This window comes from Puia sp. P3 (assembly GCF_050632245.1).
Lineage (GTDB): Bacteria > Bacteroidota > Bacteroidia > Chitinophagales > Chitinophagaceae > Puia.
In genome coordinates, this window is sequence record NZ_CP192583.1 from 7,448,023 (window position 1) to 7,559,445 (window position 111,423).

Consider the following 111,423-nt stretch of genomic DNA (forward strand, 5'->3'; position numbering starts at 1 on the left):
GAGGACCGGCTGGCCGACAGCGAGGACAACGTCATCAGCTTTGCCCTTACCGATGGATCACTGACGATCAACGGACAAACCCAGCCCCAAAACATACACGAAAAATATAAAAAGAATTACCTCGAGACCCCCGGCGTCGGCTTCTACTTCGGCCCCGTAAACATGACCGGCACCGGAATTTTTATGGACCGCGACGACCTTCGAGCGAATTAAACGGGAATTAAGTTTCTCAACTTTCGCCGGCATTATAGGAAAAATGGATATTTTGCGGCCCGTTCGACAGGGCCAATTGATTCCGCTTTAACTGGTTATCATAATGTTAAAGCCCCAGCGCTTTGCAGCAATTAGTCTGACATACCGGTCCTTTGTTGGGCAACTAAAACTCGTGAACGTATGAAAAAATTGTTGATCTGTATTTTATGTTTTGCGGTAACACAGGGCTATGCGCAGGTGCGCGTCGGGGTCGAAGGTTCTTTTACTTCTTTTAATTTCTGGCAAAGTCAGGGATATTCAGGCTTGCCCTCCGGAGTCAATACCTGGGCTATGAACGGCTTTCAGGGCGGGGTGGTAGTGGAATATGACCTGGGGCATACCGGCCTGATCCTGCAGCCTGCTGTATTGTATGCGGAGAACGGCGCTCACCTCGGCAATCGCCAGGGTTTTCCTTCCCTGCCGGGCGGCGCGACGATCGGCTTTTCCAATACGGAGATCCGTCTCTATTCCTTACGGGTCCCCGTCAACCTGCTCTACAAATGGGATTTCAATAAGGTGAGGATCCTCGCCGGACTCGGACCCTATATCGCCAAAAACCTGTCTGGTACGGAAAAAGGATACTATGAGGCTTACTATCTCGATGGCAGCGGCGACTACATAACGGTCAAGCCGAAGATCGACAACAAGGTCGATTTCAGCAGCGGCCAGTCCAATTCAACTCAGGGCGTCACGAAGATCGCGCCCTACGATATCGGCATGGATGCCCAGGTAGGCGCCCAGTATAAGAAATTCCAGTTCTGGCTCAACTACAGCCGCGGCTTTACCCGGCTCTATCACACCAACTATGTCAACGCCGGCAATTCCTTCTGGAATTTCACGCTCGCCTATATGATCTTCGGACACGATATAAAACCAAAATTATAACCACTGCGAGCACCGGCAATACGTAAGCAACCACAAGACCAGATCTGCCTACCGTAAAAACGTCCTCCTTCAACGGTTGCGGATCGCCCTGGTAGTTCAGTACCGCCCAATACCAGGGGAGTTTGTGCAGATAGTTGACGGCCGGGTCTTTCAGCCAATTCAGTTTTGCCGCCCGCAGCGCCCGGGCGGCATTTTCTTTTCCACTCTGCCGATCCATTTCTGAATAAAAGCCCTGCACCAGCCGGCCCGCCGTCTCGTCATTGACATCCCACCAGCCTGCGACCACAGCGCCCGTCCCCCCGCCGATAAAGGCGCGGGCGAGACTCTGCACGCCTTCTCCGCTGACCATCCTGCCGTCACCCGTCCGGCAGGCGCTGAGTACCACGAGTCCGGGCTGATGCTCCATCGTCTTCAGCTCGAAGAGATAAAAGGATGAATCATATAGTTCGATACGGGGAACGAACAGACTGTCGTTCTTTGCAAAGGCGTGCGAGCTGATATGTACCACGGCCGAGGTCGCAAGGGCCTTCCGGAATGCCGCCACAGTTGCCTGCTCCCCGGAGTACCAGCCGCCGTCGGGGATCAGCCGCTGGAGCCCCTCCCGTTCCGCAGTTATTGCATTCAATACGGGCATGCTCCGGTGGGTATCCGAAAGGAACAGCCCCGAGAAACCTTTTCCCCCCGCGGAATGCCTCCGGAGGGTTCGCAGCGACCAGGCATAGGAGACCTGCGCCTGCCGGATCACATACGGCCAGTCCGCTGGAGAGGGAAGCGCCTCGGGAGACGTGACCAGCGCGTCTACCGGCAACAGGCTCAGCGCCCCGTCCGTAAGCAAAATATAGTCGGTGCCCGATTGCAATGGATGGCTTCCGAACAACTGCCGGTAAAGTGCATACGCCTGGCGATACCAGACAAGGGGATGGTCGATCATCGCTCCCTCTCCCCGTCCGAACCACGCGCCCACCCAGGTCCGCAGGCTATCCTGCCAGCCACTGCCGAGGGATAGCTTTTCTGCGAAACTGATACCGGCAGGACTGCATTCCAGCGCGTAGATCGCGGCCGACCCGCAAAAGAAAGACCGGGCGGCCTGTCCTTTTGCAGAACACTATAGGGTTCGGGGTCGTATAACGTTTGCCCCGGCAGCGTATCCGCCACCGGCGCTTTTTTATACAGCTGGGCGATCTCCCAGCGCAGCTGTTTCTCCTGCCCCGCGATGGCACTGTCGTCCCTGCCGATCGCCTCTTTCTGATAATACGACAGGGCTTTTTGCAGCAGCCTTATCCGAATGGCAACGCTGTCGCCCGCGACCTGCGCCCGGTACAGCTGCTGGCGCTGCAGCTCTTCCAGCAACAGCTGCGCACGGCTGCTCTCCATCAGTTGCAGCAGGGCGGCCTGGTATTTTTGTTCATGGCTGCTGTTCCAGGCGTCCCACGCAAAACCGATCGCTTCCTCATATCGGCCCCGGGTGTCCGAAATAGCCTCCTCGCCCGACGAACTGCTGACCAGCTCGTGCCGCAATTTTGCCCCCGCCGCAAAGCTCAGCGCATACAGCCGCAACGCCTCGCCTGCATCCTTCTGTCGCCTTGCGAGCCCGGCCCTGACGAATAGCAGGTCTGCCAGCGTATTCTCCGCATAAAGGTCCCGCTCGCTCAGAGAACCCCAGCTTTTTCCTGGAAGAAGCACGGTAAGACATTTGTCCAGCCATGCTGCCGCCTCGCCGGGCTGCCCCGTGCGCAGATAAAAGCTGCCCAGGCGCAACAGCAGCTTAGCTCTTTCGCGGAAGCCGCTGCTGAAGCCGGACCCCAGGGCGAAAGCCTTTTTGTATAACGCCAGCGCCCTGCCCGGCTCGCTCAAATAGATATCGCCGCCCTGCTGATAGGCCATGAGCAGCCAGAAGGACGACGACCGATCTTTCCGCGCCCCTTCGAGGACCGCGATGCTTTTGGTAATGCTTTCCCGGGCAAGCAACGTGTCGCCCAGCTGCATCGCCGCGTCCGCGCGTTCGGACAACAGCAGACCCGCCTGCGCAGACCGGCCGTCGACCACTTCGAGACCCTGTCTGCAGTAGTCCAGCGATTGCTGTGGCCTTCCCATATTGCTGGACACATTGGCGAGATTGCCGTATACACCCGCCAGCTGCTGCTTGTCCGTTCCCGCCACGGCGATAGCAAGCGCCTTCCGATGGATGAACAGCGCCTGCTCGTAGTCCCCCAGACGGGTATAGTTGTTGCCCAGCGGCTTTAGTATGGTCTCGAGGACTTGTTGTTCATCAGCGATCTCGCGATGCTGGCGGGCCCAGTTGTAGGCCGCCGTATAGGCGTCCGTGCTGGCGACGATGGCGCCCTTCAGCAGGAACGCATAACCCTCGTTGGTCAGCAGGTCCAGCCAGGCCTGATCCTCGGCGTCGGTTCGGGGACGGCGCCAGGCGTTCGCGACGGCTTCCGTCAGCAGCGCACTCCGGCCCGCGGGATCCTGCGCTACCCACTGTAGCTGCGCATAGATCCAGCCGGAAAGGTCATCCGTGCTTTTGTATTTGTCAGGGGATGGCTGCTGTGCCGGACAAAGCCGGCCGACCAGTAATAGTAGCGCTGTAAATAATTTTACCTTCATTTTCACCCCGGGGGCACCTGAAGATAGCTATAATTTGAATCCCGCGTAGAGGAAGAATCTGTCGGTGATATCCCCCTTTAGCAACCTTATATACCGAATCCCAAGCACCGGGCCCGTCCTTACCTTCCCTATCTGCAGGTCGGCAAAAGGCGCGGCATTCCAGTTGCCCAGCCAGGTGACGGAGGACTTTTGCGAACTGCCGGATACCATAGTAGTCAGCGTCTGCGGCAGCGGCTGACTGACGAAATACACCTTGTTCTCCACCGTGGTCTGTTCCGAGATATTTACCTGGGCCATGGCGCCCAGCCCCACGCCGATCCAGTTGCTGATATTATAGCGGTAGTGCAGCGGCGTGATCTCGAAACTGTTCCGGCGGGTAGTGGTTACCGTTTGCCTCCCGGTTATCAGAACGGGCAGCCCGCCGATCAGCGTATCCCGCTGGTCCTTCACCACGGTGCCCGTAAAATCGTCCTGCTGCAGCAGCCCCACAAAGACCTCCGCCTGGAAATAGGGCCGGTACGGCTTGTAGGGCGCCAGCACGTACCCGAACTGTAGCGGACCCCTCGCGGAATAGCCCCCGTTCGATGGCAGAGCGCTGTAACCAACCATGATCCCCGGCGAGATCCCCTTGATGAACCGTGCCATCGCCCTATTGGTCGTCACCGGCGGATTGCGGTCAAAAACGATATTTGCCTGGCTGGCAAACGGTATCTTCTTCGGCTTCTTTTTAAAGCGGACCGTATACTCTATAAATCCCGTCGTGGAATCCCGATCCTTCACCCCTCCTGTTCAAGCCCGGGGAGATAAATATTGTTGAACACAAAATACATGCTGTCGCCCAGTCTGACCGTGTCGAAACAGCTCTGCCTGTTGTAGGCCGAGTCGCACCATACACAGGCCGGGCTGATGGCGTTGACCTTTACACTTCCGGGATCCAGTTGTTTTGGAATGGCTACCCCGACGGAGACCTTTCTCGTGGGACCCTTGCCGGTATTTTGCCACTCCACCCGGTAGGTAAGCTCCTTGTCCTTGCGCATGAACCTGTAGTTGATCCTCCTGCCCACGAGCCGCATGCGGTTCGGGTCATGAGAGGCCACTATCTGCATGTCCATCTGAAACTGCTCCGGCGCGACCGTCCTGTCGTCCGGCACCAGCATCGCCGTAAAATCTACCGTCGCATTCGTGTCCTGCAGCATTCCCGGCAGGGTATTCATATCGAGGAACACGAACCGCTCTTCGCCGGGATTCATCGCCGAAAAATGGAGGACGGTATGTTTGGTATATTCTTCTTCCAACTGGTGCAGCATCGAGCTGGCTGCTTCGGCGACTTCGGGTTCTTCGGGATTTTCGTTTTCTCTTTCGGCGCCGGCTTCGCCCCACAACGAGGGTTTGCTTTTTATTACGGGGGTCTCCAGGCGGGCCATCAGCTCGTCCAGCGAACCGTTGCTCTCATTATTATAACATCGCTGCTCCGCCAGCGCAAATCCATCCTGGCCGATCTGCCTTTCGTTATAGAACAGGACGACCGAGCCGGTGAAGGGGGTGTTGTTCCGGTTGCGGTAGCCGACGATGGTCACGAAATCCTCTCCCGGTCTCGGATACCGGTTGATCTTCATTTCGATCCCGCCCCTTCCGCGGAAAAAATGCGAGGCCCAGCCGTCTGCACCGGCCAGTTTCTTTTTGACCTTTACCGGCCTGGGTCTGGTAGGCGGCGCCTTGCCGTCGTCGTAGTTGTTGGTGGCATACAATCTCACCTGATATTCGCCCGTATCGCGATAGGCATATGAGGGATCCTTGTCGAAGCTAAATCGGCCGTCGCCCATCTCCCAGAAATAGGTGTAGAAGGCGGCAGGCGCGCCGGCGATCTGCCTCAGGGGCCGCAACCGGGCGGAGAAATGCAGGCTGTCGCCCCGGTCGTCAATCCGGATCTCAGGGGGAATCGAGTCCTGTGCAACACAGGAGGTCCCTATAATAAGCAGCATGACCAAACTCAGAGCCTTTGTTCTCATATTGGAGGTAAGATTGATAAAGATAAGTAACCCGACCCATTTTGTATATCAACCACATGCCGGAATTGTTACCTTCGCCGTAAATCTATAGTACCAGGATGTTAGTCCACGCCGACCAGCGATATATAACCGCTCTACTGGAAAACGACCAACAGCTGATAGGGGACATCTACCGGCGATTCGCTCCGACCATCCGGTCTCATATCCTCAGTCACCGCGGGACGGCCGACGACGCTGCCGACATCTTCCAGGAGTCCCTGATCGATATCTACAACCAGGCGAAACACAACGGCTTGCAGCTATCCTGTCCCTTCGAACCTTTTTTATTGCTGGTGTGCAAAAGAAAATGGCTCAACGAGCTGAAGAAAAGAGGACGCAGCCCGGTAACAAAACTGTCGGACGATTTATCTGAATATGGAGAAGACATTTTTGCCGCGACCGAAAGCGTTGCCCGCGAAGAGGATAAGGCCCGCATTTTCATGGAACAGTTCCAGCGGCTCGGCGAAAAATGCAGGGAGATCCTGCGCCTGGTCCTCGGCGGCGACCCGCAGGAAAAGATCGCCGCTCAGCTGGGCGTGACCTATGGCTATTTGCGGAAGAAGAAGTCGGAATGTATGGCAACCCTTTTATCCTATATACAAGCACAGAAAATCTAGCGTATGGCAGCTTATGACAAAGAGGTGATCATCCGGTATGCGGACAACGAACTCTCCGAAGAAGAAAGGAGACAGTTCGAGGCCGACCTGTCTGCTGACCCCGCCCTCGGCCGCCGATCTGGCGCTCTACCTCGAGCTCAGGCAAACACTGCAGCAGCGCCTGCCGAAGGACGCCGGGAGCGAAGCACTGCGCTCGACGACGTCGGAATTCAACAAACAGTATTTTACAGTTGCGGACCGGCGCCCCGCCCTTGTCCGCCGGATCGCATTTTCTGCGGCGGCCGCGGCCTGCGTCATCGTGGTCATCGGTCTCTTTCTTTTGCCCGGCAAAGATCGCGGGCTCGACCAGCTGGGACGAACAGAGATGGTGAATATAACTTCAAGAGGGGGAATACCGATACCTTGCTCCAGCAGGCCGCCCTCTTCTTCAACAACAAGCAATTCGACAAGGCCCTTCCCCTGCTCGACAAGGCCGTCGCCGCCGACACCGGCAGCCAGCTCGGCCCTCTTTTACAGAGGAGTAACGGAATGGCATATGGGCGCTGCCGATCAGGCTCGGAAAGACTTAATCAAGGTATATAATGGGGAGTCCCTGCTCCGGTACGAAGCCGCATTTTATATGGCCCTGTCCTTCGCCGGCGAAAAAAGGATGCCCCCGCAAAGGAATGGCTGGACAGGATTCCCGAAGGCACCCCCGTCTCATCCCGTGCTAACCAGCTGAGAGACAAGCTGAAATAAAAAGTTCAAAAAAGAGGGTAACAATTCCTGAGGTTGTTTGATCTGTAGGTGAAAGGGGCACACAACCCCGATTGTCTAACAACTAAAATCAGGAATTATGAAACGCTTATTTGTTTTTGCAGCCATCGTCATCGCCTCGCTTACTATCTCCAACAACGCTTCTGCTCAGGTGAGGCTTGGCCTTTCCAATTCAACCCGCCTCAGCTCTGCGGCGTCTGTCAGTACTCCTTCCGTGAATAATGCCCTGCGGGCTTCCGCCGCCACGACGCACGCCGCCGAGGTAAAGACAACGCATGCTGCGGCCACGACCACGCATGCGGCCGCCACGACCACGCATGCGGCCGCGTCAACAGCAAAATCTACCACGGCGACAGCCGAAGCAACAAAAGTCGACGCAAATGCCTCCGCCAGCGCAAATGCTTCTACTTCAGTTGCCGCAGGCAAACAATAACATCCCTATGTCAACGCGGCCGCCGCAAGGCGGTCGCTTTCTTCCCAAAACCACCACACCATGAAAAAGATCCTCACCATCCTGGCCGTTCTCTATTCTACCACCACCTTCGCACAGACCGACTCATCCACTCATTTCATCGTAGCGGCGACCTACAACTCCGGGATGAACTACTACGGCCGCGTCGACAGCCTTCACAGCAAAGGATTCTATCCCAGCGTCGGCCTGTCCCTTAAGAACGGGCTCTACGCAACCTCGACATTTGTATTTATTCAGAACAAGATGTCCAACGAGTATGCCGCAACACTGATAGAAGGAGGATATAATTTCAGCAACAAAAAGAATACCTGGGCCGGCAGTCTTTCCGCGGCGAAGTATTTTTATAAGGCAGACGTATCACTGGTACAGTCCGCGGTGAAGGAACTGGTTTCGGGAAGTCTGACCCAGCTGAACAAGGTCATGAATATCACCATCGGTGCCAACGTCAAATTCAGCGGATATACGGATATCGGCGTCCAGGCGGGCCTGGATCATATCATCCGGTTCGGGAATGTGCTGGGCGGCGTCATCGTCCTCGACCCGGGCTTCAACGCCTTCGGAGGGACACAGAATTTTACAAAGACGGCCTACCAGCAAAAGAATTTTCTTCTCTTCCCGGTTGCCGGGGAGCAGGTGACTACAAGCACCCGAAAGTTCAACATCCTGTCTTACGAGCTGAACATGCCCGTCGTGTATGCTTACAAAAAATTGAATCTGATCCTTACTCCGGCCTATGTGCTTCCGCAAAATCTGATCACGGTGCCAGGTCAGCCCTCTCTTTCCGAAAGAGGAGCCAACCTGTTCTATATCACGGCTACCGTGAAACTTACGCTGTAGACTAGTCTTCCCGGCTTCGGGTCCTGGCCCCGCGTCAGCTGGTATCGGGGATCAGGAAGAGACTGCAGCGATCAGCCGGACAGTATGATGATCCGCCTCATCCAGCTGCCTCCGGTACTCTTTAGGGCTGACACCGGCATAGACCTTGAACCATTTGGTGAAATTGGAGGGGTCATAGGTAAGCCGCCTCGCCACCTCCGCGATGGAATTGCGGGGGTCCTTCAGTAGGGTCTTGGCGACGATGAGCAGCTTCTCTTCATAAAAATAGCAGGGATGGTGACCCGTATATTCCTTGATGGTATTGCTGAGATGGGTGGGGTGGATAAACAGCTTTGCTGCGATCTCCTTTAGTTCGAGCATCTCGTCTTCCCGGCCCTCGACCACGTCCTTCAGGTGCTGGTCAAGTATAGCCAGGTAGTCTTTTAATATTTCTGCACCGCGGTTGAATGCCATTTTGTTTGTTTTTAGTTCACCAGCGAGGGCGCCTTTCCGAATTCCTTTTTGAAGGCAAACGAAAAATGGGAGAGGTCCTCAAATCCTACTTCAAGGTAGACGTCCGAAGGTCTGCGTCCTTTTTCTTTTATCAGGTAATACGCCTGTTCCAGTCGCCGTTGCTGCAGCCATCGCCCCGGAGAGGCGTGAAAGATCTTTTCGAAATCCCTTTTAAAAGTCGCCAGGCTTCTTCCGGTGAGATAGGCAAACTGTTTCATTTCCACGTTGAAGGCGAAATTCCTGCTCATGAACTCGGCCAGGTCGATCTTTCCCGGTTCTCCAAAATCAAACAACAAGTTTTTCAGCTCTTTGTTCAGGCGCGTCAGAAGGATTATCGCTTCTTTTACCTTCAGCTCCCGCAGCGACCTGTCGATATCCTGGCGGGGACTATCGGTATAGGGCGCCAGCGACTGGAAGAAACTATTGCAGAAGGCGTCCTGCTGCAGCAGCACGATGCTTTCCCCGCGCCAGGGGCCTTCTGCCGATATGCCGTTCTCGACGCTATAGTTCCTCAGCAGGTCCTGGTGAAGGCGGATGCTGACGGACTTATAAACGCCGCCGCCGGGTGGTGGAATTTTGGTGGCCTTGGCCAGCTGGTGTCTCTTCACCAGGAGGGTGTCGCCCGCGTGGAATTCCCGCATCGTATTCCCCACGTAGAAGGACATACTGCCTTCGAGAATATGGGTGAAGGAATGTTCGTACACAAAGCTCTCGCTCATCCGGCTCTTCTCCGTGAAGCAGGAATAAAACAGCCAATTGGCGGCGACATCCTGGATTTCTTCTTTCATGTCTGTAAATTAGTCGATTATTCTTTAAATTACTTTGTTGTAAAGCTCAATTTTCTTTGTTCAGGGGCTCAGCGGCTGCCCGCGGCCGACCTCAACTCCCATGTCCCTCGAGGCTTTGAATGACAGGAACTTCCGAAGACACCTTCGGAAACGCTACCGGTGCAAAAACTCCCGGCGCGAATCCGCACCCCGAGCCCGGATCGCTCATCACCTGCATCAGCTTGACGCGCAGCGGCTCGAAATAGAATAAGATCTCGCACGAGCTGTCCTTGCTGGGATGATATTCCGCCCTGCCGTCGTCATAGACCAGCGTATCCAGAAGTCCCCCCGACCGGTAGCCGGGATAGCCGGCGTTGATATAGAAACACATGGCGACGGTATGCTCGTCGAGCAGCCGGACCCTCAGCTCACCGGAGTGACCGACGGTCCTGTTATTCTTTACGACGCCTTTTTAGTCTATACGTACCCGTTGGATCGAAGATGGAAGATAGTTTGCCTGGAACAAATCCGCTCAGCGGCAGCAGGCACAAAAAGAGGAGACTTCTCATACAAACATGATTTAGCGGTTAATAATCAGCTTTCTCATGTTTGTAAAACCGGACGGAGTCCGACGCAAATTCATTACCAAATTACTAAATAAAAAAATAGTTTCTCAAAAAGTTGGCTCAATCAAAAAAATAATCACACCTTTGCACTGTTAAAAAAAATACAAAATGCGCCTCCATCTATCACATATGACAAATGAGAACGGATTCAGCCGGATAGGCTGGAATTCCGCTCGCGGGGCGTGTTTTACTATTCAATAGATTGATGAACACATTGATAGAACACAGACCCCGCAAGCGATTGCGGGGTTTTTTGTTTGCCGCCGCCAGCCCGTCCCGCCTGGCACACCGGCACGCAACCGGAAATTTCGGGTTCAGTCAAAAACCTGGATTTTCCGGAATGGAAGAGATATGTCCATACCCCAAAGAGCCGTGGAATACATGAACGCGCTGCGCTGCAGCCCGCAATATGTTGAGCCCGGTTCGAAAGACCGGGCTTTTTAATTTTTATAACGACTAATAACATGAACAATTTATACGACCAGACGACTTTCGACACAAACAGCCTCTTCGACGGGCACTATCTGGACGCGAAAGCGCTATACATGCAGGCCTTTGGTGTCATTCCAAATATCATCTGTGTCACAAATATCGACGGGGAAAAGGTCTTCCGCGCCGTCAGAGAAAATTTCCCGGAGGCGATCACCCGCGTGTTTCAGTATCGCTACTATAACCGCCAGAAAAAGGAATACACATTCGACTCGACGCTGATCTTATTTAATAATGGCTGTTTGGTTGAACTGGACAATTCCTGGTGTGATATCTATCACGACGGATGTCAGCAGGGTTTTATAGATGTGCTGACCGGTCTGATTACGCCATTCAAAGAGCGGCAGAGAAGGAAGCCCCTGGAAATAAACCTGGTCATCAGTCAAAAAGGCGGCCTGCAGCTGAAGAGCATGGAGATCCGACGGACCAGGCTCGACCTTGACCTCTTCTACAACGAGGATTTTAAGGAGACCCATGAGGTGATCCAGCACAGGCTCAGCAAGGAAAAGGACAAGGGCATCGTGCTGTTGCACGGACTTCCGGGGACGGGAAAGACGACCTATCTCCGCTATCTGATAGGGAAGATCAAAAAAAGGATAATGTTCCTTTCGCCCTCAGCAGCGGGTGACCTGCTCGACCCATCCTTCATAGAAGTGTTGGTGAAAAACAGGAACACGTTACTGGTTATCGAAGATGCGGAAAACATTATAATGGACAGAAGGCATAGTTCGGGCTCCTCCGTAAGTAACCTCCTGAACATTTCCGATGGCCTTTTGGCGGACTGCCTAAATGTTCAGCTGGTCTGTACATTCAACAGCCCGCTGACAATGGTAGACACAGCGTTGCTGCGAAAGGGAAGGCTGATCGCCCGGTACGATTTCGGCAAACTCAGCGTTGCCCGGGCGCAGCGCCTCAGCGACCACCTCGGGTTTGTTACGAAGATCGTCCGGCCTATGACCGTTGCCGAGGTGGCCAACCAGAACGAAAAGGAATTCGAGATCCCCGAAGCCCGGACCATCGGCTTCAGGAATTAAAAAATGAATCAACATGAAACAGCTGCGCAACTGGAGGCGGCTCGACGGATCCCCGGTCCGGCAGGATATCCGGGATGAGATCCGCTCCGTCCTCGTAAAGGAAAAAGCAAACGGACACGAACTGAAGGTCTGCATCGGCACCGATAGCCGGGTAAAAGCCGGCGTCACCGATTTTGCCACGGTCGTCGTGTTCATCCGGAAAGGAAAGGGGGCTTTATGTATATCCTGCCCGAAAGGACCACGCGGAAGATGAGCATAAAGGAAAGGATGCTCTTGGAAGTCGCGAAAAGCGTCGAATTATCCTATGACTTGTGCCGCCTGTTCACGCTCTATGGTGTCGATATGGAAGTCCACGCCGACATCAACACGAACCCCGGCTTTAAGAGCAATGACGCGCTCCGCGAAGCCATGGGCTATATCATGGGCATGGGCTTCGTTTTCAGGGCCAAACCCCACGCCTTCGCCAGCTCGAGCTGCGCGAATAAGGTGGTTCAGTAATAGAGATCATCTAAACCTAGGAAGGGTGGGGAAACCCATCCTTCCTTAACCAACAAACAATGGCAAAGCTAAAATTAAGAAGTAAAGATCTTCGGGCTGTTGGCTATCCGGAAGGTCCGGTGATCAGCATAGCCATGAACATCATGGAAAAAAACTACAAATTTGAAAAGGAGGATAGTGTTATGAACCTGTTGCGAAAAATATTGGAATCCCCCGTGGAATACAAAAACGACGCGGTACTGGGCCTCATCGCCCAGCAGGCTGGTGCCAAAGCCCGATCGCGAAAACCCAACCCCGGACAACCCCGGCACGGATGAGGCGAAGGCTTCGCTCAACAACACCGGCGTACGGTTTAATGTATTTGGCGGCGAAAACGTCGGCCCCGAGGCCATTAACCAGATGTACCATGCGGCCAGGCTGCCCGTCGCGGTCGCCGCGGCGCTGATGCCCGACGCACACGCCGGCTACGGTCTGCCCATCGGCGGTGTGCTCGCCACCGACAACGCGGTGATCCCTTATGGGGTCGGCGTGGACATCGGCTGTCGCATGTGCCTCTCTGTTTTTGATATCCGGCCGTCCGAGCTGCTTCAGAAGGAGAACTATTTTAGCCGCGAGCTGAAACAGGCGACCCTCTTCGGCGGAGGAAGACAGTTCGATACCGTCGCGTCACACGAAGTGCTTGAACGTCCGGAGTTTGACGAGATACCGATGCTCCGCCGGCACCGGTACCGCGCGGCGCGTCAACTGGGCTCCAGCGGATCGGGGAATCATTTTGTCGAATTCGGCGAGGTGGACATCATGGAAAAAGACCCGGTGCTGGGTCTGCAGCCCGGTAAATATCTGGGACTGCTCTCCCATTCGGGTTCGCGTTCTCTCGGCGCATCGATCGCCGATTATTATACGCGTATCGCCCGGCAGATGAGGCGGCTGCCCGGGCAGGCAAACAACCTTGCCTGGCTCAGCCTCGACGAACAGGAAGGCATGGAATACTGGCTGGCCATGAACCTGGCCGGCGACTATGCCGCCGCCTGCCACGAAATGATCCACGACAAGATCGCAAAGGCCCTGGGCCGCCGTCCGGTAAGGACCGTCGCCAACCACCACAATTTCGCGTGGAAGGAGATCCACGACGGCCGCGAACTCATCGTCCACCGCAAGGGGGCAACGCCCGCAGCAGAGGACGAGCTCGGCATCATCCCCTGGGTCGATGACGTCGAAAGGCTATATCGTAAAGGGAAAGGCGCGGCGGCATCGTTGTCATCCGCGGCGCACGGCGCTGGAAGAAAAATGAGCCGCGCGCAGGCGATGGGGTCGATCACGCACGAGCTGCTGAATGAGACGCTGAGAAAACACGGAGTACACCTGTTGGGCGGAGGCCTCGACGAGGCGCCGCAGGCCTATAAGAATATCGACGAGGTTATGAGCTCCCAGGAGACTCTGGTGGACACCGTCGGAACATTCACGCCAAAGATCGTGAGAATGGACGGCTAGAACGCGGTCGTGTGAACCGCTACCACAGGGATCAGCGTGAACCGTCGCTACAGGGATCAGCGTGAACCGCCGGCTGCACCCGCGTGAACCGCCGAATCCCGGTGAACCGCCGAATCCGCGTGAGCCGCCATATCCCCGTGAACCGCCGAATCTGCGTGAACCGGTGGACCCGCGGTCTTATCCAACATTTCCAATATCGCTTTCTCGATGCGATCCTTCTCCGCAAAAGCAATCAAATGTCCCCTTCCCGGTATCATCTGTATCTCGAGGGAGGGGACATTCGTTAAATGCTCCTTCGCAAACGAGGCATTGGACGTGTCGACCAGCTCATCCTGCTCGCCCTGCAGATAGATCACCGGAACATGGATATTTCCCCACAACGGCAGCATCTTCTCCAGCTCGTCCTTATGATGGATCTTCTCCGCATTGGCGGTCTGCAGCATACGTGGAACGACCCAGTGGATCAGGGGATTCTCGATCGGATAAGTAAACCAGAATATTTTTCCCTCCCCGGACCCAGCGGAGGCGCCATCAGAACGAGGCCGTCGATCTTGTCAGGATAATCCATGGCCAGGCGGCATGCGATGGGGCCGCCATAAGAAACTCCCACGAGTATTATTGGCCGGTGCGCTTTGTGGAGACTGTCGATGATCAGCTCGAGAACATGCGCCTGCGCCGCGATATCCGGCAACGGATCGGCCAAACCCGAATAGCCATAACCCGGCCGGTCCGCCGCAAACAACGTGGCCCTCGACCGGAGCAGGCTGTCCGCAAGATAACTTTTCCAGTAGCTTAGCGAGCTGGGTGCGCCATGTATAAATAAAATGGTCGCGTCGGACCGGTCGCCTACCTGGATATAACGGACCTTGCGACCCTTTTCGGTAAAATAGCTGATCTGCGGCTTGATCTTTTGTGCATGAAACCAGTCCACCAACTCTTTGTCGTCCATCCTGAACTGGACCATCTGATCAAAAATGAGAAGAAAGGCGACAAGGGCGATAAATATGCCTAGAAATACACGGAGAACGATCCTGCCGATTCTTGCCATCATACGATAAATATAACGGTTAAAGCCAATCCACTTTAAAATTAAATAATTCGCAACTTATATTTAGCTTTCGTAATCAAAAATTAACTATCCCCATGATCCTGACGCTCCTGCTGCACCAATGGAAGGCCTTTTGGCGAAGCCGCGGGGCGGGTAAAACCCTTATCTTCCGGTTGTTGATGGGACTTATGCTCCTGTATTTTTGGCCGCCGGCCTTGCGGTTGGCTTGTATACCCCGGTGATCCTGTCTCATTTTTTTCCCCTTCAGAACGCGGTCGCTGTATTCTGTAGTCTTCTGCTGTATTATTTTTCGATCGACCTCGTCCTCCGCTTCCTCTTCCAGGACCTCCCCGTACTCGCAACCCGCCCCTATCTCCTCCTGAATATACGCCGCCGCCAGCTGGTGAGCTTTCTGGATATCCGCTCCCTATTTCACTATCTGAACCTCCTGCCCATATGTATCTTCTTTCCGTTCATTTTCACAGATATCAGAAATGGATCCGGCAATATCCCGGCCCTGGCTCTCGCAGGCACCGTGGGTCTCTTGATCCTGTTAAATCACTTCCTTGTGCTGTATGTCAAGCGTAAATCGGTGTTCAATGGCTGGTGGCTCGCGGTCTTTGTCGGGATAAATATTCTCTTTTTCGTCCTTCCGCTGCGTATGGTCTCATCCAGTCTCTTCTTCGGCATACTCCATACCCCTGGCACGCGCTGATATTTGTATTACCGCCCGTCTTCGTCTATGGTTTAAACCGCCGTTTCCTCTATAACAACCTGTATTTTGAAGATCTTTCGGGGGACGATAGCTATAGGCAAAGTGCAGAATACGGCTGGCTGCGGCGATGGGGAGTCACCGGCGAATTGCTTGGGCTTGAGTACCGGCTGCTCGTCCGCAACAGGAAACCGCGGATATACCTGCTGTTGAGCCTGGCGTCTCTTGCCTATTGCGCGGTGCTGACCCGGCCGCATGACGGGCACCCGGTTAGCCAGGGGATGCTGTTCTTCTTCTGCGTCGCTGCCAACTACGGTTTTCTGATGAAATACGGCGCAGATGCCTTCGCCTGGCAAAGCAGCCATTTCGACGGATTGCTGTCATCGAATGTCCGGTCCCGTGACTATGTCCGGAGTAAATTCTATGTGTCTACTGTGATCGCTACGTGTTCATTTATCGTCAGTCTGTCGTTCGGGCTGCTCGATCAGCGGGTGCTGCCCATGCTCGCTGCGGCCTGGCTCTACAACCTGGGTTGCAATGTACCCGTTGTTGCCTGGTGTGCCACGTTTGGCTATAAGCCCATCGACCTGGGCAAAGGGGTGGGGTTCAACTACGAGGGGATGACAACTGCACACACCTGGCTGCTGGTGCTGGTAATGGGGCCGCCGTACTTCATCTATCTCGCCTTTTCCTGGCTGTTCGGGTTTTGGACAGGCGTAGCCGCTATCGGTGCAGCGGGTCTACTTGGTCTTCTGTTCAGGTACTGGTTCATCAAGCTGGTCACCAAAGAATTCATTCAACGAAAATATCTGATCCTGCAAGGGTTCAGGGAAAAATAGATACAATGATCGAAGTCAATAGCCTCGTCAAAGCATATAACAACCGGCCGGTCGTCGACATCCCTCACCTCGGGATCGCATCGGGGGGATCACGGGTCTGGTGGGCAATAACGGCGCCGGAAAAACGACCCTGTTCAGGCTGCTCCTCGATCTCGTCCGGGCTAATTCGGGAGAAACTCTTTTGAAGGGGAAGAACGTTGCGCGGGCGGAATCCTGGAAGAGCTTCACTGCCGCATACCTGGACGATAGTTTTCTGCCGGGTTATCTGACGCCGGAAGAGTATTTTTATTTTACGGGCGGGCTGCATCGCATGGCGAAAGCTGAAGTGGACGAGGGGTTGCGGAATTTGACGGCCTTTCTCAGCGATGGAGTGCTGAACAGCGGCAAATACATCCGGGACCTTTCAAAAGGCAATCAGGCCAAGGTCGGGATCGCCGCCTGTCTGCTGCAAAAGCCGGAGATCCTCATCCTTGACGAGCCATTCGCCAACCTGGACCCAACTTCGCAGCTGACGCTTGTCGACATGCTCGCGACGGCTGTCCGCGGAACAGAGAAATACTATCCTGGTGAGCAGCCATGATCTCAACCATATCACCGACCTCTGTCACCGGATACTTCTTATGGAAAGGGGCTCTATAATAAAGGACATCGATACGACGACCGAAACCCTGCGGGAGCTGGAGAATTATTTTCATCCCGGACGCCGGTGAATTTCTTCGTAATCGTTCCGGCCGACCGTTAATGCCTCCAGTTTATCCTGGAGCAGCTTCTTCTCCGCCAGCGATGATGTGAGATGGTATGCCATTTGCAACAATCTCCGGCCCTCGTTGCAGTTGCCCGCGCGGCCGTACAGGTCCCCAAGAACCGCCGGATAGATATAGTGTTGTTCCAGCAACGTCCTGATACCCGGAATATCGAGGATGAGGTCGATGGCTGCATGGACGCCCTCCAGCTGGGCGACGACAATGGATCGGTTCAGCCGGACCACCGGGCTCGGTTTCCGCTGAAGCAGGTAGTCATAGAGCTGGAGCAGGGCGCTCCAGTTGGTGGAATCGTAACTGGGTGCGAGACAGTGTTCGGCCGCAATGGCCGACTCGATATGATAGACAGACAGCTGATCGCCCCTCGGACGAAAGGTTCAGATAATAGTATCCCATCCGAATCAGCTCGTGATCCCATTTGTTACGGTCCTGCTTCTGCAACAGGATAATGGTATTGTCCTCGCCGATCCGGCTTTCAAAACGGGAGGCCTGAAAACACATCAGCGAAAGCAGCGCAAAAGCGGGAGGATCTGCCACCACACGGTGCTCGGTCAACAGCTTGCAGAGGCGCATTGCCTCGGCGCAGAGGTCATGACGGATCAGCTCGTCGGCCTTCAGCGAATTATAACCTTCATTGAACAACAGATACAGTACCGTATATACGACGTCGAGCCTCCCGCTCGGCTTCGTGCCCGACCGGGATCTCGAAACGGATGGTCTCGGACTTGATGAACTCCCTGGCGCGGTACAGCCGTTTCTGGATCGCCGTTTCCGTAGACAGCAGCGCCCGCGCGATCTCCTGTACGCCAAATCCGCTGACCGTCTTCAGCGTCAGCGCCACCTGGTCTTCCGGATTCAGCGCCGGATGACAGCAGGTAAAGATCATACGTAGCTGGCTATCCGCAATTTCCGTATCCAGGAAGAATTGGTCTACGGCATTCTCCGTGCTTGACTGCAGCCGGTGCGCCAGTTCCTCGGAGAGATTGGCCAGCTTCTGCTGCCGCCGGATCAGGTCGATGGTCCGGTTGCGGGCTACCCTCATCAGCCAGGCCGAAGGATTATCCGGCATCTGCCCGTACCTCCACACCTGGAGCGCCTTCAGAAAGGTTTCCTGTACCGTATCCTCCACGAGCTCGAGATTACCGATGCCGAATACGCGCGTCAAAACAGCGATCATCTTCCCCGCCTCATGACGGAAAAGATGATCGACCAGCTGCTGCGGCTGTTCGGCGCCTGTACTCATGACGGCATCGGTATTTTCATGATCTCGCGGACCTCGACGGAACCGTTGATCCTGAAGTCAGGGTAGCCCATCGCCAATTGAGCGGCCTCTTCGAGAGATTCTGCCTTAACGATAAAATATCCTCCCAGCAGTTCTTTCCCCTCTGCGAAAGGGCCATCGGTAACGACGGGCTTGCTGCCCTGTACCGTCTTCCCCTCTTTGTGCAGGGGTTCACCGCCCACATACCGGTCCTTTGCACTGAGCTCGCCGATCCAGTCATACCACCTCTGCATGGAGGCCCGGGATTCTTCCGGTGTCAGATTGAGGTCCTCGTAGGCGGGACCACGGAAAATGAACAAGAAATCTTTCATGTCGTTGTTTTTAAAGATGAATGGGACCCTACCGGGGCCCAAAAAGATATTTTTCCCGGGTATGACGAACGGGCCAGGACAATCCGGACAAAAAAGGAGAATTTTTTTATTTCCTGACGATGGTATTTATATGGACCGACGGAGTGAACGATTGATTGTTCTCCGGTCGCGCATAGATGGTCCTGACCACGTCCATTCCTTTTACCACCCTGCCAAAAGCGGCATAACCCTGTCCGTCGGGGTTATTTTCACCGCCAAAATCGAACCCTGGCTGGTCACCCACGCAGATAAAGAACTCGGTTGTCCCGCTGCCCGGCTCGCTCCGCGCCAGTGAAACGGTCCCGTCGGTGTGCAGAATATGCGTCATACTGGTCGGCTCGTGCGGAACGCCGGGCACGCCGACGGCCTTCGCGTGGTTCGTCTTCCAGATGCCGCCCTGTATCAGCCTCGAGGCGCCGGCACCCGTGACCTGGTTGTCGTCGTTCAGGACGCGGTAGAAAGATCCGTTCTTATAAAATCCCGAGTCGATATAGGATAGAAAAGCTCCTGCGGTCTTTGGCGCCTGCTTCGGATAGACCTCGATCTCGATGTCGCCGGCCTCAGTCCGGATGATGACATGCGGCGCCCCGCTGTTGCCGGCCGAATGACAGCCCGCAATAATTCCGGCCAAACCCAGCACTAAAACCATCAAACATACCCTGAAACGGACTACCATATCATCCAGTTAAGAACCGTAAATTAATGTAATATTGTTTATGCATTTCGACTTACCCTTCCTGCACCTTATTTTTATTGGATTCCTTTCTCTTTTTCCGGCCGTCAACCCCGTCGGTTCGGCATTCATTATCGATCCCCTGCTCGGCGGCCTCGGCTTTCCCGAGAGAAAAAGGGCCGCAAAAAAGATTGCTTTCTATTGTTTTACCATCTGCGCGGTTTCGGCGCTCATCGGCAGCTGGATCCTGAAGCTGTTCGGCATCTCTATCCCCATCGTACAGCTGGCCGGGGGCATCATGATCTGCCGGATGGGCTGGCAGCTGCTGACCACCGACGACGACGTCAAGGGTAAGAAGGAGACCGCACAGCCCGCCAGCAGGGACAATATTTTGTTTTACCCGGTCGCTTTTCCGATGACAACGGGTGCGGGAACGATATCCGTTATCCTGACGCTGAGCGCCCATGAAGACGAAAACGACCTCCTTGCGCATGTTATGAACCTCGGCGCGCTGTTCCTCGCCATCCTGCTGATCTGTCTCGTCATCTATATCTGCTATGCCAATACCCTCGCCTTATCCAGCGCCTCTGGCCCGCGCGGCGAGCAGATCGTCAACAGGATAAGTGCATTTCTCGTGTTTTGTATCGGGATGCAGATCGCCTGGTCGGGAATAAAGACCTTGCTAAAGGCCTGACCTAAGTGAACCACCCGGTTCACGTCACTGTCGCCGTTGTCGTCACTGCCGCGGTTCACTCCTCTGCGTCCGGCTCACGCTGGCCCCGGTCCCGTGGTTCACGCCCCCCCCCGCGGCTCACGCTGACCCCGGTCCCGTGGTTCACGCCACTACTGCGGTTCACGTCCCCTCCCCGCAGTTCACGCCCGCGGCCTACAAACACCCCTTTATCTCTTCCAGCGTCTCGACGAACCCCTTTTCCTGCCGGATATCCTTCTGCCAGGGCCAGCCCCCGCTCAATCAGGTCGATCTCCCGCACCAGCGTCGAACCCTCTTTACCCGCCTGACGCCCCAGTACATAGACGGTATCCGACATGGATACTGCCGTCGCTATATCATGCGACACGATCACCAGCGTCTTCAGCTCGTCGGATAAGGATACCTGTACCAGCAGCTCCACCACCTTGTCCAGCACACAGACGTCCAGTCCGGAGAAGGGCTCGTCGAGCAGAAGATAGTCGGCCCCCTTCAGCAACTGCTGGATAATACTCACCCGCTGCTGCTGACCACCCGACAGCTGACCGGGCCAACGGTGCAGAACATCCGCAATATCGAACTGTCCGGCATACTGGTGAATGGCATCCTCTTCCCTGCCCTCCAGCGATTTATTCCGGCGGGCAGCCAGCATCAGCGACTGCTTGACCGTCCTCCAGCCGAACTGGTAGTAGTTCTGGAAAATGACGCCCATATCGCCCGGCCTCACTTCCCGCTCCTGATACACTTCGATGGATCCCGCACCCGTCTCGGCGGGCTTGCGCTGACGGATGGTGATACTGCCGGAACTCGGCTTCTGCAGACCGGACAGCAGCCTGAACAGCTGGGTCTTGCCCATACCGCTGCGGCCGACCAGCGAAACCACCTGTCCCTGCTGCAACCCCGGCCGGACAATATCCCGGATGCTGAAGTTTACGTCGTGCAGGATACACTTGTTACCATAGACGAGCGACAGGTCTCTGGCCTGCAACAGGGTCTCTTTTTTTGTATAAGGTGTCATTTGGTTTAGTTTTTATGGATTTGTGTATAGGGGAAGAGCCATCCGCGCAACAACCCCAGCAAATAGTCGAAACAAAGACCGATCCCGAAGATCAGCGCCTGGAGAGCCAGTACGTGCGTCAGATCATTGTATTTATTGTACTTGATCAGCAGTGCACCGATGCCCCCCTCGCTCATACTCAACCCCTCGACCATCGTGATCATCATCCAGGCGATGGCGAAGTTCTGCCGCACCATCTCGAAGACCTGATCGGCCTTGCCGACGATGATGACCTCGTAGAGGCTTTCCCACCGGCTATACCCCAGCGTCTGACACAGCTCGAACTCCTGCGCGGGAATACGGAGTATCACGGCAAGAAAGGAGGTGGTGAAGAAGGGTACGATGCCAAAGACCAGCAACGAAAGTTTCAGCTGGCTCCCGTCCTTTGTCAGCAGCGTGAAGATGAAAATCAGACCCGTCAGGGTCAGATAGCGGCATTTCACGATAAATCCAGCGATCGAATGAAAGAAGGGGATGACGGACAGATACGAGAACAACAAAGTGATCAGTATCGAGTACACCATGGCCTGCAGCGTAAGCAGCAGGCTCACCAGCAGGTTGTCGATCAGCAGACGCGTCGAGAGCAGCTGGCCCAGCGCCGAGAGCACGTGCAGCGGCTGAGGGATCAGTCCTCCGGGACTCAGCTGCCAGGCGATCAGCGTCAGCAGCACCTGCGAGACCACCATGATGAGAAAGGTCTGGCGGCTTATTTTTTCAAATGGTTTGAACATAGACTTTTTTGAAAGGAAGGGAGCTGCCGCCCCCTTCCTATTTATCTAATTATTGAGAGCTTCGGCGGAACTGCTTCGCCACGTTCCTCCTCGCTCGTAACCTTCGCGGAGCTCGGTTACAGGCAATCGGCCTCCGGCCTCTCCTAGTTACCCAGTACAATTTCCACCCTGCGGTTACGGCTTCTGCCCGCGTCTGTGCCATTGTCGGCTACAGGCCTTGAAGAACCATAACCTTTGGTCTCGATACGGTCGTCCTTCAACCCCTTGCCTTCGAGGTATGCCTTTACAGCGGCAGCCCTTTTCTCCGACAGGGGTATGTTGACGGCGTCGGAACCATTGTTGTCGGTGTGCCCGTACACACCCAGTTTGAGGCCTTCCGCTACGACGGCGGACTCGAAGATCTCGTCCAGCATCTTATAGGACGAAGGACGGATATTGGCGGAGCCCGTTTCGAACTCGATATGATAGGACTTACTGCTGACAGCCTCCGTTATCTTATCGGCGTATTTGGTCTCGATGGCCTTTCCCTCCAACAGCTCGGGGTGATTGGAGATCACGCTCAGCAGGAAGGATTTGTCCACGGCCTTTTCATAGGGCATAAAGCTGGGCATTATCGAAGGATACATTTTCACCATCAGATTGCCGAACGTATTATAGACGGCTTTGTAGCGGTCCACCTTGTCGCTGCCCAGGCCATAGGTATTGGCCATATCCGCCAGGTTGAAGACCGTCGAACCACCGAGGTTGACTTTCTGTCCCTGGATATCCTTTTCTTCGACGCCGTTATAATACTTCAGCCAGTAGTCTGCATTCTGCTCCTGGTAAACGCTGGCGCTCACCTGAGCGGCAAACTTCCGCGCCTCCGTGAACGAGCGCACCTGGTCGCCGGCTTCCGCAAGGGCGATGATCATGTTCTCGATATCGGTACGGTGATCATAGGCCCATTTCTTAATGGCGATCGTCTGGTTCGGCATCTGGGACGCATACTGGCGGGTATTCGCGATGGTTACCAGACCACCTTTCTTCGTCGCGACGTTCACGTCACCGGGGGTCCAGGTGGCCACGCCGTCTACGCCTACCGTAGTATCCCGGCCCGTAGTCCTGCCATTTTCGATGATCTTCCTCTTCTCGGAGTAGCCCGTAATATATTTGTTAGGCGCGTCGAGGAAGTCATTGGCCGCGATCAGATTGATAGCGTCCCTGTCATAGGTGGTTTCGTCGGGGTTTACCTTCAGCCCGTTGTCACCGGCCCATTTCAGCAGGATGTTGACGTCGCCGTCGCGCAGCACGCCAGCCACGCATTTACCGATAGCATTGTGCGGGTCCTGTTTCCAGGAGGCGGGGGCCATGATCTGGTCCTCGCCATACGACTTACCGTGGGCTATCGGCAGGATGATGGGCTGGTATTCGGGGCCGAGCGCTTCGAGCTCCTTCGAAAGGGAGGTCATAAAGGCCGGCATACCGTCACCCATAAAGGTGATCAGCACACCCTGCGTATTCGGATTGGTCTTGTATTCGCCGGCGAACTTTACGAGGTCGGCCATCTGCTTGTTACAGTCGTCCTGACGAATGTACATGACGTCCAGATGAGCCTTGTCGAATAACGACCCCTTTGTCGTACGTACGCCGCCGTTGGCATACATACCCGAGAACTGGCTGTTCCACGCCATGCGTTCCCAGCTGACCCGGGTACCGCCGTTGACTGCCGCGTCCGTCACGGAGGAAGGCAGCGACAACAGCGTTGCGTTGCTGTTGAGCGAAGCCTCTGGAGCATCCGGCAACACGACCTTGCCGACCTCGACTGCCTTACCCGTTGCTCTCGGGCGAGCCTGATACCATCTGACACCGAGTATACCGGCCGATACTACGACGGCGATCACTAATAATTTTCCTGTGGGTTTTAATTTGACTGACATATAAAACGTTTTTAACTTTTAATAAATTTTATTTTTGTGTGTACCACGCGGTTCACGCTCCGGCCGGGCTGGTTTGGTCACGCGGTTCACGCGCATCTGCCGGCCAGGCCTCCATTCCTCAGGTCATCCCTTGGGGCCGCGGTTCACGCTCCGGCCGAGTTGGGTCCCGCGGTTCATGGGGTTCACGGGGTTCCCGCGGTTCCCGGGGTTCACGTTGTTCCCGGGGTTCACGCGGTTTCCGCGGTTCATACGGTTTCCGCGGTTCACGCGGTTCACGCGGCGCGGCAGACCGGGTCTCCCGCCTTACGGCAACAACCCCTTATACCTGTCCGTTATCTTTACGTCCCCAAGCCTTCCCTTGTCACTGTTCCCCTTCAGAGCGGCACCGGTATAGTGGAAGTCCTTTCCAAGGTCGAACTGATTGATCAGCTCGAGTGCCTGGGCCGACTTGGCCTTGTCTTCCAGCACGTGGTCGTCCATAAATCTGGACGTGACGTTGATGGCCGACTTGATATGCCCGATCTTTTCGCCGATCTGCGCTTTCAGCAAAGCCAACGCTTTCTCGGCGTCCTGGTTGAGCTCGTCATCGCCCTTAAAAGCTTTCATCGCACTCGTTACCGCCGACAATCCGGTAGTGACAGAGTAGTAGAGGTCCTTTTTCGCCTCCAGATCGAGTTTGGCGTCCTCCAGCATGATCCCGCTCTCCTCATAGGCAGCGTCCGCAAACTGCGTCAGCTTGTTCAGGTCGCCCACGATCGGCGTCACGTTGTCGATATACTCACGGCAACGCATGACGCTGTTGGTATACAGGTTCACCTGGCGGTCACTCCCTCCCCGGGACTGCAGGATCTTCACCTTCTGGATGTTCAGCTGCAGCTCTTTCTCCTTTTCACCGAGCTTGTCCATCAGCTCGCTCTGCTTGCCTTTCAGACGGGCCCCCTGCTTATACAGGGTCTCCCTGTCCTTATAGCCCTGGTCGATCTTGGCCTGAAGGATGGCAAACGGGTTCAGCTCGATGGCCAGACCGACGGTATAGTTGGCGATGAATTCTGAAAAATATTTCAGCGCGCGCCAGAACTTCCGGTTCGATACGGTCAGCAGCAGAAATCCACATACGACACCCCCGATGACCAGGTTGACGAGGTTCCAGGTCAGCTTTACCAGCCAGGGCAGTACATAGGTCAGGAACCCGTAGGCCAAACCCGCGGCCAGCGCGAGACCGACGATGGCGGTGGCGAGGTTCTTCGGCTCGCTCCACCAGCCGGGAGTTTTTCCTTCTCCCCTCAGATGTGTTTTTTCAATAAGACGATTCATGGTCGTTGAGTTTTGAGTGTTATTGTATATATGTGTTGATCTTCTGGATATCGGATTCTATTTGTTGTTTACGGCGGCCACATTCAGTGGCATAGGCGCTGCTGCTGGCCGTTAGTTTGTCCCTGTTCTCCCCGATCTCCCGCTGCATCGCGGCGATCTCTTCCTGGAGCTTCTGGATCTCCTGTGACAGCGCCTGTATACGGCGGCTTTTTCGTCGGCCTCTGTGGTCCGGCTATGCACCTTCTCCTGCAGGGCGGCCTGCACCGTCGTTTCGAACTGACTGGCGTCGGCCGTCAACACCCGCAGGTACTCTGCGGCGGTAGACATCAGCTTCTGCTTGTCCAGCCCCTGCACCTGCAGTCCCGCAAAGGCAGCATAGTACCTCGACCTCTCGTCGGGGATCACCTGCATCGCGGCGACCATCTTCGAGAACTCGTAATAGTCCGGTCCGGGAATATTCGCGTCGCTGAACAGCTTATCGAAATAGTCCGCGAACCGCTGGTCCGAAACCGGAGATGAAGCCGGCGCCGAAGCCGGGGCCTCCACAACCTCAATTTTGGGCGTTACCGCCGCTGCCGGTGACGCCGGTGCCTGCTCTGTCGTCTCGATAAAGGCCGACAGGATTTTCTTACCAATACTTACCATGGTTATTGATTTTAGTGGTTAAAAAGCATAGCATTGCCCTTCCGGCGTAAGCGCCGGTTTCGGAGGAGATCCCTACCCCCGACCAGTGGTTATTGTATCAGCAACTGGAAAAGCGGAAGCTCTTCCCTCAGCCGGAGAAGCTTGCAGGTATGCCCTGACTTATCTCTAAGCCGGCTCCCCGACAGCTGTCGGTAAATGACAGTTAATAAAAGAGTGAGCAGGATAACGATCACCCCAATAAGCTTTTTCATGTTGTTACAGTTAGGAAGATACAAAGTCTACAACGGTGATCCATATACGCAATAATGCGCGGACCCCGCCTGGTTAAATCTTGTTGGTTACTTGAGCTCTTTAGGAATGGGAGAATTCCGGAAGTCTTGCCCTATTGTAGTAGTAGGTAGTGGCAGACAAAAGCTCTATAGATAGTTTCATTTTACAATGGAGACTGGCTCCCGTTTGTTTGATGAAGTAAAGATACTAGCATTTTGCCTCTGCCCGGTAGTGCATCCGGGAGCAGCGGCTCTTTTTGTTTAATGGCGGTCCTCCTCCTGTGATGAGCGGCAAAATAGGTGGTTGAATGCGAAATATCTGGTATGGCCGGTGGTTCGCCCTGGATGAATGGTCTTTGGACAGTAGGAATGGTCAAATTCTGGCCCGGATGGTTTTATACTTGTTACGCCGTTGCAAATCGTCATTCGGTTCCAGGACTCCCGACCGGATCGGCCAAGTGGCGCCCGCAAAGCCCTATAGCCTACCGTTACCCACGCGAGGTAGCAATGAAATAGTGTGGCGCATTGAATATCCGCGGCAAAATAAAATATCCGCTTTTGAAACGCTCGCCGTCCGGTGGCGTCTTTACCGTATCTTCAGAATCCAAAAATAGCTTCCTATGTATCGAATGTTATTTCTTTTTCTGTTTGCTTTTACCGCCGCGGCCAGTGCCCAGGACACCGCGCGCCAGATTCCCCTGTGGCCCAACGGCGCGCCGGGCTTCGAGAACAAACGCAACGAACCCGAACAGGCCAAAGACTATTGGGTAAAGAATATACACAACCCGTCCCTCACCATTTACCTGCCGCCAAAAGAGAAGGCGACAGGAGCCGCCGTAGTCATCTTTCCCGGCGGAGGCCACCGCCTCCTGGTCTTCAATGCGGAGGGGCGTGACCCGGCGCGATTCCTCAACCGCATCGGAGTGGCGGCATTTATATTAAAGTACAGACTTTTCAGGGAGGATTCGAATCTGTACAGCCTTGAAAAAGAGGTCAGACAGGACGCCCTGCGGGCGGTGCGGCTGGTCCGCAGTCATGCGGCGGAGTGGAATATCGATACAGGAAGGGTAGGGATGATGGGCTTTTCCGCTGGCGGCGAGGTCGCGGCGCTGCTGGCCTATGCACCCGGGAACGGTAATCCCCGGGCGCCGGACCCGATCGACCGGCTCAACGGCCGCCCCAATTTCCAGCTGCTGGTCTATCCCGGCCCCCTCGGCGTCCCCGCCGAAGTTCCAAAGGATACTCCACCCACCTTTCTCATCGCGGCCAATGACGACCAGTGCTGCTCTGCCCCTGTCGTCAGCCTGCTGGAAAGATTCAGGGCTGCCAAAGTTCCCGTCGAGGCCCATATTCTCTCGGCCGGCGGTCATGGCTTCAATATGGGTTACCGCAGCAACCTGCAGGCAGTTCGCGCCTGGCCCCAGCTGATGGCCAACTGGCTCACGGATATGCACCTGCTCAGCTCCTGGCGGAACCACGCGATGGGCGTGGGCAAAAAAATCCCCGGTAAGACTACCGGGGATGTACTAATCAAAGTGTTTTAACCATTAAACCTTATCCTATGAAAAGACAAAGTTACGACGGCAATCCCGGAACCAACCAGTTCGCCGCTATGGTTATTAATACTTTAGTGACTAACTTTAAAAGAACGATTGGGAAAACCACTTAAAAATTAAGTAGACCGGCCTTTCTGCCGGCCTCCGACGGCGACCGGACCCACAGGCGTCTGCCGGCCCCTATTTCTTCTTCGCAACCTTTTTCTTCGCAGCCGCTGCGGCATCTGCCTCGGCCTTCTTCTGCGCCGCAATCTCCTGCTCCTCGCTCACGATCGTCGCGTCCTCGATCGGCATGTCCCCATTCACCTCGGGGAACATATATATGATATTCGCCACCTTATTATAACAAACGTCAAAAAACCTCCAGGTTTCCCCCTCATCCTTTGACTGACCGATCAAATAGGTCACTAGATGATATTTTATTCCTTCTTTATGGAACCAGCGGGACATCCGGATATTGCACTGCCACTGCTCGTCCCTGACCATCAGGTTGAGCATCTTCAGCTGCGGGTCGTCCTCCTGCTGTTCGCTTCTGGTGCGGCCCCGGAGTTTTTTGATATGCTCGATATAGCCGTCCTTCCCGCCATAGAATTTGATGATGCTGGCTGGCGCGAGATTGGCATAGCCATTCCGAGGTCTCATACGAGTCTGTTTTTAGCAGACTATCCGCAAATGAAAGCGCTTTTTGGGTGAGTTTGGCCGAATCCGGCTGTGCATTGCCGGCGGTTGCAGACAGGAAAAGGCCTCCTGCCAGAAGAACATGTAGGATTTTCATGGGTATTGATTTGCCCCCCAAAATACTACAAATATTTGCGGTTTGCAAGACCCCCGCCGTAAACGTCCAGACCCTGCGGCACCCCGGCCGCTAACCCGGAAATAAGGCTTTTTCACTCCCAATAGCCCCTGGCCGGCCATTCCTATACCCCTTAATTGGTGTTTGTTTTCAAATTCATAAAATTCTGACTTTAAAACAACAGGAAGGGGTGGTACGTCGTTTTTTTAGTATCTTGATCGCCTCTTAACCAATTCACATCCATGTCACAGAGAACAGACTTTGTTCACTCAACCAAGCCGGAACCACACAGGCTTCGTACCAAGCAGATCCTGCAGCAGCACCCGGAGGTAAGAAAACTTATCGGTAAGAATAAATATACCTTCTTTGCTATATTAGGCATCGTGCTCGCTCAGTGCACGCTGGCATGGGCAGTGAAAGACCAGTCCTGGTGGATCGTCGTAGGCGCCGCCTATCTGCTCGGTGCATTCGCGGACCACGCACTCTTCGTCATGATCCATGAATGCGCGCACCACCTGCTGTTCAAGAACCGCGCCGCCAACCGGCTCTCGGGCATTCTCGCCAATCTCCCACAACTGTTCCCCAGCTCGATCTCCTTCGAGCGCTATCATATAAAACACCACTCCTTCCGGGGAGTACACGAGCTCGACGCCGACCTGCCCAACCGCTGGGAAGCAAAGCTCATCAACAACTTTTTCGTCGGCAAGATCATCTGGCTGCTGTTCTATCCGATGTGGCAGGTCTTCCGCATCTCCCGTCTCAAGGAAATAAAACCCTTCGATAAATGGGTGGCTCTCAATTGGATAGCTGAGGTGGTCTTCGTCGCCGGCATGTGGTATTTCTTCGGGCCTAAAGCCATCGTATACCTGCTCCTCAGCTTCTTCTTCTCCGTCGGACTGCACCCCCTGGGCGCCCGCTGGATCCGGGAACACTACCTGACCCACGACGAGATCGAGGAGACGTTCAGCTACTACGGCGTCCTCAACTCAGTAGCCTTCAACGTGGGCTATCACAACGAACATCACGACTTCCCGTCCATTCCCTGGAATAAGCTCCCCCAAATAAAAAAGACGGCCCCCGGCTATTACGACAGCCTGGTCAGCCATAAATCCTGGACAAAACTCTTCTTCCGGTTCCTCTTCGACAAGGAGATCTCCCTGTATTCCCGGATCGTCCGGAAAGACAGAGGCAAGGTCGCCCTTACCGATCAGTCAACACCCGATCTTGAAATGGTCAACAACAACGGCCACGCTCAACCGCGGGTCGGCGTGCCGGTGTAAAGCGACCCGGATAGTCTGCTGCACGGGTCCCGGGCGTTACGGAGTCTCAACACCCCGGTTCACGGACGTATTTCCTGAGCGTGAACCAGTACTCGATGTAAGCCGAATCGGTTCCGTTGAAGGCAGTCGGCTTTTTTCGCCCAACTGCTGTCGGCATTGAACTGAAAATAATAATAAGGCTGACCGGGATAGATATTCCCACCGCGGTAACCCGTCGAATCATAAAACCTGGTGGCGGCGGTGTCGATGGTCCACCTTCCCAAAATGGTGGCGTGCCCGGACGGCGTCTGCGTCGACAGAGGGTTAATAGCAATAAACTGAACGGGAAAACGGCACCGAAGGATGCGCGGAGAGACCAAAAGCCGCGTGAACCGCCACCCCCGGGTCAACCCACCATGGAACCTAAATAAATACCCGCGTCCCCGAATTATAATTCTCCCTGAACTCCTTCGGGGTACAAGTCTTCTTCTTCTTAAAGATCCGGTTGAAATTCGAAATATTATTGAACCCGCAGTGGTAGGAAATCTCCGAGATAGAATGCGTCGTATCGATCAGCATCCTCGACGCATGCCCCAGCCTTATCTCGTTGAGACTGTCTATAAACGTATTCCCCGTCCTCTTCTTCACAAACCGGCTGAACGAAACCTCCGTCATGTTCACCATCTTCGCCACCTCGCCCAGCGAGATCTGCTTGTCATAATTGCTGTTCATATACTCGAACGCCACCTCGATACGACGGCTGTTATACGTGAAATGCTGATTGGTAAAAGACGCGTCCGACAAAGTGCGCATATTCCGCGACGTGGACAGATCGTGCAGTATCGACAATAACTCCAGCACCGAATCGAACCCCTGCTTCTGATTCAGCGACAATATACGCGGCGCCAGAGCTTCCGTCGTCTCCCGGGAGAACAAAATGCCCTTCTTCGACCGCTCCATCATGCTGCGGATAAAGCTCAACTGGTTGCGACGAAGCAGCTTGTCCTCAAAAAGGTCCTTATGCCACTGGATCGTCACCTCCCGGATCTCCTCACTCTTGCACTGATGGGTGAACCAGGCATGGTACAGATTGGGACCCACCAGTACTAACTCCATATCGTCGATGGTGTCGATATGGTCGCCGACGATCCTCCGGGCCCCCTTCGCATTAATGATCAGATTCAACTCCAGCTCTTCGTGATAGTGTAACGGGAAAGAGAACTCTTTCTTCAGACGGGAAAAGATGGTAAAGCAGTCGTTCTGGGTCAGTGGGGTGATCTCACGGATGATATTAGTACTCATATGGCTAGCTATGCTTTTAAGGTTTAATAAATATAGGTGCTCTTCAGATCCCATCCTGTTTCGACTAGAACGGGATAAAATAGTATCATCAGAAAGTCCTGTCCGTGCTGCTCATTATATCCTTATTTATCAACAATTTACACTTTTTGTTCCATATTTGGAGTCGATTTGCGCTAAAACAGGGATAAAAAAGTAGTAGTTTTTTAGCCCGATTGCAAATTACCTTCACGCCAACAAAACGATCTCGCTATATGAGAAAAAAAGTATTCTCGCGGGTACTCCTATGTCTTATAGGCGTATTTTCCATCCTTTCCGCTGCTTTCGCCCAGACAAAAACTATCACCGGAACAGTACACGACGATAAAGGAAGTGTCCTTCACTGGCGCCACTGTAACGGTAAAAGGCACAAAAATTTCCACCACCACCGCCGCAGACGGCAAATTCTCCATCCCCTTCCCCGCCGGGGCCGGACCTTAGTCGTCTCTTACATCGGTATGGCGGACCAATCCATCGATCCCGGCCGGCAGTCCAGCCTCAGCATTTCCCTCCGTACGTCCGCCTCGCTGCTCGGAGATGTGGTCGTCATCGGCTACGGCACGCAAAAAGAGGAGATATCAACGGCGCCGTCTCCTCGGTCAGCTCGAGAGACATCGCCGACATCCCCCAACCCAGCATCGACCAGATGCTCCAGGGCAAGGTCTCCGGCGTGACCGTCACCCAGAACTCCGGCGCACCGGGCGCGGCCGTCTCGGTCCGCGTCCGCGGTATCACCACCTTCAGCGGCAGCGAACCGCTGTATGTCATCGACGGAGTAGCCATCGACGGCAATGGCGCCAACAACGGCCACCAGCTCGTCAGCTCCGCCAGCCCCAGTGAACAGGAGAAGAGCCCCAGCGTACTCGCCTCTCTAAACCCCAACGACATCGAATCCATCGACGTCCTCAAGGACGCCTCCGCCACCGCCATCTACGGCAGCCGCGGCAGCAACGGGGTCGTGATCATCACGACGAAGAAGGGCAAACAAGGCCAGAACCATATCAACTACGACGGCTACTACGGCGACCAGACACAGGGCAAATTCCTGAAGATGATGGACCTCCCGCAGTATGCCGCCTACGAGAACGCCCTCGCCGATAACTTCGGCCTCAACCGCCGGATCGAATTTTCCGATCCCTCCAAACTCGGCCCCGGCACCAACTGGCAAAAAGCCATCTTCCGCCACGCCCACCAGAACAGCCAGACGATCGGCTTCTCCGGCGGCGCCAATAAGACGGATTATTATGTCTCCGGCGGCTACTTCCAGCAGGACGGCACCGTGATCGGCTCCGACTTCAGGCGATACTCCTTCCACGCGGCGGTCAACTCACAGGTAAAAGACTGGTTCAAGGTCGGCGCCAGCGTCTCCGCCAACCAGAACAAGGCCAATATCAGCCTCGGCAACTCCTACGGGATCATCTACAACGCGCTGATCCAGGCGCCCGACGCCTCGGTGTACAATGCCGACGGCAGTTTCGCAGGACCCGTAAAGATCAACGGAACGGTACAGGGGGCTCAACCCCGTTCAACAGGCGCTCAGCATCACCAACTCGCTAAGGAGAAGCAATATCCAGGGCAGCTTCTACGGAGACATCCTCTTCACAAAAGACCTGACCCTCCACTCCGAGATAGACGGCAACTTCAACTGGAGCGAGGCCAAGTCCTTCCTGCCCACCTATTCCTATGGCGCCACGGGCTCTGACCCCGCATACGTCAACACCCTGGCCGAACTACAGGAATACAATACATGGGACAATTTCTGGAACTGGCTCGAACACCTCAACTACAGCCATACTTTCGCCGACAAACACGCCGTCACGGCGCTCGTCGGTCATGAGGTCTGGGAGTCGACCTATGACGGTATTCAGGCCGGCACCAAGGGCTTCACCGCCGGCAACACCCTCCAGACCCTCGGTCTCGGCACGCAGGCCAACAATACCCTCGCGGAACCAAAAGGCAGCTCGGTCATGGAATCGTGGATCGCCCGCCTGATCTATACCTATAATAACAAGTACAGCATCACGGCAACCGAACGCCGCGACCAGTCCTCGAACTTTGCACCCGCCAGCGTCGCGCCGCCGGGACACCAGATCGGCTATTTCCCCAGCGTCGCCGTATCGTGGAGGATCTCCGAAGAACCCTTCATGCACGGTCTCGACCCGGTGCTCAGCAACCTCAAACTCCGCGTAGGCTACGGTACCACGGGCCAGTCCAATACCAGCGGCGGTTATAAATACGGATCTTCGATCAAGCCGATCGTCACCGGCCTCGGCACAGGATTTAGCTTCAACAACTTCAACAACCCGAACCTCACCTGGGAGACCGCCATCCAGACGAATATCGGCGTCGACTTCAGTCTGCTAAACAACAGGATCGACGCGTCCGTCGACGTCTATGACAAGACCTCGAAGAACTTCCTCTTCCAGCAGCCGCTGCCCGCCTTCCTCTCCGGCGGAACGGCGGAATACTCCAACGCCGCGGTCGTCCAACCCCCATGGGTCAACGCCGGAAAGATCCAGAACAAGGGTATCGAGCTGAGCATCACCAGCCGCAATATCGAATCGAAGAATTTCCGCTGGACCACCAACGTGATCCTGTCCCACTATACCAATAAGGTGATCTCGCTGAACGGCTTCCCGGCGCTGAGCGGCATCGTCTCCACCGGCTTTGGTCCGCAGATACCCGCTACCTATACACAGGTCGGCGGCGCGATCGGCGAGTTCTATGGCTACAAGACGGAAGGCGTCATCAAGACCACCGACCAGCTGGCCTTCCTCGCACAGCACCCGCAAAACGTCACAGGCCAGCCACTGATCGTCAGCAGCGACCGGACCCTCAGCAACGCTATCTACCTCGGCGATATGCTCTATGCAGGGAATGACGGGAAAGGAGGCGCAAACAAGCAATACGCGCTCGGCAATCCCAACCCTAACTTCACGTATAGCTTTACGAACAACTTCTCCTATAAAGATTTCGAGCTGTCGGTCTTCTTCACCGGCGTACAGGGCGGCAAGATCCTGAATGCGGTAAAATTCCAGATCCAGGGCCTCTACGGTCTCTACCAGAACCAGCTGGCCCCGACCGCCAATTTCTGGACGCCTTCCAATCCCAACTCGAATATTCCCGCACCCCGGTCGGGCTTTGGCAACAACAACCTCGTCATGTCTGACCGCTTCCTCGAAAGCGCTTCCTTCCTGAGGCTCCAGAACCTGCGTCTCGGCTACAATCTGCCTTCGCCATGGGCCACCAAAGTAAAGATGCGCCACCTGAAAGCCTATGTCGGCGGCCAAAATCTGTTCGTGATCACCAAATACCAGGGGACTCGATCCCGAAGTCGGCTCGCTGAACCAGAACCCCCTGCTGCAGAATATCGACTACGGCAGGTATCCTTCTCCGAGAGTGGTCACCTTCGGCCTGAACGCAGAGTTTTAAAACTATAAACCAAAACAATGAAAACACATATCTATATATTGGCGGCCGCGCTGCTCACGACATCGGCGGGCTGTAAAAAAACCTTCTTCAACCGGCCTCCCGAAGACCAGCCGACGGTCGGCACTTACTATCAGACCACGGACCAGGTGCAGTCCAGTACCGCAATCCTGTACGCCGCGCCCTGGTTCGGACTCAACGGCAAGGCCTTTCTCGCCATCGGCGACCTGCAGAGCGGCAACGCCATCTGCTACGCCGGCACCGACGGCGCATTCGACGCCTTCCGCAACTTCTCACAGGGCAACGCGACCCAGGGTATCCAGAGCGCATGGAACTCATTGTATACCGTCGTGGCCCAGGCCAACGCCCTGCTGAACAATCTGCCCACTGCCGCCCCGGCCTCCGTGCCAAAGGACGTCGTCAACAACGCCCTCGGCGAGGCGCACGTCATGCGCGCCGCGGCCTATTTCGATCTGGTAAGGCTCTTCGGCAATGTGCCCATTATTACAGACCCGACACAGTACGTGGGTAGTTTCCAGTCGGTGCCCACAAATCCGGTGGCCGACGTCTATAAATTTATGATCAACGACCTGAAGTTCGGTGAAGCCAACTGCAGGACCGGGACGGCAAGCACGGGTCATGTCTCCAGTGCCTCGGCCTCCGGTCTGATGGCAAAGGTCTATCTCTATATGCAGGACTACGCCAACGCACGGACAGAAGCCGAGAAGGCGATCAACAGCGGTGAGTTCGGCCTGATGGGTCTGGACTTCCCCGGCAGCTATGCCCAGCTGTTCGAGTTTGCAGGTAACAACTCGAAAGAGTCGATGATCGCCCTGCAGTGGACTTCCAATGGCGGCTACGGATTCGGCAACCAGCTGCAGTCCGTTATCGCGGCCAGCTCGGATATCACGGGCACCAGCGACGGCTATGGCGAACTCGGCCCCAGCTGGGACCTTCAGGACGCGTTCACTGCAGCCGGGGACTCGGTCCGGCGCCACGGCTGTATCATGCTGGGCGGCGACCACTACGCAGAACTCCACAAAAAGGACGGCGGATATACCGTCCCGCTAAATATCAACGCGCAGGGCTCACACGCGGGCATGAAGAAATACGTGGTCGGCACTCCCGATGACAACAACGGCTACAGCGCAAAACAGGCCACGTCGAACAACACCTATATACTACGCTATGCCGACATCTACCTCATCGAAGCCGAAGCGATTCTGGGAACCGCCGCCGGCGCCAGGCCAGGTACCGGTATTCCGATGAACGCATCGACCGCGGACGCCACGGCGTTAAAGTATATCAATCTGGTCCGGCAGAGGGCGATGCTCCCCGCCCTCACGAGCCTGACGTATCAGCAGCTCATCAACGAGAGAAGACTCGAATTCGCCATCGAAGGCGAATACTGGTACGACCTGCAGCGGCTGGACGGCTTCAACAACCCGCACCACCCCACGGCGATCGCCATCATCTCGCAACAGAACAGGGGCGACTCCGATGGCGCCGGCACCGCTGCCAACAACTACACCGACTACCATCGCAACACGCTGCACGTAACTCCTTCGGAAGCCGCCTTCCTCCTGCCCATCCCGGCGACGGAAACGGCCGCCGACCCGGCCCTGCTGCAGCCACCGGTACCCTATAAATTTTAAAACTTCAACCGAAAAAAGATGAGATCAAAATATATAAAGGTTTTGGCGACGGTGCTCCTGCTGCTCTCGTTTGCCGCCTGCAAAAAATACAACAGCGCGGGTTTTACTCCCGGCTCCGGCGCACCCGTTATCAGCTCGGTACACACCTACAGCAAGACCGATACGACCACCCGGATGGACACCGTGGTGAGCTATGATACCTCGGGTACAAAGAGCCTGTCGTTTAAGTTCAAGTCCAATACGGTGAGCCCATTCGACTCGACAACTACCGCGGGCAATCTGGGGAATTATTATGTCATCTACGGCACCAATCTCGGAAGTACGACAAAGATCACGTTCAACGGAGCCAACGCCTATTTCAACAGGGCGCTGATCACGGACAGATCACTGATCGTACAGATCCCTTCAACGACGCCCTTTATCGGGACCAGCGCGACGGACAGCCTCGTGGTGACAACGCTCTACGGAAAGGCATACTATAAGTTCAAGATCATCCCGCCGCCGCCTACGGTGAACGCCATGTCGGACCTTAATTTCTGGACGGGCTCGCAGATCGCCCTGAAGGGCGTCGGCTTCACCAGCGTAACTTCTATCGGCCTCACGGGCACAACGGCCACGGTCACCATCGTCCAGAGGACCGATACCACTATGACCCTGCAATTTCCGTCGACAACGGTCAGCAGGGCAAGCCTCGTGTTTAACTTTACGCTGGTTGGCAATGCCCAGACCGGGACTATGGCCATGGAACTGATCGACCTCGACAACGCCTATACGATCTTTTATAAGAACAATTTCCAGAACTCCTGGGTCGACAATTCCTGGTCACACCCGTCGGGGCCGTCTACCGAAGCAACCCATTCGGCGCCGGGAACTTCTTCGCTGCGCGCCAACTACCCCGCCGGCGCCTGGCAGATCGAAGGCTGGGCCGGATGGAACGGACCCGGCGGAGGCTTCAGCTACGACGCCGGCTACAAATACCTGACCTTCTGGGTCAGGGGCGGGACAGCAGACCATACGCTAGTTCTCGTCGGCGACCAGATGACCGGAGGCTATGGTCAGATCCAGCTGGGCGCAGCCATGGCCATACAGAAGATCCTCACACCAAAAGGCGTCTGGACCTACTACAGGATACCTCTGGGCGGCGGCGCCAGCCAGCTGAATTTCTGGGCCGGCGGCAATCTTGCCAAACAGCTCGGATTTTTCCTGCAGGGTCAGAACGGAGACGTAGATGAAGTGATGTACTTTGATGAAGTCGCCTTTGTTAAATAAATTATGCGCAACATTTTTTTCGTGATCATTCAGACTATCCTGTGGACAGATCTCAGTGCCCAGACTCTGCCGATCGACCACCAGGCCACCTGGGAAACAATTCTTCTCTACCGGCATTTGAAGACGCTTGCCGGTAGAGGTTTCCTCTTCGGGCATCAGGACGACCTTGCCTATGGCGCATACTGGAAATATATCCCTGGCCGCAGCGACGTAAAAGACGTAACCGGCGACTACCCCGCGCTCTATGGCTGGGAGTTGGGAAGGATCGAGCTGGATCAGCCCAACAACCTCGACGGCGTACCCTTCAGGCTGATGAAAGACTATATCCGGGAAGGCTATCGGCGCGGCGGCGTTATCACGATCAGCTGGCACCTCAACAACCCGCTGACGGGCGGATCGGCCTGGCAGCCGGCTCCGGGGACGGTGGCTTCCATCCTGCCAGCTATCACGGATTCATCCGGGGTCGCCGTGGCCGCTGGTCCCGGACACGAGCTCTACAAGACCTGGCTGGACAAGGTTGCTGCTTTTCTCAGTGACCTGAAGGGTCCGAATGGAGAGTCCATCCCCGTCATACTTCGTCTGTTCCACGAGATCAACGGCGACTGGTTCTGGTGGGGCGGCAAGAACTGCACGCCTGACGAGCTACAACGGCTATGGAGGTTTACAGTAAGCTATCTGCGGGACGAAAAACACCTGCACCATCTGTTGTATGCCTATAATACAGACAGATTTGCTTCCGAAGCGGCCTGGCTCGAACGCTATCCGGGCGATGAATGGGTGGACATCGGCGGTTTCGACATCTACCAGGCCTATGACATAAAAAGGAAGGAGGACTATATCCGCGCTTTCGACCAGGACCTGAGCATGCTGCAATCGATCGCAACGGCGCACGGAAAGATCGCGGCCCTGACGGAATTCGGATACAACGGTATTCCCGACAGCAACTGGTGGACAGGCAGCTTCCTGCCGACGCTAAAAAATACCATCTGGCATATGTGATGGCCTGGCGCAACGCGGGAGAGAAGCCCGGCGGCGAACACGAATTCTATGTGCCCTGGCCGGGGCAGGCGTCGGCGGAAGATTTTGTCAGGTTTTTCAGGGACCCGCGGACCTTTTTCCAGAGCGACGCGACAAAAGAAAACCTTTATCGGTAAGGACGGCTAGTTACAGGAGGCGTATCTCCGGTACATATTGTTATATTCACGTATGAGATTACAACCACTCGACCTTGCCATAATTGCCGCATACCTGATCACGATGGTGGTCATAGGCTGGACGCTGCGAAAAAAAGCCCGGCAGAACAAACTCAACTACCTGATGGGCGGAAAATCCCTGCCCTGGTATATGCTCGGACTCAGCGACGCGTCGGATATGTTCGATATCAGCGGAACGATGTGGATGGTCAGTCTGTGTTTCGTATACGGCATGAAAAGCATCTGGATACCCTGGCTCTGGCCGGTATTCAACCAGGTCTTTATGATGGTCTATCTCTCGCGCTGGCTGCGCCGCTCGAATGCGACGACGGGCGCCGAATGGCTCGCTACCCGATTTGGCAGGTCGGGTCCGGGAGTACGGTCGTCGCACAATATCGTCGTGGCCTTCGCGCTGCTCAGCTGCCTCGGATTCATGGCCTATGGATTCGTAGGGCTGGGTAAGTTCATGCAGATCTTTATTCCGTGGGATACGATAAAGACCTATATCCCCTTCGACATACCGGCCAACTATGTTCCGCATTTCTATGGCATCGTCTTCACGCTCTTCGCGATGTTCTATTCGATACTCGGCGGGATGCACAGCATCGTGCTCGGGGACGTGATAAAGTATATCATCATGACCGTCGCCTGTATCAGTATCGGCGTCATCGCGATGCGCCGTTTGCACCAGCAGGGTAGTGCGCTCCACGTCCCGCAGGGATGGCTCAACCCCTTCTTCGGCTGGCGACTCGACCTCAACTGGTCCGGACTTGTGGCGGACGCCAATAAGAAGATAAGGGACGACGGCTTCTCGCTCTTCGGCGTATTCTTTATGATGATGCTCTTCAAGGGCGTCTTCGCCAGTCTCGCGGGCCCCGCGCCCAACTACGATATGCAGAAGATCCTCAGCACCAGATCGCCGCAGGAGGCGAGCAAGATGAGCGGTTTCGTGTCCATCATCCTGCTGCCCATCCGGTATTCCATGGTCATCGGGCTGACTGTCCTGGCGCTGCTCTACTACAGCACGATCAGCGGCGACCTGCAGACCCCTTCGGGTACAGACTTCGAATATATCCTCCCGGCGACCATCAACAAGTTCCTGCCTGTAGGACTGATGGGCCTCGTGCTGACGGGGCTGCTCGGCGCATTCATGGGTACTTTCTCGGGGACGCTCAACGCCGCGCAGGCCTATCTGGTCAACGATATCTACCTGAAGTATGTCAATCCGGCGGCGTCCAACAGAAAAGTCATCTCGATGAACTATCTCGCCGGTCTCGTCGTCGTGACCACGGGTATCATCTTAGGCCTTTTCGTAAAAGACGTGAATACGATCCTTCAGTGGATAGTCTCGGGGCTCTATGGCGGATACGTAGCGGCCAATATGCTGAAATGGCACTGGTGGAGATTCAACGCGAGCGGATTCTTCTGGGGTATGCTCGCCGGTATCCTGCCCGCTATTGCGCTGGCCGTTTTCAAGTCGGCGGGACTGCTGCACGGCCTCGACCTCTACTACTGGCCAGTTCTCTTTTTGCTGTCGATGGCCGGGTCGATCATCGGATCGTACGCCACGCCGCCCACGGACAAGGCCACCCTGATATCCTTCTACCGCAGCGTCAGGCCCTGGGGGCTGTGGCGGCCCGTACACGAAATGGTAGTGAAAGAAGACCCGGGATTCACCGGCAATGACAATTTCCAGCGAAACCTGCTGAATATAGTATTGGGTATTATCGCACAGCTATGTCTTACCCTGCTGCCCATGTATATCGTATTATGGTTGAAGATGCCGCTGCTGTTAACCGTAGCCCTTCTCGCGATCATTATACTGGTTCTTAAAAAGACGTGGTGGGATAGGCTCAATGAATATTGAATCCGCGAACCGGATGAAGCTAATGATTAACTTAAAATGACCATGATGAAACACCGTTTTACGAAAAGACTAACGCAACTGAACGAAGGCTACGACGAGCTGATCCATCGGCGTAACGAAGGACTCGTTCCGGGCAACGGCATCTTTCTCCGTTATCAGCACCCGGTACTGACCGCGGGCCACGCCCCTCTTTTCTGGCGATACGACCTCAATGAGCGATCTAATCCATATCTGATGGAAAGGTTCGGGATCAACGGCGTCTTCAACGCCGGGGCTATCAAGCTGGAAGGACAGCTATCTACTCATGGCGCGCGTGGAAGGCTGGGACAGAAAATCTTTTTCGCGATCGCCGAAAGTCCGAATGGAATAGATAACTTCCGGTTCTGGGATTCTCCCGTCCATATGCCCGGCTCGGGCGGTCCCGAGACGAACATCTATGATATCCGGCTCACCCGCCACGAAGACGGCTGGGTCTATGGCCTGTTCTGCACCGAGAGACGTGACCCGGACGCACCGCCCGTGGATCAGTCGGCGGCGATCGCACAGTGCGGCATCGCCCGGACAAAAGACCCGGTGCGCTGGGAAAGACTGGCCGACCTGGAGACGAAAAGCCCGCAGCAGCGTAACGTCGTCCTTCACCCGGAGTTCGTAGACGGAAAATACGCCTTCTATACCCGGCCCCAGGACGGATTTATCAACGCCGGTTCCGGTGGCGGCATCGGCTTTGGTCTCTCGGACTCGATCACACGTGCCGTTGTCCGGCAGGAGACGATCATCGACCCCCGCATCTATCATACGGTCAATGAAGCCAAGAACGGCCTCGGACCGGCTCCCATCAGAACCCCGATGGGCTGGCTCCACCTCGCGCACGGCGTCCGGAATACGGCTGCCGGTCTCCGCTACACGCTGTACGTGTTCATGACAGACCTCAACGACCTCACCCGCGTTATTTACCGGCCCGGCGGATATTTCATCGCGCCGCGGGGAGAAGAAAGGGTAGGGGACGTCTCCAATGTGGTATTCTCCAACGGATGGATCGCCGACGAGGACGGGACGGTATACGTCTACTACGCCTCGTCCGACACGCGCATGCACGTGGCTACCACGACCATCGAACAGCTGTTGGACTATGTGATCAATACGCCGGAAGACGGACTCCACTCCGCCGCGTCGGTAGAGACGCTGCAGCAGCTGATCGACAGGAACAAGGAGTATATGGCTCGGCGCGCTCCAAAAAAGAAAAGACAAAATGAGCCCCCGGCAGTACAGGGCGGAGTTGGGAGAGGAGCTCACTTCGATACTCCGCTACTGGATGGAGCGGGCTCCCGACCCTGTCAACGGCGGCTTTATCGGGCGGATAGACGAATACGATCAGCCGCATCCGGACGCGCCAAAGGGCCTCGTCCTGAACAGCCGGATCCTATGGACCTTCAGCGCGGCACTGCGCCATACGGAACAACAGATCTACCGCGGGATGGCCGCCAGGGCCTATGTATACCTGACGGATCATTTCATGGATGCGGCGTACGGCGGCGCCTTCTGGAGCCTCGACGCCGCGGGTCGGCCGCTCGACACTCGCAAACAGATGTACGGGCAGGCGTTCGCGCTATACGGGCTCAGCGAATACTATCTGGCGACCGGAGAAGGCGCGGCGCTGGATCAGGCCATATCTCTGTGGGAGCTGATCGAAAAACACAGCTTCGACCCGGTGCGTCAGGGTTATTACGAAGCCTTTGCCCGCGACTGGTCCCTCCTCGGACGATCCCCGCCTCAGCGACAAGGATCAGGCCGACCCGAAGACCATGAATACCCATCTTCACATCCTCGAGGCCTATACTAACCTCTACAGGATCTGGAACGACCCGGCGGTACTCGGGCGCATCCGCGACCTGCTCGTGGTGTTCGATCGGTACATCATTGGCCCCTCCGGTCATCTGGAACTTTTTTTGACGACAGCTGGATCGGGCGCTCCAGACTTGTCTCCTACGGCCACGACATCGAGGCAGCCTCGGCTGCTGCGCGAAGCCGCGTGGGTCATCGGCGACGACGAATGGATAACAAAGACCGGCCATCTCGCGACGAGGCTGGCGACCGCCGCCGCGGAAGGACTCGACACCGACGGCGGCTTGTGGTATGAGACGGAGGAAGGCCGCCTCATCCGTCAAAAACACTGGTGGCCGCAGGCCGAGGCGATGGTAGGCTTCCTTCAGGCCTGGCAGCTCAGCGGAGACCCTGTCTGGTGGCAGCGGTCGGTGGCCGCCTGGAAATTTGTCAAACACTATCTCCGCGCGGCCCGCGGAGAATGGTTCTGGGGAGTAGACGCAGACCACGGGCCGATTCCCGGACAGGACAAGGCCGGATTCTGGAAATGTCCCTATCACAATGGACGGGCCTGTATGGAAATTATGAGAAGACTGTCCGCCGGCTCCGGCACGGTAGTCTCGACATTTTGACGTAGGTTTGAAAAAGAAAACTAATGCGATTCTCTGCCCGTCTCACGGTAATCATGTCCCTCTTCACCATTATGACAGTCCTCGCGTCCCTGACCTTCAAAAAAACACAGAAAGTAATCTTCTTCGGCGACTCCATTACCGCGGCCGGCGCCAAGCCCGGAGGCTATATCATGAAAATGAAAGACGCCCTGGCAAAAAAGGGTAACTCCGACTACGACCTGATCGGGGCAGGCATCGGGGGCAACAAGGTCTATGACCTCTACCTGCGGATGGACGACGACGTCCTCTCCCAGAACCCCGACGTCGTATTCATATATATCGGCGTCAACGACGTCTGGCATAAGGCGTCCTACGGCACCGGCACCGACCCTGATAAATTCGAGAAATTCTATACGGCGATCATCAACAAGCTGCTGGACAAACATATCAGGGTCATCCTCTGTACCCCCGCCGTCATCGGCGAGAAGACCGACTTCACCAACCAGCAGGACGGCGACATGAACGCCTATTCCCAGATCGTCCGCAACCTCGCCCAGAAATGGCACTGCGGCCTGGTAGACCTCCGCGAGGTATTTCATACCTATGAACTCAGCAACAATCCCGGCAACAAAGAATCCGGTATCCTCACGCTGGACAGGGTCCACCTCAACGAGGCCGGCAATCAGCTGGTGGCCGACAAGATGCTGGAGGTACTACTTTCAAAATAAATCATTGGTATATGGCTAAAAACATCCTTATCACAGGCGCCAACGGCAATCTCGGAGCCGCCACTGTGAAAAAATTCCTGGACGAAGGACACAAGGTGATCGCCGTCGACCATTCCGGGACACACCTGGGCTTTGCCGCGTCACACGATAATTTCGAACTAAAGTCGGTCGACCTGACCAACGAGACCGCGGTAGAAGATTTTATGGAAGAAGCTGTCGAGCTGTTTGGGAGCATCGACGGCGCACTGCTCCTGGCAGGAGGCTTCGCCATGGGCGATATTGCCGCTACCGACGGACCGGCCCTGAAGAAGATGTATGCCCTCAATTTCGAAACGGCCTACTACGCCGCCCGCATTCTCTTCCAGCACATGCTGGACAACGGCTATGGACGTCTGGTCTTCATCGGCGCCCGGCCCGCGCTGAAACCCGAACAGGGGAAAGGCGTCCTCGCCTACGCCCTCAGCAAGTCGCTGCTCTTCGAACTGGCCGGCCTTCTGAATGCTTCGGCAAAAGGAAAGAACGTGGTGGCCTCCGTTGTGGTCCCCTCTACGATCGATACGCCCATCAACCGGCAGAGCATGCCCGACGCCAACCCCGACAACTGGGTAAAGCCCGAACAGATCGCCGACCTGCTGGCCTTTATCTGCAGCGACAAGGGCGACGCTATCAGGGAACCGGTCTACAAGGTCTATAATATGGCTTAAGAAAAAAGCAGACCCTTCGGCCTGCTTTTTTCATCATTTTCTGGTACTTACTTACTTGCTGCTACACCGTTAGCACACTGTTGAACCCCGTTACACCGTCCGGCTCGCGAAGAGGATTCTCGATATCCTCCATCCACATTCTGTCGTCGAACAAAAACTTGTAATAATACTTGCCCTTGGGCAACATGGGGATGGAAATCTTCCAAAACCCATCTTTAGCCGCTGTCATCTGTAACTCGTCAGGAGCCCAATGATTAAAGGAGCCTGCAAGAGCAATGTGGGCTGCGGATGTGGAATTTACGTGGTGAACATAAAACTCGATCGTTTTTTTACGCCTGTTGATGAAAGGCGACTCGCGAAGTTTCATAGCAACCCCCTTTTTTTAGATTTAGATTTTAAAAAGCGCTTCCGGTAGGGTACACTTTCGTAATGGCTAAAATCGTTGTTTCTACGGTGGTTGGTCTCCGGGTGAGAGTTACAAAATTTACACTTTTTTTCGGCATATTGCAACGGGAACGGAAGTATTTTTTCCGGGATCGGGAAGGGTTTTTGCTAAATCGGTTTAATTGGTTTTTAATCGTTAATTAACACCTTTCCCCGCAGAACCGGTAAATTTAGGGCTATTCACCAGAAGACTTATTATGGCAGACACAAAGATATTACTCGTTGAAGATGAAAAGAAGATAGCGGAGTCACTGCGTAAGGGCCTAAGCGAGCAGCACTATGAGGTCGACGTAGCCTATGACGGCGCAATCGGTCGCAAACTGTTCGACGCCGGTACCTATGACCTGGCCATCCTCGACATCAACTTACCCCTGATGAACGGCTACGAACTCGCCCGTCACATCCGCGCCGTCAATGAAGACATCCTGGTCATCATGCTCACCGCCATGAACACGACCGAAGACAAGATAGAGGGATTCGAAGCCGGCGCGGACGACTACATCGTAAAACCCTTTGACTTTCAGGAACTGCTGGTCCGTATCCGCGCCCTCCTCAAACGGCTGCACCACCAGCCCGTCGCCGGCTCGAACGTGCTCAGGGTCTCCGACCTCGTTATGAACCTGGACAGCAAGGAAGTCTCGCGCGAAGGCAGGAACATCCCCCTCACGGCAAAGGAATTTCAGCTCCTCGAATATTTTATCCGCAACAAGAATAAAGTGGTTTCCCGTATCGACATCGCCATGAACGTCTGGGATATCGACTTCGACACGAAGACCAACGTCATCGACGTCTACGTCAATTTCCTGCGGAAAAAAATAGAAAAGGATTTTTCGTCCAAACTCATCTATACCCAGGTGGGGATGGGATACGTCCTTAAGGAGAACCCCTAAATGAAGATCCGCTATAAGATAATGCTGCTGTTCACGCTGTTGGTGACGGCCATCATTTCACTGCTGACCGGCTCGGTCTACTACTTCGCCAAGCTCGAACGGAAACAGGTATTCGAAAAACGCCTCCGGTCGCGCGCCGTCTATAACATGCAGCTCTACTCGCTGATGGGCGACAGCGCCTTCGGGTTCATGCACCGCATCGACACCGCCTCCACACTCGGTACGATCGCCTCCCGCAGCATCGGCATCTATACGGACGAAGGAAAAGTGCTCTATCTGTTCGACATGCCGGGCCACCCTCACTTGTCCATGTCCCCCGAGCAGCTGGATGCCGCCCGCACAAAAGGCGAGATCCATTTTATCCTCGACAACCTCGAAGCGGTAGCCCTGCACCGCCACGCCGGGAAACAGGATTTTATCGTGGTCGTTGCCGGACACGACGACGACGGCCTGGAAAGGGTCGAGACGCTGAACAAGATCCTCGTGATCAGTCTTATCCTTGGGGTGCTCCTGACTGCGACGATCAGCTTCCTCTTCGCCCAGCAGTTGCTCCGTCCCATCGCGCTCATCATCCGCGAAGTAAAGGAGATCTCCTCCTTCGACCTCTCCCACCGCATACGCGCCGGCACAGGCCAGGACGAGATGAGCCAGCTCGCAAATACCTTCAACGACCTGCTGGGCCGGCTGCAGGAGGCCTTCGCCATCCAGCGGCGCTTTATCTCCAATGCCTCTCACGAGCTGTCGACGCCTCTCACCTCCGTCTCCAGCCAGGTAGAGGTGATCCTGCAAAAGGACCGCTCCGCCGACGAATACAAACAGGTGCTATTCTCCGTCAGGGAAGACGTCACCCAGATGCGACTGCTCACCAAGAGCCTGCTCGAAATTGCCAAGAGCGGTTCGCAGGGCGGTATCGAACTCAACGAGGTGCGGGTGGACGAGGTCCTTCTGCGGGCCATGGCCGACGTAAAGAAACTCAATTCGGAGTATAGCGTCGACCTCGAGTTCGGCGAGTTCCCCGAAGACGAAAAGGATTTTGTCGTTTTCGGCAACAGCGAGCTATTGTATATCGCCCTTAAAAATCTCATCGAGAATGGCTGCAAATACTCGCCAGATAAGTCGGTATCGGCCGAGCTGACCTTCTCCCACCACAAAATCTTCGTACAGGTCGTCAACCAGGGAACCGTCATCGCCGCCGAGGAGATTCCCCAGATCTTCCAGCCCTTCTTCCGCGGCTCCGGCACGGGCAACACCCGCGGGTTCGGCCTCGGCCTCGCCCTGGCCCAGCGGATCATCGCCCTGCACAAGGGCACTATCTACGTCCTTTCCGACACTGTCAACGGCACCAGGTTTACCGTCGAGCTGCCGGCGATAAAAATATTCAACTGAAACCCTCTTTCCTCATAGCGCCCAACGCCTTTAAACATGGCCTTTCCGCGGAAGACGCGGCTGCAGCCATCGGACAGGGTCTGACCGCCAGCGGTCTCCGGCATACCTCCGAGGCCTTCCCCATCGGCGACGGCGGCGACGGGACGATCGCGCTCATCGCGGACAGACTTGGCGCCGTGAGGGTCAAGGCCACGGTGCGCGACCCGCTGCACAGAGATATCGACACCTGGTTCGGGTTGACAGACGACGCCACCACCCTCATAGAAATGGCCAACGCCTCGGGGCTGCGGCTGCTCGACACCGCCGAACTCGATCCTCTGATCGCCCTCTCCACCGGCACCGGCGATCTCATCCGCGCCGCTCTGGACCTCGAAGCCCGCCGCATCATCGTCGGCATGGGCGGCTCCGCAACAGTAGACGGCGGCGTCGGCATCCTCCAGTCGCTCGGAGCCCGCTTCCTCGACAAGCACGGCGACCCGCTGACCGGCCTGCCCGCTGCACTCACGGCACTGGACAGCATCGATACTTCCCAACTCGATCCACGCCTCGCCAACTGCGAACTGGTCGTCCTCTGCGACGTCGACAATCCATTGCTGGGGCCATCCGGTGCAGCAGCAGTCTATGGGCCGCAGAAAGGCGCGACGCCCGGGTCCGTGCAACAACTGGACTCCTGTCTGGAACAACTCGCTAACGTGGTGGCTAAAACGACCGGAAGAGACATGAAGACCGTCACCTACGGAGGAACCGCCGGGGGCGCCGCCGCCGGACTTTATGGGCTGCTCAACGCGACCCTCGCCGGCGGCATCGACTATTTTCTCGATATCACCGGCTTTGACCGGTCGCTCGAAACAGCCGATTTCGTAATTACAGGAGAGGGGAGTATCGATGACCAGACCCTCCAGGGCAAGGGCCCGATGGGCGTCGCCGTCCGCGCGAAGAAGAGAGGCATCCCCGTCATCGGCCTGGCCGGGAAGATCCCGCTGACGCCAGGCCCCGAACTAAAAAAGTATTTTGACATCCTGCTTCCCATCGGCAACGAACCCTCGGGACTCGCCGACGCACTGGAGAACACCGCCGCCAACCTGTCCAGGACTGCAGAGGCTATCGGCCGAATGATCGCACTCTCATCCACCGGACTGGAATGACCCTCCGCCGCCGGGCCTCCGCGGAAACAGTAATTTTGCAACAAGCCCCGTCCACCCCGTCTGATGCGAAGCCCCCAGTCCCTTCCCGCTGTCCCCATGAAAATATTCGAAGAACAAAAGATGGTCCCTGAAATGCGGGTCCTGCTGCATCTTCTCATTGTCACCGAACACCGGTCTGCGTCCCTTCTCATCCCGCAGGAACAAATTCGCCAGCCTCTTGGACAGGCGCTCGCTGATCTCTTCCAGATTGAGATACTTACCCGACCCCGTCGGATATTCGATCTTAAAATCGTCCCCGTAGTAGTGATAAAAACGCTGGAGAGCCTCGATCACAAGGAAATTCGCCGGCATCCAGACGGGACCGCGCCAGTTGGAATTGCCCCCGAACAACGGCACATTGGATTCAGCCGGCGTATACTTTATTGACAGCACCGTCCCGTCCACGCTGAACTCATAGGGATGCTTCTCGTGGTATTTAGATACCGACCTCACGCCGAAATCACTGAGGAACTCCGTCTCGTCCAGCATACGGTATAGGATCCGCTTGATCCGGTGACCCCTCAGCAGCGACAGCAGGTGCTTCTCGTCCGAACCCTTTTCGTGCCAGCGGGAGACCAGCGCGGCCAGATCGGGACGGCGCTCCAGCAGCCATTTCAGCCGCCTCGCAAATTCCGGCAGCGACTGCAGCAGCTCATCGTCGATGACCTCGACTGCGAATAAGGGCACGAGCCCAACGAGCGAGCGGATCCGCATCCGGATGCTTTTGTCGCCCGGCATCCGCAGCGTATCGTAGTAGAACTCGTCTTCCTTGTCCCAGAGACCGTCGACATTCGTCCCCATGCTCGCCATGGCCTGCGCGATATGCAGGAAATGCTCGAAGAACTTATTGGCCATATCCTGATAGACCGGATTCATCTGCGACAGCTCCAGCGCCATCCGCATCAGATTCAGACAATAAAAGGCCATCCGAGCTGGTGCCGTCGGCCTGCTCCAGCCGGGCTCCCCCGGGCAGCTGCATGTTGCGGTCGAACACCCCGATATTGTCCATGCCCAGGAAACCCCCTTCGAAGATATTGTTACCCTCGGCATCTTTACGGTTGACCCACCACGTGAAATTCAGCAACAGCTTGTGAAAGACCGTTTCAAGAAAACTTATATCGCCCTTCCCACCATTCTCGTGCTTGTCGATCTCATAGACCCTGTATGCGGCCCAGGCATGTACAGGCGGATTGGTATCCGCGAAGGACCACTCATAGGCGGGCAGCTGCCCGTTGGGATGCATATACCAGTCGTGCGTCAGCAGCAGCAACTGGTGCTTGGCGAAGTCGGCGTCGATCAGCGCGAAGATGATACAGTGGAAGGCCAGGTCCCACGCCGCATACCAGGGGTACTCCCATTTGTCGGGCATGGAAATGATATTGCTGTTCTTGAGATGCCGCCATTCGCGGTTGCGGCCACTCAGGCGTTCTGGCGGAGGCGGGGGTTGGGCCGGATCGCCCTTCAGCCACTCTTCAACGTTATAGTAGTAAAGCTGTTTGTTCCACATCATCCCGGCGAAAGCCTGACGCTGTACCCTCCGCTCGTCCTCGTCTTGCAGGTCCTTCTGGATGTCTGCATAGAATGCATCGGTCTCGGCTATCCGCTGTGCGAAGACTTCGTCAAAATCCCTGAACGGATTCGGGTTGCTGCCCTTCGCCAGTCTTAGCCGGACGACCTCCGACCCTCCGCCGGGAATCGTCTTGTCATAGTTGAAGGATGCCTTTGTACCCTGGAGATAGTTGATGGCATTTTCGTTGCCGTGGATCAGCCATTCCTGGATCCCATCCTTGAAATACCGGCTTCTGTTGTCGGCCCCGTATAACTTGTGGTAATTGGTCTCGTTGTCGCAGAACAGACCCAGGTCCATATCGTCGGCATACAGCGTATAGTCGCCGATCTCGTGGTGTGCGATAAGGATATTCCCCTCGTTGGAAGAGAACATGGTCGGCTTGTAGTCGTCGTAACCCCAGCTCCACGTATTGCGGAACCAGACAGTTGGGAGGATATTCAGCGGCGCCGCGTTCCGCCCCCGGTTGTGTACCGTAATCCGGATAAGGATATCTTCCATATCGGCCTTGGCGTATTCGATAAATACGTCGAAGTATTTGTCCTCGTGGAAAAGACCGGTATCTATCAGCTCGAACTCGGGGTCGGACCGCGTCCGCCGTCTGTTCTCCTGTACCAGCCACTCGTAGGGAAACGCCTCCTGCGTATACTTGTAGAGCATCTTCATATACGAGTGCGTAGGAGAAGAGTCGAGATAGTAGTACAGTTCTTTTACATCCTCCCCGTGATTGCCTTCGTTGACATTAAGACCAAAGAATCGTTCTTTCAGGATCGGGTCCTTCTTGTTCCACAGACTAACAGCGAAGCAAAGTCGCTGCCGCTTGTCCCCAAAGCCGGCGATGCCCTCCTCTCCCCATCTCCAGGCCTTGCTGGCGGCCATATCGTGTGTAGTAGAGGTCCGGGCCTGTCCGTCCGCGCTGTAGTCTTCCCTGACCGTACCCCACTGCCTGTCGGAGAGATAGGGCCCCCATAGTTTCCAGTCCGGTATCCTGAGTCTTTCTTTTTCCATACTACCGTCAAGGTAGCTATTTTGCGGGAGATCGGCGGGCCAGGATCATATATAAAAGTTCCATCCGTATGGATCGTCGGCCCGGCCATAGCGAATGGCGTCCAGCATCTCTTTCAGCTCAACACCTACGCTGCTGCCGTCCCTGCTCACGGGTATGGTATAGTCCCTGCCGTCGATGCCGATCTGCCAGATGGGAGAGATGACAGCCGCTGTGCCCGCGCCAAAAGCCTCCTTCACACGTCCGTGCTCCAGCCCTTCGCGAAGCTCCTCAACGCTGACCGAGCGTTCTTCTACCGGTATCCCCGCCGCCGATGCGAGGACCAGCAGACTGTCCCGGGTCACGCCATCGAGCGTGGTGTCGTTGAGTGGCGGAGTGACGAGCACGCCGTCTATGACAAAGAAGACATTCATCATCCCCGACTCTTCGATGTATTCATGCGAGACGCCGTCGGTCCACAGCACCTGATCATAGCCTTCTTCCCTCGCCTTCTGCGTGGGATACAGCGACCCGCCATAGTTGCCGCCGCATTTGGCATAACCTGTTCCCCCGCGGACCGCACGGGCATACTCCCTCTCCACCTTCACCCGCACCGGATGCGCGAAATAATTACCGGCCGGCGAGCAGACGATGGCAAACCTATAGCTGTCCGCTATCTTGAGTTTCAGCCGCGAGTCGGTGGCGATCTGGAACGGGCGCAGGTACAGCGCTGTCCCGGCGCCGCCAGGTACCCATTCCTTGTCCAGCTGTACAAGACGTCTCATCCCCTCTATAAAAACTTCCGGAGAGACCGCCGGCATGCAAAGCCTTTCCGCGGATTTCAGATACCGGTGGTAGTGCTTGTCGGCCCTGAAGATCTGTACTCTTCCGTCCTCCGTCCTGAACGCCTTCATTCCTTCGAAGATGGTCTGTCCGTAGTGAAAGGCGAGTGTTGTCGGCAGGAGAGCGAATGGCCCGAACGGTATGATCTCCGGACCGAACCAGCGACCTTCGGAGTAGTCGCATACCAGCATATGGTCGGAATTGTATGTTCCCAGTTCCAGCTGGTCCCAGTTCACCTCGCGGATCCGGGAATGAGCCACCCTGCGCATGGGTATTCGCATATCGCCGATGTAATTCATAACGGTTGATTTTAAAACAAATTTCCGGAAAGATTGTGTGATAAAACAGATGCAGATTTGTAATTTTGGACTAGATCAGATGGGATAGCGTATGCAAAAGAAACGACCTGCAGGCACCGATCACCTCTATCTTCAGATCGCCGACGGACTGGAGAAGATGATCGCCGGAGACATACTGAAGATCGGCGACAAGCTGCCTTCCGTAAGAATGCTGAGTGAAGAATACGGCATCAGCATGGGCACGGCCTTCCGGGCCTATTATCACCTCGAAGGCAAGGGGCTGATAGAAGCGAGGCCCAAGTCCGGGTACTATGTCCGGTTTAGTTTTCGTCGCATGCCGGGCCTGCCGGGTAACACCGAGCCCGAGCCCGTGGCGAATGAAGTGAGCATAAAGGATATGATCGCCGCCGTGTATAAAAACATCTCGGCGCAGGACCTCGTGAACTTTTCCATCGCCGCGCCGCCCCTCTCCTTACTGCCGGCGGCACGGCTCAACAAGTCGCTGATCCACGCCCTGCGATCGTCCAGCCACCACGGCATCCAGTACGAGCACTCGCAGGGCAACCCGCAGCTCGAGGGGCCAGCTCGCGCGCCTCGCCTTTCATTGGGGCGGAAAATTTGCGGCGGACGACGTGGTCGTGACGGCCGGTTGTATGGAAGCGGTAGTCATGTGTCTGAAAGCCGTGACCAAACCCGGCGATACCGTGGCCATCGAGAACCCTACCTATTTCGGCATCTTCCAGGTGATTGAAAGTCTCGGCCTGAAGGCGCTGGAGATCTCCGCCGACCCGCTGACGGGCATCGATCCCGCGCGCCTTGAAAAGCTGATCGGTCGGTTCCCGATAAAAGCCTGCGTCTTCGTGACCAATTTCAGCAATCCCGTCGGCGCGTGCATGCCCGACGACAAAAAGGAACAGCTGGTTAGGCTGATCACGAAACACCGGATACCCCTCATCGAAGACGATATCTACGGAGAACTATATTTTGGCAAACACCGCCCAAAGACCTGCAAGTCTTTCGACAGGGAAGGGTGGGTACTCTACTGCAGCTCGCTGTCAAAATCCCTTTCGCCGGGCTACCGCATCGGCTGGACCCTCGCCGGAAGATTCACGCAGGAAGTGCTTCGAACAAAGATGATACACACGGTGACGGGCACCTCGCTCACACAGGAGGCCATCGCGCATTTTCTCAGCATCGGCCGATACGAATTCCACCTCAGGCGGCTGCGCAAGGCGCTGCATACGCAGTGCCTCCGCTACATACAGGGCATCATGACCTGGTTCCCCGAAGGCACCAGGATCTCCCGTCCCCAGGGCGGCTTCGTACTCTGGGTCGAGCTCGACCGAAAGATCAACGCCTACCGTCTCTATCAGGAGGCGCTGAAGCACGGCATTTCCGTGGCCCCCGGCCAGCTTTTCTCCGCCCAGCCCAACTTTTCCAACTACCTGAGGATCAGCTATGCCCGCCCATGGGACACCGAAGTGGAAGAAGGACTCGGGACCCTCGGCCGACTGATACGGAATTATCGGTCGTGAACGGTGCGGTAGGATACCACCGGGACCCCCGTCCCACACCAGCACCCCTTCCCAAATCAGGCACTGATTCCCAATTAATTATCGGTTCACATGGACAATGCAACCCCGACTAAGACGTTTTAAGCCGTACTCAATCCTATAAAAAACTTATGAAGAAAAACTACTATCTGTTAGCCCTATCCGTAGTGTTAGTTACCGCCTGTTCGAAGAAGGACAAACCAACACCTCCTCCTGCTCCTCCCACAGGCTCCGACGTTGCGACCGCCATCGGCAAACAACTCTCGGCAACCGACACTCTAAGCGACTTCAACGCCGCCTTCAAGACCTCGACACTCGCCGACCAGGACGTCTCGGGCGGCGTGACGATCTTCGCGCCTTCCAACATCGCGTTCGGCGGCAGCGCCGCCCCAACAGGCGAACTGCTGCCCGACTCTTCGTTGCTGAAGGACTACATCGTAAAAGGCCTGCTGAAACCAACGGACCTCACGGCAGGAAAAACCCTGACGACGCTCAGCGGAAAAACACTGATCATTACCGTTAGTGGGACCACGGTACTGGTCAACGGCGTCGCCATCAACACTACGACCCCCTACACCAGCGCGAACTTTATCCTCTACAGCGCGGTCCGGCTGCTGAATGCAGCGGCTCCGTTGGCGTTTACAGTCTGGGACGCGTCCCAGTGGTCCGCTTCCCAGCCCAAAGGCGTACTGTCCAGCGGCGCTACGGTCTCGCTGTATGCAACGCAGGCCGATTTTGCCGCGGGGACAAAGGCGCTCTACAGCACCACGACCGACGCGAACGGCGTGGCGACTTTCAACGGGATCAAAGCAGGCACTTATTATGTGGTCGCCGCAAGGGGCTCCGTCGACAACGTGTTCAAGTATTTTACCGAGGTCGTCAACGGCAGCTATGTCGGGTTCTTCTCCGACTCCGTAGACAAGAATACGGGCGCCATGATCTGGAGAGACACCAACGGCGACGGCAAATCCGACGTCAGCGATATCGGCACCGTTCCGGCGCTCCAGGCGACCGCCTCCAAAGACGCCGCGGGCAGTACGACGATTCTGATGGGCTATTATACGAAGCCACTGCAGAGCGCGGCCGACGTCCAGCAGATCTTTACCGCTGTAAATACAAGCCTTATACCCGCCTATGGGTATTTGCTGGCAATGGACGCCGTCCTCAGCGACGACGCCAACTGTTCGGGCTCCGCGAGCTACTGTCCCTTCGACAATTTCACGGTGACACCGTTTGCGACGCAGATCCAGAGCACGTTCTTAGCCACCTATTCCCAGCTCGGCCAGCTCAACCGCGTCGTCAACGACGTGCCCAATATCAGCACCATCGCTGCTGACCAGAGAGCCGACTTCATTGCCCAGGCCCGCGGCATGCGCGGTTATATCTATCTGGAGCTCATGATGTATTTCGGCGGGCTTCCCATCCAGCACGACATAACGCCGGTACTGTATCCCGGCGCGAGCCGCAGTACGACGGACGACCTGTACGCGTATATCAAAAATGACCTCACCGCCGCGGCCGCGGACCTTCCCGTGACCCGCAACGACGGGAATGTCGGACTGACAAAAGCTGCTGCAACGGGTCTGCTGGCAAGGGCCGCGCTCTGGAAAAAGGACTATGCGGCGGTGGCCGGATATACGCAGTCGATCATCAATTCCACCAGCTATAGCCTGGGTACGCTCAACGCCTGGTTTACCGCGGGCCCCAGCGCCGAAAATCTCTGGTCGCCTGGTTTCTCGGCCATCCTCCCGACGTACAACTGGCTGTACAGCGGCGTATTCCCTTCGACGACCGTCCAGATCGTCCCTGTTATCCGCTATGGCCAGGTGCTGCTGATGGACGCGGAAGCACAGCTATACCTGGGCAGCTATTCGACCGCATCGGCGGATATCAACCTCGTTCTGACCCGGCGGGGACAGTCAGCCTCCTTTACGGGACTTTCCGATGGACTCACCGCTCTGCAGGCTGCGTCTCAGATGGAAACCTACCGCCAGGGCGAACGGTTTCAGAACCTCCTTCGCTGGGGCAACGCGCAGACCGTCCTCGGCGCCAGCGGCTACAATCCGTCGAAAAACAATCTTTTACCCCTGCCAGGTCTGTTCCTGGCTCAGTATCCGGGAATTGTACAGAATCCGGGATATTGACCGATCCGCACAATATCAGACCCCGTCTCTTGACGGGGTCTTTTTTTAGTAAATTAGGGTATAAGCTCTTTGACGCCCCAATAAGGGTCGCCGATTTACCAACAAAAACGATGCTATATGAACCTTGTACAACGTGTAGAACACTGGGGGGACACCCACCATCCGCAATGGCTCGATATCGTGCGTATCCTACTGGGGGTCTTCCTCTGCTACAAAGGAATTGACTTTCTCATGAACATGGGCACAATGCTCGCCCTTATCACCAACAGAATGTCTTTCGGGTCTTTTTCATCCATGTTGATGAGCAACTATATCGCGTTCGCTCATATACTGGGTGGGATCCTGCTGATCATGGGCGTACTCACCCGATTCGCCTGCCTCCTGCAAATACCGATACTGATCGGCGCTATCTTCTTTGTCAATAACGATCTCTACCGCCCGTTCTCTGCGGTGCTGCTGCCCGTGGTCACGCTGCTGCTGCTGATCCTTTTCCTGATCGTCGGTAACGGGAAATTTCAGATGCTTTCATTTAAAGAAAAGGGCTGACCGTTATTTCAGCCAGCGGTACCGGGCGTACAGTCTGTCGGCGCGAGTACTGCCGCCCGGGTCGCGAGCGGTAGTACAAAGAGGAGGATATATTTTTTCATGGATGGCTATTCCGCATAGATCCTTTCGATCATCGCGTGGTATTTTTCAGTAACGACCTTCCGGCGCAGACTCAGTTTGGGCGTCATCTCGCCGCCGTCGATCGTCCACTCCGCCGGCAGCAGCGCGAATTTCTTGATCTGCTCGACATGGCTGAAGTTCTTGTTGTAGCTCTCGATGACTTCCTTGTAAAAGGCCAGCACTTCCGGCTGCCGGATCATCTCGTCATTGTCGCCCACTTTTATATTGTGCTGTTTGCACCACTCCTGGAGATAGGGGAATGCGGGAACGATCAGCGCCCCCACGAATTTCCTATCCGGCCCCACGATCATGATCTGCTCGACATAGGGCGACTCCTTCAGCTTGCTCTCGATAGCCGGGGGCGCTACGTATTTCCCGCCAGCTTGTCTTGAACAGTTCTTTCTTCCTGTCCGTGATCTTCAGGAAACGTCCGGCGATGAACTCGCCGATATCTCCCGTATGGAACCAGCCGTCGATCAGGACCTCCGCGGTCAGATCGGGTCGCTTGTAGTAGCCCATCATTACGCTAGGCGCCTTACAGAGGATCTCCCCGTCTTCGGCTATCTTAACCTCGACGTTGCCGAGAACTGGTCCAACGGTACCGAACATACGATCCTTTTCTTCGATCCGGGTGACGCTGATGACGGGAGAGGTCTCCGTGAGGCCATACCCCTCCAGGATCGCGATGCGTGCGGCCGTAAAAATGCGGATCAGCCGCACCTGGCAGGCGGCGCCACCGCTGGCGACGCAGACGAGGTTGTTGCCGAGCGCCTCCCTCCATTTGCTGAATATCAATTTATTGGCAAGGGACAGCTGGAGGTTGTACCATGCGCCCATATTCTTGTTGATCTCGTATCGAGCCGCGAGCCCGTGCGCCCAGAAGAACAGCTTTTTCTTGATGCCCGTCAGCTCAGAACCCTTGTGCATGATGCGGTCGTAGACCTTTTCCAGAAGACGCGGAACGGTCACGAACATCTGCGGCTTTACTTCCTTCAGATTGTCCCCGATGGTGTCCATGCTCTCGGCGTAGTAGATACTGGTCCCGCTGAACAGATAGATATAGGTGAGCATCCGCTCGTAGATATGATTCAGGGGCAGAAAACTCAACACCCTCAGCGGCCCCCGCGGCAGACAGGGCAGACAGGCCTCGACGTTTGACTGAATATTCTGGTGGGACAGCATGACGCCCTTTGGCGTCCCCGTGGTCCCGGATGTATAGATGATGGTCGCCAGGTCATTGGACCGGATACTGCCGCTGATGGCGGCCAGGCGGTCGCGGTCTTCCGGCGTCGGCTTGACCAGCAGGTCCTTCCAGTGCTTCGCGCCGGCGACGTGCTCGAAGGTGAAGATCTCCCGCAGGCTGGGGATCCTGTCCCGGATGCTCAGAACTTTATGGAACAGCTCTTCGTCGTTGACAAACACGATCTTGACCTGTGCGTCATTCAGGATGAACTCGAGCTCGGCGACGGCGATGGTAGGGTAGATGGGCGCCAGTACGGCCCCTGTCTTCTGGACCGCCAGGTCGAGCATGATCCATTCGGGGCGATTTTTTGCGATAAGTCCCACTTTGTCAATGCCTTCGGGAGTTCGGTCCCCACCCGAGATACCCAAATTGAGAAGTCCAAGGCTCAGACGGTCAATGGTCTCTGCTATCTCGGTCGTGCTATAGGTCTTCCATTCTCCGTTCTCCTTGGCGGCCAGCATGTCAGGGTACGAGGCTTTATCCAGATTGTATTGAATGCAGTCGAACAATCGTTTGGGTTCGGTCATAACTATGGTTTAAAAAGGGATGGGTGATCCGCATCCGTCATCAAATTAGCAAAATTATCAGGAATGACCAATCCCCGTCGGGGACCCCTATTTCGGCTCCGTCTGGTAGTACTGTCCCTCGGGCAGTTTAAACACCCTTCCTTTCTGGAAATTGATGAAACGGTTGTACTCATCACTGTGCGCATTGCTCCATGCCTGGAAAGCCGGCAGATTCCCCGCGGCTCCAAAGATCCACTGATTGTAGGCGTCATACATCCCCTCCTTCAGCAACTGCCGCTGGTAGTCGAAAAGTCGCAGCGGGTAATTGCTGGGGTAGGTATTGAACCAGTTGATAATGAACTTAGTCCGCAGGACGGTCAGACTCTCCGCGTTGATTCCGTCCTTCACTGTAAACGACAGCTTGCTCATCACGTTGAGCCAGGCCGAAACAAAGGCGTTCTTCACGTCCTGCCCTTTGTTCATATCCCCTTCGGCAAACAGCTTCTTGTAGGACTCGGTCAGCACATCCTTCATCTCCGCGGTCCGCTTGCTGTAGCTTTCCAGATTGACGAAGGTCTCGCCATAGATAATGGCCCATACCTTGTCGAGGGTGAGATAATAATAGTTCGCCGCAAAATAGTAGTTGGAGGAATAGCCCGGGTCGACATGGATGCCGGTCTCCCATTGTTTGATAGCGCTATAGTCCTGACGCGCCCACAGCATCTCGCCGTATTCGCTGTAGAGGACGCCGCTGCGCGGCCAGCGTTTGATACCCGCCTTGTATAATTTCTCGCACTCTTTTGTGTTTTCCACCGCCTTGTAGAGCATGGCCAGTATCTGGTAGGACTGCACGTCGGCATCCGGCCGCTCGACCAGCTGCTTTGCGATGGTCAGTCCCTTCGGGTATTCACGCCCCAGATAATAGTTGAAGGAAAGATCTTTTTGTAGCTCGAGGCTCTGCGGGTCCTTCTGCAGCGCGCCGTTGAGCACGACGATCGCATTGTTGTAGTCGCCCTGACGCGTATACGCCCTGGCCGTCTCCTGCGGCGTCTTTGCGGCAACGGTTGCCGTCTGTGCAAAAGCAGAAAGGCTTGCGAAGATCAGTACAAAGGATAATCCGTATATCCTGCTCATGGGGTTTGATTTTTTATATCAGATGAGTAAGCAATCCATCCCTCAGCTTGGGCTCGAACCACGTACTCTTCGGCGGCATGATCTCGCCGCTGTCCGCGATGTCGAACAATTGCTGTATGCTGACGGGATAGAGGCTGAAGGCCGCCTTCATCTCGCCGCTGTCGACGCGCTTCTCCAGCTCGCCGAGACCGCGGATCCCACCGACGAAGTCGATGCGCTTGTCCGTCCTCGGGTCTTTGATGGCCAGCAGCTTGTCGAGAATATTCTTTTGCAGGATGCTGACGTCCAGCACCCCGATGGGATCGGTGGAATAGGTGCCGTCCTTGGCGACGAGCTTGTACCAGCCGCCGCCCAGGTACATTCCGAACTCGTGCAACTGTTCCGGCGAAAAGGCCCTGTCGACCTTGCCTACAAAGAAGTCCTTTGAAAGGTTCGTTATGAACTCTTCCACACTGGCGCCGTTGAGGTCATGGACAAGCCGGTTGTAGTCGAGGATATGCAGCTGATCCGAAGGGAACAGCGTCGTCAGGAAATAGTTGGAGGACTCGGATGCTTCCGACCCCAGCGCCTTCCGCACCTTCGCCGCAGAGGCCGCACGGTGATGCCCATCCGCGATATAGGTGAAGGGAACTTCGGTTGCAAACAACCCTGTTATAGCGTCGATCGTGCCCTGGTCGTTCACGACCCAGACGGTATGCTGAACTCCGTCCTCTGCCTTGAAATCATAGAGCGGCGCGGACTCCCGTTTGCAGCCTTCGATGAGGTCGTCGATAGCCGTTACGCTCCGGTAGGCCAGGAAGACATTCCCCGTCTGGGCGTGGATCGTCTTCATATGATCGATGCGGTCCTTCTCCTTGTCGGGCCGTGTCAACTCGTGCTTTTTAATGATACCCTTCTCGTAGTCGCTCACACTGCTGCCGCAGACCAGCCCCGTCTGACTCCTGCCCTCCATCACCAGCTGATAGATATAATAGCAGGGCTTGTCCTCCTGTATCAGGATACCCTTTTCGATAAAACTCTGCAGGTTCTCCTTCGCCTTGTCGTATACTTCCTGCGAGTGGGTGTCGACATTCAATGGCATATCGATCTCCGACTTGGTGATATGCAGGAATGAATAGGGATTGTCGGCTGCTTCCTCCCGGGCTTCGTGACTGTTGAGCACGTCATAGGGTTTTGAAGCTACCTGGCCGGCAAACTGAGGAGCAGGCCGCAATGCCTGGAAAGGAACAATCGTAGACATATTCGATTAAGCTTTTTAAGTGCAAATTCTTTCATAAGTGAGGTCAGCAGCTCGACGCTCTCCAGCGGCAGCGCATTGTAAAGAGAGGCGCGGAAGCCACCGACGCTGCGGTGTCCTTTTATTCCGACCATGCCGTTGTCCTTGCAGATGGCAAGAAACTCCTTCTCGAGATCGGGATCGTCCATTACCCAGACCACGTTCATCTTGCTGCGGTCTTCCTTTGCCACCGTCGGATGAAATACGGGCAGGCTGTCGAGGGTGTCATAGAGCAGTTGGGCTTTCCGGTCGTTGATCTTTTCGATGACACTCACTCCGCCCTGCTGCTTTAGCCAGCGAAGGGTCAGCATCGCAACGTATATCGCAAACACCGGAGGCGTATTCAGCAGCGAACCGTTGGCGATATGTTCGCGGTAGTCCATCATCGTCGGCAGGGGACGCCCCGCCTTACCCAGTATATCCTTCTTTACGACTACGAGGTTGACGCCGGCAGCGCCCATATTCTTCTGAGCGCCGGCATAGATAAGGGCGAACCTATTGAAGTCCATTTCATAACTGAGGATATCGCTGCTCATGTCCGCAACCAGCGGCACACTGGTCTCGGGTATCGAATGCATCTGCGTGCCCTCGATGGTATTATTGGTCGTATAGTGGAAATAGGTTGCATTGGAGGGAATATTGTATCCCTTCGGAATATAGGTATAGTTCCTGTCCTTCGAACTGGCCACTACTTCGACATTGCCGTAAAGTTTGGCTTCCTTGATGGCCTTCTTTCCCCAGGTGCCGCAGTCGAGATAGGCTGCGGTAGAACCCTCTGCGAGAAGATTCATCGGGATCTGAAAGAACTGTGTGGAAGCGCCGCCGTGTAAGAAAAGGACTTCGTGGTCGCTGTCGAGCTTCATCAGCTCGCGCGTGGTCTGAATAGCCTCATCGATCACCGCCTGGAACAGTGAGGTGCGATGCCCGATCTCCAGTATGGACAGCCCGGTGCCGTTGAAGTCCAGCACGGCGCGGCTGGCCTCTTCAAAAACTTCCTTTGGCAAAACACTGGGACCGGAATTGAAATTGTGAACCATATACTTACAAAATTTTAGACAGCGAACCCCACTGGTCCGCCATAGAAGTCCAAAGATAGGCACATGGGAGCAAATATCACGCCTGCCTGAGCGGTTCTTCCACATCCGCGACCCCGCCGGAGATCGCGAACTTCATCGCGTCTGCGCTGCTGATATCCGTCAAAACCCGCACCCGGTCACGTTTTACAAAGTATAGATGTCCCGCAAAGGCGTAGGACTGCGGGAGATAAACCGCAACATATTCTTTGAGCTCGAATTCGTGCAGCTCTTCCTGCGTGATAAACCCCACCTGCCATACATCCGGCGCATTCACGCTGACCAGCACCGCCTTGTCGAACTTTCTCTTGCTGCCTGCAAACGCCTCGAAAAAGTCCTTGACGGTGGAATAAATAAATTTTATTCCCGGTGTACGCTCGAGCAGACTCTCTGCAAAATCAACCACACGGCTCACAATAAAGGACGGAGATATATAACCCACCAGCAACGCGATGCCGATAAATACGACGAAGCCCAGACCCGGTATCCGTCGCGGCGACCCGTACTGGTCGACCCCGATCCAGTTCGGCGCCAGGTTGTGCACCAGGTTCGGCAGGATGCCATCCACCCACTGGAAGGTCGAAACGACAAAGAAAATGGTGATCGATATCGGTGCCAGAATCAGCAGACCCTGCAGGAACAGCTTGAAGAGGTTGCGGGGTATTTGGCGAGAAGACATGTGAAGCAGTTTTGCGTCAAAATTACTCTATTATTAGTGGGTTTCCCGCGCGACCCGCCGACCGGGGTCCATCCGCCGCCTACCGACAAAATCCGCCGTTCACCGACAACAAATAACGAAATAAACCATGGAAACTTTGACAACGCAGAAAGTTTCCGTAGTTTAGCGGCCGAAATGGGGGATACCCCCGCGGAGACCCAATATGGAAGTAAAAGAGAGAATACTGACAAAGGCGGCCGATCTGTTCATGCGTTACGGCATCCGCTCCATCACGATGGACGAGATCGCCTCCCAGCTGGGAATTTCCAAAAAGACTATCTATCAGTTCTTTACGGATAAAGACGACATGGTTTCAGCCGTCATCGAGCGGGAGATAAAGGAGAATGAGGTCGAATGTCTCCGGTATAAGGATCAGGCAGCCGACGCCGTCCAGGAGATCTTTATCGCCGTGGAAGACCTCGACGAGATGCTGAAGTATATGAATCCCCTCATGCTCTACGATCTGGAGAAACACCACCCCAGGGCCTTTCAAAAGCTAAGGGAGTACAAATACCAGTTCCTCTATCAGGCCATCCTCGACAATATCGTCAGAGGACGTCAGGAAGGTATATACCGAACTGACTTTCAGCCTGATGTAGTAGCCAAGAACCGTATCGAATCGGCCTTTCTCGTATTCAACCCGGATCTTTTTCCGCATACCAGATATAAAATTTCCGAAGTGAATTTCGAGCTGGCCATGCTCTTCCTCCACGGAGTAGCCACGGATAAGGGCAACCAGCTGATAGAGAAATACACTATTGAACGTAACAAAAAAATAGCTCATGAAAACAACGCTTAAAAGACGACCCTTATCCTCCGGCCGTCTCCGTAGCCTTGCAACCCTCGTGCTCGTCCTGCTGGCTGCTGGCCTGAAGGCACAGCAAACGGGCCAGCCAGGCCAGACACCGGGTCAGACCGCCCAATCGCCGGGCCAGGCCGCCCGGTCGGCCGCTCCCGTCACATACGATCTCTCCCTTTCGCAGGCCATCGACTTCGCGAAAAAGAACAGCGTGATAGTCAAGAACGCACTACTGGACTACCAGATACAGGAACAGTCCAACCGCGCCACCACCTCACAGGCGCTGCCGCAGGTGACCGGCAATCTCGGATGGACCGACTATATCCAGATCCCGACCACACTGATACCCGGCGAGTTCGTCAACCAGCCCGGGAAATTCATCCCGCTGAAATTTGGTACGCAGTATAATGCGACCGGCGGCGTGACCCTCAAACAGGTGCTGTTCGACGGTCAGGTATTCGTCGGCCTCCAGGCCCGCCAGGCTTCGCTCGACTTTTACAAACAGAAACAGGAGGTGACCGAACAGATGGTCAGGTCTAATATCTATAAGATCTATTACCAGTTGCTGATCGCAAAGTCCCAGATCGACCAGATCGACGCCAACATCACCAGTCAGAACGCGTTGCTCCATAACTCGACGGAGATGTTTAAAAATGGTTTCGCAGAACAGCTGGATGTAGACAAGGCCACGGTTCAGCTGACCAACCTGCAGTCCGAAAAGACCCAGCTGGAATTCAATATCGCAAGCGGATATCTCGGACTAAAAGTCCTGATGGGTATGCCGGTCAAAGACTCCGTCCACCTTACCGATACACTGACCTATGAAATGGTACGCGACGCGGCCATGAGCGATAATTACAAGTATACGGACCGCCACGACTACCAGCTGCTGCAGATCAACGAAAAACTCAACGAGTACGACGTCAAACGATACAAGAAAGAGTATATCCCAACGGCCAACTTCGTTGCCAACTACTCCCAGAACCAGTATACCAACGACTTCAACCTCGGGCAAAAGAACAGCTGGTTCCCCACCACGTATATTGGACTCAGCGTCAACATCCCGATCTTCGACGGCTTCTACAAGGCGGCAAACGTCCGGCAGGCAAAGCTCAGGCTGGCACAGACACACAACAATATGGACTCGCTCCGCAACCGGATAGACAACGACGTGAAAGAAGCACAGCTCCGGTTTGCCTCGTCGCTGACCACCCTGGACTTCCAGAAGAAGAACATGGACCTTTCGCAGAAGGTATACGACCAGACCCGCAAGAAATACGAACAGGGTTTGGGTTCGAACCTGGAGGTGACCACCGCCCTGTCCGACCAAAAAACGGCTCAGGCCAACTATTATAACGCCCTCTACAGCGCTGTCGTAGCCAAGGTAGACTACCTCAACGCGATCGGGAAACTATAAATACACAAACTACTTCAACATACCGTTTATGAACAAGATACTGACCGCTGTCACCATAAGCACCACCCTCCTCCTCGCCGCATGCGGCAGCACCACGGACAAGGGGGACAATACGCCCGCCGCAAAAAAGGCGCGTCTCTCCGCCCTGAAGGACCAGCAGGAGAAGCTGACCGGGCAAATTGCCGACCTCGAAAAAGACCTCGGCGCCTCTGATACCGCAGCAGGATCAAAAGAAAAGGCCAAGCTCGTAGCACTAACCGCACTGGCTCCCACCTCCTTCACGCACTATATCGACCTGCAGGGCGACGTAGAAGCGGAGAATATGGCGTATATATCTCCCCGTGGCCAGGGCGGCGTTGTGAGAGAACTCTATGTCAAACAGGGCGACCACGTCAATAAAGGCCAGCTGCTGCTGAAACTCGACGACGCCGTCCAGCGCCAGCAGGTCGCAGGCGCACAGACACAGGTTGCGTATGCCAAAGACCTCTACCAGCGCCGCAAGAACCTCTGGGACGAGAAGATCGGCACCGAGGTCGACCTCATCAACGCGAAGAACCAGGTCGATCAGGCCGAGACTCAGCTGAAGACAGCTCAGGAACAACTCGACTTCACCAATGTCTACGCCGATATCAGCGGCACACTGAACACCGTCACGGTCAGAGTCGGCGAATCCTTTGCCCCCGGAAGCCAGGCCATACAGATCATCAACTCGGACAACCTGAAGGCCGTCGTACAGGTGCCGGAGATCTATCAGGAACGCATCAGGGTCGGCACTCCCGTAAAGATCGCCTTCCCCGGCCTCGGCAACAGGGAGATCACCGGCACTGTGCGCGTGGCGGGCAAAGTTATCAACGCCGGCAACCGCGCCTTTCAGGTGGAGATCCACATACCCAACGATAAGGACATCCGCGCCAATCAGGTCGCAATCGTCAAGCTCCAGGACTACACCGCCAAAAACGTTCTCTCCATACCGGTGAACACGCTGCAAACGGACGAGAAAGGCAAATACGTAATGGTAGCGTCGAAGGACGGAGAAAAGACCGTAGCCCACAAAAAGACCATCACCATCGGCCAGACCTATTCCGACCAGGTCGAAGTTACCAGTGGACTGGCAGCCGGCGACCAACTCGTTACCGATGGCTACCAGGGTCTCTATGAAGGCCAGCTCATCACCACTCAATAGACCCGTGATACCGGCAAGCACAGCGGTTTTCATCAATCATTGAAACAACAATTATGAGCTCATTAGAAAATATTACAGGAAAGTTCAAAGACTTTATCGTCACCACCTGGGCTATTAAAAGCAAGACGTTTATCTATCTGCTGATGCTCGTCGTCAGCGGGATCGGCGTCACCCAGTTCATTACCCTTCCGAAAGAGCAGTTTCCGGATATCGTGATCCCGACCATCTATGTCTCCACTATTTATACGGGTACCAGCCCGAAAGACATGGAGAACCTGGTCACCCGGCCCATCGAAAAACAGATAAAAGGCATCACCGGCGCCAAGATCAATAAATTTACCAGCACTTCCCAGCAGGACTATTCCGCTATCGTAGTGGAGTTCGAGACTGACGTACAGACCGACGTCGCCCTACAGAAAGTAAAGGACGCCATCGACAAGGCAAAACAGGACCTGCCGACCGACCTCACCCAGGAGCCTACGGCCCTCGAGGTCAATCTCTCCGACCAGCCGATCATGTACGTCAATATCAGCGGCGACTACGACCAGCAGAAGCTGAAGAAGTTTGCAGACGATATGAAGGACCGGCTGGAAGACCTGCCCGAACTGAACCGCGTGGACATCGTCGGCGCCCCCGAACGGGAATTCCAGATCAACGTCGACAACTACAAGCTGCGCGCGGCGAACCTGACCTTCGACGATATCAGCAACGCCGTAAAAGGCGAGAACCTCGATATCTCCGGCGGTCTGCTCGACGTGGGGAATATGAAACGGAACCTGCAGCTGAAAGGCCAGTTCCATACCGCAGACGATATCGCGAAGATCATCGTCCGCAGCCCCAACGGCGGCGGCGCGGTCTACCTGAAAGATATCGCCGTCATCAAGGACACGATCAAGGACCGGGAGAGCTACGCGCGCCTCGGCGGCAAGAACGTCGTTACGCTGAACATCATCAAGCGCTCGGGTGAGAACCTGATCAACACCTCCGACGACGTGAAAGGCGCCGTTGCGGAAATGCGTACCAGTCTCCCGCGGGGACCTCAAGATCGACGTCACCGGCGACCAGAGCACGAAGACCCGGACCTCGTTCGACGACCTCGTCAACTCGATCGTCATCGGCTTCGTCCTCGTACTGATCATTCTCATGTTCTTTATGGGGGTCGTCAATGCCTTTTTCGTCGCGCTTTCCGTTCCGCTAAGTATGTTCGTAGCGTTTATGTTCCTGCCGGCCGCGGACCTCGTCATCGGCTCACACGTAACGCTGAACTTCATCGTACTCTTTGCACTTTTGTTCGGCCTCGGCATCATCGTGGACGACGCGATCGTGGTCATCGAGAATACACACCGCATCTTTACGCAGAGCAAGGGCAAACTCGACGCACCGACTTCGGCAAGAATGGCCGCCGGCGAGGTCTTTGTGCCCGTGCTGGCCGGTACCATCACCACGCTTGCACCTTTCTTCCCGCTGCTGTTCTGGCCGGGGATCATCGGTAAGTTCATGGTCTATCTTCCGGCGATGCTGATCTTTACGCTGGCGGCTTCTCTGGTCGTGGCCTTTATCATGAACCCGGTGTTTGCCGTCGACTTCATGAACCATCCCGAAGACGGCAGCGTCAAAAGAAAATCGGACATGTTCAGAAAACCGGCATTCTGGGTCGCGGTTTTGGTCGGCATCCTCCTGGACCTGGCGCACGTCACCTTCGCGGGCAACCTGCTGCTGTTCCTCGTCATCCTGAACATCCTGAATACCTACCTATTTGACGGCCTTATCCATGCCTTCCAGAACAGGGTACTCCCCGGATCATGGGGCACTACGAGAGCCTGCTCCGCTGGGCGCTCAAAGGCTGGAGGCCGGCGTGGCTGCTGCTGAGCACCTTCGGGCTGCTGATCTTTTCCTTTATGTTTTTGGCGCACGTAAAGTGGACGTGGTCTTCTTTCCGAAAGGAGATCCCAACCAGATCTTCGTCTATCTGAAACTGCCCGTTGGCACTGCGGTCGACTATACGGACAGCGTCACAAAAACGCTGGAATCGAAAGTTTACCGGGTACTGGGAATGGAGAATGGCGAAAAGGCGAATCCCATCGTGGAAAGCGTCATCGCCAACGTGGCTATCGGCGCCAATGACCCGCAGAGCGGCGACCAGAGCACACATCCCGAGCTGGGCCGCATACAGGTATCCTTTGTGGAATACGCCAAACGCAACGGCGTCCACACCGCGATCTACCTCGACTCGATCCGGCACGTAATGAAAGGCATACCCGGCGCGGAGATCTCGGTCGACCAGGAACAGAACGGTCCGCCCACCGACCCTCCCGTCAATATAGAGATAGCGAGCGACGATTTTGACGACCTGATCAAGACGGCCGTGTCGCTGAAGAACTACCTCGATTCCATCCAGACTCCCGGCGTGGAAGAGCTGAAGATGGACGTCGACCTGACCAACCCGGAGATAACGCTGACGGTCGACCGCCAGCGGGCGATGATCGAGGGGGTGAATTCGGCACAGATCGGCCAGCAGCTGCGTACCGCCCTGTTCGGGTACGAAGCTTCCAAGATCAAGGAAGGAAAGGACGAGTATAAGATCCAGATCCGCAATCTGGCCGTCCAGCGCAAGAACCTGAGCGACCTGCTGAACATGAACATTACCTTCCGCGATATGGCGGGAGGGGGAGCGATAAAGAACGTCCCCATCAGCTCGCTGGTCCACGTGGACTATACCAGCACCCTCGGAAGTGTCAAGCGCAAGAACCAGAAACGCGTGATCACGCTCAAGTCGAACGTACTTAGCGGCTATACCCCGACGGCAGTCAACCAGCAGCTGGCGGTAAGCCTGGCCAACTTCAAGAAGAAGCCGGACGACGTGACCTTCAGGCAGACGGGTGAAGGCGAGCAGCAGGCCGAGACCGGCGCCTTCCTTTTCAAGGCGCTGATCATTGCTCTGGCAGCCATTCTCGCCGTGCTGGTGCTGCAATTCAATTCCATCAGCAAATCGGTGATCATCCTGAACGAGATCCTCTTCAGCGTGATCGGGGTTATACTTGGTTTCGCCATAACGAAAATGGAGGTGTCGGTGATCATGACCGGTCTGGGCATCGTAGGCCTGGCGGGTATCGTCGTCAAGAACGGCATCCTCGTGATCGAATTTACCGACGAGCTGCGCGAACGCGGGATGAAGACACGCGAGGCAGCGATCGAAGCCGGTAAGACCCGTATCATTCCCGTGCTGCTGACGGCCCTGGCCGCGATACTCGCGCTGGTCCCGCTGGCCATCGGCTTCAACATCAATTTCATAACGCTGTTCGCCGACCTGAATCCGCATATTTACTTCGGCGGCGACAACGCGGTGTTCTGGAAACCGCTGTCCTGGACGATCATATTCGGTCTGGCGTTCGCGTTCTTCATGACGCTGTTCATGGTACCGAGCATGTATCTGCTCGCGGAGAGGCTTAAACGCCCGATGCGTCGCCACTGGGGCGGTAAATGGGTGTCATTCCTGGGCATACCGCCGTTCACCATCCTGTTCCTGCTGCTGATGTTCATCACGATGATCCGTCACAGATACGAAGTGGCGCGCCGCAGACGGAGGCTACAGGGACACCGCGGTGCCGACGAGACCTGGGTTCGCAGCTGGTTCTAACACGGCGGACCGCGAAGGCGGCCCTCTCATCTACTTATAAGAAAGGCAAATATCACTGGAAGGACATTACTGAAAGACCGGAAAAAACCAACGCCGCCCCTGAGTAACATCGGGGGCGGTTTACTTTCCACTCATAAAAAACCCGTCCCCGGATCAAAACATAAATTCTAACTTGTATAAAAAGTAAACCATGCGCAACAACCACGAAATAGACTATAAGATATTTGGGGAAGAGCTGCAGTTCGTCGAGATCGAGCTCGACCCGGGTGAGACCGTCATCGGCGAGCCAGGCGGGTTTATGATGATGGACGACGGCATCGAGATGCAAACCCTTTTCGGCGACGGCTCCGCGGCCTCGCAGCAGGGCGGCTTGCTGGGCAAGCTGATGAATGCGGGCCGCCGCGTGCTGGTAGGGGAGAACCTCTTCATGACCGCCTTCACCAATATCGGTCAGGGCAAGAGAAGGGTCAGCTTCGCCGCGCCCTATACCGGCAAGATCATTCCGCTCGACCTTCAGCAGCTGGGCGGCAGCATCATCGCACAGAAGGACGCCTTCCTCTGCGCCGCGAAAGGCGTGAGCATCGGGATTGCCCTCCAGCGCCGCCTGGGAACGGGCATCTTCGGCGGTGAAGGGTTTATCATGGAAAAGCTCGAAGGCGATGGCCTCGCCTTTGTTCATGCCGGCGGATATATCATCGAAAAAACGCTCCAGCCCGGCGAGATCCTCAAGGTGGATACTGGCTGCGTGGTAGCCTTCCAGCCTTCTGTTGATTTTGATATTGAATTTATCCGCGGTATCCGCAACTGGATGTTCGGCGGAGAAGGCCTCTTCTTCGCGCTGATGCGTGGCCCCGGCAAGGTATGGCTTCAGTCCCTTCCGATCAGCCGCCTCGCCAGCCGCATCGTGCAGTATGGCAGCGGCTGGGGCAAACGCCGCGAAGAGGGTAGTATCCTCGGCGGACTCGGCAACCTGCTGGACGGAGACGGGTTCTAAGCCTTATCACGCCTACCCCCGCGTGAACCACGCGGTTCACGCGGGACCAGAAACAAAACACAAAAAGGGACCAAATCTTATGATTCGGTCCCTTTTCCTATGCTTTAAAGATCTTCTAGTTTCTGCTGCTCGCGATACGGCTGAGGAGCTTCAGGATCTGAATATACAACCAAACCAAGGTCACCAGCAGGCCAAACGCGCCATACCACTCCATTTGTTTTGGCGCACCCATCTGCTCTCCAACTTCAATTTGCTCGAAATCGAGGATCAAACTAAGCGCTGCGATGCCGATAACCACCAGGTTTATACCTATCCCCAGCGGGCTGGCGTCCGTCCAGCTCATAAAACCAATGCTGACGTGGAAAAGGCTGAGTATCCAGTACACAGCGTATAAAAGGAACACGGCAAAAGACGCCGCAATGATGATCGACTTAAATTTCTGTGTCGGCTTGATGATGCGGAAATTATACAGCAGGAACATCGAAAACGCCACGGCAAAAGTCAGCAACACCGCCTGCAGAACAATGTCCGGATATTTGGCCTTGAACATATCGTTGACCACCGCGGAAAACGCGCCGATCATCAGACCTTCCAGTACGCCGTAAGCGGGAGCAAGCCATTTGGCTGTCATCGGCCTGAACGTCATGATCAGTCCGGAGATAAGCCCGCCGATCAATCCAACCCACATCAGGGTCATCATCGTGGGGAACTTGCCGTCCAGATACATCTTCCAGGTGAATGCGGCGCCGGCAAAACCATCAGCAACAGGAACCCAAACTTCTGGATCGAACCACGAACGGTCATCGTGCCCGCATTTTGCGCATCGAGACTTCGGTTGAATATCTTCTCAGAAAGTGTAGGATTACCAGATTCAAAAGTGCCATAATCTTAGAGTTTTAGAGTACTATTCTTATTACGAAAAACAAGCCATTCTATTTTATAGTTTGGCGGGTATCTTTAATTTAACAATTTTCGGCTATATAGCGGCCAAAACGTCAGTTCTGCTACTTTTTTCTCCACCACCGGATGGCGGATTGCCACCCCTTCTGCCACCGCCCTGCTGACCTCCGCCGCCCTGCTGGCCTCCGCCACGCTGACCGCCCCGCTGCTGACCGCCGCCACCGCCCTGCTGTCCACCGCCGCCTTGCTGTCCTCCGCCCTGCTGGCCGCCACCGGAAGCCTGTCCTCCGCCCGCGGGTCTGCCGCCACGGCCATTTCCTGCCTCCGCCCTATGCTGCGAGCCATGCTTGTGCCCGTGCTTCTTCTTCCTGTCCGCCTTTTCGAGCGTCCGCAGACTGATCTGACCGACCAGATCGACGTATGGACTGTCTTCTGAAGATTCTTTTGGCTTGCCGGTACTGACCTCGACGGGCTCAAGCGCGTCGACGACGATATTCTGCATATTCTGTTTCCGGATGGTCCTCACCCGTTCGATCGTCAGCGGATACTGCTTGTTGCTGTCCGGTAGGACATACCACATCAGGTTCTTGAAAATATCTTTCTTGATCAGGATCGCGGTCCCCTTGGCTACCTGCAGCGTCTCCACATTGTCAGGAAAGTTCTGGAGCGCATCCAGATAAGTATCCAGCTCGTAGTTGAGACAGCATTTCAGACGTCCGCACTGGCCGCTGAGCTTGCTCTGATTGATGGAAAGGTTCTGATAACGGGCGGCCGTCGTATTGACGGATTTGAAATCACTGAGCCAGGTGGAGCAGCAGAGCTCGCGACCGCAGCTGCCGACGCCGCCGACCTTGGCGGCTTCCTGACGCGCTCCGATCTGCCGCATCTCGACCTTCAGTCTGAACTCGCCGGCGTAGAGCTTAATCAACTCGCGAAAATCGACCCGGTCGTCCGCGATGTAGAAAAAGTGGCCTTGCGTCCATCTGCCTGTATCTCAACCTCACTCATCTTCATTTCAAGTTTGAGCTGACGGGCTATCGCGCGCGACCGGATCAGTGCATCCCTCTCCCGGGCCTTATTCTGCTGCATGATCTCCAGTGTCTTTATCAGTGGCCTTGCGCAGTACCTTCCGGATCTCCGGATTCTTTTCGTCGACGCCCTTCTTCTTCATCTGCAGACGGACGAGCTCACCCGTCATGCTCACTTCCCCTACGTCGAAACCGCTGATCCCCTCGACGCTGATCAGATCACCCTTGTCAAACAACTGGGTCGTGGCATTCCGGTAAAAATCCTTTCGGCTGCCCCTGTTAAAACTTACTTCGATGATCCTGCAACCGCTCTCCGGGTCGCTAAAAGGCAGATTCGCCAGCCAGTCGTGTACATTAAGCCTGTTACATCCTCCGGTACTGCACCCACCATTGCTCTTACAGCCGGTAGGTTTTCCCCCTTGGATGTTCCACAATTGCTACATCCCATATCCCAAATAAATTAATAAACGGTGAAAAAATGAACAAAAAAGAGTGAGTTACCGTACAGGCAGGAAAAAGCCACTGCTCTCAGGAGCCATTATGCGAAATATATAGAATGCAAAATACGCTCTTTCTGCCAGGCCCGGTCCTTCACACATATTCGAACTCTGTTGCCGGCCTGTCCGGATACACTTTTTTCGTTGGCCCATATGGGCCAGTTCAAATATACACAGAAACAGGCATTTCTATGCCAACCAGGTCAATTTTCCTGTTCCCCAAAAATATTGGTGGAAATTATTCAGTGGTTCACATGGTTCACACCCCTCGAGGATCGCCGGTTCACCCGGTTCGAGTCTACACCCTGGCCCGGCCCGCAGACCAAGCCCGCAGGCTTCCCCGGACCCCTAATTTATGTGCACCACCGTCCTCTCCCTCAAAATATGCAGCAACTTGATCGTCAACGCATGAAACAACATCTTGGCGTGGGCATTCCGCTCAATATAATACGCCGCCCTGTCCAGTTCCCCGATGATGGCCTGCTGCTGAGCTACATCGGCTATCTTATTCAGTCTCAATGCAATATCCTTCTCTCCCTCGGGGATAGGCAATAACGATGCGTCGATATACCGCAGCCTTACCGCCTGCTCCAGCAGGTGATTGAAATACCGAAGGAACTGCTTCTGCCGCTCACGACCCAGCTTCGAGATGTCGTCGATCCACTTCACCTGCGCCACCGGGCCATTCTTCAGGATCGCGTTCAGCCATTCCCGCAGAACACCCTGCCAGTCGTCATCGGCATTCCTTATCAGCTGCAGGGCCTCGTGATAGTTGCCCTCGCTCAGCACCGCGATCCGCCGCGCCTGAGCTTCCTCCAGCCGCGACCTGGTCACCAGCGCCTCCTGGATATCGGCGACATCCGGCAAAGGTATCTTCACCAGCTGGGTCCGGGACAGGATCGTCTGCAGGATCAGGGATTCGTTCTCCGCCACCAGGAGGAACAGGGTATTGGCCGGCGGCTCCTCGATCAGCTTAAGCAGCTTGTTCCCCTCGTTCCCCAGATACTCGGGCATCCAGAGAATGAGAACCTTATAACCGCTTTCAAAACTTTTCAGGCTCAGTTTGTGGATGATATCATTGCACTCCTGCGCCGTGATATTCCCCTGTTTGTTCTCCGCGCCGATGAACTGCAGCCAGTCATAGGCATTGCCGTAAGGATACTGCTCCATGAACTCCCGCCATTCCGACCCATAGTCGGTGCTCACCGGCTTGTCCCCAGGCTTCCTCGGGATCACGGGATAGGAGTAGTGGATATCGGGATGGACCATCTGGCTGGCCCTGACACAGGCCGGACATACCCCGCAGGCATCGGTCATCGGCGCGGTTTTCGCAGCCGGCACCGGCTCCCCGCCAAAAAGCGACGGCCCGGCGGCGGCGGCCTCCTGCTTTCCATTCACCTTCTCACAAACCACATACTGCGAAAAAGCCAGCGCCAGCGGCAGGGCGCCGCTGCCCTCCGGCCCCAAAAATAGCAGGGCGTGGCTCAAACGATTTTGCTGGACCAGCTCGACCAGGCTATGTTTCACCTGTGCCTGCCCGATGACTTTGGAAAATGCCATATCTGCAAATATAAAAAAGGGGTCGTATGACCCCTTTTTGAAAAATACGGCGGGCGGAGCCGCGCCAATATATTAATTCAAATACTTCGTGATCTGCTCATCCATCGGCTTCACCTTGCTCGGGAAGACAGCGACCAGCTTGCCATTCTCATCCAGCAGGAACTTCGTGAAATTCCATTTGATCACCGGATCGGCAACGCCGAGTTTCTTTGCTTCATCCGTCAGGTATTTGAACAGCGGGTGAATATTATCACCTACTACGTCTACCTTCTCCGCCATCGGGAAAGTGACGCCGTAGTTCTTTGTGCAGAACTCGCTGATCTCCTTGGCAGTGCCTGGCTCCTGCTGACCGAAATTATTCGCAGGGAAACCCACGATCACCAGTTTGCTCTGGTAAGTGGTGTACAGCTTTTCAAGATCGGCATATTGCGGAGTAAAACCGCATTTGCTCGCAGTATTGACGATCAGTATTTTTTGCCCTTGTATTTGGCAAGATCGATCGTATTCCCATCCAGACTTGGCACCTTGAAATCATAAACGCTGCTTGCGCCGCCGGTGACCAACAGGAGTGAAAGAAGAAGTAGGCGTAACATAGAATTTTATTTTGATGTAAGTTATCGAATATTGGCCAACTACGACAAAGGCCTGGCACTAAAGTTTCGATTAGTGACTATCTTATTGTCTCTCGTAACTCCCCAGATCGGGACCCGCGCCAACCACTCTCGGATTGCCGTCGAGATCGACCGTCAGCCCCGTCGCCACTCCCTTGTCTATCGCCGGCGAACCCGCCTTCAGGTGAAAGTCATAATAGTTGCGCGACACATTGATACTGTCGAACATCGGATCGGAACCGGCGATCATCCCCGCAACGGTCACGCCCGTTGGTGCAGTTTTTACCTTCCAGAGGCAGTTGGTAAATCCTATATTAAAAGTTCCCGTCCCCTGTTTGCTGGCTGTCACTTCATTATCCACTTGTTCCGTTACTACCCCAGAAAATACAGTTATAAAACGCCGCGTTCACATTCCCCGATACGGATCCGCCTCCCTGCGGCGCAGCATAAACGTCAGCGACGGATAACACCGGCTGCAGATGCGGGATATAGTTATTGGAGTATGACGCCACCGTGCAGTGCTCGAAGAGATAGCTTCCGCCCCCGGCCAGTTCGACGTTCTTACCGCAGTTGCTGATCAGGCAATTATTGGCCTGCACGCTGCCTTGTATCCCCAGCAGCCCCGCGTCATAACTGTTGTCGATGATACACTCGTCAAGGACCAGTCCCGCCTGTCCGCCGACGACCGGCGCCTGTGTGACCACCGCCTGATTGGCATTCCTGATCACCGCATAGCTGAGGTGGCTGCCCGCGCTGGACTCACGGAAATATATACCCGGCCAGCTGCCGGGAAATTTGTTGTAGGGGTCGTCGAGCCTGTCGCCGAGGAACCAGACCCTTGTGCTGTCGAAATGATCCCCCGTCACTTTGAGACTACCGTCGACCAGCAACGGAGCGTCAGCGTGAAAATAGACCCTGCATCCCGCGGGAACGGTCAGCGTTGCACCCGTGTCGATCCGCAGCGAGCCAAGGACGACATAAGGAAGTGACCTGTCCCAGACCGTATTGGTATTGATCACCTGATTGCGAAGGAAATGCGCATTCTGTCCGTAGGCCTGCAACTGAATATACTGCTGTCGGCCATTGAAGGATACGGCGATGCTGTCCTGCACCACGAAAGGAAGCGTCGCAATTCCGGGATTTATTTTTACCGCGACGAAGATATAAAGACTGTCTCCGGCTTCGAGGTCGACATTGCTGCGTTCGGCGCCTGCAACTCCGTCGATATTGATGCTGTAGGGAGACTGTGCTCCGCCCATGAGTTTTATATCTGTGAGCCTCAGCCTTTGATTGTTGATATTGACGATCCGGACCGCTTCCGTAATGGAACCGGTGGAAGTAAAGACCGTATCGAAGAACAAGGTATCTGAAGACAGGCGGATCAGTGCGTCCTCCCCGTGATAAAGGAATCCTTCCGGCAGGAGAGGGTCAGCAGGACGATGGATGAAGCCAATAAGAGCAGCAGTTTTTTCATGGATCGCTAAGATGACTGTTAAAATAAGTACTGATACACCTCTTCCACTCTTCCCACCGGCACGACCTCGATATCGAATCTGGTCCCGTTGAGCCCCTTCTGATTGTATTTCGAAACAAATATCTTCTCGAACCCGAGTTTCTCAGCCTCGGCTATGCGTTGTTCGATGCGGTTGACGGCGCGTATTTCTCCGCTAAGCCCAACCTCGCCCGCAAAACAGATCCGCGAAGAGAGCGGTACGTCCTCGTAACTGCTGAGCAAAGCGCAAAGGACCGCCAGATCGATGGATGGGTCCTCTACTTTCAGGCCACCGGCGATATTTAAGAAGACGTCCTTCACCCCAAAATGAAAACCGCCTCTTTTTTCGAGTACCGCCAGCAACAACTGGAGCCGCCGCAGATCCATCCCGCTGACCGTCCGCTGGGGAGTTCCGTATACAGACTGCGTCACCAGCGCCTGCACTTCGATGAGAAGGGTCTCATCCCCTCGATGGTCGCCGCGATCGCGATGCCGCTGAGCTGTTCTTCCTTCTGCGTGATCAGCAGCTCGCTCGGATTGCTGACGGCCCGCATCCCACGTTCGGTCATTTCATAAATGCCCAGCTCGGCCGTACTGCCAAAACGGTTTTTCAGCGTCCGAAGTATGCGATAGGCATAGTGTCTGTCGCCTTCGAACTGTAATACGGTGTCTACCATATGCTCGAGCATCTTCGGACCGGCAATACTTCCGTCCTTGGTGATATGTCCGATAAGGAATACGGGCGTGTGTGTCTCTTTCGCAAACCGCTGAAACTCCGAAGTACACTCCCGTATCTGCGAGACACTGCCCGCCGACGATTCAATGTAAGGAGATTGCAGGGTCTGGATGGAATCAATGATCACCAGCTGAGGACGGAGCTTCTTTATCTCCTGGAAGATCGTCTGCGTAGAGGTCTCCGTCAGCAGATAGAAGTCTTCATTGGTGATGCCGAGCCTGTCGGCGCGCATCTTTATCTGCTGCTCACTCTCTTCTCCACTGATATACAACGTTCTTACCTTTTTCAGACGCAAAGCGTCCTGAAGAAAGAGCGTACTTTTACCTATGCCGGGTTCGCCGGCGACCAGCACGATGCTGCCCAACACGATACCACCTCCCAGCACCCGGTTCAATTCTGCATCGTCGCTGAAGATCCGCTTCTCATCCGCACTCACTACTTCGCTGAGGGATAAAGTCCTGACCTCTTTTTTTCGGAGGAGAACTTCTTCCACTCCGTCTCCGCCAACTTGTTATCTTTTGTGATGACTTCTTCGACAAACGTATTCCACTTGATCACATGAAGGACACTTACCTAACCACTTCGCACTTTCATACCCGCAGTTGCTACAGAAAAAGGCGGTCTTTATTTTACTCATGCGGCAAAGTTAGCAGCTTATTCGTGTGTTAATCGTTCAATCCCGTTGGCGATGTTCCCTATTTTGGAATATTTAATTGAAAGAATAATGGAAATGATGTTTCAGAAACAGATTTTTATGCAAAACAGCGAAGAAGAAACCCGAATAATTTGACGAAGTATCTAAATAGTAAAAGGGCCGGCACAAAAGCCAGCCCCTTACTTACTAACCCATTAAATTCTTGCACTAAATTACAAATTAGCGCCACATTGCAAAATAAATTTTTGACGGTGTGAATAACTTTAGAGCCTCTTCAAGCCGTCTTCAAAGCGTTCAAAAATGTATCATAACTAGCTGATAAACATTTAGTTGCAGACCGACCTCTGCAAGTCCGTCTGAGGTAAAAGATTGAAAATTAACCCGCCGCAAACACAAGAAATCAACAGAAATTTTTTTTGTCGGACGAGCTGTCAGGAACGATTTTTTAGACCCAAAATGTCATTCAAACCCCCTTCCGGATAGATATTAATAATTAAAATATTTAATACTTGCAACTAAGTATGGCAATTGATATTATTTTGTTAAGGGAGATTAACATTATCTTTCTCAAATATATTACCTTCGAAATCCTCCTGGGTGAACCGGCCATTACCGGCCGGATCCGGGGCAAATCAGGGGTGAATCCGGGGATAGGAGCCAGTGGGGGGTGAACCGGCTGCATTTGAGCGGGTGTTATCGGCGCCTGGCTTGAACCATTCCAGGCTATCCGAAGCCCTCGGCGGGACCATCCTGGCAACCGGAACCACCCGGCAGGCCAAACCCGGTGAGTCATTCACCGGACGATCCGAATAACCCAAAACCTTATTCCTGGGAAAAACCCGCTCGCGGGAGGTATGAATTCGTCCGCGGCGGTCAAAAAATGTTAATTAGGATAAATTTCTAATTAAAAAAATTGTAATTTAAACGACCGGATACTAACGCTTCTAATAGCTACACATGAGAAAACTTGACGGCTTGCTGAAGGTCCTCTCCTGCCTTTCAGCAAGAGAACGCTCGCTTAAACGACCTATACTTCTCCCTCATTCGGGGATACAATTCTCATTGACAACAGCTTTCTACTCGGGATATCCTGTGTTCCGGGACACAATTCCTTATTCCTCAACTCCTTATTCCTTTGATTCGAACATGCGGCTACTACTACACATGATAAAATTTCAAATCTATCTGTAAGAATGTGTGACTCAATGTTGACAGTGAAAGACGGCCCCGGTGTCTACCGGGGCCAAATTTTTTAATGGACCTTTGTTCGGTCTTTGACCTCTTGCGATCATATGGCCCGTTGCAATCAGAGCTGAGAATCCCGTGGAGCCTTAAAGTTTAATCTCGTCTTCCTGTTTATCGAAAAAATGAAACTCGGTCAGGTGATAATTCGTATTCGCACGGATGCGGACCTTTTGCTTGTACTTCCACCTCCAGGTCCACTGGCGCGAGCCTATGCCAAGAAAACTGCCCTTTGTGAGATAGGCGTGCATGATAGGGTGTACTGCCAGAATAAGGTCTTTATGCTGGTGATTGATCAGGTAGCTTAAATTCTTTTCTATTTCGTCTTCCAGGATCAGCGCGGAGGATATCTTCCCTGTACCGTTACAGGTAGGGCATACCTCCTGGGTGTTGATCGTAACCTCCGGCTTCATACGCTGCCGGGTTATCTGCATCAGCCCGAACTTCGAGATCGGCAGCACAGCGTGTTTCGCCCTGTCGGTCCGCATGAAGTTCTCCATCGCCTCTATCAGCTTCCGCTTGTTGTCGGGCAGCTTCATATCGATGAAGTCCACTACGATGATACCGCCAAGGTCCCGCAGCCGCAGCTGACGGGCAATCTCTTCGGCCGCCTCCATATTGGTCTCCAGCGCGTTTTGTTCCTGGTTGTTACTAACGCTCTTATAGCCGCTGTTCACGTCGATGACGTGCAGCGCCTCGGTGTGTTCGATGATCAGATAAGCACCGCTCGGCAGGTTCACCGTCTTTCCAAAGGCGGCCTTTACCTGCTTGGTCACGCTGAACTGATCGAATATCGGTGAGCCGTTGTGGTAATAAGAGACAATGTCGATCTTGTCCGGAGCGATACGCTGTATATAGCTCTTCGTGTCGTTGAAGATGTTGCGGTCGTTGATGACGATCTTGTTAAAGTCCTCATTCAGCAGGTCCCGCAGCATACTCGTGGTCTTTGTCTGCTCGCTCAGGATCTTCGCGGGCGCCACAGCGCCTTTCAGATTGTGCTGTATGGTCTTCCAGGTCGCCACCAGCTCTGTGAGGTCCTCGTGCAGCTCTGCCGTATTCTTTCCCTCTGCAGCCGTACGAACGATAACGCCAAAATTCTTCGGCTTTATCGCTTCCACGATCTTCTGCAGCCGCTTGCGCTCGTCGGAAGAATGGATCTTCCGCGATACAGCGACAATATCATTAAAGGGAGTGATGACGACAAATCTGCCGGGAAGGGATATCTCACAGCTGAGACGCGGGCCTTTCGCGGCAATAGGCTCCTTCAGGATCTGTACGAGGATATGGGGCTTGCCGTTCAATACCTCATTGATCTTACCCGTCTTGATGATCTCCGGCTCTACCTGGAAATGTCCAAAGTCAAAGCCTTCGGGACTGTTGTCATTCATCGCCTGCTGCGTGAATTTCAACAGCGAACGGGCATAGGGACTCAGATCGGTATAGTGGAGAAAGGCGTCCTTTTCAAAACCTACGTCTACAAATGCGGCATTCAACCCCGGGATCAGCTTCTTTACCTTTCCAGGTACAGATCACCTACCGCAAAGCTTGCATCAGCCTTCTCATGGTGAAGTTCCACGAGCTTTTTGTCCTCTAAAAGGGCAATTTCAACACCCTGCGGAGTTGCGTTTATGATTAGTTCCTTATTCAAGCGTATCGAGCGTTTTCCATCAACATCTGCCTTTTTGCTATAACCTCATCTCCGGGCGGATCTCATAAAAAAGATTCCCGGTCCGCCTCGCGGCAGACCGGTATATTACTTCGGACAAAGCCCTTGCAGGGCTTTCTGCAAAAAGCTATTTATTCTTCTTCTTATGACGGTTCTTTCTCAGTCTCTTCTTACGCTTATGCGTCGCAATCTTATGACGCTTACGCTTTTTACCACAAGGCATACTCAATGCAATTTTATAGTTAAAAAATAATAAACCATCTTCGGCGGCGGCATTTCACCGGAACTCCAGTCGACTATTTCAGGCCCTTCAACCGGTCATCAATAGCCCGGAGCATCTCCGGATTGCTGATCAGCTGCTTCGCAGCTTCATACCATTTGACGGCTTCCGCTTTATTACCCCTTTTGCTGATAGACTTCGGCCAGTAGGAGTACCGCTTCGATATTTGCAGGTTGATTCCGAACAACTGTTGTCAAACGGTCAATAGCTCTATCAAATTGCCCCGATTCTATTCCCCCAAGCGCCAGCATGAACTGAGCATACATATTGGTGGAATCCCGGCGGGCTACTTCTAAAATCCGCTGAATTCCCTGCATGACTTCGGTCGGATCTCCGGCCTGCGCACCAAATATATACGTGCCGCCAAGCCCTACCTTTGTCGAATCATTTTCGGGATTCAGTTCTAACGCCTTTTCAAACAACTCTTTAGCACTTGTGGCCATCCAGCCTTTCAACGCCGGATTATCCTGTCCACGCAGTCCCTGTAAGAATAATTGGGCAGCAAAGGTGAGACTTTTTCAGACTTTTCCAATTTAGCCGCTTCTCCACTATAATGGGCATACAACAGATAGCCGTCCTGGACCGAATCCTTCCAGAAGGCAGCCAGCTGCCTGTCGGCATTTATTTGCTGCGCATTTACGTCACCCCTCACGACGGACGCCTGCAATCTGTTTACATAAGATAATTGGCCAGGAGTCAAACGAGCCTGAGATGCCTGTAGAATTTCCTGTAAACCAACGGATTTAACAGGGGATGCCCCTGGAGCACCGCCCGCGGCGGCCTCTGACTTGTGTTGCGGAGGAACAGAATTTCCAAAAAATACAGAACGAGTAGTAATAGCACCCCGGTGCCAGCTACGAGATATTGCTGTCTCTTCATGTTAATGACCTAGAGACCGCAAGTTACATCTCTTCATCCGGGTTTGGCTGATCTGCCTTCACAGACTGCAATTTTTTTACTTCGGCGACAAATTCCTTTGCAGGTTTGAACGCCGGTATGAAATGTTCCGGGATGTGTACAGCCACATTCTTCTTTATATTGCGGCCGATCTTGGCAGCCCTCTTCTTGGTGATAAAGCTACCGAATCCGCGTATATAAATATTTTCACCTTGCGAAAGAGTTTCTTTCACTTCTTTGAACATGGTTTCCAACGTCACCAGGACGTCAACTTTAGGTATACCTGTTTTTTCCGATATTTGGTTAACAAGGTCTGCCTTTCTCATGGGGATTAAGTTTTATAAGTTTCTGATTTTAAATATATAACAAAATTATTAATTCACAACTCATTGCGCCGAAATAAGTTTTTGGATTCTCAAAATACTGGTTTTGATCCAGCTTGTGCAAGAATTCCATAAAATATTGATTTTGAATTTATTTTAACAAAAATGGCACCAAAAAAAGACGATTTTACTACCCATTTATTAAATTGGCACAAGGGTAAAAATAGTCGGACAATGCCTGGAAAGGGGAAAAGAATCCCTACCGCATCTGGCTCAGTGAGGTGATACTTCAACAAACCCGCGTCGATCAGGGCTGGTCCTACTACGAAAAATTTATCACCGCATTTCCTACCATCCACGATCTCGCCGTCGCTCCCGAACAACAGGTATTCAAATTATGGGAGGGCCTCGGCTACTATAGCCGCTGCAGAAACCTCATTGCAACTGCTAAAAAGATTGATACAGAATATAAAGGACAGTTTCCTTCTACTTACGGAGAGATCCTCGGCCTCAAAGGCATCGGCCCCTATACGGCAGCAGCCATCTCCTCCTTCGCATTTCGCCTTCCGCACGCAGTGGTCGACGGCAACGTCACCCGGGTACTCTCCCGATACTTCGGAGAAACAACGCCGATAGACAGCACCGTGGGAAAAAACTATTCGCTACTCTGGCCGACAGTCTGTTAGACAAGGAACAGCCGGATATCTACAACCAGGCGATCATGGATTTCGGCGCCACCGTCTGCCTGCCCCGAAACCCGCTCTGCACCGACTGCGTGCAGCGCCCCGACTGTAAGGCATTGCTGAAGGGACTCACCGCCGAACTGCCCGTAAAAGAAAAGTCCATACGCAAGCGCAGCCGCTGGTTTTACTATTTTATTATAGAAACTCCCGACGACAGGGTGTACATCCACCAGCGTACGCAAAAGGATATCTGGGAAGGACTCTATGAATTCATTCTCTGGGAAACAGACCAGCCGCTGAACAATGGCCCCGGAGAACTTCTCCCCGGATCCGGCTTCGCCGAACAGACCTTCGGTATCAATTCGAAAACACTCACGATCAGGCATATCTCAAAGACCTACCGTCAGGAGCTGAGCCACCAGACCATTCAGGGACAGTTCGTCACCCTCCGGACGAAAAAGAACTGCCCCCCGCGAAGACTGGCTGCTGGTCGACCGGCGACGACTGACCGACTATCCATTCCCGAAATTCATCAACGCCTGGCTGCAGGACCCAAGCCCGGCACAAAGCTTGTTTTGAACGTGTCACCGAGTCCTTTATCTTTGGCGGGAAGCAGACATCGAAAAGCACTAACGGTCAGACCGCTGCCGGAACCAACCGCCGGGAAAAATTTATCTTTTTGGCTAAAATAGGCTAATTTTAAGACGAGTGCGGCTCCGGGGAACAATAACGGTCCCGCGTGGAATTTAATCCGAAAGACGAATTAAAAAACTTTTTCAAATTTAGTTGTATGAGAGGCGTAAATAGGGTGATGCTCATTGGAAATCTTGGTAAGGATCCGGACGTACAATTCCTCGGAAGGTAATATCGCAGTCGCAAAGTTCTCTTTGGCAACTACTGAAACTTTCAAGGACAGAGCCGGAAAACTCATTTCCCAAACAGAATGGCACACCGTCGTCCTCTGGAGAGGCCTCGCAGAATTGGCCCAGAAATACCTCCACAAGGGCAGTCTGGTATATATAGAAGGCAGACTGAGGACCCGCAGCTGGGAAGACAAGGAAGGAAACAAGAAATTTGCCACCGAAGTCGTGGGCGACAACCTGATCATGCTCGACAAACGCACCGATACCAGCGCGCCGCACCCGCCTATCCACCACGAAGGCATTGAAGGCATGGGCAACTCCGATACTCCCCATCGGCGAACCGTCCGAAGATCTGCCGTTTTGACCAGTCCAGACATATTTCCCTCTTGGGTCCGAAGGATACAATCATTAGCGCTTTGCCGGGGATCGCTAATTTTTGTAAAAGCGAATCCCGGCACATAATCACCAAATCCACTATTCTTGACGTTTTCATTAATCAGATTGCTGGAAAGTACAATCTCCCCGGGGCTGCTTATCATAAACCCAAGGGCCACTACCATCCTTGCGATCATCATCCTTTTCCTCCTTATCCTGTCCTTTGTCGTCTCCGGTTCGGAAGTCGCCTTTTTCTCACTGACCTATAAGGATATCAATATCCTGAAAACAAAACAGGACGCCTCGTGGAAACGGATCGTGTCCCTCCTCGAAGAGCCCAAATCCCTGCTGGCCTCCATGCTCATTGCCGGCAGCGCCATCAATATCGCCATCGTGATCCTCGGCCAACTTCCTCATCGACGCCATGGTCATCAATATCGGATTTTGGGGCGCTTTTATCCTGAAAGTCGTCCTCGTCTGTTTTGTCATCATCCTTTTCAGCGAAGTGATGCCCAAGATCTGGGCCTCCCAGAACAACCTGCAGTTCGCCTACTATACCTCCGGCATCATCGAGCTGGTCCACCTCCTGTTCAGCCGTATCAGCGGCTGGGCCGTCAGCCGGTCGGAAGGCCTCGAAAAATTCTTCGGCCGCAAACAAAAGGGCGAACAGCTTCGCTATCAAATAGATCAATCCGTCAAGAACGAATCCTCCGAAGAAGAAAAAATATCCTCAACGGGATCGCCAAATTCGGAAGCATCACCGTCAGGCAGGTCATGCGCGCCCGCCTCGACGTCTCGGGCATCTCCTACGACCTCAGTTTCGCCCAGCTGAAACAGCGGGTCGAAGAACTCCACTACTCCAGGATACCCGTCTATAAAAGCAGCCTCGACGAGCTCGCAGGCCTCATCAACACCAAGGACCTCATCCCCTGGCTCAACGAATCCGACAATTTTGACTGGCATACGCTGCTGCGCGCGCCCTATTTTGTCCACGAACACAAGCTTATCGAACACCTGCTCCAGGAATTTCAGGAGAAACGCGTCCATTTCGCCGTCGTCGTCGACGAATTCGGCGGCACCAGCGGGATCGTCACCCTCGAAGACATCATGGAAGAGGTCATCGGGGACATCCGCGACGAATTCGACGAGGAAGACAGCCCCAACCGCCGCATGGAAGACGGCAGCTTCGTATTCGAAGGACGCACCATGCTGCACGACGTCTGCAAAGCCATGAACATCGCCGTGGACACATTCGACAAGGTAAAGGGCGACAGCGACTCCCTCGCCGGCCTTATCCTCGAACTGTCGGGCGATATTCCCGGGGTCAACGACGTCATACCCTGCGGGGATTTCAGGTTCACCGTCCTCGACGCCGACAACAGCCGTATCAAGAAAGTAAAAGTAAGTATCGTACAATCAGCCTAAAACAAGCGACGTGTTCAAATCCCTATTCAGCCTTGTTGCGATCCTGTTCCTCCTCTCCTGCAACAGCGACTACAACCCTAAGAGAAGGGGCTATTTCAGGATCGATTTCCCGCCCCACCAGTACCAGACCTTCGACAAGCCGGAATATCCCTATACTTTCGAGTATCCCGTCTATGCCAGCGTGGTCCGGGACAGCAGCTATTTCGACACGGTACCCGAGAACCCCTACTGGATCAACGTAGACTTCCCGCGGTTCAAAGCGCGCATCTATATCAGCTATAAAGAGATAGGGCACACGGACCGCGCCGGTCCCGGCCACGAAAAGCCGACACCCAATACCTTCGACAAACTTAGGGACGACGCCTACAAGATGACGCTCAAACATACCGTCAAGGCCAGCTCGATCGACGACTCCATCATGATGACCCCCAACGGCATCAGCGGCGTCTTCTTCCGCGTCGGCGGCAATGCCGCTACGGCCAACCAGTTCTACGTCACCGACTCCGTCCGCAACTTCCTCCGGGGCGCCCTCTACTTCGATACCGCCCCCAATGAAGACTCGCTGTCAAGGGTAAATAAATTCCTCCAGGCCGACATGCTCCACCTGATCAACACCTTCCGGTGGAAGACGCCGGGCAGGACCGCCGCCGGAACCACGCGACCCTCCGACCCCCATTAAAAAATGAACTTTCAAACCCGCAAACCGGGCTATATTTGCATTAAAATAATTAAGTCTTGATAGCTATCGATAATATACTGGTGAGTGACGACGTGGTGGAAGAACAATTCGTGTGCGACCTTCTGAAATGCAAAGGCGGTTGCTGCGAGGACGGCGACGCCGGCGCACCGCTCGAAAAAGACGAGCTCGACCATCTCAACAAGATCTTCGACATCGTCAAACCCTACCTGACACCCGCCGGACTCAAAGAGATCGAAAGCCACGGCCGCTACCAGTACGACCGCGAATTCGGCTGGGTCACCCCAACCATCGGCGGGAAGATGTGCGCATACGGCTATAAGGACGAAAAAGGGATCATCAAATGCGCCATCGAGCAGGCTTACTATGACGGCAAAACCACCTGGAAGAAACCCATCAGCTGTCACCTCTATCCCATCAAGATCAGCAAGACCAGAGCCGGCGAAGTCGTCAACTACGAACCGCGTGAGACACTATGCCGCCCCGGATGCATCAACGGAAAAAAATTAAAAGTGCCCGCATACGTCTTCCTCAAAGAGTCCCTGATCCGTAAATACGGAGAAGAGTTCTACGGGGTCCTCGAAAAAGTCGCAGCCGGATACTTTAAAGAAAAAGAGAAAAAATAATGACCGATACGGCAGCCAATTTCATCGCACGCAGCACAGTAAAGGCGGAAGACCTGGACCACCGTAATAAGATCAATTTCAATATTGGTCGCTACAACGCCGTGGTCCCGCAGGGCAAACAGCAGTTTGCCGAACTGAACTGGCCCGCGAAAGAGCCAAGAATATAAAATGGCGGGCCATCGAGACCCTCGACCAGCAGCTGGAAGACTTCGAAGCCAGCTTCACAAGACGCGGCGGCCGGGTCGTCTGGGCGGAGAACTCCGAACAGGCACTCGCGGAGATCCTCAGCATCTGTAAGGAAAAGAACTGCCGCACCATCGTCAAGAGCAAGAGCATGGTCACCGAAGAGCTCAAACTCAACCAGCTTCCTCGAAGACAACGGCATCGAAAGCGTCGAGACCGACCTGGGAGAATATATCCAGCAGCTGGACGGCGAACCTCCCTATCATATCGTCACACCCGCGATGCACAAGAGCAAGGAGGACGTCGCCAAACTCTTCTACGAAAAGCTGCACACCAAGCCCAATCTCACTCCCGAACAGCTGACCCTGGTCGCCAGGGAAAAGCTCCGGAAGAAATACGTACAGGCGGAGATCGGCATCACCGGCGCCAACTTCCTCATCTCCGATATCGGCGGTATCGCAGTGACGGAGAACGAAGGCAACGCAAGGCTCAGCGCCTCCTTCCCCAAAACGCATATCGTCATCGTGGGCATCGAAAAGATCATCCCCTCGATGACCGACCTCGGTCTCTTCTGGCCCCTGCTCGCAACGTTCGGCACCGGTCAGCGTATCACCGTATACAACACCATAATCACCGGCCCCAAACAACCCGGCGAAACAGACGGCCCCGAGGAAATGATCCTCATCCTGCTCGACAACGGCCGCACCAATATCCTCGCGAATCCAAAGTCCCGCGAAAGCCTCTACTGCATCCGCTGCGGCGCCTGTCTGAACGCCTGCCCCATCTATAAGAATATCGGCGGCCACGCCTACGGTACCACCTATAGCGGCCCGATTGGCTCGGTCATCACCCCACACCTTCGGGACATGGGAGAATGGAAGCATCTCAGCTATGCCTCCTCCCTTTGCGGCAACTGCACCGAGGTGTGCGCTGTAAAGATCAACCTCCACGAGCTGCTGCTCGAGAACCGCTACGAGGCCGTGGAAGAAGGATATACTTCGATCGCCGAAAAAATGGCCTGGAAGGTCTGGAAAAAAGCGAGCCTCAATCGCAATCTCATGAATATGGGTTCCGCGAAGATGAAGAACTGGGTCGTCAACAAGGCATTCAAAGCCTGGACAGCACACCGTGACAATCTGGACTTCGCAACCAAAACCTTCAACCAGCGCTGGAAGGACGAACGGAAGGGGTAAGCCCGCTATGCTTTTATACAGCGAACATATATCTCCCCGGCTGCGATACGTCGCCGGGTTCATCAGTAAAGAGCTGCTTGCCCTGCCCATCCGCGTCACCTCCGACAAGGAAGCCTTCGTCACGCACGACGGCCCGCGTATCAACTACTCCGCAGAGAATATCCCCGGTACGTTCAGGATAATCCCGGTACCCCTTCTGTCAGAAACAAACATCAGCCCTCAGAATATCTCTTGCTTCGAACACCACGGCCGCAAGGCCTTCTTCGCTACAGGAGGTAATTTCCCTTTCGATATATTCGCCGCCTCGTTCTACCTCATCACCCGTTACGAAGAATGGCTTCCCCACGAAAAAGACGAATACGGCAGGTACGCCCACACCAACTCCTTAGCCTGGAAAGAAGGCTTCCTCGGCATACCGCTGGTCAACTACTGGCTGCTCGACCTCAAAGAGGCGTTAAAGGCTGTGTATCCCAACCTCGTCTTCCGTCATCCCGATTTTAAGTTCGCGCCTACCTATGATATCGACCAGGCCTGGTCCTACCTCCACAAAGGCTGGCGGCGAAATCTCGGCGCCGCGCTGAAGGAACTCGTCTCGGGCAAATGGAGCAGGCTGCAACAGCGGCTGGCCGTACTGCAGGGCCGGCGCAAGGACCCCTTCGACGCCTACGAATGGCTCGACGGCCTGCACCTCTACTGCCGGCTGAAGCCGTATTATTTTTCCTCGTGGCGTCCCGTTGTACGGGCGTGGACAGGAATATCCCGACGTCCAGTGCCGGTCTGCAGCAGCTGATAGCCTATCACGCCATGGGGTACCGTCTGGGCGTACACCCGTCGTGGCGCAGCGGCGACAGGGAAGGTCTGCTGAAGGAAGAGATGGAATGGCTCGAAGAGATCAGCGAAAAGAAGATCACGAGAAGCAGGCAGCACTATATCCGGTTTACCCTGCCGCATACCTATCGTAGCCTGCTGGCCCACGGTATCGAACAGGATTTCTCGATGGGCTATGGAAGCATCAACGGATTCCGGGCTTCGGTAGCCTCGTCGTACAACTGGTATGACCTGCAGCAGGAGGAAGAGACAGGACTGAGACTGATGCCCTTCTGTTTCATGGACGCCAACTCTTTCTATGAACAGCGCAACACGGCGGCACAGGCCATGTCGGAACTGCTGCACTACTATCACCATATCCGCAGAGTGGGAGGCCTTATGGTCACCATCTGGCACAATGATTTCCTCGGCACCGACCCGGGGAAAGCCGGCTGGCGCCAGGTATATGAGACCTTCTTAAAGGAAGAGATATATTGGGATTGAGCCGCCGCGCTCCGCGGCGGCCCCGAAGAGTTTAGTGCTTAAAATGTCTCACCCCCGTCATCACCATCGACAACTTATTCTCCACGCAATACTCGATGGAATCCTTGTCCCTCACCGAACCGCCAGGCTGGATAAAGGACGCGACACCCGCGCCATGCGCGATCTGAACGCTGTCATTGAACGGGAAGAAGGCATCACTGGCGAGTACGGCCCCATTCAGATCGAATTTGAACTGTCCCGCCTTCGTGATCGCCTGTCTCACACTGTCGACCCGGCTGGTCTGACCACAACCCTTGCCCACCAGCTGCCGGTTCTTTACCAGCGCGATAGCGTTTGACTTCAGGTGCTTGCAAACTATATTCGCAAACGCGAGGTCTTTTTCTCCGCCGCCGTAGTCTCGCGACCGCCGACTTCCTTCCACTCGGTGTAGTTGCCTTCGTCGGGCTGCTGCTGCAGCACGCCGCCGAGCAGCGAGCGGTACTGAAAAGCCGTGGTTATGCGCTGCTTCTGCACCAGCAGGATCCGGTTCTTCTTCGAACGCAGGATCTCCAGCGCGTCCGCATTATAGGACGGCGCGATCAGCACCTCGAAGAATATCTCGTTGATGGCCTCGGCCGTTGCCTTGTCGACCGGGCTGTTGCAGGCCAGTACTCCGCCGAATGCGCTCTCCGGATCGCCGGCGAGCGCCGCGTCCCAGGCTTCTTTCAACGAAGGACGTATTGCAATGCCACAGGGATTGGTATGTTTGATGATGGCAAAGACGGATTCGCCGTCTGCCAGACCCGCCGATCCTGCCGCTTCGCCCATGAACTCCTGTATCAGCTGGACTGCCGCGTCGACGTCGACGAGATTGTTATAGGAGAGCTCCTTGCCGTTGACCTGCTCGAACAGATCCTCCAGCTTGCCATAGAAGCGGGCCGCCTGGTGCGGGTTTTCGCCATAACGCATGGACTTGGGAGAAGGCACGGACTCGAGGAAATAGTCGGGTTCGATGCCCAGGTCAAAAATATTTTGCTATGACTACGTCGTAGTGCGCGCAGACCTCGAAAGCCCGGGCCGCCAGCCGCCTGCGCTGCTCGAGGCTGGTCTCTCCCTTTTGCTCGTCGAGGAGATTTTCCAGATAGGAATATTCAGCCTTCGAACCTATGACGACGACGTCTTTATGATTCTTGGCCGCGCTACGGATCATCGAGGGGCCGCCAACGTCTATTTTCTCGATGATCGCCTTGTCCTCTTTCGTACTCGCGACGGTCTCTTCGAATGGGTAGAGGTCCACAATGACAAGATCGATCTCCGGAATCTGAAAGCGCGCCATCTCTTCCATATCCGTCGGCTGATCTCTTCTGCCAAGGATACCACCAAAGACCGAAGGGTGTAAAGTTTTCACCCGACCCCCGAGAATGGAAGGGTAGGAGGTCAGACTTTCGACCGGTACACAGGGCAATCCCAGCGTTTCGATGAACTGCTGAGTACCCCCGTAGAGTAAATAATCACACCTAAGTCATGTAGTTTTTTTACTATCCTGTCCAGGCCGTCCTTGTAAAAAACGGAGATCAGAGCCGATTTTATTTTCTTGTTCATTAAATGTTATTTGTACGCACTGATGGCGCGTGAGAACCGCACGGGACCGGCCAGGGGCCGATCGGCCGAAGGCCAATCATTAGCTGTTTTGCGGTGAAATGTACTTTTTTATAGCATTGAGCCGCAAATCTACGAAAGGAGCATGAAAATTGCAGAAAAATAGGAGGAGGGAGTTAAAGCGAGTCCGGATTCACCTCGTGAGGTAAGATGAATCCGGTCGTTTTGAATGGTAACAGGAGGTAAGCCACAGTAGGTTTTCTCATGCGTACTAATATCATAGCGCATTTCGTTATAGTCATTTGAGCACCAGCATACATACCCAGAACACGCTCAGAGAAACAAAAACAGGATAAGGTGTTAATGGTTATGTATGCTGTTGCAATCTGGTAAAAAGTGGGGACAGTAACAGTTTACCGTCGGTCAGGCAGTCTCACAGCGAAAACGCACAATTCCTTTGACTGTAGGCTCAAGGATATCAAAAATTAAAAACGGGACATAAGCGACGACCTCTTTAATAAATGTCCTATAAATATTTTAAACTGCCCCAAATGCGTCGCAAAAAATAAGACGTTATTTTTTTGCGTAAAACACGCAAAAAACTACTGCAGAATTCACGTACAATCCCTTAGATATTTTACTGTTTTTTAGGTGACGAAAAAGCGTTTTTTTGTCATGTTTTCCTCATGATTACCTGATCCCCTTTATTTTATAAATAATATTAATTTGTAATTATTTGATTTGTATTCGCTTGTGCCTGGCATGGATTGATTCCGAAGAATACTTTTACACCAGCAAATTATTCTTCATCATTCTAAAACATTCAGCCATGAACACAATTGAAAAAAAATCCGTAAATGTCGGGAATTACATCTCCAGAAGCGAAATGGACACTATCACTACATCATATAAGCAGAACAGATGGGCTGAAAACTCTGACCGTCTCGGCAGGGCTGATTCGCTGAGCGTATGGCTCACTGTAGACGAGCTGGAAGGTTTCCTGGATCGTGTTAAATCCCATGGCGGCAACGGAGTTCGTATCCATTTCGGCGTTATAGGCGAAGGATACAAGATCCCTGAGCAGGTAGGCATGCAGACTGTTGTTCTGGTTGGCAATCGCAGCAAAGACGGCTCCCTCGAAAACGCAAAGCAGATCATCAATGGCTATGACGGCGATATCTATATGCCGGCGCCTCTTTGTCCTCCCTTCTGCGGCACCGGCGGTGGAAAAGGCAGGGCTGCACTCATTTCCCGTAAAGACAACAGCATGGAAATTATATAGTCGGATACTCCATATATAATATAAGCAGTTTCTTGTAGCCGCCCCTTAAAGGCGGCTACAACTATTTTGGAATGACCGCCGGGAAATAATTTTTTAATATTTTTTTATCATTATTAATATCTTTCCGGAATGACGTCGAATTTCCTGCTTTTTTCGCTCATTCCGATTGCTGCTGGCGTCGCATTTCTGATAAGCCTGACCATCTTTCTGAGACGGCCGTCGGAACGCTATCTGAAATATTTTTCAGGGTTTCTCCTCGTCAATTTTCTTCTCGAATCCATACTCAATTACATGGCGTGGAAGGGTCGCAACACCCTTTTCCTGAACAACCTCGAGACGATGCTGGTCATCTGCTTCGACCTCTTCCTGATCAGGGACATCATTCACAGACCCGGGGCCAAAAAGGTCTTTTTATTCGTTCTGGTCGCGTACCCCTTTTTTCTCTGATCAATATTTTCTTTATCCAGGTGGCTACCTTTCACACCATGAGCTATTGTCTCGGCTGTCTGCTCATCGTCTGTGCCTGTATCTATTATTTCTGGGAGCTGTTCCAGCAAAAGAGCTCGGTTGACCTGATCCACCAGCCCGCCTTCTGGGTCTGTTCGGGCCTGCTTTTCTTCTATTCCTGCACGTTCCCGCTGTATGGCCTGACGAAATTGATGGAGAGCCTGCCGAAGGTAATCCTGGTGAATTTGTTCAACATCTTTATCTTATTGAATATCTTTCTATATTTATCGTTCACTATTGCCTTTTTATGTCGGCTCAAAACCAGGAAATCTATGTCATAATCCTGATAGCTATCGCGCTTGCCCTCCTGTTGGTAGGCTTCATAGTTACCATGCTTTTCCTGTATCAGCGACGACAGCACCGGCAGGAACAGCAGCTCGCACGCGTAAAAGACCAGTACCAGCAGGAATTATTGCGGTCTCAGCTGGAAATTCAGGAGACGACCTTCAAGACCATCGCCCAGGAACTCCATGATAATATAGGTCAGGTTCTTTCGGTCATCAAACTGTCCCTTTCCATCCTCCCCCTCGAAAAGGAACACCTGGCCTACGAAAGCGTCCAAACCAGCCGCCAGATGCTGAACAAGGTCATCTACGACATGGGCAACCTCACCAAAAGCCTTCATACGGACCGGATCACCCAGATCGGGCTCGTGGAAGCCATGCGCTTCGACCTTGACAGTATGGAAAGGACCGGTCTCCTGAAAGTAGGGCTGACGGTCACTGGCGACGAGTATATGTTTGAGGATCAGCGTTCTATATTTCTTTATCGCATGTTCCAGGAGATGATGAATAATATTTTAAAACATTCCCGCGCTACTCATGTAAATATTGCGGTTAATTACTCAATTGATAATAAATTTGTTCTGAAAGTAGAGGACAACGGGGTCGGGTTTGACGTGGGTAAGAAACGATCTCAGACATCCTCTTCCAGCGGTATAGGCCTGAAGAGTATGACAAACCGTGCCTCCCTGATCGGTGCTCAGATTTCGGTACAAAGTCAACCGGGCAAAGGAACAACCATCACGGTTGAACTGCCCCTGGAAATGGATATATTATAAATTGATTATGGGAGCTGCAACTAAGAAAATACAGGTCGGGATCGTAGACGATCACAATCTCTTGCGAAAGGCGCTGGCTAAGCTCATCGGCTCTTTTGACAACTATTCTATACTTTTCGAGGGCGACAACGGCAAGGATATCAAGACCAAGATCACGCAGCACGTCATCCCCGATATCATCATCCTCGACGTCAACATGCCCGATATGGACGGCTATGAGACCGTCCGCTGGCTGCACAAGAACTACCCCCAGATAAAGGTTCTCGCCCTCTCCATGTCCAGCGACGAGAATACCATCATCCGCATGCTCCGCCTCGGAGCCAAGGGCTATATCCTCAAGAATATCGAACCCGAAGAGCTCAAGCTGGCCCTTGACTCGGTCATGAAAAAGGACTTCTATCTCTCTGAATACATCTCCGGCAAGATCATCAGCGGCCTCCACAAGGACCTGGGCAACCCCGAAGACCCCATCGTCCTCAACGACAAGGAAAAAGAATTCCTCCGCCTCGTCTGTTCGGAGCTTTCCTATAAGGATATCGCCGACAAGATGTTCATCAGCCCAAGGACCGTCGACAACTACCGGAACACGCTCTTCGAAAAGCTAAAGGTCCGCACCCGTGTGGGTTTGGTCATGTTTGCCATTAAGAATGGATTGGTAGAGATTTAGGCGTAGCCCCGGTTCACACCTCCGTCCCGCGGTTCACATCCTTCTTCTTTCCCTTCGTCAGCGTCACCAGCAACGCGGGTAAAAACACCAGATTCGTGATCGTCGCGATCACCAGCGTCACCGACGTCAGCCACCCCAGGGCAAGAATCCCCCCAAAATCACTAAAACAAAATATGATAAACCCCGCCACCAATACAAGCGACGTATAAAGTATGCTGATCCCCGTCTTATTGATCGTTTCGACCACCGACTGCTCCGCATCCCCACTCTTCTCCTGCTTGTAGTTCACAAGGAACCGAATCGTGATATCGATCGCGATCCCCAGTGCAATGCTAAAGACGATCACCGTCGACGGCTTCAGCCTCACCCCGGCCCATCCCATTATCCCCGCCGTAACGATCAGCGGTATCACGTTCGGCACCAGCGAACATACCAGTATCCTCACGCTCCTGAACAGGAACAGCATACAGGCCGCGATCAGGAGAAAAGCCCACTGGATGCTATCCTTCAACCCCCGGATCACAAACGCGCTGCCTTCGAGATAGGTGACGCTCGTCCCCGTAAACTCTACCTTATATTTACTCGAGTCGAACAACTCGTCGGTCTCCTTCTTCAGATCGTCCAGCACCACCGGCAACTTCTTGCTCCCGACATCCTTCATATTGATACTCACCCGCAGCCGCTGCTGATTGCTGTCCACAAAACTCCGGAGTAGTTTGGTAAGACTATTATCGCCTGCCCCGCGCTTCTTTGCGGAGTCTCCTCCGCCAAAATTGAGATAAGAGGACAGGAATACGAGGTCCGTATTGCTGTTAGGCACGTCATAGTTGCTGGTATCTCCCCCATAATACGACTGCCGGATGAACTTCAATCCCTCCACCAGCGACAGCGGCCTCGCCATATCCGGACGCGCCGCAATATATTTTGACAGCTGATCCACGCTGTCCAGCGTCTTCAGCATATTCGCCCTCAGTCCTTTTTCCTCTTCGTGTCGATGACGATCTCCAGCGGCATCACTCCCTTGAAGTTCTTCTCGAAGAATTTCATATCCATGAACAGTGGGTCCTTCTGAGGGAGATCGTCCAGGATAAAGCCTTCCGACTGCAGCCTGAACATACCCGCGACCGCCACCACGACGACCACCGCCGTGACCGCATAGATGACCCGTTGATGGTGCAGGGTCCAGACCTCCAGTTTCTTCAGGATGACAGCCAGCCAGCGGTTCTCGAGATAACGCATATGCTTTCCCTTCGGCTCGGGCAGATAGCTCAGCACCACCGGAATAAGAATAAAGGAGATAAAGAACAGCAGCATGATATTGATACCCGCAACCACGCCGAACTCGTTGAGGATCGCGCTCCGCGTCAGCGCGAAGACGCCAAACCCGATAGCCGCCGTCAGGTTGCAGAACAGCGTCACCACGCCCATCCGGCCGATCATAACGACCAGCGCCTCGTGCTTGTCGCCGGTATCCCTGAACGCCGTATGGTATTTGTTCATGAAATAGATACAGTTGGGGATCCCGATGACCACTACGAGCGTCGGCGTCAGCGCATTCAGCAGTGTGATCTTATAACCGAACAGATCCATGGTCCCGAGACTGAAGATGACGCCCACGACCACCACCGCCAGCGACAACAGCACCGTGCTCAGGCTCCGGAAGAAAAGGAAAAGAATAAAGGAAAGGATCACCACCGAACCCAGCAGAAACCAGGTCGTCTCGTTGCTGACTTTTGTCGCCATCTTCGTCCTGATCAGCGGCAGCCCGCTGGTATGCATCCCGAACCCGTGCCGAAGTCCAAAGCTGTCGACCGCACGCGAGATCGCATTGACCGTCGCGATCCTGCCTTTGGAGTTCATCACGTCCTTGTTGACGTGCACCGCCGTCAGCCAGGTGCCCGTTTCGGCATTGTAGAGCAGCCCCCGGTAGAAAGGCAGATCCAGCAGCACCGCCTTTCCGCTGTCTATCTGCGCCTGCTCCGTCGGATGGGCCGGAAAGATCTGAACCACCCGCGGCTTTTGCGTGACGGTATCCTTGACGAGATTGATGGCGGAATTGATACCCAGAACATCGTCTACTCCCGGCACCTTCCTCAACTGGCCGGTCAGCGCGATATAGTCGTTGAAGATGTCCAGCTGGAAGAACTTGTCGGTCTGGACCCTGATAACCAGTACATTTCCATCCTCTCCAAAACGCTGGCGAAACTCCTGATAGGCCTGGTATTTGGGATTATCCGTAGGGATCGTCTTGGTAAAATCATAGCTGAGCTGTACCCTCGATGCCCGCCAGCCCATATAGCCGGTGACGGATAAAAGAGCGATGAGCCAGAACAACCTATATTTGAGTACAAGACGGGCGATGGATTCCCACATGGTGAAAATTTTACTTTGCAAATAAACGGCAAATTGAGGACTTCGCCGCGTGGCGTAATTTCGAAGGAAATGATACATAAAACCAAAGGGATAGTAATCCGGACAGTCAAATATGGCGAGACAAGTCTCATCGCCACCCTCTATACCGAACTGTTCGGCATCCAGTCCTATATGGTCAGCGGCGTCCGTACCTCCAGCCGCAAGGGACCCGGCAAAGCCAACCTCTTCCAGCCCTCCGCGATCCTCGGACCTCGTCGTCTACCACAACGAGCTGAAGAACCTCCAGCGTATAAAGGAAATGAAATGGGCCGTCCTCTACCAGAACATCTTCTTCGACGTCCTCAAGAACGCCGTGGCCCTTTTTATGGTGGAACTCCTGCAGAAATGCCTCAAACAGCCGGAGCCCAATCCCGAACTTTTTTACTTCATCGAAGACGCCTTCCTCCATCTCGACGCCAGCGAAGGCCGCATACAGGCCAATTTCCCGCTGTTCTTCATGCTCCACCTCGCCGGCTTCTTCGGGTTCCGCATACAGGATATCTACTCGGAGCGGACGCCCTGGCTCGACCTCCAGGAAGGACAGTTCGTCGCCGAGCACCCCGAACACCCGCAATTCCTCGAAGGCAACTTCAGCTATATAACCGCACAGCTGCTGCGCGCCCAGCAGCCCTACGAACTCCAGGAGATCGCCCTCAATCAGGACGCCCGCCGCCACCTGCTGCAGGCCTACCAGATCTTCTACGCATTGCACGTACCGGACTTCGGCGAGATGAAAACTTTGTCGGTCCTCCAGACGGTCCTCCAGTAGCCATCTCCGGACGGTCCTACAATAATCTCCTCACAGTCTCCCCTTCATTCCCGATCAGGACCACCCCCGGCTGCTTACCCTTCTCAAAACTCCCCAGCACACTATCCAGCTGTAAGGCCTTTGCGCCGTTATAAGTCGCCCACCGGAGCATCTCGGGCATGCCTATGCGGGGAAATGCCCGCCGCAGCGTCTTTATCTCTTCCAGTACCGATAGCTGGTGGTTCGACGCGAGGCTGTCGGTACCCAGGACGATCGTACACTCATTCTTTACGAGCATCTCCACATCGGGAAGCTGCCCGCCGATATACTCGTTGGCATTGGGACAAAGACAATAGAACAGGGTAGGGGCACCCGCCCCCGCAGACCGCCCACCTTCCGCGCGGCCAGTACGTCCTCTTCCCTCGTCGCGACATTATGCACCAGTATCAGGTGCTGGTTTCTGAAAAAATTGCCCACATAACTCTCCAGACTTCTACGACCCGTACCCGCGAAAAAGGACACATCCAGCCCCAGCTGCTGGTAAAGCCTGAGAAAATCTCCCGTCCCCGAGAGGTAGAATTCGTTCTCCTCCTCGCTCTCCTGGTTGTGGATCGTAAGGAGATGGTTACCCGGGAACCCCGCGACGAGCCCGAACAGGGCCGGCGAGACAGAATAAGGCGCATGCGGAACGATCGAATTGGCTTCTATCGGCAGGGCATAGCCTTCGGCAAACGCATGGAAGACCTCCAGCCCCTGCCCGAACCGCTGCTCCGCCGTCGCTCCTATAAAACCCATCGTCTCGATAAAATTGTGGTAGAAAAGACGGCCCTCCGTCTTCAGCGCCAGCGTATCGGCCGTATTGCAGATATCTCCCACGGCCACGATGCCATTGTCCAGCATCTCCTGCTCCGCCGCAGCCATGGCTTCCTCCCGGGTCAATCCGCGGGTCTCGCCACCGGTGACCGCGGTTACGCCATCCGGCCGGGTCGCACCCCGCCGACGGATCACAGCCATCAAAAAATCAACCAGCCCCGTCCCCTCCGGCAATACCCCCTTCATATGCGACAACTCCAGATGGCAGTGGCAGTTGACAAAACCCGGACTCAGCACACCCTGAAAAACCTCGGTATCCCCACCCGCCTCCGCAGCCGGAACGATATCCTGCACCACCCCTTCATCCGTGGTTATCAATACCCTGTCCCCCGCCTCCATTTCCTTCCCGTTGAACAAATAATCGGCTTTGAATTTTCGGTAAAGCATTTACAAACAGTTTATCTTTGCGGTCCGCCGGCAACGAGCCGGAACCAAATATATGCTAGATAAACTAGAAGCCATAAATGCCCGGTTCGAAGACCTTGGGGTCGCACTGAGTAACCCGGAAGTCGTCAGCGACAACCGGAGGTTCAGCGCTATGAGCAAAGAATACCGCAGCATCGAAAAGATCGTCAACGCCTACAAGGAATACAAGGACCTGCTCGATACCATCGATTTCAATAAAGAGGCGCTCAACGGCGACGACGCCGAGCTGAGAGACCTCGCCAAGGCGGAAGCCCCCGAACTGGACGAAAAGAGGACCCGGATGGAGGCCACTATCCGCCAGCTCCTCATCCCCAAGGACCCCCAGGACGAGAAGAACGCCATTCTGGAAATACGGGCCGGCACGGGCGGCGACGAAGCCAGCCTCTTCGCAGGAGACCTCCTGCGCATGTATCTCAAGTACTGCGAGAAGAAGGGGTGGAAAACGGCCATCCTCAGTGAAAGTGAAGGCACCGTCGGCGGATACAAGGAAGTCCAGGTGGAAGTGGTCGGCGACGACGTTTATGGCACCCTCAAGTTCGAGAGCGGCGTTCACCGCGTTCAGCGCGTACCCGACACGGAGACCAGCGGACGCGTCCATACCAGCGCGGCCACCGTAGCCGTTATGCCCGAGGCCGAAGAAGTGGACATCGAAGTAAAGGAAAGCGACGTCAAAATGGAGACGGCCCGAAGTGGAGGCGCCGGCGGCCAGAACGTCAACAAGGTCGAAACCAAGGTTTTTCTCACCCATATTCCCACCGGCGTCGTCGTGGTCTGCCAGACCGAACGAACCCAGCTGGGCAACCGCGAAAAGGCCATGCAGATGCTCCGTACCAAGCTCTACGAAGAGCAGGTGCGCAAGCAGGAAGAAGAGATCTCGCGCCACCGGAAAAGCCTCGTCAGCACAGGCGACCGCAGCGCCAAGATCAGGACCTATAACTTCCCCCAGGGCCGCGTAACGGACCACCGGATCGGCCTCACTGTTTACAATCTGGACGAGGTCCTCAACGGTAGCATACAGGAATTTATCGACGCCCTGCAGTTCGCCGAGAACTCGGAGAAAATGGCAAAACAAAATTAACGCGGATCACGCCGCATCTCTTACTGTACAGGCCCGGGAAAGCGTACCTTCGGGAAAACGAATCGCTATGCTCGAGAACATCATCAACCTCGTACGCGAGAACGCCGGCGAAGCCATCGTCAACAATCCCGCTGTCCCCAACGAACACAATGAAGCCGTTACCGAAGAGGCCGGATCCTCCATCATGGAGGGGCTCCGGAATATGATCTCCGGCGGCCAGTCCCAGGAGGTGCTCAGCCTCTTCAGCCATCCGTCGGAAGACCTGTCGTCCCACCCGGCCGTACAGAATATCGCCGGCGGATTCGTCCAGAATCTGGTCTCCAAATTCAATATAAACCCCAGCGCGGCCAGTGGTATAGCTTCCAGCCTGATACCCACCGTGTTGCAGCAACTGGTCCACAAGACCAACGACACCGCCGACAATTCCTTCAATCTGGAACATCTTCTCGGCAACCTGACAGGCGGACAGGGCATACAGGGACTATTAGGCAGTTTAGGACAGGGTGGCGGCGTCATGGACAAGCTGAAAGGGCTTTTTTAGGCGCTCTGCCGGCTCACGAGGCCGGATACCCCATCCTTCATGGTATTCCCTGGAGAGGGCATTAAAATCAAATTAAAAGGGGAATAATACAACTCCTCGGATGCTTCCCTTTTGCATTATTTTAACGACTAAGGCTTAAACTATCCTTTTTACCTTTTGTCTATTATATACTGCCGGGCACGCAGCCGGCAACAGTTCTTTAAAAAATAGCGCTAAAACTTGCTATACAGGAGAATATTGTATATCTTATAAGTGGCAATGCTAAATAAATGTTATTACTCTCCGGCCTTTTAATGGAAAGACGGATTACGTCGTAACTTTGTGTGGTGATTGAGTGAGTCAGAGAGGTGAGATAGCAGTTCTTTTAGCAGTTTTTCTTAACAGTTCTCAATATAATATTGGCACCTGTTTTGCGTTATTAAGATCAAAAGCAGTCTTTTCTATTTGACTCACATAAAGCAGTCAATTTTCTCATAAGCAGTTAGTTTTGGTTACGACCCCTGTTTCTACAGGGGTTTATTTTTTTATATAGGTTCCGGCTTCGGTGCCCAATATCCGAAACCGTCTAACGGCTTTGTCTAAACTTTCTTCGCCAGCTGCGGCAGCAACAGCAGATTGCTCAGTCCATAGCCGATACCCGCACCGACCATATCGGCAATGATATCCGCCTCGTCATAATCCCTCAGCGGGATACAACATTTCTGGAGGAATTCCATCCCGATACCATAGGCATTCGAGAGAATAAAGAAGAGGAAGAACAGTCTTAAAAGGATCCTGCTGTCCGTGATCTTATTGCTCATGTACAGGGCCCACAAAAAATAAATCCGCCGAACATCCCCGCATGCACGAGCTTGTCGAACTCGGGTATCTTAAACCCTGACTCGCTCGGCAGCATTTTGCCGGGAAGACAGCAGGCGACGGCGATCAGAATAGTCCACAAAAGAGGTGCGATCAGCTTGCCAAAATATTTCCTTAAGAACGGGATCATACACTATGATTAAAAGCCCGGCCATAGGCGCGGTGTCTGAGCGCGTCTGGCCATGGACCGCCGCGGATCGGGCCGCCGGAGGTAAATGAAAAAAGTCCCTAAAAATGGGACTTTTTTTACTATCTCTGTAGATTTTTTTCCACTTCACTTTGAGCGCCTACTGCGTCTGCGTGGCTTTGCCCATGGACTGCATCTTCTCGAGGGTCGGAGAGGGACTTCCACCGTGCTTTTCGATCGTTATCGCGAAGGCCTGCGCCCTCTTGGTATCCTTCATCTTCAGTATCAGCTTTTCGTTGGTAGCGTCAAAAACGCCCAGGTCATTAGGTTTCCCGTCTATCAGTGCCCACAGCTGGTACTGCTGGTCGTTGGGCAGCTTCGGCATGTTCTTCACCACCAGGTATACGCTGGAAGAGGCCGAGTCCCAGTAAACGTTAGCCGAAGACTTCGGGGCAACCTTCGTGCCGACCATATTGACGACGGTCGTATTAGGGTCGCCGATAGCGTGCTTCTGTTCATCCACGATCCTGTTGAGAATGTTTTGCGCCGTGTCGCGTTGCGTCTTTAATCCATCATTCTCCTTCACCAGATCCTGATTCTGTTGTTTGGCCTGCATATACAGCCAGACCATGGCGATCAGAAGGATGACGGCAGCAGCAGCTACGAAACGCAACATACCCATACCCCTCGCGGGGCTTTTTGCATTTTCCATGTTGTGTATTTTAGGTGGAATTGATGAAGGACCACTGCGGGAAGACGGCGCGGTCTTCCCGATCGCTTCAAAAATCTTTACCTTAACCTCCGGCGGGGTGGGCAACGCCTGCTCTTTGGCGGATGCCTCGATGCCTTCCTCAAATTTCCTGCGTGCTGCTACTAACTCAGGATATTGAGCACATAATCGTTCGAACTCGGCCCTCTCGGACTCACTCGCAAGTCCCATCACATAGCTCTCGATGATGCCGCTTTCTATGTAATCTTTTAGGTTCACTTTAGATATTCTCTTAATTGTAATAACGCATTCCTGATGCGGGTTTTTACCGTACCGAGCGGGATAGACATCATGTCGGCGATCTCTTCGTGGGTAAAACCCTTGAAATAAGCCAGCTCGACCAGAACCCGATGTTCGGGCTTCAGCTTCTCGAGCACCTTTTTAAGCCCTATATTATCAACGTTCTGTTGCGTGATCTGGCTGACTCCTCCTTTATATACGTTATCCGGAAGCTCCTGGTTTTTCTGGGAATTCTGGTAACCCTTCGACCGGAGCATATCGATGGAGGCGTTTCTCGCTATATTCAGCATCCACGTGAACAGCCTCCCCTTGGTCTGGTCGTAGGTCTCTATCTTACGCCAGATATTGATAAATACCTCCTGCAGTACGTCGCTGGCAAGCTCATTATTGTCTGTAATGATCTGTTTTATAATGCTATAGAGAGCCCCTGCGTAATTGTCGTACAGAAAACCAAACGCCTGGTTATTCCTCTCTTTCAGGGCTAGCACCAATTCCTGCTCAGTATAGGTAGTAGGTATTCCCAAGGGATATAACTTGTGCCGGAAATTCACTATTACAAAAATTAGCGCATCTCCGGCAAAATGCTAATTTCTGTCCTTCGGACGAGGTCCTTAAAGGACCTACAGGAGACTCTAAAGTAATAGAAAAAATCCTTAATGCACAATATTACCATACGCCGCGGCATCCATCAGCTGAGCCACGTCGGCGGGGTCCTTCACCGTCATACGTATCATCCAGCCCTTGCCATACGGATCGGAATTGACCAGGTCGGGATGCTGGGTCAGATCGGGATTGACTTCCAGAATAGTGCCGGCGACGGGAAGATAGAGGTCGCTGACGGTCTTGACGGCCTCCACGGTGCCAAAAACGGTCTCCGCACCAAGCGTCTTGCCTACAGTCTCCACCTCCACATATACGATATCCCCCAATTCCTGCTGGGCAAATTCGGTAATTCCGATCACTGCTTCATTTCCTTCCAGGCGGATCCACTCATGGTCTTTCGTGTAGCGTAAATTGTCAGGGAAATTCATGTCTATAATTTTTATTGTAAAGACTAACGGAAAATGGTGCTGCAAAGATTACAAAAAGGTTCCAAAAAATCCGTGCGGGCGGCGAATTATTTGACAGATCGGTCAGTCCGCCGGATGAGCTTCATTTTCAGGATTCTAACTGGTTGGATCGGACGGTCGAAAGGACGCCCGGAAGCTGGTGGAACAGCCCCTTCCTGATCTCCGCGGGTATCTTATAGGTGGTATCGTGGTCTCCCAGATCGATGCCGTCGGTTGCCCTCCGGCTATTATCATATTTCCCGGTCCATGTTTTCAAAGTACAGCAGGACATGGTCCTTCAGAAAGTTCTCCTGTTCCGCCAGTCCCATCACGGGCAACGCCTTCAACTGGCGGAAATGCGGCCAGCCGCCCTCGTCCACCCGCTCCAGCTCGTAATAGCCGCTCTGGCGGAATAGGGAACATACCGCGATATGCATCAGGTCCTGCTTTTCTTCCTTGGAAAACTTCTTCCGGATATCGCCGAGTTCCTGTACCCCGATGAGGAACAGGATGGCTTCCATGTCCGGCTTCTTGCCAAATCGTTCTACCAGTCTCGCTTCCAGGTCCCACCAGCGGGCCTGGAGATCGTCTTGCGCATGTTGTTGCATGCCGCAAAGGTACTAAACCTTCTCCACTACGACCGCCGTGCCATAGGCCAGCACCTCGGTCACGCCGTTCATCACCTCGTTGGCGTCATAGCGCATGTTGATGATGGCATTGGCCCCTCTCTCGGAAGCGTGCTGCATCATATACTGAAAAGCCTCTTCGCGCGTCTTTTCGCAGAGTTCCACGTAGATGGATATCTGCCCGCCGAAGAGCGTCTGCAGTCCGCCCGCGAGGTTGCCGAGTACGCTGCGCGAACGCACGGTGATGCCGCGCACCACGCCCAGCGACCGGACGATGCGATGCCCGTCGAGTACGGTGCTGGTGGTGATCATAGTAGGGTCAATCATATAGAAGGTTTTGCACAAAATAAGCTTTTGTACGGTTTTCGGATCAAAAATTGGGCACAGCCCAATTGCCGGTGTACCCGGCAGAAATTGGAGATGGGTGGCAAAAAATTATATTTCCTGTATTTTTTGCCACACTATACCTTTGTCGAAATTCAGAATTTTCCGGACGATCCTCGGACTATCCCTCGGGCGACCCCGTGCAATTCCGGATAATTCACAAAATCTCTTTTATGTTACAAGTGGCATTTATTCGTCAAAACGTGGACTTCGTGAAGGAAAGGCTCGGCGTCAGGAATTTTAAGGATCTCGACCTGGTCGATACCATCGTCGGTCTCGACGACCAGCGGAAGAAACTCCAGCTGGAGACCGACACCACGCAGTCCCGGATAAATACACTTTCCAAAGAGATCGGCCAGCTGATGGCAAAAGGCCAGAAGGCGGAAGCCGAGGAAAAGAAACAGGAAGTCGCCGCACTCAAGTCGGCTCTGGCCCCGATCGCCGACCAGCTGGCCGGCGTCGAAAGCGAGCTGAACACAACTATATTGCGGCTCCCCAACCTCCCCGCAGCACCGGTGCCCCGCGGTAAATCCGCCGAGGACAACGTCACCATCCGCGAGGGGGGCAGCAAACCCGGGCTGCCGGCGGGTGCGCAGGCGCACTGGGACCTTGCAAAAAAATACAACCTCATCGACTTCGAGCTGGGCAACAAGATCACCGGTAGCGGATTCCCCGTTTATATCAACAAGGGAGCAAGGCTGCAGCGCGCCCTCATACAGTATTTTCTGGACTACAACACGGCCGCCGGCTACACCGAGTTCCAGCCTCCCATCATGGTCAACGAGGTGTCCGCGCGCGGGACGGGGCAGCTGCCGGACAAGGAAGGCCAGATGTACTACGTCACCGAAGACGATCTCTATCTCATTCCCACAGCCGAAGTTCCGGTGACGAATATCTACCGCGACGAGATCGTAAAGGAGGACAGGCTGCCGATCCGCATGACCGCCTACACACCCTGCTTCCGCCGCGAGGCCGGCAGCTATGGGAAGGACGTGCGGGGGCTCAACCGTCTCCATCAGTTCGACAAGGTCGAGATCGTCCAGCTCGTCGATCCGGCAAAGAGCTACGAAGTACTCGACGAGATGGTGGCACACGTGGAGCGCCTCCTCCAGTCTCTGGACCTGCAGTACCGCATTCTTCGTTTGTGCGGCGGAGATATGGGCTTTACGTCAGCGATGACTTACGACTTCGAGGTCTACAGTGCTGCACAGGAGAAATGGCTCGAGGTGAGCTCGGTCAGTAACTTCGAATCCTTCCAGACGAACCGGATGAAGATCCGCTACAAGGATGCTGGCGGTAAGACGCAGCTGGTCCACTCCCTCAACGGAAGCTCGCTGGCGCTGCCGCGGATCGTGGCCTGTCTGTTGGAGAATCACCAGGCGGAGGGATATATTGCGCTACCGAAGGCGCTGCATTCCTATTTCGGTGCTGACCGGATAGACTAAACATTGAAACGTCGGACCTCTCTCCGCCGCAATCGGCGGCGAGCCCCGCCTGCGCCGCGGTTCACGCGTCCCTACCCGGTCTCGCGGTTCACGGTGTCGCGGTTCACGGTCTCACACTTCGCGCGCGGTTCACATCCCGTGGCCCCCTTGCGCGGTTCACACTTCACGCGCGTAGTTCACACTTCACGCGTGGTTCACTCTCCTTCCCAGGTTCACCTTGCGCGGTTCACGCGCGGTTCTCGTCCAGTTAAATAGAAGTTAATGAAAACAAAGTTAAAACCGGCTTAAACATTTATTAAAGTCGGCTAACGGTATTGCTCATCCCGTCTCTTCTTTTAATCTTTACCCATCGTTCAACCTTAAATTTTTTTATGAAAAAACTTCTCCTCTCGGCTCTTGCTCTATCCCTCGCATTCCTCTCTCAGGCCCAGATCACAAAAGGCACAACCTTTATCGGCGGCGGCTTCCAGATCAATCGCTTTAATTCGACGGGTGGCGATAGTTCTGTTTCCAATCAAAACCCATATTCATCCGGCTATAGCATCGCGCCCACCGTCGGTTGGGCGATAAAAAACGACCTGGTGTTCGGCGTCACCCTCGGATATGGCCATGGCAAAACCGACTACAAGTCGTCCAATAGCCCTGTCAATATTTCCAACAACTATTTGGGAAGTCTGTTTCTCAAAAAGTACAAACCGATGGGCAAGGGTTTCTCCCTTTTCGGACAGGGCAGCCTCGGAATCAACTGGTCGAAGACGAGCAGCAACCTGGTTCCGCAATATTCCAGCTCGCAGACCAGCTGGGGACCCAGTCTGACGTTGTTCGCGGGCCCGGCCTATCGCGCCGGCCGTCACTGGCAGGCGGAGGCCGCGCTGCCCGGTCTGGCAGTGATCAACTACAGTCACTCGTCCTATGTACAAAAAGCGCAGAACAGCCCTGACCAGCATTCCAATTCCAATGGTTTCAGCGTCAGCACCGCATTCAGCAACTTCTCACAGTTCACCTTTAGCATACTTTACATCATCTGACACCACCGTGTGAACCATGCAACCCGCGCGTGAACCACCTCGTGAACCGCGTCTGAACCACATCACCACACGTGAACCGCGTGTGAACCACATCACCACACTTGAACCGCGTGTGAACCACGAAACTTCCGGGCCCGCAACCCGCGCGTGAACCGCGCAACCACAACGGCCAAAGTAGCTGGCGAGGGTCTTACGATCCTCGCCACATGGCTTAGAGATATCTTTCGTATTTCGTTCTACGGTCTACCAACCTTGCTTGGCGATGCCGGCCTTGATGGCAGCCAGCGCCTTTTCTTCTCCAAGAAGGGTCGTCAGCTTGTTGCCTTTCCCGTCGTGCCCCTGGGCCATATATGCACCCTTGGCAGTTTTAGTGATGACTGCATCCTGGATGGGTACGTTCTTCTCTTTCGTCTTTACGTTGTAGGCTGTAAGTGTTACATCTGACATAATACATCGATTTAACGCCTGCTATTGCAGGTCTGGTTAGTAAGAATAATTGTAATATTAGCGATTTTGGCGCACTTGCCCGGAATTATTTATTCCGGCGGGCCCCCGACGTGGTGAAATTCGGGCTCCCGATGACACGGAATTATTATACGTCGAGCTTCGCGTATTTCGCGTGAGACTCGATAAAATCACGCCTCGGTGCAACCTCGTCACCCATCAGCATACTGAAGATGCGATCGGCTTCCGCTGCGCTCTCGATGGTCACCTGCTTCAAAGTGCGGGTGTCCGGATTCATCGTCGTATCCCACAACTGGTCGGAGTTCATTTCCCCAAGACCTTTATAACGTTGTACGGTAACGCTGTCTTCTTTACCGGCGCCAAGCTTTTCGATCCACATCTTTCTCTGATCTTCATTCCATGCATAAGACTGCTCCTTACCTTTCTTGACAAGATACAGCGGCGGCTGCGCCAGATAAACATAACCCTGCTCTACCATCTCTTTCATATATCTGTAAATGAAGGTCAGGATCAGCGTCGCGATATGGCTACCGTCGACGTCGGCATCGGTCATGATGATCAGCTTGTGATAGCGCAGCTTTACAAGGTTCAGCGCCTTCGGGTCTTCCGGCGTTCCCACCGTCACGCCGAGCGCCGTATACATATTGCGAATTTCCTCGTTCTCGTAAATCTTGTGCTCCATGGCTTTTTCCACGTTGAGGATCTTACCGCGCAGGGGCAGAATAGCCTGAAAACTACGGTCCCGGCCCTGTTTGGCCGTGCCACCCGCCGAGTCTCCTTCGACCAGGAACAGCTCGCAGCGATTCGGGTCGCGGTCGGAACAGTCCGCCAGCTTGCCAGGCAGACCTCCGCCGCTAAGCACGCTCTTACGCTGAACCAGCTCACGTGCCTTCTTCGCCGCCGCCCTCGCCTGGGCCGCGAGAATTACCTTATTGATGATATTCTTTGCTTCACGCGGATTTTCCTCGAGGAAATTGTCCAGCACCTTGCTGACCGTCGAGTCGACCACGCCACTGACCTCGTTATTACCAAGTTTGGTCTTGGTCTGGCCTTCGAACTGCGGCTCGGGCACCTTCACCGAAACGATCGTACTCAGCCCTTCCCTGAAGTCGTCGCCCTCTATCTCTACTTTTGCTTTCTCGAAAAGTCCCTGCTTGTCGCCGTAGGACTTGAAGACCCTGGTCAGCGCCCGGCGAAAACCCGCCACGTGGGTACCACCCTCGATCGTGTTGATATTGTTGACGTAGGAATAGATATGTTCGTTGTAGCTGTCGTTATAGGTAAAGGCTACTTCCACCGCCACATTGGTGACTTCATCCCGTCCTTCTACATAGATGACGTTGGGGATCAGCGCCTGCCGGCCGGCATTCTTGTCCAGCATCTCTACGAACTCTACGATACCACCCTCACTGTAAAAGGTCTTGGTATAGGTGCTGCCGTCCTCTTCCTTCTCCCGGAGGTCCTTCAGAACGATACGGACACCCCTGTTGAGATAGGCCAGCTCGCGAAGACGGCCTTCGAGAATATCCTTGTTGTAAGTCGTCGTGATAAAAATGCTGGCATCCGGCCAGAAGCGGACCGTTGTCCCCGTCAGCTCGCTCGTCCCGATCTCCCGCACCCCATACTGGGGAATACCGATATTGTATTCCTGCTCGAAGATCTTGCCTTCCCTTTGTACCGTAACGTGCAGATGTGAGCTCAGCGCGTTGACGCAACTTACACCCACGCCGTGCAAACCACCGGACACCTTGTAGGTGTTCTTGTCGAACTTGCCACCCGCATGGAGAATGGTCATTACCATTTCCAGGGCGCTCTTCTTTTCCTTTGAGTTGATACCGGTCGGGATGCCGCGGCCATCGTCGTCCACCTGGACCGAATTGTCTTCAAAAATGGTCACTATGATGTTCTTGCAATATCCTGCAAGGGCTTCGTCGATCGAGTTATCCACTACCTCATACACCAAATGGTGAAGCCCTTTCACACCAATATCTCCGATATACATGGCCGGACGCTTACGAACGGCCTCCAGCCCCTCGAGAACCTGAATACTGTCTGCTCCATATCCATTCGCCGCGGGGGTCAGAATTTCCTGTGTTGATTCACTCATATTTTTGACTGGAATAGTGTCGTTAACAATAAATTAATAAGGTTCGCAAATGTACGGAAAATAAGGCGTTTCCGGGGTTTTAATATCCCCAAATTCACGCAGTTTGCACACAATTTCGGGGGTCGCAGATGCCCCTTTTTTTGGCGATTTTTTGCCCCGCCGGCCGGCGGTTTTTAACCCCGTGAACCGCTATGTCCGCCACCCCAACGTCCGCCCTCCGCAGACATATTTTCACTCCCGCCCGTATGGCCGGGTCGCTCATTTTTACCTGGTGAAATAATATGTCCACCTCCGCGGATGGTCCCGGTCATTTCGCTGAACACTCCAGCCATGCCGCGGATGGCCGCCACACATTCCCGCTGGAAAACCACCCGCGTTCCGCAGACTCCCGCCATTCCGCGGAACTCCCCGTCATCCTTTTGTCAAAACTGCCCTTCTCTGAACCATCTGGTCTGCCGGACTGTATTTATTTACTTTTTTCAATGTAATTTTGCAAGCTCTATGTACCAGGCTCCTGATATTTTGATGATGGCTTACAAACAACCTGTGATGCAGGACCAACTGGTCCTTCTCCAGGAGAAAGATCGTCAGATCCCTGGCTCCGTCCAGTATGCCATCCGTCGCTATCAGAAGAACCCGCACTGGAACCTCGACGACACCGGGATGATGGTCTACCACTACAAAAAGGATGACCCGTCCCAGAACTATCTCGATCTCCGTTTTTGCTTGGCGGGCGGCGTCTACTGCCGTAAATCCGCGAGAGCATCGGCCGCGGCGGGAGCACCCTGGGAGATCGAGTGCGACTCCTGTAAAGTCAATACCACCCCCGGCTGTTCTGAACGTATCGACACCGTCGACGTCGTCAGCTTCCGCTTCCTGTCCGTACACCTTTCCCAGTTCGCCCGGCCGCGCAAAACCGAAAGCACCGTCAGCGACGAACTGCTCGATTTCCGGCATACCACCTCCTTCTCCAAGACCCTCTCACTCTGCGGAAGAACCCGCCTCGTCCTGGAAGCCCTGCTGAATCACAGTTATACGGACAGCCTGGAGAATATCTTTGTCAACGCGCAGACCCAGATGCTCCTCCTTTACAGCCTGGAATGCATGGTGGGCGAAAAAGAAGTGGAAACCTTCCAGTGCAAATTCCTGGCGAACGAAGCCGACCGCGAAAAGATCGTCCAGGCCCGCGAAATACTCCTGCAGCACATCGGCGAACCCCTGACCATCAAGGAACTCAGCCGTAAGGTCGCTATCAATGAATGTTATTTGAAAAAAGGCTTTAAAGAGATGTTCGGGACGACCATCTTCGACTTCTACCAGGGCCAGCGTATGGAACACGCCCGCTATCTCCTCTACGAAAAAGGGCTCAGCGTAACCGAAGTATCCGTTATGCTCGGATATTCGTCCATCTCCCATTTCTCGACGGCATTCAAAAAACACACAGGTCTCAAACCCTGCGAACTCCTGCTGCACTAGACGGGATCTGCAGGATGGGAATCCGGGACAATAGCCAGGCTATTCTCCAACCTCCCGCAAACTTTCCCCCGCCGCGGCGATTGTAGCATC

At 54.4% G+C, this 111,423-nt stretch carries 125 protein-coding genes and 10 pseudogenes (2 of these 135 cut by a window edge); 68 read left to right on the forward strand and 67 right to left on the reverse strand.

The genetic code is table 11. The annotated features are described in order from the left end of the window. Together ACQ86N_RS46975 and ACQ86N_RS46980 are read left to right on the forward strand one after the other, a co-directional pair. Nucleotides 1-64 carry the end of a FecR domain-containing protein gene (locus ACQ86N_RS46975; protein WP_431213096.1) on the forward strand. It extends 932 nt beyond the left edge of the window, so the window shows 64 of its 996 coding nt (coding positions 933-996); its start codon lies off the left edge, out of view; it ends in the stop codon at nt 62-64. A 329-nt stretch (nt 65-393) separates the two neighbouring features. Beyond that, nucleotides 394-1,137: a hypothetical protein gene (locus ACQ86N_RS46980; protein ID WP_431213097.1), complete on the forward strand. Its 744-nt coding sequence runs from the start codon at nt 394-396 to the stop codon at nt 1,135-1,137. Here ACQ86N_RS46980 and ACQ86N_RS46985 read toward each other — a convergent pair. Genes ACQ86N_RS46985 through ACQ86N_RS47000 form a run of 4 tightly spaced genes read right to left on the reverse strand, consistent with a single transcriptional unit; the run spans nt 1,088 to nt 5,756 of the window. Next, entirely contained in the window at nt 1,088-2,068 is a 981-nt protein-coding gene (locus ACQ86N_RS46985) for a CHAT domain-containing protein (protein ID WP_431213098.1), read from the reverse strand. The genes ACQ86N_RS46980 and ACQ86N_RS46985 overlap by 50 nt on opposite strands. After that, nucleotides 2,065-3,747 (reverse strand): tetratricopeptide repeat protein, encoded by a 1,683-nt coding sequence (locus ACQ86N_RS46990; protein ID WP_431213099.1) that lies wholly within the window; start codon nt 3,745-3,747, stop codon nt 2,065-2,067. Before ACQ86N_RS46990 ends, ACQ86N_RS46985 begins: the two co-directional genes overlap by 4 nt. 27 nt (nt 3,748-3,774) lie before the next feature. Further along, on the reverse strand, nt 3,775-4,527 hold the full coding sequence (locus ACQ86N_RS46995; RefSeq protein ID WP_431213100.1) for a hypothetical protein: 753 nt from the start codon (nt 4,525-4,527) through the stop codon (nt 3,775-3,777). Beyond that, entirely contained in the window at nt 4,524-5,756 is a 1,233-nt protein-coding gene (locus ACQ86N_RS47000; protein WP_431213101.1) for a PKD domain-containing protein, read from the reverse strand. The genes ACQ86N_RS46995 and ACQ86N_RS47000 overlap by 4 nt, the downstream gene beginning before the upstream one ends. Before the next feature lie 98 nt (nt 5,757-5,854). On the opposite strand from ACQ86N_RS47000, the gene ACQ86N_RS47005 reads away from it, so the two are divergent. The 4 genes from ACQ86N_RS47005 (at nt 5,855) to ACQ86N_RS47020 (ending at nt 8,477) form a co-directional block, all read left to right on the forward strand. Next, nucleotides 5,855-6,412 carry an RNA polymerase sigma factor gene (locus ACQ86N_RS47005; protein WP_431213102.1) on the forward strand — a complete coding sequence of 186 codons (558 nt, stop codon included), beginning with the start codon at nt 5,855-5,857 and terminating at the stop codon, nt 6,410-6,412. A gap of 37 nt (nt 6,413-6,449) precedes the next feature. Beyond that, nucleotides 6,450-7,133 carry a hypothetical protein gene (locus tag ACQ86N_RS47010; protein WP_431213103.1) on the forward strand — a complete coding sequence of 228 codons (684 nt, stop codon included), beginning with the start codon at nt 6,450-6,452 and terminating at the stop codon, nt 7,131-7,133. A gap of 114 nt (nt 7,134-7,247) precedes the next feature. Next, nucleotides 7,248-7,601, forward strand: coding sequence for a hypothetical protein (locus tag ACQ86N_RS47015; protein ID WP_431213104.1), 354 nt, complete (start codon nt 7,248-7,250; stop codon nt 7,599-7,601). 60 nt (nt 7,602-7,661) lie between these two features. After that, nucleotides 7,662-8,477 (forward strand): hypothetical protein, encoded by an 816-nt coding sequence (locus ACQ86N_RS47020; protein WP_431213105.1) that lies wholly within the window; start codon nt 7,662-7,664, stop codon nt 8,475-8,477. Nucleotides 8,478-8,528: 51 nt separating this feature from the next. On the opposite strand, the gene ACQ86N_RS47025 is transcribed toward ACQ86N_RS47020, so the two are convergent. From ACQ86N_RS47025 to ACQ86N_RS47035, 3 genes are all read right to left on the reverse strand, one after another. Further along, nucleotides 8,529-8,930 carry a helix-turn-helix domain-containing protein gene (locus ACQ86N_RS47025; RefSeq protein WP_431213106.1) on the reverse strand — a complete coding sequence of 134 codons (402 nt, stop codon included), beginning with the start codon at nt 8,928-8,930 and terminating at the stop codon, nt 8,529-8,531. A gap of 11 nt (nt 8,931-8,941) precedes the next feature. Beyond that, complete coding sequence (locus ACQ86N_RS47030) at nt 8,942-9,757, reverse strand: helix-turn-helix domain-containing protein (protein WP_431213107.1); 816 nt, start codon at nt 9,755-9,757, stop codon at nt 8,942-8,944. Between the two features lie 91 nt (nt 9,758-9,848). Then, nucleotides 9,849-10,127 carry a hypothetical protein gene (locus ACQ86N_RS47035; protein ID WP_431213108.1) on the reverse strand — a complete coding sequence of 93 codons (279 nt, stop codon included), beginning with the start codon at nt 10,125-10,127 and terminating at the stop codon, nt 9,849-9,851. Nucleotides 10,128-10,826: 699 nt separating this feature from the next. Here ACQ86N_RS47035 and ACQ86N_RS47040 point away from each other — a divergent pair. From ACQ86N_RS47040 to ACQ86N_RS47055, 4 genes and pseudogenes are all read left to right on the forward strand, one after another. Further along, entirely contained in the window at nt 10,827-11,885 is a 1,059-nt protein-coding gene (locus ACQ86N_RS47040) for an AAA family ATPase (RefSeq protein ID WP_431213109.1), read from the forward strand. A gap of 13 nt (nt 11,886-11,898) precedes the next feature. Continuing rightward, nucleotides 11,899-12,383, forward strand: a pseudogene (locus ACQ86N_RS47045) (ribonuclease H-like YkuK family protein). 59 nt (nt 12,384-12,442) lie between these two features. Beyond that, a complete protein-coding gene (locus tag ACQ86N_RS47050) occupies nt 12,443-12,700 on the forward strand; it encodes a hypothetical protein (protein ID WP_431213110.1) in 258 nt (85 codons plus the stop codon). Then, on the forward strand, nt 12,648-13,874 hold the full coding sequence (locus ACQ86N_RS47055; protein WP_431213111.1) for an RtcB family protein: 1,227 nt from the start codon (nt 12,648-12,650) through the stop codon (nt 13,872-13,874). The genes ACQ86N_RS47050 and ACQ86N_RS47055 overlap by 53 nt, the downstream gene beginning before the upstream one ends. Nucleotides 13,875-13,930: 56 nt before the next feature. On the opposite strand, the gene ACQ86N_RS47060 is transcribed toward ACQ86N_RS47055, so the two are convergent. Together ACQ86N_RS47060 and ACQ86N_RS47065 are read right to left on the reverse strand one after the other, a co-directional pair. Next, nucleotides 13,931-14,317, reverse strand: coding sequence for a hypothetical protein (locus ACQ86N_RS47060; protein ID WP_431213112.1), 387 nt, complete (start codon nt 14,315-14,317; stop codon nt 13,931-13,933). A gap of 20 nt (nt 14,318-14,337) precedes the next feature. Continuing rightward, nucleotides 14,338-14,925: an alpha/beta fold hydrolase gene (locus tag ACQ86N_RS47065; RefSeq protein ID WP_431213113.1), complete on the reverse strand. Its 588-nt coding sequence runs from the start codon at nt 14,923-14,925 to the stop codon at nt 14,338-14,340. 235 nt (nt 14,926-15,160) lie between these two features. Between ACQ86N_RS47065 and ACQ86N_RS47070 the strand changes: the two are divergent. The 3 genes and pseudogenes from ACQ86N_RS47070 to ACQ86N_RS47080 all read left to right on the forward strand — a co-directional run bounded on the left by ACQ86N_RS47070 (nt 15,161) and on the right by ACQ86N_RS47080 (nt 17,183). Next, nucleotides 15,161-16,473: pseudogene (locus ACQ86N_RS47070) on the forward strand (DUF5687 family protein). A gap of 88 nt (nt 16,474-16,561) precedes the next feature. Continuing rightward, nucleotides 16,562-17,053, forward strand: a complete 492-nt coding sequence (locus ACQ86N_RS47075; RefSeq protein WP_431217882.1) for an ATP-binding cassette domain-containing protein — start codon at nt 16,562-16,564, stop codon at nt 17,051-17,053. Next, nucleotides 17,040-17,183 carry a hypothetical protein gene (locus ACQ86N_RS47080; protein ID WP_431213114.1) on the forward strand — a complete coding sequence of 48 codons (144 nt, stop codon included), beginning with the start codon at nt 17,040-17,042 and terminating at the stop codon, nt 17,181-17,183. Before ACQ86N_RS47075 ends, ACQ86N_RS47080 begins: the two co-directional genes overlap by 14 nt. Here the strand turns inward: ACQ86N_RS47080 and ACQ86N_RS47085 are convergent. From ACQ86N_RS47085 to ACQ86N_RS47105, 5 genes are all read right to left on the reverse strand, one after another. Continuing rightward, a complete protein-coding gene (locus ACQ86N_RS47085) occupies nt 17,165-17,461 on the reverse strand; it encodes a hypothetical protein (protein ID WP_431213115.1) in 297 nt (98 codons plus the stop codon). The two genes, ACQ86N_RS47080 and ACQ86N_RS47085, sit on opposite strands and share 19 nt — an antisense overlap. 28 nt (nt 17,462-17,489) lie before the next feature. Beyond that, a complete protein-coding gene (locus ACQ86N_RS47090) occupies nt 17,490-17,876 on the reverse strand; it encodes a DUF6596 domain-containing protein (protein ID WP_431213116.1) in 387 nt (128 codons plus the stop codon). Beyond that, the gene (locus ACQ86N_RS47095; protein ID WP_431213117.1) at nt 17,866-18,477 is read right to left on the reverse strand and encodes a sigma-70 family RNA polymerase sigma factor; all 612 of its coding nucleotides are present in this window, start codon (nt 18,475-18,477) and stop codon (nt 17,866-17,868) included. The genes ACQ86N_RS47090 and ACQ86N_RS47095 overlap by 11 nt, the downstream gene beginning before the upstream one ends. Next, nucleotides 18,474-18,827, reverse strand: coding sequence for a YciI family protein (locus ACQ86N_RS47100; RefSeq protein ID WP_431213118.1), 354 nt, complete (start codon nt 18,825-18,827; stop codon nt 18,474-18,476). The genes ACQ86N_RS47095 and ACQ86N_RS47100 overlap by 4 nt, the downstream gene beginning before the upstream one ends. Before the next feature lie 106 nt (nt 18,828-18,933). Continuing rightward, entirely contained in the window at nt 18,934-19,515 is a 582-nt protein-coding gene (locus ACQ86N_RS47105) for a peptidylprolyl isomerase (RefSeq protein ID WP_431213119.1), read from the reverse strand. A 67-nt stretch (nt 19,516-19,582) separates the two neighbouring features. On the opposite strand from ACQ86N_RS47105, the gene ACQ86N_RS47110 reads away from it, so the two are divergent. Then, nucleotides 19,583-20,233, forward strand: coding sequence for a MarC family protein (locus tag ACQ86N_RS47110; RefSeq protein WP_431213120.1), 651 nt, complete (start codon nt 19,583-19,585; stop codon nt 20,231-20,233). Nucleotides 20,234-20,288: 55 nt separating this feature from the next. Here ACQ86N_RS47110 and ACQ86N_RS47115 read toward each other — a convergent pair whose 3' ends face one another. The 6 genes from ACQ86N_RS47115 to ACQ86N_RS47140 all read right to left on the reverse strand — a co-directional run bounded on the left by ACQ86N_RS47115 (nt 20,289) and on the right by ACQ86N_RS47140 (nt 26,162). After that, on the reverse strand, nt 20,289-21,266 hold the full coding sequence (locus tag ACQ86N_RS47115; RefSeq protein ID WP_431213121.1) for an ATP-binding cassette domain-containing protein: 978 nt from the start codon (nt 21,264-21,266) through the stop codon (nt 20,289-20,291). A gap of 5 nt (nt 21,267-21,271) precedes the next feature. Next, the gene (locus tag ACQ86N_RS47120; RefSeq protein ID WP_431213122.1) at nt 21,272-22,036 is read right to left on the reverse strand and encodes an ABC transporter permease; all 765 of its coding nucleotides are present in this window, start codon (nt 22,034-22,036) and stop codon (nt 21,272-21,274) included. 143 nt (nt 22,037-22,179) lie between these two features. Continuing rightward, nucleotides 22,180-23,952, reverse strand: a complete 1,773-nt coding sequence (locus ACQ86N_RS47125) for an OmpA family protein (RefSeq protein WP_431213123.1) — start codon at nt 23,950-23,952, stop codon at nt 22,180-22,182. Between the two features lie 303 nt (nt 23,953-24,255). Next, nucleotides 24,256-25,266, reverse strand: coding sequence for a hypothetical protein (locus ACQ86N_RS47130; protein ID WP_431213124.1), 1,011 nt, complete (start codon nt 25,264-25,266; stop codon nt 24,256-24,258). Nucleotides 25,267-25,377: 111 nt separating this feature from the next. Beyond that, a complete protein-coding gene (locus ACQ86N_RS47135; RefSeq protein ID WP_431213125.1) occupies nt 25,378-25,911 on the reverse strand; it encodes a hypothetical protein in 534 nt (177 codons plus the stop codon). An 89-nt stretch (nt 25,912-26,000) separates the two neighbouring features. Next, entirely contained in the window at nt 26,001-26,162 is a 162-nt protein-coding gene (locus tag ACQ86N_RS47140; protein WP_431213126.1) for a hypothetical protein, read from the reverse strand. A gap of 638 nt (nt 26,163-26,800) precedes the next feature. Between ACQ86N_RS47140 and ACQ86N_RS47145 the strand changes: the two genes are divergently transcribed. Continuing rightward, nucleotides 26,801-27,724: an alpha/beta hydrolase gene (locus ACQ86N_RS47145; protein WP_431213127.1), complete on the forward strand. Its 924-nt coding sequence runs from the start codon at nt 26,801-26,803 to the stop codon at nt 27,722-27,724. Between the two features lie 192 nt (nt 27,725-27,916). Here the strand turns inward: ACQ86N_RS47145 and ACQ86N_RS47150 are convergent, their stop codons facing one another. After that, nucleotides 27,917-28,378, reverse strand: coding sequence for a hypothetical protein (locus tag ACQ86N_RS47150; protein ID WP_431213128.1), 462 nt, complete (start codon nt 28,376-28,378; stop codon nt 27,917-27,919). A 393-nt stretch (nt 28,379-28,771) separates the two neighbouring features. Here ACQ86N_RS47150 and ACQ86N_RS47155 point away from each other — a divergent pair, with 393 nt between their 5' ends. Next, the gene (locus ACQ86N_RS47155) at nt 28,772-29,809 is read left to right on the forward strand and encodes a fatty acid desaturase (RefSeq protein ID WP_431213129.1); all 1,038 of its coding nucleotides are present in this window, start codon (nt 28,772-28,774) and stop codon (nt 29,807-29,809) included. Between the two features lie 402 nt (nt 29,810-30,211). Here ACQ86N_RS47155 and ACQ86N_RS47160 read toward each other — a convergent pair whose 3' ends face one another. After that, nucleotides 30,212-31,090, reverse strand: coding sequence for an AraC family transcriptional regulator (locus ACQ86N_RS47160; protein ID WP_431213130.1), 879 nt, complete (start codon nt 31,088-31,090; stop codon nt 30,212-30,214). A 281-nt stretch (nt 31,091-31,371) separates the two neighbouring features. Continuing rightward, the gene (locus ACQ86N_RS47165; RefSeq protein WP_431213131.1) at nt 31,372-31,539 is read right to left on the reverse strand and encodes a hypothetical protein; all 168 of its coding nucleotides are present in this window, start codon (nt 31,537-31,539) and stop codon (nt 31,372-31,374) included. Nucleotides 31,540-31,584: 45 nt separating this feature from the next. Here ACQ86N_RS47165 and ACQ86N_RS47170 point away from each other — a divergent pair, with 45 nt between their 5' ends. The 13 genes and pseudogenes from ACQ86N_RS47170 (at nt 31,585) to ACQ86N_RS47230 (ending at nt 44,403) form a co-directional block, all read left to right on the forward strand. Continuing rightward, nucleotides 31,585-31,800 carry a hypothetical protein gene (locus ACQ86N_RS47170; protein WP_431213132.1) on the forward strand — a complete coding sequence of 72 codons (216 nt, stop codon included), beginning with the start codon at nt 31,585-31,587 and terminating at the stop codon, nt 31,798-31,800. Then, nucleotides 31,749-32,090, forward strand: a pseudogene (locus tag ACQ86N_RS47175) (TonB-dependent receptor plug domain-containing protein); the annotation flags it as partial. The gene ACQ86N_RS47170 and the pseudogene ACQ86N_RS47175, both read left to right, overlap by 52 nt. Before the next feature lie 604 nt (nt 32,091-32,694). Then, nucleotides 32,695-34,566, forward strand: a complete 1,872-nt coding sequence (locus ACQ86N_RS47180; protein WP_431217883.1) for a SusC/RagA family TonB-linked outer membrane protein — start codon at nt 32,695-32,697, stop codon at nt 34,564-34,566. A 9-nt stretch (nt 34,567-34,575) separates the two neighbouring features. Beyond that, the gene (locus ACQ86N_RS47185) at nt 34,576-36,210 is read left to right on the forward strand and encodes a RagB/SusD family nutrient uptake outer membrane protein (RefSeq protein WP_431213133.1); all 1,635 of its coding nucleotides are present in this window, start codon (nt 34,576-34,578) and stop codon (nt 36,208-36,210) included. A gap of 18 nt (nt 36,211-36,228) precedes the next feature. Further along, nucleotides 36,229-37,479 (forward strand): hypothetical protein, encoded by a 1,251-nt coding sequence (locus tag ACQ86N_RS47190; RefSeq protein WP_431213134.1) that lies wholly within the window; start codon nt 36,229-36,231, stop codon nt 37,477-37,479. A gap of 3 nt (nt 37,480-37,482) precedes the next feature. Continuing rightward, nucleotides 37,483-38,478, forward strand: a complete 996-nt coding sequence (locus ACQ86N_RS47195) for a glycoside hydrolase family 26 protein (RefSeq protein ID WP_431213135.1) — start codon at nt 37,483-37,485, stop codon at nt 38,476-38,478. After that, complete coding sequence (locus ACQ86N_RS47200) at nt 38,475-38,633, forward strand: hypothetical protein (protein ID WP_431213136.1); 159 nt, start codon at nt 38,475-38,477, stop codon at nt 38,631-38,633. Before ACQ86N_RS47195 ends, ACQ86N_RS47200 begins: the two co-directional genes overlap by 4 nt. A 52-nt stretch (nt 38,634-38,685) precedes the next feature. Beyond that, the gene (locus ACQ86N_RS47205; protein ID WP_431213137.1) at nt 38,686-40,539 is read left to right on the forward strand and encodes a sodium:solute symporter family protein; all 1,854 of its coding nucleotides are present in this window, start codon (nt 38,686-38,688) and stop codon (nt 40,537-40,539) included. Between the two features lie 234 nt (nt 40,540-40,773). Then, a pseudogene (locus ACQ86N_RS47210) lies at nt 40,774-41,661 on the forward strand (glycoside hydrolase family 130 protein); the annotation flags it as partial. A gap of 190 nt (nt 41,662-41,851) precedes the next feature. After that, nucleotides 41,852-42,379 (forward strand): AGE family epimerase/isomerase, encoded by a 528-nt coding sequence (locus ACQ86N_RS47215; protein WP_431217884.1) that lies wholly within the window; start codon nt 41,852-41,854, stop codon nt 42,377-42,379. Next, entirely contained in the window at nt 42,342-42,992 is a 651-nt protein-coding gene (locus ACQ86N_RS47220; protein ID WP_431213138.1) for an AGE family epimerase/isomerase, read from the forward strand. The genes ACQ86N_RS47215 and ACQ86N_RS47220 overlap by 38 nt, the downstream gene beginning before the upstream one ends. 23 nt (nt 42,993-43,015) lie before the next feature. Further along, complete coding sequence (locus ACQ86N_RS47225) at nt 43,016-43,699, forward strand: SGNH/GDSL hydrolase family protein (RefSeq protein ID WP_431213139.1); 684 nt, start codon at nt 43,016-43,018, stop codon at nt 43,697-43,699. 11 nt (nt 43,700-43,710) lie between these two features. Beyond that, the gene (locus tag ACQ86N_RS47230) at nt 43,711-44,403 is read left to right on the forward strand and encodes an SDR family NAD(P)-dependent oxidoreductase (protein ID WP_431213140.1); all 693 of its coding nucleotides are present in this window, start codon (nt 43,711-43,713) and stop codon (nt 44,401-44,403) included. Between the two features lie 61 nt (nt 44,404-44,464). Here ACQ86N_RS47230 and ACQ86N_RS47235 read toward each other — a convergent pair whose 3' ends face one another. Then, the gene (locus tag ACQ86N_RS47235; protein ID WP_431213141.1) at nt 44,465-44,770 is read right to left on the reverse strand and encodes a hypothetical protein; all 306 of its coding nucleotides are present in this window, start codon (nt 44,768-44,770) and stop codon (nt 44,465-44,467) included. 274 nt (nt 44,771-45,044) lie between these two features. Between ACQ86N_RS47235 and ACQ86N_RS47240 the strand changes: the two genes are divergently transcribed. From ACQ86N_RS47240 to ACQ86N_RS47250, 3 genes are read left to right on the forward strand one after another with little or no spacing between them, the layout of a single operon-like run. Next, the gene (locus tag ACQ86N_RS47240) at nt 45,045-45,737 is read left to right on the forward strand and encodes a response regulator transcription factor (protein WP_431213142.1); all 693 of its coding nucleotides are present in this window, start codon (nt 45,045-45,047) and stop codon (nt 45,735-45,737) included. Then, a complete protein-coding gene (locus ACQ86N_RS47245; protein ID WP_431213143.1) occupies nt 45,738-47,123 on the forward strand; it encodes an ATP-binding protein in 1,386 nt (461 codons plus the stop codon). 14 nt (nt 47,124-47,137) lie between these two features. Further along, complete coding sequence (locus ACQ86N_RS47250) at nt 47,138-48,268, forward strand: glycerate kinase (RefSeq protein WP_431217885.1); 1,131 nt, start codon at nt 47,138-47,140, stop codon at nt 48,266-48,268. Here the strand turns inward: ACQ86N_RS47250 and ACQ86N_RS47255 are convergent. Genes ACQ86N_RS47255 through ACQ86N_RS47265 form a run of 3 tightly spaced genes read right to left on the reverse strand, consistent with a single transcriptional unit; the run spans nt 48,248 to nt 52,001 of the window. Then, nucleotides 48,248-49,204, reverse strand: a complete 957-nt coding sequence (locus ACQ86N_RS47255; protein ID WP_431213144.1) for an MGH1-like glycoside hydrolase domain-containing protein — start codon at nt 49,202-49,204, stop codon at nt 48,248-48,250. The two genes, ACQ86N_RS47250 and ACQ86N_RS47255, sit on opposite strands and share 21 nt — an antisense overlap. Further along, nucleotides 49,152-50,882, reverse strand: coding sequence for an MGH1-like glycoside hydrolase domain-containing protein (locus ACQ86N_RS47260; RefSeq protein WP_431213145.1), 1,731 nt, complete (start codon nt 50,880-50,882; stop codon nt 49,152-49,154). Before ACQ86N_RS47260 ends, ACQ86N_RS47255 begins: the two co-directional genes overlap by 53 nt. 45 nt (nt 50,883-50,927) lie before the next feature. Continuing rightward, a complete protein-coding gene (locus ACQ86N_RS47265; RefSeq protein WP_431213146.1) occupies nt 50,928-52,001 on the reverse strand; it encodes a branched-chain amino acid aminotransferase in 1,074 nt (357 codons plus the stop codon). A 91-nt stretch (nt 52,002-52,092) separates the two neighbouring features. Here ACQ86N_RS47265 and ACQ86N_RS47270 point away from each other — a divergent pair, with 91 nt between their 5' ends. From ACQ86N_RS47270 to ACQ86N_RS47285, 4 genes are all read left to right on the forward strand, one after another. Continuing rightward, nucleotides 52,093-52,752 (forward strand): GntR family transcriptional regulator, encoded by a 660-nt coding sequence (locus ACQ86N_RS47270; protein WP_431213147.1) that lies wholly within the window; start codon nt 52,093-52,095, stop codon nt 52,750-52,752. Then, nucleotides 52,634-53,536 (forward strand): PLP-dependent aminotransferase family protein, encoded by a 903-nt coding sequence (locus ACQ86N_RS47275; protein WP_431213148.1) that lies wholly within the window; start codon nt 52,634-52,636, stop codon nt 53,534-53,536. The genes ACQ86N_RS47270 and ACQ86N_RS47275 overlap by 119 nt, the downstream gene beginning before the upstream one ends. Before the next feature lie 149 nt (nt 53,537-53,685). Further along, nucleotides 53,686-55,698, forward strand: a complete 2,013-nt coding sequence (locus ACQ86N_RS47280; RefSeq protein WP_431213149.1) for a RagB/SusD family nutrient uptake outer membrane protein — start codon at nt 53,686-53,688, stop codon at nt 55,696-55,698. A gap of 117 nt (nt 55,699-55,815) precedes the next feature. Further along, the gene (locus tag ACQ86N_RS47285) at nt 55,816-56,244 is read left to right on the forward strand and encodes a DoxX family protein (RefSeq protein WP_431213150.1); all 429 of its coding nucleotides are present in this window, start codon (nt 55,816-55,818) and stop codon (nt 56,242-56,244) included. Between the two features lie 107 nt (nt 56,245-56,351). On the opposite strand, the gene ACQ86N_RS47290 is transcribed toward ACQ86N_RS47285, so the two are convergent. From ACQ86N_RS47290 to ACQ86N_RS47315, 6 genes are all read right to left on the reverse strand, one after another. Then, nucleotides 56,352-56,717 carry a hypothetical protein gene (locus ACQ86N_RS47290; protein WP_431217886.1) on the reverse strand — a complete coding sequence of 122 codons (366 nt, stop codon included), beginning with the start codon at nt 56,715-56,717 and terminating at the stop codon, nt 56,352-56,354. Continuing rightward, nucleotides 56,656-58,134 carry an AMP-dependent synthetase/ligase gene (locus tag ACQ86N_RS47295; RefSeq protein ID WP_431213151.1) on the reverse strand — a complete coding sequence of 493 codons (1,479 nt, stop codon included), beginning with the start codon at nt 58,132-58,134 and terminating at the stop codon, nt 56,656-56,658. Before ACQ86N_RS47295 ends, ACQ86N_RS47290 begins: the two co-directional genes overlap by 62 nt. A gap of 87 nt (nt 58,135-58,221) precedes the next feature. Further along, complete coding sequence (locus ACQ86N_RS47300; protein ID WP_431213152.1) at nt 58,222-59,247, reverse strand: tetratricopeptide repeat protein; 1,026 nt, start codon at nt 59,245-59,247, stop codon at nt 58,222-58,224. A 13-nt stretch (nt 59,248-59,260) separates the two neighbouring features. Beyond that, nucleotides 59,261-60,487, reverse strand: coding sequence for a DUF1015 domain-containing protein (locus ACQ86N_RS47305; RefSeq protein WP_431213153.1), 1,227 nt, complete (start codon nt 60,485-60,487; stop codon nt 59,261-59,263). Then, complete coding sequence (gene serC / locus ACQ86N_RS47310) at nt 60,427-61,560, reverse strand: 3-phosphoserine/phosphohydroxythreonine transaminase (RefSeq protein ID WP_431213154.1); 1,134 nt, start codon at nt 61,558-61,560, stop codon at nt 60,427-60,429. Before serC ends, ACQ86N_RS47305 begins: the two co-directional genes overlap by 61 nt. A gap of 76 nt (nt 61,561-61,636) precedes the next feature. Then, complete coding sequence (locus ACQ86N_RS47315) at nt 61,637-62,275, reverse strand: DUF502 domain-containing protein (RefSeq protein WP_431213155.1); 639 nt, start codon at nt 62,273-62,275, stop codon at nt 61,637-61,639. A gap of 202 nt (nt 62,276-62,477) precedes the next feature. On the opposite strand from ACQ86N_RS47315, the gene ACQ86N_RS47320 reads away from it, so the two are divergent. The 7 genes and pseudogenes from ACQ86N_RS47320 (at nt 62,478) to ACQ86N_RS47350 (ending at nt 70,344) form a co-directional block, all read left to right on the forward strand. Next, nucleotides 62,478-63,113 (forward strand): TetR/AcrR family transcriptional regulator, encoded by a 636-nt coding sequence (locus ACQ86N_RS47320; RefSeq protein WP_431213156.1) that lies wholly within the window; start codon nt 62,478-62,480, stop codon nt 63,111-63,113. Continuing rightward, nucleotides 63,097-64,530, forward strand: a complete 1,434-nt coding sequence (locus tag ACQ86N_RS47325; protein WP_431213157.1) for a TolC family protein — start codon at nt 63,097-63,099, stop codon at nt 64,528-64,530. The genes ACQ86N_RS47320 and ACQ86N_RS47325 overlap by 17 nt, the downstream gene beginning before the upstream one ends. Nucleotides 64,531-64,558: 28 nt before the next feature. Beyond that, nucleotides 64,559-65,713: an efflux RND transporter periplasmic adaptor subunit gene (locus tag ACQ86N_RS47330; protein WP_431213158.1), complete on the forward strand. Its 1,155-nt coding sequence runs from the start codon at nt 64,559-64,561 to the stop codon at nt 65,711-65,713. Nucleotides 65,714-65,856: 143 nt separating this feature from the next. Next, nucleotides 65,857-66,687, forward strand: a pseudogene (locus tag ACQ86N_RS47335) (efflux RND transporter permease subunit); the annotation flags it as partial. A gap of 31 nt (nt 66,688-66,718) precedes the next feature. Further along, the gene (locus tag ACQ86N_RS47340; RefSeq protein ID WP_431213159.1) at nt 66,719-67,582 is read left to right on the forward strand and encodes an efflux RND transporter permease subunit; all 864 of its coding nucleotides are present in this window, start codon (nt 66,719-66,721) and stop codon (nt 67,580-67,582) included. After that, nucleotides 67,569-69,350, forward strand: coding sequence for an efflux RND transporter permease subunit (locus tag ACQ86N_RS47345; RefSeq protein WP_431217887.1), 1,782 nt, complete (start codon nt 67,569-67,571; stop codon nt 69,348-69,350). Before ACQ86N_RS47340 ends, ACQ86N_RS47345 begins: the two co-directional genes overlap by 14 nt. A 190-nt stretch (nt 69,351-69,540) precedes the next feature. Next, nucleotides 69,541-70,344 carry a TIGR00266 family protein gene (locus ACQ86N_RS47350; protein WP_431213160.1) on the forward strand — a complete coding sequence of 268 codons (804 nt, stop codon included), beginning with the start codon at nt 69,541-69,543 and terminating at the stop codon, nt 70,342-70,344. Between the two features lie 115 nt (nt 70,345-70,459). On the opposite strand, the gene ACQ86N_RS47355 is transcribed toward ACQ86N_RS47350, so the two are convergent. From ACQ86N_RS47355 to ACQ86N_RS47435, 17 genes and pseudogenes are all read right to left on the reverse strand, one after another. Then, on the reverse strand, nt 70,460-71,185 hold the full coding sequence (locus tag ACQ86N_RS47355) for a Bax inhibitor-1/YccA family protein (protein WP_431217888.1): 726 nt from the start codon (nt 71,183-71,185) through the stop codon (nt 70,460-70,462). 135 nt (nt 71,186-71,320) lie between these two features. Continuing rightward, nucleotides 71,321-72,172 (reverse strand): PSP1 domain-containing protein, encoded by an 852-nt coding sequence (locus ACQ86N_RS47360; RefSeq protein ID WP_431217889.1) that lies wholly within the window; start codon nt 72,170-72,172, stop codon nt 71,321-71,323. Between the two features lie 6 nt (nt 72,173-72,178). Then, nucleotides 72,179-72,333 (reverse strand): annotated as a pseudogene (locus ACQ86N_RS47365) (PSP1 C-terminal domain-containing protein); the annotation flags it as partial. Further along, a complete protein-coding gene (locus ACQ86N_RS47370) occupies nt 72,320-72,706 on the reverse strand; it encodes a hypothetical protein (RefSeq protein ID WP_431213161.1) in 387 nt (128 codons plus the stop codon). The gene ACQ86N_RS47370 and the pseudogene ACQ86N_RS47365, both read right to left, overlap by 14 nt. Before the next feature lie 411 nt (nt 72,707-73,117). Continuing rightward, nucleotides 73,118-74,329, reverse strand: coding sequence for an ATP-binding protein (locus tag ACQ86N_RS47375; RefSeq protein ID WP_431213162.1), 1,212 nt, complete (start codon nt 74,327-74,329; stop codon nt 73,118-73,120). 72 nt (nt 74,330-74,401) lie between these two features. Further along, the gene (locus tag ACQ86N_RS47380; protein ID WP_431217890.1) at nt 74,402-74,815 is read right to left on the reverse strand and encodes a glutathione peroxidase; all 414 of its coding nucleotides are present in this window, start codon (nt 74,813-74,815) and stop codon (nt 74,402-74,404) included. After that, a complete protein-coding gene (locus ACQ86N_RS47385) occupies nt 74,794-74,922 on the reverse strand; it encodes a hypothetical protein (RefSeq protein WP_431213163.1) in 129 nt (42 codons plus the stop codon). Before ACQ86N_RS47385 ends, ACQ86N_RS47380 begins: the two co-directional genes overlap by 22 nt. A gap of 82 nt (nt 74,923-75,004) precedes the next feature. Then, the gene (locus tag ACQ86N_RS47390; protein WP_431213164.1) at nt 75,005-75,301 is read right to left on the reverse strand and encodes a choice-of-anchor Q domain-containing protein; all 297 of its coding nucleotides are present in this window, start codon (nt 75,299-75,301) and stop codon (nt 75,005-75,007) included. Further along, nucleotides 75,294-76,301, reverse strand: coding sequence for a hypothetical protein (locus tag ACQ86N_RS47395; protein ID WP_431213165.1), 1,008 nt, complete (start codon nt 76,299-76,301; stop codon nt 75,294-75,296). The genes ACQ86N_RS47390 and ACQ86N_RS47395 overlap by 8 nt, the downstream gene beginning before the upstream one ends. 131 nt (nt 76,302-76,432) lie before the next feature. Continuing rightward, nucleotides 76,433-76,876 carry a magnesium chelatase domain-containing protein gene (locus ACQ86N_RS47400; RefSeq protein WP_431213166.1) on the reverse strand — a complete coding sequence of 148 codons (444 nt, stop codon included), beginning with the start codon at nt 76,874-76,876 and terminating at the stop codon, nt 76,433-76,435. Beyond that, the gene (locus tag ACQ86N_RS47405; protein WP_431213167.1) at nt 76,861-77,661 is read right to left on the reverse strand and encodes an ATPase domain-containing protein; all 801 of its coding nucleotides are present in this window, start codon (nt 77,659-77,661) and stop codon (nt 76,861-76,863) included. Before ACQ86N_RS47405 ends, ACQ86N_RS47400 begins: the two co-directional genes overlap by 16 nt. An 18-nt stretch (nt 77,662-77,679) precedes the next feature. Further along, entirely contained in the window at nt 77,680-77,805 is a 126-nt protein-coding gene (locus ACQ86N_RS47410) for a hypothetical protein (RefSeq protein ID WP_431213168.1), read from the reverse strand. A 1,349-nt stretch (nt 77,806-79,154) separates the two neighbouring features. Continuing rightward, nucleotides 79,155-80,558 (reverse strand): Rne/Rng family ribonuclease, encoded by a 1,404-nt coding sequence (locus tag ACQ86N_RS47415; protein ID WP_431213169.1) that lies wholly within the window; start codon nt 80,556-80,558, stop codon nt 79,155-79,157. Between the two features lie 17 nt (nt 80,559-80,575). After that, nucleotides 80,576-80,713, reverse strand: a complete 138-nt coding sequence (locus tag ACQ86N_RS47420) for a hypothetical protein (protein WP_431213170.1) — start codon at nt 80,711-80,713, stop codon at nt 80,576-80,578. Between the two features lie 414 nt (nt 80,714-81,127). After that, nucleotides 81,128-81,466, reverse strand: coding sequence for a tetratricopeptide repeat protein (locus tag ACQ86N_RS47425; RefSeq protein WP_431213171.1), 339 nt, complete (start codon nt 81,464-81,466; stop codon nt 81,128-81,130). Further along, nucleotides 81,463-81,678, reverse strand: a complete 216-nt coding sequence (locus tag ACQ86N_RS47430; RefSeq protein ID WP_431213172.1) for a hypothetical protein — start codon at nt 81,676-81,678, stop codon at nt 81,463-81,465. Before ACQ86N_RS47430 ends, ACQ86N_RS47425 begins: the two co-directional genes overlap by 4 nt. A gap of 235 nt (nt 81,679-81,913) precedes the next feature. Continuing rightward, nucleotides 81,914-82,234 (reverse strand): HU family DNA-binding protein, encoded by a 321-nt coding sequence (locus ACQ86N_RS47435; RefSeq protein ID WP_431213173.1) that lies wholly within the window; start codon nt 82,232-82,234, stop codon nt 81,914-81,916. 278 nt (nt 82,235-82,512) lie between these two features. On the opposite strand from ACQ86N_RS47435, the gene ACQ86N_RS47440 reads away from it, so the two are divergent. The 13 genes and pseudogenes from ACQ86N_RS47440 to ACQ86N_RS47500 all read left to right on the forward strand — a co-directional run bounded on the left by ACQ86N_RS47440 (nt 82,513) and on the right by ACQ86N_RS47500 (nt 89,587). Next, nucleotides 82,513-82,917, forward strand: a complete 405-nt coding sequence (locus tag ACQ86N_RS47440) for a hypothetical protein (protein WP_431213174.1) — start codon at nt 82,513-82,515, stop codon at nt 82,915-82,917. Nucleotides 82,918-82,952: 35 nt separating this feature from the next. Next, nucleotides 82,953-83,606 (forward strand): NUDIX domain-containing protein, encoded by a 654-nt coding sequence (locus tag ACQ86N_RS47445; protein ID WP_431213175.1) that lies wholly within the window; start codon nt 82,953-82,955, stop codon nt 83,604-83,606. Nucleotides 83,607-83,801: 195 nt separating this feature from the next. Continuing rightward, nucleotides 83,802-84,239: a single-stranded DNA-binding protein gene (locus ACQ86N_RS47450; protein ID WP_431213176.1), complete on the forward strand. Its 438-nt coding sequence runs from the start codon at nt 83,802-83,804 to the stop codon at nt 84,237-84,239. Between the two features lie 39 nt (nt 84,240-84,278). Continuing rightward, nucleotides 84,279-84,548, forward strand: a pseudogene (locus ACQ86N_RS47455) (CNNM domain-containing protein); the annotation flags it as partial. A 28-nt stretch (nt 84,549-84,576) separates the two neighbouring features. Next, nucleotides 84,577-84,984 (forward strand): DUF21 domain-containing protein, encoded by a 408-nt coding sequence (locus ACQ86N_RS47460; protein WP_431217891.1) that lies wholly within the window; start codon nt 84,577-84,579, stop codon nt 84,982-84,984. After that, nucleotides 84,927-85,577: a hemolysin family protein gene (locus ACQ86N_RS47465; RefSeq protein WP_431217892.1), complete on the forward strand. Its 651-nt coding sequence runs from the start codon at nt 84,927-84,929 to the stop codon at nt 85,575-85,577. The genes ACQ86N_RS47460 and ACQ86N_RS47465 overlap by 58 nt, the downstream gene beginning before the upstream one ends. 10 nt (nt 85,578-85,587) lie before the next feature. Next, nucleotides 85,588-86,256 (forward strand): hypothetical protein, encoded by a 669-nt coding sequence (locus ACQ86N_RS47470; protein WP_431213177.1) that lies wholly within the window; start codon nt 85,588-85,590, stop codon nt 86,254-86,256. Between the two features lie 56 nt (nt 86,257-86,312). Continuing rightward, nucleotides 86,313-86,900, forward strand: coding sequence for a DUF3109 family protein (locus tag ACQ86N_RS47475; RefSeq protein WP_431213178.1), 588 nt, complete (start codon nt 86,313-86,315; stop codon nt 86,898-86,900). Beyond that, nucleotides 86,900-87,067: a hypothetical protein gene (locus ACQ86N_RS47480; protein WP_431213179.1), complete on the forward strand. Its 168-nt coding sequence runs from the start codon at nt 86,900-86,902 to the stop codon at nt 87,065-87,067. Before ACQ86N_RS47475 ends, ACQ86N_RS47480 begins: the two co-directional genes overlap by 1 nt. 32 nt (nt 87,068-87,099) lie before the next feature. Further along, a pseudogene (locus ACQ86N_RS47485) lies at nt 87,100-87,162 on the forward strand (hypothetical protein); the annotation flags it as partial. Nucleotides 87,163-87,325: 163 nt separating this feature from the next. Then, complete coding sequence (locus ACQ86N_RS47490; RefSeq protein ID WP_431217893.1) at nt 87,326-88,276, forward strand: LUD domain-containing protein; 951 nt, start codon at nt 87,326-87,328, stop codon at nt 88,274-88,276. A 7-nt stretch (nt 88,277-88,283) separates the two neighbouring features. Further along, nucleotides 88,284-89,066, forward strand: coding sequence for a DUF7033 domain-containing protein (locus ACQ86N_RS47495; RefSeq protein ID WP_431213180.1), 783 nt, complete (start codon nt 88,284-88,286; stop codon nt 89,064-89,066). Continuing rightward, the gene (locus ACQ86N_RS47500; RefSeq protein ID WP_431213181.1) at nt 89,021-89,587 is read left to right on the forward strand and encodes a hypothetical protein; all 567 of its coding nucleotides are present in this window, start codon (nt 89,021-89,023) and stop codon (nt 89,585-89,587) included. Before ACQ86N_RS47495 ends, ACQ86N_RS47500 begins: the two co-directional genes overlap by 46 nt. A 31-nt stretch (nt 89,588-89,618) precedes the next feature. Here ACQ86N_RS47500 and ACQ86N_RS47505 read toward each other — a convergent pair. Together ACQ86N_RS47505 and ACQ86N_RS47510 are read right to left on the reverse strand one after the other, a co-directional pair. Continuing rightward, nucleotides 89,619-90,535: pseudogene (locus ACQ86N_RS47505) on the reverse strand (hypothetical protein). Nucleotides 90,536-90,587: 52 nt separating this feature from the next. Further along, on the reverse strand, nt 90,588-91,031 hold the full coding sequence (locus tag ACQ86N_RS47510; RefSeq protein WP_431213182.1) for a hypothetical protein: 444 nt from the start codon (nt 91,029-91,031) through the stop codon (nt 90,588-90,590). A 963-nt stretch (nt 91,032-91,994) separates the two neighbouring features. On the opposite strand from ACQ86N_RS47510, the gene ACQ86N_RS47515 reads away from it, so the two are divergent. From ACQ86N_RS47515 to ACQ86N_RS47535, 5 genes are all read left to right on the forward strand, one after another. Then, nucleotides 91,995-92,447 carry a hypothetical protein gene (locus ACQ86N_RS47515; protein WP_431213183.1) on the forward strand — a complete coding sequence of 151 codons (453 nt, stop codon included), beginning with the start codon at nt 91,995-91,997 and terminating at the stop codon, nt 92,445-92,447. 129 nt (nt 92,448-92,576) lie between these two features. After that, a complete protein-coding gene (locus ACQ86N_RS47520) occupies nt 92,577-92,894 on the forward strand; it encodes a hypothetical protein (protein ID WP_431213184.1) in 318 nt (105 codons plus the stop codon). A 20-nt stretch (nt 92,895-92,914) separates the two neighbouring features. Further along, entirely contained in the window at nt 92,915-93,235 is a 321-nt protein-coding gene (locus tag ACQ86N_RS47525) for a hypothetical protein (protein WP_431213185.1), read from the forward strand. Continuing rightward, nucleotides 93,202-94,014 (forward strand): sensor histidine kinase, encoded by an 813-nt coding sequence (locus ACQ86N_RS47530; RefSeq protein WP_431213186.1) that lies wholly within the window; start codon nt 93,202-93,204, stop codon nt 94,012-94,014. The genes ACQ86N_RS47525 and ACQ86N_RS47530 overlap by 34 nt, the downstream gene beginning before the upstream one ends. A gap of 7 nt (nt 94,015-94,021) precedes the next feature. Next, on the forward strand, nt 94,022-94,681 hold the full coding sequence (locus ACQ86N_RS47535; protein ID WP_431213187.1) for a response regulator: 660 nt from the start codon (nt 94,022-94,024) through the stop codon (nt 94,679-94,681). 13 nt (nt 94,682-94,694) lie between these two features. Here ACQ86N_RS47535 and ACQ86N_RS47540 read toward each other — a convergent pair whose 3' ends face one another. Both ACQ86N_RS47540 and ACQ86N_RS47545 read right to left on the reverse strand, forming a co-directional pair. Further along, entirely contained in the window at nt 94,695-95,642 is a 948-nt protein-coding gene (locus ACQ86N_RS47540) for an efflux RND transporter permease subunit (RefSeq protein WP_431213188.1), read from the reverse strand. Nucleotides 95,643-95,650: 8 nt separating this feature from the next. After that, a complete protein-coding gene (locus ACQ86N_RS47545) occupies nt 95,651-97,054 on the reverse strand; it encodes an efflux RND transporter permease subunit (RefSeq protein WP_431213189.1) in 1,404 nt (467 codons plus the stop codon). Between the two features lie 69 nt (nt 97,055-97,123). On the opposite strand from ACQ86N_RS47545, the pseudogene ACQ86N_RS47550 reads away from it, so the two are divergent. After that, a pseudogene (locus tag ACQ86N_RS47550) lies at nt 97,124-97,228 on the forward strand (recombination protein O N-terminal domain-containing protein); the annotation flags it as partial. A gap of 190 nt (nt 97,229-97,418) precedes the next feature. Further along, nucleotides 97,419-97,862: a DNA repair protein RecO gene (gene recO, locus ACQ86N_RS47555; protein WP_431217894.1), complete on the forward strand. Its 444-nt coding sequence runs from the start codon at nt 97,419-97,421 to the stop codon at nt 97,860-97,862. A gap of 16 nt (nt 97,863-97,878) precedes the next feature. Here the strand turns inward: recO and ACQ86N_RS47560 are convergent, their stop codons facing one another. Then, a complete protein-coding gene (locus ACQ86N_RS47560) occupies nt 97,879-98,139 on the reverse strand; it encodes an amidohydrolase family protein (protein ID WP_431217895.1) in 261 nt (86 codons plus the stop codon). Beyond that, on the reverse strand, nt 98,130-99,101 hold the full coding sequence (locus ACQ86N_RS47565; RefSeq protein ID WP_431213190.1) for an amidohydrolase family protein: 972 nt from the start codon (nt 99,099-99,101) through the stop codon (nt 98,130-98,132). Before ACQ86N_RS47565 ends, ACQ86N_RS47560 begins: the two co-directional genes overlap by 10 nt. A 52-nt stretch (nt 99,102-99,153) precedes the next feature. On the opposite strand from ACQ86N_RS47565, the gene prfA reads away from it, so the two are divergent. Both prfA and ACQ86N_RS47575 read left to right on the forward strand, forming a co-directional pair. Further along, a complete protein-coding gene (gene prfA, locus ACQ86N_RS47570; RefSeq protein WP_431213191.1) occupies nt 99,154-100,218 on the forward strand; it encodes a peptide chain release factor 1 in 1,065 nt (354 codons plus the stop codon). Nucleotides 100,219-100,285: 67 nt separating this feature from the next. After that, nucleotides 100,286-100,759: a hypothetical protein gene (locus tag ACQ86N_RS47575; protein WP_431213192.1), complete on the forward strand. Its 474-nt coding sequence runs from the start codon at nt 100,286-100,288 to the stop codon at nt 100,757-100,759. A 578-nt stretch (nt 100,760-101,337) separates the two neighbouring features. Here ACQ86N_RS47575 and ACQ86N_RS47580 read toward each other — a convergent pair. The 8 genes from ACQ86N_RS47580 to ACQ86N_RS47615 form a co-directional block, all read right to left on the reverse strand. After that, entirely contained in the window at nt 101,338-101,559 is a 222-nt protein-coding gene (locus tag ACQ86N_RS47580) for a hypothetical protein (protein ID WP_431213193.1), read from the reverse strand. Next, a complete protein-coding gene (locus ACQ86N_RS47585; RefSeq protein ID WP_431213194.1) occupies nt 101,556-101,747 on the reverse strand; it encodes a hypothetical protein in 192 nt (63 codons plus the stop codon). The genes ACQ86N_RS47580 and ACQ86N_RS47585 overlap by 4 nt, the downstream gene beginning before the upstream one ends. A 157-nt stretch (nt 101,748-101,904) precedes the next feature. Next, nucleotides 101,905-102,732 carry an anti-sigma factor gene (locus ACQ86N_RS47590; RefSeq protein ID WP_431213195.1) on the reverse strand — a complete coding sequence of 276 codons (828 nt, stop codon included), beginning with the start codon at nt 102,730-102,732 and terminating at the stop codon, nt 101,905-101,907. After that, a complete protein-coding gene (locus tag ACQ86N_RS47595) occupies nt 102,729-103,241 on the reverse strand; it encodes an RNA polymerase sigma factor (protein ID WP_431217896.1) in 513 nt (170 codons plus the stop codon). The genes ACQ86N_RS47590 and ACQ86N_RS47595 overlap by 4 nt, the downstream gene beginning before the upstream one ends. Before the next feature lie 165 nt (nt 103,242-103,406). Beyond that, complete coding sequence (gene gcvH / locus ACQ86N_RS47600; protein WP_431213196.1) at nt 103,407-103,784, reverse strand: glycine cleavage system protein GcvH; 378 nt, start codon at nt 103,782-103,784, stop codon at nt 103,407-103,409. 127 nt (nt 103,785-103,911) lie between these two features. Further along, nucleotides 103,912-104,079 (reverse strand): hypothetical protein, encoded by a 168-nt coding sequence (locus ACQ86N_RS47605; RefSeq protein ID WP_431213197.1) that lies wholly within the window; start codon nt 104,077-104,079, stop codon nt 103,912-103,914. Then, entirely contained in the window at nt 104,054-104,410 is a 357-nt protein-coding gene (locus ACQ86N_RS47610) for a hypothetical protein (RefSeq protein WP_431213198.1), read from the reverse strand. The genes ACQ86N_RS47605 and ACQ86N_RS47610 overlap by 26 nt, the downstream gene beginning before the upstream one ends. A gap of 12 nt (nt 104,411-104,422) precedes the next feature. After that, nucleotides 104,423-104,755 carry a YbjQ family protein gene (locus ACQ86N_RS47615; RefSeq protein WP_431213199.1) on the reverse strand — a complete coding sequence of 111 codons (333 nt, stop codon included), beginning with the start codon at nt 104,753-104,755 and terminating at the stop codon, nt 104,423-104,425. A 230-nt stretch (nt 104,756-104,985) separates the two neighbouring features. On the opposite strand from ACQ86N_RS47615, the gene serS reads away from it, so the two are divergent. Next, entirely contained in the window at nt 104,986-106,257 is a 1,272-nt protein-coding gene (serS, locus tag ACQ86N_RS47620; RefSeq protein WP_431213200.1) for a serine--tRNA ligase, read from the forward strand. A gap of 371 nt (nt 106,258-106,628) precedes the next feature. Then, nucleotides 106,629-107,285 carry a hypothetical protein gene (locus tag ACQ86N_RS47625; protein ID WP_431213201.1) on the forward strand — a complete coding sequence of 219 codons (657 nt, stop codon included), beginning with the start codon at nt 106,629-106,631 and terminating at the stop codon, nt 107,283-107,285. Between the two features lie 243 nt (nt 107,286-107,528). Here ACQ86N_RS47625 and ACQ86N_RS47630 read toward each other — a convergent pair whose 3' ends face one another. After that, nucleotides 107,529-107,732 carry a hypothetical protein gene (locus ACQ86N_RS47630; protein ID WP_431213202.1) on the reverse strand — a complete coding sequence of 68 codons (204 nt, stop codon included), beginning with the start codon at nt 107,730-107,732 and terminating at the stop codon, nt 107,529-107,531. A 145-nt stretch (nt 107,733-107,877) separates the two neighbouring features. Then, a complete protein-coding gene (gene gyrB, locus ACQ86N_RS47635) occupies nt 107,878-109,857 on the reverse strand; it encodes a DNA topoisomerase (ATP-hydrolyzing) subunit B (RefSeq protein WP_431213203.1) in 1,980 nt (659 codons plus the stop codon). 549 nt (nt 109,858-110,406) lie between these two features. Here gyrB and ACQ86N_RS47640 point away from each other — a divergent pair. Then, nucleotides 110,407-111,333, forward strand: coding sequence for a helix-turn-helix domain-containing protein (locus ACQ86N_RS47640; protein WP_431213204.1), 927 nt, complete (start codon nt 110,407-110,409; stop codon nt 111,331-111,333). A 39-nt stretch (nt 111,334-111,372) separates the two neighbouring features. On the opposite strand, the gene hemL is transcribed toward ACQ86N_RS47640, so the two are convergent. After that, nucleotides 111,373-111,423, reverse strand: partial view of a glutamate-1-semialdehyde 2,1-aminomutase gene (hemL, locus tag ACQ86N_RS47645; RefSeq protein WP_431213205.1) — the end only. The gene runs 1,239 nt beyond the window's last position; the window shows 51 of its 1,290 coding nt (coding positions 1,240-1,290); the start codon falls outside the window, past its right edge; its stop codon occupies nt 111,373-111,375.

What these genes read in the sequence shown, in the direction of transcription:
- ACQ86N_RS46980 (WP_431213097.1), top strand. Translation starts at nt 394, where the DNA reads ATGAAAAAATTGTTGATCTGTATTTTATGTTTTGCGGTAACACAGGGC.
- ACQ86N_RS46985 (WP_431213098.1), bottom strand. Translation starts at nt 2,068, where the DNA reads ATGATCGACCATCCCCTTGTCTGGTATCGCCAGGCGTATGCACTTTAC.
- ACQ86N_RS46990 (WP_431213099.1), bottom strand. Translation starts at nt 3,747, where the DNA reads ATGAAGGTAAAATTATTTACAGCGCTACTATTACTGGTCGGCCGGCTT.
- ACQ86N_RS47000 (WP_431213101.1), bottom strand. Translation starts at nt 5,756, where the DNA reads ATGAGAACAAAGGCTCTGAGTTTGGTCATGCTGCTTATTATAGGGACC.
- ACQ86N_RS47005 (WP_431213102.1), top strand. Translation starts at nt 5,855, where the DNA reads ATGTTAGTCCACGCCGACCAGCGATATATAACCGCTCTACTGGAAAAC.
- ACQ86N_RS47010 (WP_431213103.1), top strand. Translation starts at nt 6,450, where the DNA reads ATGCGGACAACGAACTCTCCGAAGAAGAAAGGAGACAGTTCGAGGCCG.
- ACQ86N_RS47015 (WP_431213104.1), top strand. Translation starts at nt 7,248, where the DNA reads ATGAAACGCTTATTTGTTTTTGCAGCCATCGTCATCGCCTCGCTTACT.
- ACQ86N_RS47020 (WP_431213105.1), top strand. Translation starts at nt 7,662, where the DNA reads ATGAAAAAGATCCTCACCATCCTGGCCGTTCTCTATTCTACCACCACC.
- ACQ86N_RS47025 (WP_431213106.1), bottom strand. Translation starts at nt 8,930, where the DNA reads ATGGCATTCAACCGCGGTGCAGAAATATTAAAAGACTACCTGGCTATA.
- ACQ86N_RS47030 (WP_431213107.1), bottom strand. Translation starts at nt 9,757, where the DNA reads ATGAAAGAAGAAATCCAGGATGTCGCCGCCAATTGGCTGTTTTATTCC.
- ACQ86N_RS47035 (WP_431213108.1), bottom strand. Translation starts at nt 10,127, where the DNA reads ATGTGTTTCTATATCAACGCCGGCTATCCCGGCTACCGGTCGGGGGGA.
- ACQ86N_RS47040 (WP_431213109.1), top strand. Translation starts at nt 10,827, where the DNA reads ATGAACAATTTATACGACCAGACGACTTTCGACACAAACAGCCTCTTC.
- ACQ86N_RS47050 (WP_431213110.1), top strand. Translation starts at nt 12,443, where the DNA reads ATGGCAAAGCTAAAATTAAGAAGTAAAGATCTTCGGGCTGTTGGCTAT.
- ACQ86N_RS47060 (WP_431213112.1), bottom strand. Translation starts at nt 14,317, where the DNA reads ATGCTGCAGACCGCCAATGCGGAGAAGATCCATCATAAGGACGAGCTG.
- ACQ86N_RS47065 (WP_431213113.1), bottom strand. Translation starts at nt 14,925, where the DNA reads ATGATGGCAAGAATCGGCAGGATCGTTCTCCGTGTATTTCTAGGCATA.
- ACQ86N_RS47095 (WP_431213117.1), bottom strand. Translation starts at nt 18,477, where the DNA reads ATGAGTACAGGCGCCGAACAGCCGCAGCAGCTGGTCGATCATCTTTTC.
- ACQ86N_RS47100 (WP_431213118.1), bottom strand. Translation starts at nt 18,827, where the DNA reads ATGAAAGATTTCTTGTTCATTTTCCGTGGTCCCGCCTACGAGGACCTC.
- ACQ86N_RS47105 (WP_431213119.1), bottom strand. Translation starts at nt 19,515, where the DNA reads ATGGTTTTAGTGCTGGGTTTGGCCGGAATTATTGCGGGCTGTCATTCG.
- ACQ86N_RS47110 (WP_431213120.1), top strand. Translation starts at nt 19,583, where the DNA reads ATGCATTTCGACTTACCCTTCCTGCACCTTATTTTTATTGGATTCCTT.
- ACQ86N_RS47115 (WP_431213121.1), bottom strand. Translation starts at nt 21,266, where the DNA reads ATGACACCTTATACAAAAAAAGAGACCCTGTTGCAGGCCAGAGACCTG.
- ACQ86N_RS47120 (WP_431213122.1), bottom strand. Translation starts at nt 22,036, where the DNA reads ATGTTCAAACCATTTGAAAAAATAAGCCGCCAGACCTTTCTCATCATG.
- ACQ86N_RS47125 (WP_431213123.1), bottom strand. Translation starts at nt 23,952, where the DNA reads ATGTCAGTCAAATTAAAACCCACAGGAAAATTATTAGTGATCGCCGTC.
- ACQ86N_RS47130 (WP_431213124.1), bottom strand. Translation starts at nt 25,266, where the DNA reads ATGAATCGTCTTATTGAAAAAACACATCTGAGGGGAGAAGGAAAAACT.
- ACQ86N_RS47135 (WP_431213125.1), bottom strand. Translation starts at nt 25,911, where the DNA reads ATGGTAAGTATTGGTAAGAAAATCCTGTCGGCCTTTATCGAGACGACA.
- ACQ86N_RS47140 (WP_431213126.1), bottom strand. Translation starts at nt 26,162, where the DNA reads ATGAAAAAGCTTATTGGGGTGATCGTTATCCTGCTCACTCTTTTATTA.
- ACQ86N_RS47145 (WP_431213127.1), top strand. Translation starts at nt 26,801, where the DNA reads ATGTATCGAATGTTATTTCTTTTTCTGTTTGCTTTTACCGCCGCGGCC.
- ACQ86N_RS47150 (WP_431213128.1), bottom strand. Translation starts at nt 28,378, where the DNA reads ATGAGACCTCGGAATGGCTATGCCAATCTCGCGCCAGCCAGCATCATC.
- ACQ86N_RS47155 (WP_431213129.1), top strand. Translation starts at nt 28,772, where the DNA reads ATGTCACAGAGAACAGACTTTGTTCACTCAACCAAGCCGGAACCACAC.
- ACQ86N_RS47160 (WP_431213130.1), bottom strand. Translation starts at nt 31,090, where the DNA reads ATGAGTACTAATATCATCCGTGAGATCACCCCACTGACCCAGAACGAC.
- ACQ86N_RS47165 (WP_431213131.1), bottom strand. Translation starts at nt 31,539, where the DNA reads ATGGAGAATTTGCCGTCTGCGGCGGTGGTGGTGGAAATTTTTGTGCCT.
- ACQ86N_RS47170 (WP_431213132.1), top strand. Translation starts at nt 31,585, where the DNA reads ATGGCGGACCAATCCATCGATCCCGGCCGGCAGTCCAGCCTCAGCATT.
- ACQ86N_RS47185 (WP_431213133.1), top strand. Translation starts at nt 34,576, where the DNA reads ATGAAAACACATATCTATATATTGGCGGCCGCGCTGCTCACGACATCG.
- ACQ86N_RS47190 (WP_431213134.1), top strand. Translation starts at nt 36,229, where the DNA reads ATGAGATCAAAATATATAAAGGTTTTGGCGACGGTGCTCCTGCTGCTC.
- ACQ86N_RS47195 (WP_431213135.1), top strand. Translation starts at nt 37,483, where the DNA reads ATGCGCAACATTTTTTTCGTGATCATTCAGACTATCCTGTGGACAGAT.
- ACQ86N_RS47205 (WP_431213137.1), top strand. Translation starts at nt 38,686, where the DNA reads ATGAGATTACAACCACTCGACCTTGCCATAATTGCCGCATACCTGATC.
- ACQ86N_RS47215 (WP_431217884.1), top strand. Translation starts at nt 41,852, where the DNA reads ATGGAGCGGGCTCCCGACCCTGTCAACGGCGGCTTTATCGGGCGGATA.
- ACQ86N_RS47220 (WP_431213138.1), top strand. Translation starts at nt 42,342, where the DNA reads ATGAATACCCATCTTCACATCCTCGAGGCCTATACTAACCTCTACAGG.
- ACQ86N_RS47225 (WP_431213139.1), top strand. Translation starts at nt 43,016, where the DNA reads ATGCGATTCTCTGCCCGTCTCACGGTAATCATGTCCCTCTTCACCATT.
- ACQ86N_RS47230 (WP_431213140.1), top strand. Translation starts at nt 43,711, where the DNA reads ATGGCTAAAAACATCCTTATCACAGGCGCCAACGGCAATCTCGGAGCC.
- ACQ86N_RS47235 (WP_431213141.1), bottom strand. Translation starts at nt 44,770, where the DNA reads ATGAAACTTCGCGAGTCGCCTTTCATCAACAGGCGTAAAAAAACGATC.
- ACQ86N_RS47240 (WP_431213142.1), top strand. Translation starts at nt 45,045, where the DNA reads ATGGCAGACACAAAGATATTACTCGTTGAAGATGAAAAGAAGATAGCG.
- ACQ86N_RS47245 (WP_431213143.1), top strand. Translation starts at nt 45,738, where the DNA reads ATGAAGATCCGCTATAAGATAATGCTGCTGTTCACGCTGTTGGTGACG.
- ACQ86N_RS47255 (WP_431213144.1), bottom strand. Translation starts at nt 49,204, where the DNA reads ATGGCGCTGGAGCTGTCGCAGATGAATCCGGTCTATCAGGATATGGCC.
- ACQ86N_RS47260 (WP_431213145.1), bottom strand. Translation starts at nt 50,882, where the DNA reads ATGGAAAAAGAAAGACTCAGGATACCGGACTGGAAACTATGGGGGCCC.
- ACQ86N_RS47265 (WP_431213146.1), bottom strand. Translation starts at nt 52,001, where the DNA reads ATGAATTACATCGGCGATATGCGAATACCCATGCGCAGGGTGGCTCAT.
- ACQ86N_RS47270 (WP_431213147.1), top strand. Translation starts at nt 52,093, where the DNA reads ATGCAAAAGAAACGACCTGCAGGCACCGATCACCTCTATCTTCAGATC.
- ACQ86N_RS47280 (WP_431213149.1), top strand. Translation starts at nt 53,686, where the DNA reads ATGAAGAAAAACTACTATCTGTTAGCCCTATCCGTAGTGTTAGTTACC.
- ACQ86N_RS47285 (WP_431213150.1), top strand. Translation starts at nt 55,816, where the DNA reads ATGAACCTTGTACAACGTGTAGAACACTGGGGGGACACCCACCATCCG.
- ACQ86N_RS47295 (WP_431213151.1), bottom strand. Translation starts at nt 58,134, where the DNA reads ATGACCGAACCCAAACGATTGTTCGACTGCATTCAATACAATCTGGAT.
- ACQ86N_RS47300 (WP_431213152.1), bottom strand. Translation starts at nt 59,247, where the DNA reads ATGAGCAGGATATACGGATTATCCTTTGTACTGATCTTCGCAAGCCTT.
- ACQ86N_RS47305 (WP_431213153.1), bottom strand. Translation starts at nt 60,487, where the DNA reads ATGTCTACGATTGTTCCTTTCCAGGCATTGCGGCCTGCTCCTCAGTTT.
- serC (WP_431213154.1), bottom strand. Translation starts at nt 61,560, where the DNA reads ATGGTTCACAATTTCAATTCCGGTCCCAGTGTTTTGCCAAAGGAAGTT.
- ACQ86N_RS47315 (WP_431213155.1), bottom strand. Translation starts at nt 62,275, where the DNA reads ATGTCTTCTCGCCAAATACCCCGCAACCTCTTCAAGCTGTTCCTGCAG.
- ACQ86N_RS47320 (WP_431213156.1), top strand. Translation starts at nt 62,478, where the DNA reads ATGGAAGTAAAAGAGAGAATACTGACAAAGGCGGCCGATCTGTTCATG.
- ACQ86N_RS47325 (WP_431213157.1), top strand. Translation starts at nt 63,097, where the DNA reads ATGAAAACAACGCTTAAAAGACGACCCTTATCCTCCGGCCGTCTCCGT.
- ACQ86N_RS47330 (WP_431213158.1), top strand. Translation starts at nt 64,559, where the DNA reads ATGAACAAGATACTGACCGCTGTCACCATAAGCACCACCCTCCTCCTC.
- ACQ86N_RS47350 (WP_431213160.1), top strand. Translation starts at nt 69,541, where the DNA reads ATGCGCAACAACCACGAAATAGACTATAAGATATTTGGGGAAGAGCTG.
- ACQ86N_RS47375 (WP_431213162.1), bottom strand. Translation starts at nt 74,329, where the DNA reads ATGGCATTTTCCAAAGTCATCGGGCAGGCACAGGTGAAACATAGCCTG.
- ACQ86N_RS47385 (WP_431213163.1), bottom strand. Translation starts at nt 74,922, where the DNA reads ATGTTACGCCTACTTCTTCTTTCACTCCTGTTGGTCACCGGCGGCGCA.
- ACQ86N_RS47410 (WP_431213168.1), bottom strand. Translation starts at nt 77,805, where the DNA reads ATGAGTAAAATAAAGACCGCCTTTTTCTGTAGCAACTGCGGGTATGAA.
- ACQ86N_RS47435 (WP_431213173.1), bottom strand. Translation starts at nt 82,234, where the DNA reads ATGAGAAAGGCAGACCTTGTTAACCAAATATCGGAAAAAACAGGTATA.
- ACQ86N_RS47445 (WP_431213175.1), top strand. Translation starts at nt 82,953, where the DNA reads ATGGATTTCGGCGCCACCGTCTGCCTGCCCCGAAACCCGCTCTGCACC.
- ACQ86N_RS47460 (WP_431217891.1), top strand. Translation starts at nt 84,577, where the DNA reads ATGGTCATCAATATCGGATTTTGGGGCGCTTTTATCCTGAAAGTCGTC.
- ACQ86N_RS47465 (WP_431217892.1), top strand. Translation starts at nt 84,927, where the DNA reads ATGCGCGCCCGCCTCGACGTCTCGGGCATCTCCTACGACCTCAGTTTC.
- ACQ86N_RS47480 (WP_431213179.1), top strand. Translation starts at nt 86,900, where the DNA reads ATGACCGATACGGCAGCCAATTTCATCGCACGCAGCACAGTAAAGGCG.
- ACQ86N_RS47495 (WP_431213180.1), top strand. Translation starts at nt 88,284, where the DNA reads ATGCTTTTATACAGCGAACATATATCTCCCCGGCTGCGATACGTCGCC.
- ACQ86N_RS47515 (WP_431213183.1), top strand. Translation starts at nt 91,995, where the DNA reads ATGAACACAATTGAAAAAAAATCCGTAAATGTCGGGAATTACATCTCC.
- ACQ86N_RS47520 (WP_431213184.1), top strand. Translation starts at nt 92,577, where the DNA reads ATGACGTCGAATTTCCTGCTTTTTTCGCTCATTCCGATTGCTGCTGGC.
- ACQ86N_RS47530 (WP_431213186.1), top strand. Translation starts at nt 93,202, where the DNA reads ATGTCGGCTCAAAACCAGGAAATCTATGTCATAATCCTGATAGCTATC.
- ACQ86N_RS47535 (WP_431213187.1), top strand. Translation starts at nt 94,022, where the DNA reads ATGGGAGCTGCAACTAAGAAAATACAGGTCGGGATCGTAGACGATCAC.
- ACQ86N_RS47540 (WP_431213188.1), bottom strand. Translation starts at nt 95,642, where the DNA reads ATGCTGAAGACGCTGGACAGCGTGGATCAGCTGTCAAAATATATTGCG.
- ACQ86N_RS47545 (WP_431213189.1), bottom strand. Translation starts at nt 97,054, where the DNA reads ATGTGGGAATCCATCGCCCGTCTTGTACTCAAATATAGGTTGTTCTGG.
- recO (WP_431217894.1), top strand. Translation starts at nt 97,419, where the DNA reads ATGGTGGAACTCCTGCAGAAATGCCTCAAACAGCCGGAGCCCAATCCC.
- ACQ86N_RS47560 (WP_431217895.1), bottom strand. Translation starts at nt 98,139, where the DNA reads ATGCTCGTAAAGAATGAGTGTACGATCGTCCTGGGTACCGACAGCCTC.
- ACQ86N_RS47565 (WP_431213190.1), bottom strand. Translation starts at nt 99,101, where the DNA reads ATGCTTTACCGAAAATTCAAAGCCGATTATTTGTTCAACGGGAAGGAA.
- prfA (WP_431213191.1), top strand. Translation starts at nt 99,154, where the DNA reads ATGCTAGATAAACTAGAAGCCATAAATGCCCGGTTCGAAGACCTTGGG.
- ACQ86N_RS47575 (WP_431213192.1), top strand. Translation starts at nt 100,286, where the DNA reads ATGCTCGAGAACATCATCAACCTCGTACGCGAGAACGCCGGCGAAGCC.
- ACQ86N_RS47580 (WP_431213193.1), bottom strand. Translation starts at nt 101,559, where the DNA reads ATGAGCAATAAGATCACGGACAGCAGGATCCTTTTAAGACTGTTCTTC.
- ACQ86N_RS47585 (WP_431213194.1), bottom strand. Translation starts at nt 101,747, where the DNA reads ATGATCCCGTTCTTAAGGAAATATTTTGGCAAGCTGATCGCACCTCTT.
- gcvH (WP_431213196.1), bottom strand. Translation starts at nt 103,784, where the DNA reads ATGAATTTCCCTGACAATTTACGCTACACGAAAGACCATGAGTGGATC.
- ACQ86N_RS47610 (WP_431213198.1), bottom strand. Translation starts at nt 104,410, where the DNA reads ATGCAACAACATGCGCAAGACGATCTCCAGGCCCGCTGGTGGGACCTG.
- ACQ86N_RS47615 (WP_431213199.1), bottom strand. Translation starts at nt 104,755, where the DNA reads ATGATTGACCCTACTATGATCACCACCAGCACCGTACTCGACGGGCAT.
- serS (WP_431213200.1), top strand. Translation starts at nt 104,986, where the DNA reads ATGTTACAAGTGGCATTTATTCGTCAAAACGTGGACTTCGTGAAGGAA.
- ACQ86N_RS47625 (WP_431213201.1), top strand. Translation starts at nt 106,629, where the DNA reads ATGAAAAAACTTCTCCTCTCGGCTCTTGCTCTATCCCTCGCATTCCTC.
- ACQ86N_RS47630 (WP_431213202.1), bottom strand. Translation starts at nt 107,732, where the DNA reads ATGTCAGATGTAACACTTACAGCCTACAACGTAAAGACGAAAGAGAAG.
- gyrB (WP_431213203.1), bottom strand. Translation starts at nt 109,857, where the DNA reads ATGAGTGAATCAACACAGGAAATTCTGACCCCCGCGGCGAATGGATAT.
- ACQ86N_RS47640 (WP_431213204.1), top strand. Translation starts at nt 110,407, where the DNA reads ATGCAGGACCAACTGGTCCTTCTCCAGGAGAAAGATCGTCAGATCCCT.